This window comes from Vibrio proteolyticus NBRC 13287 (assembly GCF_000467125.1).
Taxonomy (GTDB): domain Bacteria; phylum Pseudomonadota; class Gammaproteobacteria; order Enterobacterales; family Vibrionaceae; genus Vibrio; species Vibrio proteolyticus.
This window is the reverse complement of record NZ_BATJ01000002.1, coordinates 57,672-173,014: the sequence shown is the minus strand read 5'-3', so window position 1 is coordinate 173,014 and position 115,343 is coordinate 57,672. Positions and strand designations below refer to the sequence as shown.

At 50.9% G+C, this 115,343-nt stretch carries 105 protein-coding genes, 1 tRNA gene and 1 riboswitch (2 of these 107 cut by a window edge); of the genes, 35 read left to right on the top strand and 71 right to left on the bottom strand.

Annotated features, from left to right (window positions below):
* From VPR01S_RS03385 to sixA, 19 genes are all read right to left on the bottom strand, one after another.
* Positions 1-966: the beginning of a heme lyase CcmF/NrfE family subunit gene (locus VPR01S_RS03385; RefSeq protein ID WP_021703898.1), read on the bottom strand. The gene continues 993 nt to the left of window position 1, outside the view; only the first 966 of its 1,959 coding nucleotides appear in the window; the start codon lies at positions 964-966; its stop codon lies beyond the left edge, outside the window.
* On the bottom strand, positions 963-1,448 hold the full coding sequence (gene ccmE, locus VPR01S_RS03380) for a cytochrome c maturation protein CcmE (RefSeq protein WP_021703897.1): 486 nt from the start codon (positions 1,446-1,448) through the stop codon (positions 963-965). Before ccmE ends, VPR01S_RS03385 begins: the two co-directional genes overlap by 4 nt.
* The gene (gene ccmD / locus VPR01S_RS03375; protein ID WP_021703896.1) at positions 1,445-1,651 is read right to left on the bottom strand and encodes a heme exporter protein CcmD; all 207 of its coding nucleotides are present in this window, start codon (positions 1,649-1,651) and stop codon (positions 1,445-1,447) included. The genes ccmE and ccmD overlap by 4 nt, the downstream gene beginning before the upstream one ends.
* A 1-nt stretch (position 1,652) precedes the next feature.
* Positions 1,653-2,405, bottom strand: a complete 753-nt coding sequence (locus tag VPR01S_RS03370; RefSeq protein WP_021703895.1) for a heme ABC transporter permease — start codon at positions 2,403-2,405, stop codon at positions 1,653-1,655.
* A 127-nt stretch (positions 2,406-2,532) separates the two neighbouring features.
* A complete protein-coding gene (gene ccmB / locus VPR01S_RS03365) occupies positions 2,533-3,201 on the bottom strand; it encodes a heme exporter protein CcmB (RefSeq protein WP_021703894.1) in 669 nt (222 codons plus the stop codon).
* A gap of 2 nt (positions 3,202-3,203) precedes the next feature.
* A complete protein-coding gene (gene ccmA, locus VPR01S_RS03360) occupies positions 3,204-3,824 on the bottom strand; it encodes a cytochrome c biogenesis heme-transporting ATPase CcmA (protein ID WP_021703893.1) in 621 nt (206 codons plus the stop codon).
* A gap of 224 nt (positions 3,825-4,048) precedes the next feature.
* Positions 4,049-4,534, bottom strand: a complete 486-nt coding sequence (locus VPR01S_RS03355) for a DUF2802 domain-containing protein (RefSeq protein ID WP_021703892.1) — start codon at positions 4,532-4,534, stop codon at positions 4,049-4,051.
* On the bottom strand, positions 4,534-5,028 hold the full coding sequence (locus tag VPR01S_RS03350; RefSeq protein WP_021703891.1) for a chemotaxis protein CheW: 495 nt from the start codon (positions 5,026-5,028) through the stop codon (positions 4,534-4,536). The genes VPR01S_RS03355 and VPR01S_RS03350 overlap by 1 nt, the downstream gene beginning before the upstream one ends.
* A gap of 38 nt (positions 5,029-5,066) precedes the next feature.
* Entirely contained in the window at positions 5,067-6,188 is a 1,122-nt protein-coding gene (locus VPR01S_RS03345) for a chemotaxis protein CheW (protein ID WP_021703890.1), read from the bottom strand.
* Positions 6,181-6,957: a ParA family protein gene (locus VPR01S_RS03340; protein WP_021703889.1), complete on the bottom strand. Its 777-nt coding sequence runs from the start codon at positions 6,955-6,957 to the stop codon at positions 6,181-6,183. Before VPR01S_RS03340 ends, VPR01S_RS03345 begins: the two co-directional genes overlap by 8 nt.
* Positions 6,958-6,967: 10 nt before the next feature.
* Positions 6,968-8,074 carry a protein-glutamate methylesterase/protein-glutamine glutaminase gene (locus tag VPR01S_RS03335; protein ID WP_021703888.1) on the bottom strand — a complete coding sequence of 369 codons (1,107 nt, stop codon included), beginning with the start codon at positions 8,072-8,074 and terminating at the stop codon, positions 6,968-6,970.
* 24 nt (positions 8,075-8,098) lie between these two features.
* Positions 8,099-10,291 (bottom strand): chemotaxis protein CheA, encoded by a 2,193-nt coding sequence (locus VPR01S_RS03330; RefSeq protein ID WP_021703887.1) that lies wholly within the window; start codon positions 10,289-10,291, stop codon positions 8,099-8,101.
* A gap of 9 nt (positions 10,292-10,300) precedes the next feature.
* Positions 10,301-11,017 (bottom strand): protein phosphatase CheZ, encoded by a 717-nt coding sequence (locus VPR01S_RS03325; RefSeq protein WP_021703886.1) that lies wholly within the window; start codon positions 11,015-11,017, stop codon positions 10,301-10,303.
* A gap of 50 nt (positions 11,018-11,067) precedes the next feature.
* On the bottom strand, positions 11,068-11,436 hold the full coding sequence (gene cheY, locus VPR01S_RS03320) for a chemotaxis response regulator CheY (RefSeq protein WP_040902228.1): 369 nt from the start codon (positions 11,434-11,436) through the stop codon (positions 11,068-11,070).
* Positions 11,437-11,481: 45 nt separating this feature from the next.
* A complete protein-coding gene (locus tag VPR01S_RS03315; RefSeq protein WP_040902227.1) occupies positions 11,482-12,213 on the bottom strand; it encodes an RNA polymerase sigma factor FliA in 732 nt (243 codons plus the stop codon).
* Positions 12,206-13,093, bottom strand: coding sequence for a MinD/ParA family protein (locus VPR01S_RS03310; protein WP_021703883.1), 888 nt, complete (start codon positions 13,091-13,093; stop codon positions 12,206-12,208). Before VPR01S_RS03310 ends, VPR01S_RS03315 begins: the two co-directional genes overlap by 8 nt.
* A 12-nt stretch (positions 13,094-13,105) precedes the next feature.
* A complete protein-coding gene (gene flhF, locus VPR01S_RS03305; RefSeq protein ID WP_021703882.1) occupies positions 13,106-14,584 on the bottom strand; it encodes a flagellar biosynthesis GTPase FlhF in 1,479 nt (492 codons plus the stop codon).
* Positions 14,585-14,630: 46 nt separating this feature from the next.
* On the bottom strand, positions 14,631-16,724 hold the full coding sequence (gene flhA, locus VPR01S_RS03300; RefSeq protein ID WP_021703881.1) for a flagellar biosynthesis protein FlhA: 2,094 nt from the start codon (positions 16,722-16,724) through the stop codon (positions 14,631-14,633).
* Positions 16,725-16,925: 201 nt separating this feature from the next.
* Positions 16,926-17,390: a phosphohistidine phosphatase SixA gene (sixA, locus tag VPR01S_RS03295; protein ID WP_021703880.1), complete on the bottom strand. Its 465-nt coding sequence runs from the start codon at positions 17,388-17,390 to the stop codon at positions 16,926-16,928.
* Positions 17,391-17,645: 255 nt separating this feature from the next.
* Between sixA and VPR01S_RS03290 the strand changes: the two genes are divergently transcribed.
* Positions 17,646-20,423 (top strand): insulinase family protein, encoded by a 2,778-nt coding sequence (locus VPR01S_RS03290; RefSeq protein WP_021703879.1) that lies wholly within the window; start codon positions 17,646-17,648, stop codon positions 20,421-20,423.
* Here the strand turns inward: VPR01S_RS03290 and VPR01S_RS03285 are convergent.
* Positions 20,420-21,019, bottom strand: a complete 600-nt coding sequence (locus VPR01S_RS03285; protein ID WP_021703878.1) for a VOC family protein — start codon at positions 21,017-21,019, stop codon at positions 20,420-20,422. The two genes, VPR01S_RS03290 and VPR01S_RS03285, sit on opposite strands and share 4 nt — an antisense overlap.
* 207 nt (positions 21,020-21,226) lie before the next feature.
* Here VPR01S_RS03285 and argS point away from each other — a divergent pair, with 207 nt between their 5' ends.
* Together argS and VPR01S_RS03275 are read left to right on the top strand one after the other, a co-directional pair.
* The gene (argS, locus tag VPR01S_RS03280) at positions 21,227-22,960 is read left to right on the top strand and encodes an arginine--tRNA ligase (RefSeq protein WP_021703877.1); all 1,734 of its coding nucleotides are present in this window, start codon (positions 21,227-21,229) and stop codon (positions 22,958-22,960) included.
* A gap of 82 nt (positions 22,961-23,042) precedes the next feature.
* Positions 23,043-23,471 (top strand): HIT family protein, encoded by a 429-nt coding sequence (locus VPR01S_RS03275; RefSeq protein ID WP_021703876.1) that lies wholly within the window; start codon positions 23,043-23,045, stop codon positions 23,469-23,471.
* A 52-nt stretch (positions 23,472-23,523) separates the two neighbouring features.
* Here VPR01S_RS03275 and VPR01S_RS03270 read toward each other — a convergent pair whose 3' ends face one another.
* The 5 genes from VPR01S_RS03270 to znuA form a co-directional block, all read right to left on the bottom strand.
* Entirely contained in the window at positions 23,524-23,754 is a 231-nt protein-coding gene (locus VPR01S_RS03270; protein ID WP_021703875.1) for a FeoC-like transcriptional regulator, read from the bottom strand.
* Entirely contained in the window at positions 23,751-26,024 is a 2,274-nt protein-coding gene (gene feoB / locus VPR01S_RS03265) for a Fe(2+) transporter permease subunit FeoB (protein WP_021703874.1), read from the bottom strand. Before feoB ends, VPR01S_RS03270 begins: the two co-directional genes overlap by 4 nt.
* Before the next feature lies 1 nt (position 26,025).
* Positions 26,026-26,250 (bottom strand): FeoA family protein, encoded by a 225-nt coding sequence (locus VPR01S_RS03260; protein WP_021703873.1) that lies wholly within the window; start codon positions 26,248-26,250, stop codon positions 26,026-26,028.
* 595 nt (positions 26,251-26,845) lie between these two features.
* Positions 26,846-30,217: an AraC family transcriptional regulator gene (locus VPR01S_RS03255; RefSeq protein ID WP_162147556.1), complete on the bottom strand. Its 3,372-nt coding sequence runs from the start codon at positions 30,215-30,217 to the stop codon at positions 26,846-26,848.
* A gap of 217 nt (positions 30,218-30,434) precedes the next feature.
* Positions 30,435-31,313 carry a zinc ABC transporter substrate-binding protein ZnuA gene (gene znuA / locus VPR01S_RS03250; RefSeq protein ID WP_021703871.1) on the bottom strand — a complete coding sequence of 293 codons (879 nt, stop codon included), beginning with the start codon at positions 31,311-31,313 and terminating at the stop codon, positions 30,435-30,437.
* A gap of 81 nt (positions 31,314-31,394) precedes the next feature.
* Between znuA and znuC the strand changes: the two genes are divergently transcribed.
* Positions 31,395-32,183 carry a zinc ABC transporter ATP-binding protein ZnuC gene (gene znuC, locus VPR01S_RS03245; RefSeq protein ID WP_021703870.1) on the top strand — a complete coding sequence of 263 codons (789 nt, stop codon included), beginning with the start codon at positions 31,395-31,397 and terminating at the stop codon, positions 32,181-32,183.
* Positions 32,176-32,961 carry a zinc ABC transporter permease subunit ZnuB gene (gene znuB, locus VPR01S_RS03240; RefSeq protein WP_021703869.1) on the top strand — a complete coding sequence of 262 codons (786 nt, stop codon included), beginning with the start codon at positions 32,176-32,178 and terminating at the stop codon, positions 32,959-32,961. The genes znuC and znuB overlap by 8 nt, the downstream gene beginning before the upstream one ends.
* 53 nt (positions 32,962-33,014) lie before the next feature.
* On the opposite strand, the gene purF is transcribed toward znuB, so the two are convergent.
* The 10 genes from purF to fabB all read right to left on the bottom strand — a co-directional run bounded on the left by purF (position 33,015) and on the right by fabB (position 46,834).
* Positions 33,015-34,529, bottom strand: coding sequence for an amidophosphoribosyltransferase (gene purF / locus VPR01S_RS03235; RefSeq protein WP_021703868.1), 1,515 nt, complete (start codon positions 34,527-34,529; stop codon positions 33,015-33,017).
* A 33-nt stretch (positions 34,530-34,562) separates the two neighbouring features.
* Complete coding sequence (locus VPR01S_RS03230; protein ID WP_021703867.1) at positions 34,563-35,054, bottom strand: CvpA family protein; 492 nt, start codon at positions 35,052-35,054, stop codon at positions 34,563-34,565.
* Between the two features lie 61 nt (positions 35,055-35,115).
* The gene (locus VPR01S_RS03225; RefSeq protein WP_021703866.1) at positions 35,116-35,700 is read right to left on the bottom strand and encodes an SPOR domain-containing protein; all 585 of its coding nucleotides are present in this window, start codon (positions 35,698-35,700) and stop codon (positions 35,116-35,118) included.
* Positions 35,701-36,966, bottom strand: a complete 1,266-nt coding sequence (gene folC, locus VPR01S_RS03220; protein WP_021703865.1) for a bifunctional tetrahydrofolate synthase/dihydrofolate synthase — start codon at positions 36,964-36,966, stop codon at positions 35,701-35,703. It lies immediately after the preceding gene.
* 46 nt (positions 36,967-37,012) lie between these two features.
* Positions 37,013-37,939, bottom strand: a complete 927-nt coding sequence (accD, locus tag VPR01S_RS03215) for an acetyl-CoA carboxylase, carboxyltransferase subunit beta (protein ID WP_021703864.1) — start codon at positions 37,937-37,939, stop codon at positions 37,013-37,015.
* A 189-nt stretch (positions 37,940-38,128) separates the two neighbouring features.
* Complete coding sequence (truA, locus tag VPR01S_RS03210; RefSeq protein ID WP_021703863.1) at positions 38,129-38,923, bottom strand: tRNA pseudouridine(38-40) synthase TruA; 795 nt, start codon at positions 38,921-38,923, stop codon at positions 38,129-38,131.
* An 88-nt stretch (positions 38,924-39,011) separates the two neighbouring features.
* Positions 39,012-43,025, bottom strand: a complete 4,014-nt coding sequence (locus tag VPR01S_RS03205) for a FimV/HubP family polar landmark protein (protein ID WP_021703862.1) — start codon at positions 43,023-43,025, stop codon at positions 39,012-39,014.
* 219 nt (positions 43,026-43,244) lie between these two features.
* Complete coding sequence (locus VPR01S_RS03200) at positions 43,245-44,258, bottom strand: aspartate-semialdehyde dehydrogenase (protein WP_021703861.1); 1,014 nt, start codon at positions 44,256-44,258, stop codon at positions 43,245-43,247.
* Positions 44,255-45,388 carry a 4-phosphoerythronate dehydrogenase gene (locus tag VPR01S_RS03195; protein ID WP_021703860.1) on the bottom strand — a complete coding sequence of 378 codons (1,134 nt, stop codon included), beginning with the start codon at positions 45,386-45,388 and terminating at the stop codon, positions 44,255-44,257. The genes VPR01S_RS03200 and VPR01S_RS03195 overlap by 4 nt, the downstream gene beginning before the upstream one ends.
* A gap of 234 nt (positions 45,389-45,622) precedes the next feature.
* Positions 45,623-46,834: a beta-ketoacyl-ACP synthase I gene (gene fabB / locus VPR01S_RS03190; protein ID WP_021703859.1), complete on the bottom strand. Its 1,212-nt coding sequence runs from the start codon at positions 46,832-46,834 to the stop codon at positions 45,623-45,625.
* A gap of 127 nt (positions 46,835-46,961) precedes the next feature.
* Here fabB and mnmC point away from each other — a divergent pair, with 127 nt between their 5' ends.
* Positions 46,962-48,974, top strand: coding sequence for a bifunctional tRNA (5-methylaminomethyl-2-thiouridine)(34)-methyltransferase MnmC2/FAD-dependent 5-carboxymethylaminomethyl-2-thiouridine(34) oxidoreductase MnmC1 (mnmC, locus tag VPR01S_RS03185; RefSeq protein ID WP_021703858.1), 2,013 nt, complete (start codon positions 46,962-46,964; stop codon positions 48,972-48,974).
* A 46-nt stretch (positions 48,975-49,020) separates the two neighbouring features.
* Here the strand turns inward: mnmC and VPR01S_RS03180 are convergent, their stop codons facing one another.
* The 3 genes from VPR01S_RS03180 to VPR01S_RS03170 all read right to left on the bottom strand — a co-directional run bounded on the left by VPR01S_RS03180 (position 49,021) and on the right by VPR01S_RS03170 (position 50,489).
* Positions 49,021-49,548, bottom strand: a complete 528-nt coding sequence (locus VPR01S_RS03180) for an NADPH-dependent FMN reductase (RefSeq protein ID WP_021703857.1) — start codon at positions 49,546-49,548, stop codon at positions 49,021-49,023.
* Positions 49,549-49,682: 134 nt separating this feature from the next.
* On the bottom strand, positions 49,683-49,946 hold the full coding sequence (locus VPR01S_RS03175) for a YfcL family protein (protein ID WP_021703856.1): 264 nt from the start codon (positions 49,944-49,946) through the stop codon (positions 49,683-49,685).
* A 12-nt stretch (positions 49,947-49,958) separates the two neighbouring features.
* Positions 49,959-50,489: an elongation factor P hydroxylase gene (locus VPR01S_RS03170; protein WP_021703855.1), complete on the bottom strand. Its 531-nt coding sequence runs from the start codon at positions 50,487-50,489 to the stop codon at positions 49,959-49,961.
* Positions 50,490-50,710: 221 nt separating this feature from the next.
* On the opposite strand from VPR01S_RS03170, the gene VPR01S_RS03165 reads away from it, so the two are divergent.
* Complete coding sequence (locus VPR01S_RS03165; RefSeq protein WP_021703854.1) at positions 50,711-51,334, top strand: trimeric intracellular cation channel family protein; 624 nt, start codon at positions 50,711-50,713, stop codon at positions 51,332-51,334.
* A 36-nt stretch (positions 51,335-51,370) separates the two neighbouring features.
* Here VPR01S_RS03165 and VPR01S_RS03160 read toward each other — a convergent pair whose 3' ends face one another.
* Complete coding sequence (locus VPR01S_RS03160; RefSeq protein ID WP_021703853.1) at positions 51,371-52,129, bottom strand: Nif3-like dinuclear metal center hexameric protein; 759 nt, start codon at positions 52,127-52,129, stop codon at positions 51,371-51,373.
* 84 nt (positions 52,130-52,213) lie between these two features.
* Here VPR01S_RS03160 and VPR01S_RS03155 point away from each other — a divergent pair, with 84 nt between their 5' ends.
* Positions 52,214-52,972, top strand: a complete 759-nt coding sequence (locus VPR01S_RS03155) for a DUF1853 family protein (protein WP_021703852.1) — start codon at positions 52,214-52,216, stop codon at positions 52,970-52,972.
* A 50-nt stretch (positions 52,973-53,022) separates the two neighbouring features.
* Here VPR01S_RS03155 and pgm read toward each other — a convergent pair whose 3' ends face one another.
* A complete protein-coding gene (pgm, locus tag VPR01S_RS03150) occupies positions 53,023-54,669 on the bottom strand; it encodes a phosphoglucomutase (alpha-D-glucose-1,6-bisphosphate-dependent) (protein ID WP_021703851.1) in 1,647 nt (548 codons plus the stop codon).
* Between the two features lie 89 nt (positions 54,670-54,758).
* The gene (gene seqA, locus VPR01S_RS03145) at positions 54,759-55,295 is read right to left on the bottom strand and encodes a replication initiation negative regulator SeqA (protein ID WP_021703850.1); all 537 of its coding nucleotides are present in this window, start codon (positions 55,293-55,295) and stop codon (positions 54,759-54,761) included.
* Between the two features lie 92 nt (positions 55,296-55,387).
* Between seqA and VPR01S_RS03140 the strand changes: the two genes are divergently transcribed.
* From VPR01S_RS03140 to VPR01S_RS03120, 5 genes are all read left to right on the top strand, one after another.
* Positions 55,388-56,149, top strand: a complete 762-nt coding sequence (locus VPR01S_RS03140; RefSeq protein ID WP_021703849.1) for an alpha/beta fold hydrolase — start codon at positions 55,388-55,390, stop codon at positions 56,147-56,149.
* A gap of 95 nt (positions 56,150-56,244) precedes the next feature.
* A complete protein-coding gene (locus VPR01S_RS03135; protein ID WP_021703848.1) occupies positions 56,245-56,466 on the top strand; it encodes a DUF2788 domain-containing protein in 222 nt (73 codons plus the stop codon).
* A gap of 49 nt (positions 56,467-56,515) precedes the next feature.
* The gene (gene fldA / locus VPR01S_RS03130; RefSeq protein WP_021703847.1) at positions 56,516-57,049 is read left to right on the top strand and encodes a flavodoxin FldA; all 534 of its coding nucleotides are present in this window, start codon (positions 56,516-56,518) and stop codon (positions 57,047-57,049) included.
* A gap of 135 nt (positions 57,050-57,184) precedes the next feature.
* Positions 57,185-57,688 (top strand): VC2046/SO_2500 family protein, encoded by a 504-nt coding sequence (locus VPR01S_RS03125; protein ID WP_021703846.1) that lies wholly within the window; start codon positions 57,185-57,187, stop codon positions 57,686-57,688.
* A gap of 206 nt (positions 57,689-57,894) precedes the next feature.
* On the top strand, positions 57,895-58,569 hold the full coding sequence (locus tag VPR01S_RS03120; RefSeq protein ID WP_021703845.1) for an SDR family oxidoreductase: 675 nt from the start codon (positions 57,895-57,897) through the stop codon (positions 58,567-58,569).
* Positions 58,570-58,596: 27 nt separating this feature from the next.
* On the opposite strand, the gene VPR01S_RS03115 is transcribed toward VPR01S_RS03120, so the two are convergent.
* A complete protein-coding gene (locus tag VPR01S_RS03115; RefSeq protein ID WP_021703844.1) occupies positions 58,597-59,046 on the bottom strand; it encodes a low molecular weight protein-tyrosine-phosphatase in 450 nt (149 codons plus the stop codon).
* Between the two features lie 323 nt (positions 59,047-59,369).
* On the opposite strand from VPR01S_RS03115, the gene cobO reads away from it, so the two are divergent.
* Positions 59,370-59,975, top strand: coding sequence for a cob(I)yrinic acid a,c-diamide adenosyltransferase (gene cobO, locus VPR01S_RS03110; protein WP_021703843.1), 606 nt, complete (start codon positions 59,370-59,372; stop codon positions 59,973-59,975).
* 64 nt (positions 59,976-60,039) lie between these two features.
* Here cobO and VPR01S_RS03105 read toward each other — a convergent pair whose 3' ends face one another.
* The 3 genes from VPR01S_RS03105 to apbC form a co-directional block, all read right to left on the bottom strand.
* Positions 60,040-62,172, bottom strand: a complete 2,133-nt coding sequence (locus tag VPR01S_RS03105) for an AsmA family protein (RefSeq protein ID WP_021703842.1) — start codon at positions 62,170-62,172, stop codon at positions 60,040-60,042.
* 131 nt (positions 62,173-62,303) lie between these two features.
* Positions 62,304-62,945 carry a uridine kinase gene (gene udk / locus VPR01S_RS03100; RefSeq protein WP_040902226.1) on the bottom strand — a complete coding sequence of 214 codons (642 nt, stop codon included), beginning with the start codon at positions 62,943-62,945 and terminating at the stop codon, positions 62,304-62,306.
* A gap of 181 nt (positions 62,946-63,126) precedes the next feature.
* The gene (gene apbC, locus VPR01S_RS03095; RefSeq protein WP_021703840.1) at positions 63,127-64,203 is read right to left on the bottom strand and encodes an iron-sulfur cluster carrier protein ApbC; all 1,077 of its coding nucleotides are present in this window, start codon (positions 64,201-64,203) and stop codon (positions 63,127-63,129) included.
* Between the two features lie 160 nt (positions 64,204-64,363).
* Between apbC and metG the strand changes: the two genes are divergently transcribed.
* Both metG and VPR01S_RS03085 read left to right on the top strand, forming a co-directional pair.
* The gene (metG, locus tag VPR01S_RS03090) at positions 64,364-66,424 is read left to right on the top strand and encodes a methionine--tRNA ligase (protein WP_021703839.1); all 2,061 of its coding nucleotides are present in this window, start codon (positions 64,364-64,366) and stop codon (positions 66,422-66,424) included.
* Positions 66,425-66,633: 209 nt separating this feature from the next.
* Entirely contained in the window at positions 66,634-67,443 is an 810-nt protein-coding gene (locus VPR01S_RS03085) for a hypothetical protein (protein ID WP_021703838.1), read from the top strand.
* 53 nt (positions 67,444-67,496) lie between these two features.
* Here the strand turns inward: VPR01S_RS03085 and udp are convergent, their stop codons facing one another.
* From udp to moaA, 9 genes are all read right to left on the bottom strand, one after another.
* The gene (gene udp / locus VPR01S_RS03080; RefSeq protein WP_021703837.1) at positions 67,497-68,255 is read right to left on the bottom strand and encodes a uridine phosphorylase; all 759 of its coding nucleotides are present in this window, start codon (positions 68,253-68,255) and stop codon (positions 67,497-67,499) included.
* Positions 68,256-68,498: 243 nt separating this feature from the next.
* Positions 68,499-70,796, bottom strand: a complete 2,298-nt coding sequence (locus tag VPR01S_RS03075; RefSeq protein WP_021703836.1) for a zinc/cadmium/mercury/lead-transporting ATPase — start codon at positions 70,794-70,796, stop codon at positions 68,499-68,501.
* 90 nt (positions 70,797-70,886) lie between these two features.
* Complete coding sequence (locus VPR01S_RS03070) at positions 70,887-72,356, bottom strand: MATE family efflux transporter (protein ID WP_021703835.1); 1,470 nt, start codon at positions 72,354-72,356, stop codon at positions 70,887-70,889.
* A 57-nt stretch (positions 72,357-72,413) separates the two neighbouring features.
* Entirely contained in the window at positions 72,414-72,830 is a 417-nt protein-coding gene (locus tag VPR01S_RS03065) for a CBS domain-containing protein (protein ID WP_021703834.1), read from the bottom strand.
* Positions 72,831-73,131: 301 nt separating this feature from the next.
* Positions 73,132-73,587 (bottom strand): molybdopterin synthase catalytic subunit MoaE, encoded by a 456-nt coding sequence (gene moaE / locus VPR01S_RS03060; RefSeq protein ID WP_021703833.1) that lies wholly within the window; start codon positions 73,585-73,587, stop codon positions 73,132-73,134.
* A gap of 1 nt (position 73,588) precedes the next feature.
* Positions 73,589-73,834 (bottom strand): molybdopterin synthase sulfur carrier subunit, encoded by a 246-nt coding sequence (moaD, locus tag VPR01S_RS03055; protein WP_021703832.1) that lies wholly within the window; start codon positions 73,832-73,834, stop codon positions 73,589-73,591.
* A complete protein-coding gene (gene moaC, locus VPR01S_RS03050; RefSeq protein WP_021703831.1) occupies positions 73,831-74,310 on the bottom strand; it encodes a cyclic pyranopterin monophosphate synthase MoaC in 480 nt (159 codons plus the stop codon). The genes moaD and moaC overlap by 4 nt, the downstream gene beginning before the upstream one ends.
* Before the next feature lie 12 nt (positions 74,311-74,322).
* Positions 74,323-74,835 carry a molybdenum cofactor biosynthesis protein B gene (gene moaB / locus VPR01S_RS03045; protein ID WP_021703830.1) on the bottom strand — a complete coding sequence of 171 codons (513 nt, stop codon included), beginning with the start codon at positions 74,833-74,835 and terminating at the stop codon, positions 74,323-74,325.
* Between the two features lie 78 nt (positions 74,836-74,913).
* Complete coding sequence (gene moaA, locus VPR01S_RS03040) at positions 74,914-75,903, bottom strand: GTP 3',8-cyclase MoaA (protein WP_021703829.1); 990 nt, start codon at positions 75,901-75,903, stop codon at positions 74,914-74,916.
* A riboswitch (molybdenum cofactor riboswitch) is annotated at positions 75,892-76,028 on the bottom strand. (Overlaps the previous gene by 12 nt.)
* Positions 76,029-76,200: 172 nt before the next feature.
* Between moaA and VPR01S_RS03035 the strand changes: the two genes are divergently transcribed.
* The gene (locus VPR01S_RS03035; protein WP_021703828.1) at positions 76,201-77,091 is read left to right on the top strand and encodes a YvcK family protein; all 891 of its coding nucleotides are present in this window, start codon (positions 76,201-76,203) and stop codon (positions 77,089-77,091) included.
* On the opposite strand, the gene luxU is transcribed toward VPR01S_RS03035, so the two are convergent.
* The 3 genes from luxU to uvrB all read right to left on the bottom strand — a co-directional run bounded on the left by luxU (position 77,083) and on the right by uvrB (position 81,111).
* The gene (gene luxU, locus VPR01S_RS03030) at positions 77,083-77,421 is read right to left on the bottom strand and encodes a quorum-sensing phosphorelay protein LuxU (protein WP_040902225.1); all 339 of its coding nucleotides are present in this window, start codon (positions 77,419-77,421) and stop codon (positions 77,083-77,085) included. The genes VPR01S_RS03035 and luxU overlap by 9 nt on opposite strands.
* Positions 77,396-78,811 (bottom strand): quorum-sensing sigma-54 dependent transcriptional regulator LuxO, encoded by a 1,416-nt coding sequence (gene luxO / locus VPR01S_RS03025; RefSeq protein ID WP_040902224.1) that lies wholly within the window; start codon positions 78,809-78,811, stop codon positions 77,396-77,398. The genes luxU and luxO overlap by 26 nt, the downstream gene beginning before the upstream one ends.
* Positions 78,812-79,080: 269 nt before the next feature.
* A complete protein-coding gene (uvrB, locus tag VPR01S_RS03020; RefSeq protein ID WP_021703825.1) occupies positions 79,081-81,111 on the bottom strand; it encodes an excinuclease ABC subunit UvrB in 2,031 nt (676 codons plus the stop codon).
* Positions 81,112-81,659: 548 nt separating this feature from the next.
* Here uvrB and VPR01S_RS03015 point away from each other — a divergent pair.
* The 10 genes from VPR01S_RS03015 (at position 81,660) to VPR01S_RS02970 (ending at position 89,648) form a co-directional block, all read left to right on the top strand.
* Positions 81,660-81,735: transfer RNA gene (locus tag VPR01S_RS03015), tRNA-Asn, on the top strand.
* Between the two features lie 256 nt (positions 81,736-81,991).
* On the top strand, positions 81,992-82,573 hold the full coding sequence (gene rsxA / locus VPR01S_RS03010) for an electron transport complex subunit RsxA (protein ID WP_021703824.1): 582 nt from the start codon (positions 81,992-81,994) through the stop codon (positions 82,571-82,573).
* On the top strand, positions 82,573-83,154 hold the full coding sequence (gene rsxB / locus VPR01S_RS03005) for an electron transport complex subunit RsxB (protein ID WP_021703823.1): 582 nt from the start codon (positions 82,573-82,575) through the stop codon (positions 83,152-83,154). Before rsxA ends, rsxB begins: the two co-directional genes overlap by 1 nt.
* Positions 83,155-83,162: 8 nt before the next feature.
* Complete coding sequence (gene rsxC, locus VPR01S_RS03000; RefSeq protein ID WP_021703822.1) at positions 83,163-85,619, top strand: electron transport complex subunit RsxC; 2,457 nt, start codon at positions 83,163-83,165, stop codon at positions 85,617-85,619.
* A complete protein-coding gene (gene rsxD / locus VPR01S_RS02995; protein WP_021703821.1) occupies positions 85,619-86,665 on the top strand; it encodes an electron transport complex subunit RsxD in 1,047 nt (348 codons plus the stop codon). The genes rsxC and rsxD overlap by 1 nt, the downstream gene beginning before the upstream one ends.
* Before the next feature lie 8 nt (positions 86,666-86,673).
* On the top strand, positions 86,674-87,309 hold the full coding sequence (rsxG, locus tag VPR01S_RS02990) for an electron transport complex subunit RsxG (RefSeq protein WP_021703820.1): 636 nt from the start codon (positions 86,674-86,676) through the stop codon (positions 87,307-87,309).
* Complete coding sequence (locus VPR01S_RS02985) at positions 87,302-87,991, top strand: electron transport complex subunit E (RefSeq protein WP_021703819.1); 690 nt, start codon at positions 87,302-87,304, stop codon at positions 87,989-87,991. Before rsxG ends, VPR01S_RS02985 begins: the two co-directional genes overlap by 8 nt.
* Before the next feature lie 55 nt (positions 87,992-88,046).
* The gene (gene nth, locus VPR01S_RS02980) at positions 88,047-88,688 is read left to right on the top strand and encodes an endonuclease III (RefSeq protein ID WP_021703818.1); all 642 of its coding nucleotides are present in this window, start codon (positions 88,047-88,049) and stop codon (positions 88,686-88,688) included.
* A 9-nt stretch (positions 88,689-88,697) separates the two neighbouring features.
* A complete protein-coding gene (gene gloA / locus VPR01S_RS02975; protein WP_021703817.1) occupies positions 88,698-89,114 on the top strand; it encodes a lactoylglutathione lyase in 417 nt (138 codons plus the stop codon).
* A 96-nt stretch (positions 89,115-89,210) separates the two neighbouring features.
* Positions 89,211-89,648: a DUF2753 family protein gene (locus VPR01S_RS02970; RefSeq protein ID WP_021703816.1), complete on the top strand. Its 438-nt coding sequence runs from the start codon at positions 89,211-89,213 to the stop codon at positions 89,646-89,648.
* A 39-nt stretch (positions 89,649-89,687) separates the two neighbouring features.
* Here the strand turns inward: VPR01S_RS02970 and motY are convergent, their stop codons facing one another.
* Positions 89,688-90,569, bottom strand: a complete 882-nt coding sequence (gene motY / locus VPR01S_RS02965; RefSeq protein ID WP_040902252.1) for a flagellar protein MotY — start codon at positions 90,567-90,569, stop codon at positions 89,688-89,690.
* Between the two features lie 173 nt (positions 90,570-90,742).
* Here motY and rnt point away from each other — a divergent pair, with 173 nt between their 5' ends.
* On the top strand, positions 90,743-91,402 hold the full coding sequence (gene rnt, locus VPR01S_RS02960) for a ribonuclease T (protein ID WP_021703814.1): 660 nt from the start codon (positions 90,743-90,745) through the stop codon (positions 91,400-91,402).
* 21 nt (positions 91,403-91,423) lie between these two features.
* Complete coding sequence (locus tag VPR01S_RS02955; RefSeq protein WP_021703813.1) at positions 91,424-92,749, top strand: Na+/H+ antiporter family protein; 1,326 nt, start codon at positions 91,424-91,426, stop codon at positions 92,747-92,749.
* Positions 92,750-92,860: 111 nt separating this feature from the next.
* On the opposite strand, the gene sucD is transcribed toward VPR01S_RS02955, so the two are convergent.
* The 8 genes from sucD to sdhC form a co-directional block, all read right to left on the bottom strand.
* On the bottom strand, positions 92,861-93,733 hold the full coding sequence (gene sucD, locus VPR01S_RS02950; RefSeq protein ID WP_021703812.1) for a succinate--CoA ligase subunit alpha: 873 nt from the start codon (positions 93,731-93,733) through the stop codon (positions 92,861-92,863).
* The gene (gene sucC, locus VPR01S_RS02945) at positions 93,733-94,899 is read right to left on the bottom strand and encodes an ADP-forming succinate--CoA ligase subunit beta (RefSeq protein WP_021703811.1); all 1,167 of its coding nucleotides are present in this window, start codon (positions 94,897-94,899) and stop codon (positions 93,733-93,735) included. The genes sucD and sucC overlap by 1 nt, the downstream gene beginning before the upstream one ends.
* Positions 94,900-95,075: 176 nt before the next feature.
* Positions 95,076-96,287, bottom strand: coding sequence for a 2-oxoglutarate dehydrogenase complex dihydrolipoyllysine-residue succinyltransferase (gene odhB / locus VPR01S_RS02940; protein WP_021703810.1), 1,212 nt, complete (start codon positions 96,285-96,287; stop codon positions 95,076-95,078).
* 28 nt (positions 96,288-96,315) lie between these two features.
* Positions 96,316-99,126, bottom strand: a complete 2,811-nt coding sequence (gene sucA / locus VPR01S_RS02935; protein ID WP_021703809.1) for a 2-oxoglutarate dehydrogenase E1 component — start codon at positions 99,124-99,126, stop codon at positions 96,316-96,318.
* Positions 99,127-99,227: 101 nt separating this feature from the next.
* Positions 99,228-99,938, bottom strand: a complete 711-nt coding sequence (locus VPR01S_RS02930) for a succinate dehydrogenase iron-sulfur subunit (protein ID WP_021703808.1) — start codon at positions 99,936-99,938, stop codon at positions 99,228-99,230.
* Positions 99,939-99,953: 15 nt separating this feature from the next.
* Positions 99,954-101,720: a succinate dehydrogenase flavoprotein subunit gene (sdhA, locus tag VPR01S_RS02925; protein WP_021703807.1), complete on the bottom strand. Its 1,767-nt coding sequence runs from the start codon at positions 101,718-101,720 to the stop codon at positions 99,954-99,956.
* Positions 101,721-102,068, bottom strand: a complete 348-nt coding sequence (sdhD, locus tag VPR01S_RS02920) for a succinate dehydrogenase, hydrophobic membrane anchor protein (protein ID WP_021703806.1) — start codon at positions 102,066-102,068, stop codon at positions 101,721-101,723.
* Positions 102,062-102,454 (bottom strand): succinate dehydrogenase cytochrome b556 subunit, encoded by a 393-nt coding sequence (gene sdhC / locus VPR01S_RS02915; RefSeq protein WP_021703805.1) that lies wholly within the window; start codon positions 102,452-102,454, stop codon positions 102,062-102,064. The genes sdhD and sdhC overlap by 7 nt, the downstream gene beginning before the upstream one ends.
* Before the next feature lie 395 nt (positions 102,455-102,849).
* Here sdhC and VPR01S_RS02910 point away from each other — a divergent pair, with 395 nt between their 5' ends.
* Positions 102,850-104,139: a citrate synthase gene (locus VPR01S_RS02910; protein WP_021703804.1), complete on the top strand. Its 1,290-nt coding sequence runs from the start codon at positions 102,850-102,852 to the stop codon at positions 104,137-104,139.
* Positions 104,140-104,213: 74 nt separating this feature from the next.
* Here the strand turns inward: VPR01S_RS02910 and aroC are convergent, their stop codons facing one another.
* Positions 104,214-105,299, bottom strand: coding sequence for a chorismate synthase (gene aroC, locus VPR01S_RS02905; protein ID WP_021703803.1), 1,086 nt, complete (start codon positions 105,297-105,299; stop codon positions 104,214-104,216).
* A 193-nt stretch (positions 105,300-105,492) separates the two neighbouring features.
* Entirely contained in the window at positions 105,493-106,425 is a 933-nt protein-coding gene (gene prmB, locus VPR01S_RS02900; RefSeq protein ID WP_021703802.1) for a 50S ribosomal protein L3 N(5)-glutamine methyltransferase, read from the bottom strand.
* 62 nt (positions 106,426-106,487) lie between these two features.
* Between prmB and smrB the strand changes: the two genes are divergently transcribed.
* Positions 106,488-107,018: an endonuclease SmrB gene (gene smrB, locus VPR01S_RS02895; protein WP_021703801.1), complete on the top strand. Its 531-nt coding sequence runs from the start codon at positions 106,488-106,490 to the stop codon at positions 107,016-107,018.
* A 28-nt stretch (positions 107,019-107,046) separates the two neighbouring features.
* Here smrB and VPR01S_RS02890 read toward each other — a convergent pair whose 3' ends face one another.
* Positions 107,047-107,553, bottom strand: coding sequence for a DUF4442 domain-containing protein (locus tag VPR01S_RS02890; protein ID WP_021703800.1), 507 nt, complete (start codon positions 107,551-107,553; stop codon positions 107,047-107,049).
* Between the two features lie 208 nt (positions 107,554-107,761).
* On the opposite strand from VPR01S_RS02890, the gene fcrX reads away from it, so the two are divergent.
* Positions 107,762-108,211 carry a ferric iron uptake transcriptional regulator FcrX gene (gene fcrX / locus VPR01S_RS02885; RefSeq protein ID WP_021703799.1) on the top strand — a complete coding sequence of 150 codons (450 nt, stop codon included), beginning with the start codon at positions 107,762-107,764 and terminating at the stop codon, positions 108,209-108,211.
* A 109-nt stretch (positions 108,212-108,320) separates the two neighbouring features.
* On the opposite strand, the gene glnS is transcribed toward fcrX, so the two are convergent.
* The gene (gene glnS, locus VPR01S_RS02880; RefSeq protein WP_021703798.1) at positions 108,321-109,991 is read right to left on the bottom strand and encodes a glutamine--tRNA ligase; all 1,671 of its coding nucleotides are present in this window, start codon (positions 109,989-109,991) and stop codon (positions 108,321-108,323) included.
* Between the two features lie 234 nt (positions 109,992-110,225).
* The gene (nagE, locus tag VPR01S_RS02875) at positions 110,226-111,797 is read right to left on the bottom strand and encodes an N-acetylglucosamine-specific PTS transporter subunit IIBC (RefSeq protein ID WP_021703797.1); all 1,572 of its coding nucleotides are present in this window, start codon (positions 111,795-111,797) and stop codon (positions 110,226-110,228) included.
* Positions 111,798-112,276: 479 nt separating this feature from the next.
* On the opposite strand from nagE, the gene nagA reads away from it, so the two are divergent.
* The 3 genes from nagA to VPR01S_RS02860 all read left to right on the top strand — a co-directional run.
* Entirely contained in the window at positions 112,277-113,413 is a 1,137-nt protein-coding gene (nagA, locus tag VPR01S_RS02870) for an N-acetylglucosamine-6-phosphate deacetylase (protein ID WP_021703796.1), read from the top strand.
* Positions 113,414-113,415: 2 nt separating this feature from the next.
* Positions 113,416-114,630: a DNA-binding transcriptional regulator NagC gene (nagC, locus tag VPR01S_RS02865; protein WP_021703795.1), complete on the top strand. Its 1,215-nt coding sequence runs from the start codon at positions 113,416-113,418 to the stop codon at positions 114,628-114,630.
* Positions 114,631-114,722: 92 nt separating this feature from the next.
* A protein-coding gene (locus VPR01S_RS02860; RefSeq protein WP_021703794.1) for a cation:proton antiporter domain-containing protein crosses the window boundary here: on the top strand, positions 114,723-115,343 show its 5' end (the start). The gene runs 969 nt beyond the window's last position; only the first 621 of its 1,590 coding nucleotides appear in the window; its start codon is at positions 114,723-114,725; its stop codon lies beyond the right edge, outside the window.

Genomic DNA, 115,343 nt, shown 5'->3' with positions numbered 1-115,343 from the left:
TACAAACACCAGGAACCCCAGAATAAACATACCGCGAGACGGATCGGATGCAAACGCATGCACCGAAACCAAGATACCCGAACGCACCAGGAATGTGCCAAGCAGGCTCAAAGAGAACGCCGAAATCGCCAGTAAGACCGTCCAGGCTTTGAACGTGCCGCGCTTTTCTGTCACCGCCAATGAGTGCATTAGCGCTGTGCCCGCCAACCAAGGCATGAAAGATGCGTTCTCGACCGGATCCCAGAACCACCAGCCGCCCCAACCCAGTTCGTAGTAGGCCCACCATGATCCCAGAGCGATGCCCAATGTCAGGAATAACCAGGCAGCGGTAGTCCACGGACGCGACCAACGAGCCCAGGCTGTATCAAGCCGACCAGTCATCAGTGATGCAATGGCAAACGAAAACGCCACCGAGAAACCAACGTACCCCATGTACAACATCGGCGGGTGAATGATCAGCCCGGGGTCTTGCAGTAGCGGGTTCAGATCGCGGCCGTCGATCGGGAAGAAAGGTAAGGTACGGATAAACGGGTTAGACGTCACTATAATGAACAGTAAAAAGCCAACGCTGATCATGCCCATTACCGCCAGAACACGGGCCACCAACTCCTGCGGCATGCCACGGCTGAATGTCGCCACCGCCACGGTCCAGCCCGCCTGGATCAGGACCCAGAGTAACAGGGAACCTTCGTGAGCCCCCCAAACGGCCGTTAGCCGGTAATACCACGGCAGTTGGCTGTTTGAGTTACTGGCCACATACTGCAACGTGAAATCATTGGTGTAGAAGGCCCACAGCAAAACACAGAATGACAGCATCAACAATACGAACATGCCCCAGGACAGCGGGCGGGCGGTATTCATCAGCATCGTGTTGTTACGCGATGCGCCCATCAATGGCAGAATGCTCAGCAGCACTGCCAGTGCCAGCGACACGATTAAGGCGAAATGGCCTATCTCAGCAATCATTGACCGCTTCCTTGTTTTTGTTGTTCGGTGTACTTCAGAGGCTGATGGTTTTTCTGCATCGCTTCTGCAATTTCCGGTGGCATATATTCTTCATCGTGTTTCGCTAACACTTCGAAAGCTTCGACCGTCGTGGCATCTTTTAACACGCCTTGCGCCACAATCCCCTGCCCTTCACGAAAAAGGTCCGGCAGAATACCGTCGTAAACCACCGTGACTTTCGGGCCAACGTCATGCAATAAGAACGATACCCGTAGGGACTCCGGATCGCGTTTCACGGAACCTTTGACGACCATGCCACCAATACGCAAACGCTGACCGACTTCTGGCTTCGTGCCGTCCGGTTTTCCGTTCACCAGCTCAGTCGGCGTGTAAAACAGATCCATATTCTGATTGAGTGCATACAGGATAAGGCCCACTGTTGCCGCAATGCCAACAAAGATCGCCAGAACAATTCCGAGCCTCTTTTTACGTCTTGGGTTCATAAGGTGTTCTCCATATTTTTAGCCGCATCAATTCGAGCCTGACGTTCCACTTTTGCCTGAACGTCTCGCAGCAAGCGCTGGCCGCGACGAAGACTGACCAGCAACAGAATAAGCAGAGCCAGGAAAGTAATGCCAAACGCACTCCACACATAGCCGGCGTAGCCGCCCATGGCAAAAAAATCACTCAGCGATTCAAAATGCATGTTACTCACCTCGCCCGGTTTTTGCGGTTGCTAGAGTCACCACCCAAGGGCGGTGGCTTTCTTTACTGATGATTTCATTTCTCAAACGCACCATGGTGACCGCGCCGAAAAAGAACGCGAAGCCAAAAATATTCAGCAGCAGTGGCCACAGCATGTCACTGGAAATCGACGGTTTTTCAAACTTAGTAATGGTGGCGCCCTGATGCAGGGTATTCCACCACTCGACAGAGAAGTGAATGATCGGCAGATTAACCACACCGACAATCGCCAGAATGCCAGCTGCTTTCGCGGCAGTCTTCTGGTCATCAAACGCATGCGACAGGGCAATAACACCCAGATATAGGAACAACAGAATCAATTCAGACGTCAGACGCGCATCCCACACCCACCAGGTGCCCCACATCGGCTTACCCCAGATAGCCCCCGTTAGCAGCGCAATAAAGGTAAATACCGCACCAATTGGCGCCATGGCTGATACCGCCATATCAGACAGCTTCACTTGCCACACCAGACCGATGAAGGCTGCAATGGCCATCGACATGTAGACCCCCATCGACCAAATCGCCGCGGGAACATGGATATAGATGATCCGGAAACTGTCACCCTGTTGATAGTCTGCGGGTGCATAAGCCAGCCCCAAAACCGTACCGATGCTTAAACACACCAGTGCTAATGCGCCAAACCAGGGTAACAATTTACCGCACAGCTGATACGCAGATTCGGGCTTGGCGTAGGGATGAAGCCATTTCCACATTGCTTGTTCTCACTCTTACTTCGTATTGTTGAACGCGTCCCCAGTGCTTGGTGACAAACTTCACACTAATGTAACGCGGGCACATTTTATAATTGCTTTTATTGTCTTTAACTTTGATCCAGTCGACCTAATTTACACTTACCCGGAGAGCAGCGCTGATCGCAAACGGCGTCAAAGTGGTCGCCCCTGCCAGCATCGCCCCCAAAATCGCTAACTGCCCGTTATACGCCATGTTAAGGGACGCGGCATCAATCGCAGAAGTGGCAAAGATTAAAACTGGAATATAAAGCGGTAAAACCAACAGGCTCAGTAGCACACCGCCTTTTTGCAGGCCCACCGTCAGCGCAACGCCAATGGCGCCGATGAAACTCAGAGTCGGCGTACCGACCAGCAGGGTCAATACCACAGCCAGCCAGGTATTAAAATCGAGTGACAATAAGATCGCCAACAGCGGACTGATCAGGATTAGAGGCAAGCCCGTCAAAAGCCAGTGCGCCATGACCTTGGAGATCACCACGATCGGTAGCGGGACCGGCATCAGCATCATTTGCTCCAGTGATCCGTCCTGAAAATCATCACGGAACAAACGTTCCAACGAAAGCAGCGCGGACAACAAGGCAGCCACCCATACGATGCCCGCTGCAATGCGGGCGAGCAAGCTTGGCTCTGGGCCGATGCTAAGCGGAAAGAGGGTAATAACAATAATGAAAAACCACAGCGGGTTAAAAATGTCGGCCTGACGACGGAATGCGATAAGGAGTTCACGGCGGACAATGGTGGTCATGGCAGCGATCATGCTCAGTCTCCCAACTTAATTTTGCGCAGTTTGGGATTGTCAGCAAACATGTCCTGATGCGTGGTCAGAATAACAATGCCTCCCTTTTCCGCTTGTTGTAGAAACAAAGCTTCCAGCACTTTGACTCCTTGTTTATCTATGGCCGTCAAAGGTTCGTCCAGAATCCATAACTTATGCTCACTTAGCCACAAACGCGCCAGAGCAACGCGGCGTTGCTGGCCCGCGGACAACTGCGCCACAGGTACGTCTTCTCGCCCCGCCAAACCAACTTTCGCCAGAGCAAAGTAAATGTCATCTCGAGTAAGCAGATTAGTGGCATACAGTGACTGATAAAAACGCAGGTTTTCGTATGCGGTCAGCTCACGCTTGACCCCGGTCTGATGACCGAGAAAGAGTAAATCCTGATGATACTCATCACGACTGTTTTCTATGGTTTGTTGATTCCAACACACTTGTCCATCATCACGATCGCCCAGACCCGCGATGATACGCAGCAAGGTGGTTTTCCCTGTGCCATTACGCCCTTCAATCTGAACCAGTTCGCCCGATTGTATGGTAAAAGAGAGGGATTCGAAGAGAATTCTTTCATCACGGATGGCCGTGAGTTGTTTTACTTCCAGCATGCGTTAATTAAGTGCGAAATCAGAGCGCTAAGTTTAACACAGCCAACTTAAGACTAAACAGAATAAGACCATTACGAGTCACGAAACTACGTAAGAATCTGTTAATAATTAGTCACTTTTTTATCCATGTAACTCTTTTTGGTTACATTCTGATATTTCCTTACCTCGGTAGTACAAGTGCGCGGAAAGAAAAAGGAAGCCCTTGGGCTTCCTTCTGATTCATTCTATTTGCGTACCGGGCGCCGGCGCGTTAATTGAGCGTCTTGCTCCCCGCCTAACGGGGGCACTCGCTCCTTACCGGCGAGCTTTTTCTGCAACGACAACATCAATTCAGCTTCGGCTTTGGGCAACTCACACTCTTCAATCAGCTCGTTCACATCGGCACCAAGCTGAACCATTTTACTGGCGCGCGAATAGAGCCGCGCGTCATTGTCGGCATTCTCCAGTTCGCTGATGCGCTCGTTGAGATGCTGAATGATGTCTTGTTGCTCACTGACTCGTTGGCCTAGGCCGACCACGACGGAACGCACTTCAAGCAACTGCTTATTGGCTTTCTGAACTTCTTTGTCCAGTGCTCGCTGTTGTTGTCTGTGTTGATCCGCTGCTCGCACCATGCCGCGTTTCATGCTCAACATGGCTCCCCCCAAGATCAGGAGCAGCACCGCCAGCACGATCACGACGAGGGGCAGGTTAGTCGACAGAACATTCATTACAGATGAGCCATCTCATCCCATTCGTCGTCTGTCAGAAGCTTATTCAGATCCACCAGGATCAGCAGTTTGCCGTCACGATTGCTAACGCCTTGAATAAACTTGGCGCTCTCATCCGTGCCCACACTTGGGGTCGTGTCGATTTCAGACGATTTCAGGTAAACCACTTCGGCCACACTGTCCACCAGAATACCAATGACCTGACGCTCTGATTCGATCACAATAATACGGGTGTTATCGGTGATTTCACCTTCCATCAATCCAAAGCGAGAACGTGTGTCGATAACTGTCACAACGTTACCACGCAGATTGATAATACCCAGAACGTAGTTTGGCGCGCCCGGTACTGGTGCAATTTCTGTATAACGCAAGACTTCACGAACCTGCATCACGTTGATGCCGTAAGTCTCTTCCTCTAACTGGAATGTTACCCACTGAAGTACTTCGTCGTTAGACTGATCTTTTCTTACTTCAATTTCATTTGCTTGAGACATACCTTATCCTCTCTGCGTCGTGACCGACAAAAAACTCTTTATTTTTCCAGCGCTTTTACATCCAAACCCGCGTTGAGCATTGAGGTTAACGCAGCAACGTGGATCAAAGCGCACATTTTTTCTTTGACCATACCAGCCAGCCAGGGGCGTTTGCCTGCCTGCTCTCGCCAGCGTACTTTATCTGTATTCAGCAGCTCAGTGCCCAGGAGTTGGTTGCCTGCCAGGCCCCACATGCTCTCTCCCAGCATCACAACGTACTGATAACCGTTCTTGTAGTCATCGCCTTTCAGTTTATCGGCCATCACCCATTTGGCGGTATCGACTACGTCTATCTGATGCTCACGGCTGGTTTGCAACCCAAGGTACCATTCCGGCCGTCCTATTAAATGGTTTAGGTCACTCAGCCGATGGATACCACCCAATTCATCCAGAGGCACAGCGAACGTCACACCGTTGACCTCAAAATAAAGAACCTGAAAATCCTGATCCCGCTGAGTGCTTTCCCAGTCAATCACCGCTCCGGCCCCACCGGTTTGCGTTTCTAGCACCACCTCGGGTTCAGTACTCAAGTGCATTTCTGTGACTGGCTCAGCGTCAACACGTTCTACGAGTTCTGGTTCTGGTTCTGGTTCTGGTTCTGGTTCTGGTTCTGCAACCGGTATGACCGTCTCGTCAGAAATGTCCCATTCCTGGATTTCTTCTTCTGCCACTGCCACCGCGACACGCTCTTCCGCGATCTGGCGAGTGTTCTGTTCCAGTACCTCTTCCAGATGCAACTCTTCCACTGGATTGGCATTTTCGAGCTGTCTGAGCAGCCGCTCAACATCCTCAAGATTCGGCAATTCCAGTTCTTCTGGCTGAGGTCGATAACTTGCAGCGGCCACCGCCTGCTGGACCATCAATTCTGGCTCTGGCTCTGGCTCTGGCTCTGGCTCTGGCTCTGGCTCTGGCTCTGGCTCTGGCTCTGGCTCTGGCTCTGGCTCTGGCTCTGGCTCTGGCTCTGGCTCTGGCTCTGGCTCTGGCTCTGGCTCTGGCTCTGGCTCTGCAAGAGTAGCCTCGACCGTACCAGGTTCGTCAAGCAGCTCCGTTTCCTCATCCAGCAGAGAGGTGAAATAGTCTTCTAACGCCTGCTCACTGGAGAGCTGATTCAGATTACTCATCCAGTGCTAACCTCTCAAGATACAACAACAACTGTTTGTAGGCGAATACACCTCGGCTACCCGATGCAAAATGAGACACCGGCAGGTTCTTCAGGCTCGCATCTCGAAACTTAGTGTCAATCGGCACGGCTGACGTCCAAACCTGATTCGGGTAGTCCTGCTTAAGCTGCGTCAGCGTCTGCAATGAGGCTCGGGTACGCTTGTCGTACATCGTCGGTACAATCGTTACCCGGAACCCTTTGCTGCGTGACTTCTGCATAATGCTCAACGTGCGCACCATGCGTTCCAGACCCTTCATTGCCAGAAATTCGGTCTGAACCGGGATCAGTATTCGATCGCTGGCCGCCAATGCGTTGACCATCATCACACCAAGGATCGGTGGACAGTCGATCAACACATAATCGTAATGTTTACGCAATGCCAACAGAGCACGCTTCAAGATTAACCCCATCCCACTGCGATTGCCCATCACCCGATCCAGCGTCGCAAGAGACATGTGCGCCGGAATAAGATCGATGTTGTCGATTTTGGTTTGCAAAATCATCGGCGCCACAGTGTCGGCCGTAAATTCTTTCAGTTGGAACAGGTCAAACAGGCTGGCTGGCACACTGTCGGAGTCAAGCCCCAGATAGGTGGTCAGCGAAGCGTGCGGATCAGTGTCCACCAGGAGAACGCGTTTCCCCTGCTGACTCAGCAGTCCGGCTAACGTGATGGTCGTGGTGGTTTTCCCCACCCCACCTTTCTGGTTAGCGACACTCCATACAATCATGCCAGTACCTCTACGCTAGTCCGACTTCAACCAGCATCCGTTCCGCAATGCGTTCCAGAGGCAGATCTTCACTCGAGATACCTGCTTTGGCGACCGCCTGAGGCATGCCGTAAACCACACAGCTCTCTTCGTCCTGAGCCCAAATGGTCGCGCCGGCCTGCTTGAGCATACGTGCTCCTTCACGGCCATCAGCGCCCATGCCGGTCAACACCATCGACAGGACTTTATCACCGTAGATTTTGGCAGCGGAGCCGAAGGTAACATCGACACAAGGCTTGTAATTCATGCGCTCACCGCCATCCAGAATACGCAAACGCGATGCGCCCGGACGACCGTCAACCATCATCTGTTTACCGCCCGGTGCCAGATAAGCAACGCCCGGTTTGAGCACGTCGCCGTCTTGCGCTTCGCGGACTTCAATTTTACACAACGAGTTCAAACGGCTGGCAAATGCGGCCGTAAACGTCGCCGGCATATGCTGGATCAATACGATCGGATGCGGATAACTGGCTGGCAACTTGGTCAGAATTTTCTGCAAGGCCACTGGCCCTCCCGTTGAGGTACCGATTGCCGTCAGCTGATATTTCTTACCGGAGGCTTTAAAGCGTGCGGCGGCCGGCGCTGCTGGTCGTGCCCCACGTGTTAATGGCGCGCTGCCCGGTCTGGCGGCGGTGGTTGCAGCCGTTGGACGAGGGGCTACCGGACGACGCATCATAGTACGGCGCGAAGAAATCTGGATGACGCGTTGCTGCAACAGGCTAACGGCTTCGTCACGATTGCGCGCAATGTCTTCAAACTTCTTCGGCAGAAAATCGAGTGCACCGGCATCAAGTGCATCCAGCGTCGCTTTCGCCCCTTCATGAGTCAGGGACGAGAACATTAGGATAGGAACCGGCTGTTTCGCCATGATCTCACGTACAGCAGAAATGCCGTCCATTACCGGCATTTCGATGTCCATCGTGATCACATCCGGCTTAAGCTGTATCGCTTTATCAACGGCCTCTCGGCCGTTGGTTGCCACATCAATCACCTCAAGACGAGGTTCAGAATTAATAATTTCGCTTACTCGGCGGCGGAAGAAACTTGAGTCATCTACCACTAATACTCGAATCGCCATACTTTTCCTTCTTCATCCGGTGCGCTAGATGCGAGATGCCGACGCATACTGCTTCAGCAGATCAGGCACATCCAAAATCAATGCGATATGGCCATCACTGGTGATCGTCGCCCCCGCCATACCCGGCGTGCCCTGCAACAGATTATCCAGTGGTTTAATGACCACTTCTTCCTGGCCAATCAGAGTATCCACCACAAAGCCGACACGCTGGTTACCGATTTGCACAATCACGACGTGACCATGTCCTTTGCGCTGTTCAATATGGCCTGCCTGAGGCGCCAGCCAGTTCTGCAAATAAAACAGCGGAATCGACTTATCACGGACAATAATGGTCAACTGACCGTCCACGACGTTTGTCTTGCTCAGATCAAGGTGGAAAATTTCACTGACGCTGGCCAGTGGCAGAGCAAACGGATGTCCGCCAATCCCTACCATCAACGTTGGCAGGATCGCCAGCGTTAACGGCACCTTAATCGTAATTTTGGTGCCTTTGCCCATCTCTGAGTCGATGTCAATTGAACCGTTGAGTGTATTGATGGCCGTTTTCACCACGTCCATACCAACACCGCGTCCTGAAATATCAGAAATTTTATCTTTACTGGAGAAACCCGGCATAAAGATAAGGTTAAAGCACTCTTTGTCAGTCAGGCGAGAAGCCGCGTCTTCGTCCATCATGCCGCGTTTCACCGCAATGGCGCGCAGCTTGTCCGGGTCCATACCACCACCATCATCGACGATCGCCAGTTCAATGTGATCACCTTCCTGAGATGCCGACAGAATCACTTTACCCGTGCGCGGTTTGCCTGCGGCCACGCGTACATCCGGCATTTCAATACCGTGGTCCACTGAGTTGCGCACTAAGTGGATCAATGGATCCGCCAACGCCTCAACCAGGTTTTTATCCAGATCGGTTTCTTCGCCGCGCATTTCCAGAGCAATGTCTTTATTTAGGCTGCGTGCCAGATCGCGTACCACCCGAGGGAAGCGACCAAATACTTTCTTGATTGGCTGCATACGGGTTTTCATCACCGCACCTTGCAGGTCCGCCGTGACAACATCGAGATTGGAGACCGCTTTGGACATCTCTTCGTCGTTACTATTAAGACCCAGACTCAGCAGGCGGTTACGCACCAATACCAGCTCACCAACCATGTTCATGATGGTGTCCAGTGTTGAGGTATCAACCCGCACTGTCGCTTCAGCCTGAGGCTTTTTAATCTGAACCGCCTGAGCACTTTCTTTGGTTGCTGGTGGTTTAGGCTGTTCTTTGGCTGCAACCGACGGCGCTGCTTTCACTGGCTGCGCACTGACCGGGCTGGCCGGTTTCGGGTTGGCTGCCGCGGGTTTCGTAGCGGCTTCCAGTTCTTCAAGAGAAGGACCTTTCCCAGCGCCGTGCAACTCATCCAGCAGTTTCTCAAACTCTTCGTCTGTCATCAGATCGTCGTCTGATGAAGACGCCTTCGGAGTTTCAGGTGCTTTAGATACTGGCACGCTGTCTGCCGACTTATCCTCTGACGCCGCAGAAGGTCCTTTCCCGGAGCCATGCAGTTCATCCAGTAAACGTTCAAATTCGTCGTCGGTGATGTCACCGCTATCGTCAGAGACGTTTGCTGGCGATGCTGTGCTGGCCACCGGCTCACTTTGTTGACCCGGTGCGCCGCCTTTGCCATGCAGTTCATCCAGCAGTTTTTCAAATTCATCCTGAGTGATGTCATCAACCGAACCCACGGTGCTTTGCGGCGCTTGCGCCTCTGGCTCAGTGCGGTCTTCCACAACCGGAATGTCCGGCTCTGGCTCAGCGATGACAACCTCAGGCTCGTCTTCGGATTCCGGCTTACATAAACGGTGGAGCTCATCAAGAAGGGAAGGATCTGCCGGTGTCAAAGGTTCACGGTCCTGAACTGCACGGAACTGTTCATTGACTGTATCCAGCGCACGAAGCATGGTATCCATCAAAGCCGGAGTGACGGTACGCTGACCGTTTCTCAGTATATCGAACACGTTTTCAGCGCCGTGACAAGTATCGACCAGTTCTGCCAAAGACAAGAAGCCAGCCCCACCTTTCACGGTGTGGAAACCACGGAATATCGCATTCAACAGATCTTTGTCTTCAGGGTTGTTTTCCAGTTCCACAAGTTGCTCAGACAGCAGCTCCAGAATCTCCCCTGCTTCGACTAGAAAGTCCTGCAGAATGTCTTCATCTAATTCATAGCTCATACGTTACCCCTAAAACCCTAGGCTCGACAGTAAGTCGTCGACTTCATCCTGGGAAGACACTGCATCAGCGCGCTCATGAGGATTCATAATCGGCCCCTCGGGATCGGTCGATGCTTTTTTCTCTTGTTCTGATGAGTCAGCCTGACTTGCACCGAATACAGTCAGGATTTCAACCAGTCGATCTTCGACTTCGTTTACTAATGCAATCACCCGTCGAATGATCTGGCCGGTTAAATCCTGAAAATCCTGTGCCATTAAAATGTCGGTCAGTTGTCCACGAAGCTCGGTACTGTCACCCTCAACCTGAGCCAGCAGGCCGTCAATCCGGTGGCACAGAGCTTTGAATTCAGACAGTTCGATACGCCCGCGCATCAGCTCGTTCCACTGGGGGCGAACTTGCAGCAGGCCCTCGTGAAGGTTATCAGCAATTGGCATGCAGCGATCAACCGCATCCATTGTGCGGTTGGCTGCCACTTCAGTTTTCTCGATAACGTACTGCAAACGATCCCGGGCATCCGGAATTTCGTCGTTCGCAATTTCACTCATACGTTCGTCCAGATTGAACTGTTTAAGTGAGTCATGCAGGTCTCTGGTCAGAGACCCGATTTCCTGAAGCATTGGGTTGTCACACCCCTCGTAAATCTGCTTTACGAGTAAGTTCGCTTCGTTCTGCTGCTCATGTTCAAGCAACTCAACCAGCTGCTTTGCCTGTTCTAATGAAATCATCCTGAATAAGCCTTTTTGTCGGCAAAAAAAATGTAAGTTAAAAAGTTGACTTACAAACGCTCAAAGATTTTTTCTAATTTTTCTTTTAATGTTGCGGCGGTGAAAGGCTTAACAATATAACCATTTACCCCAGCTTGAGCGGCTTCGATAATCTGCTCGCGTTTGGCTTCCGCGGTGATCATCAATACAGGAAGGTGTTTCAGTTCATCATCCGCACGGATGTGTTTAAGCAAATCAATGCCTTGCATACCAGGCATATTCCAGTCGGTTACGACAAAATCGAATTCGCCTTTTTTCAGCATCGGCAATGCCGTCAGACCATCGTCTGCTTCCTGAGTGTTATTGAACCCCAGGTCACGAAGCAGGTTTTTAACGATTCGGCGCATTGTTGAAAAGTCATCAACAATTAGGATTTTCATATTTTTATTCAAAATTGCCTCCACTGAGTGAAATATCAGTGATTGTTATTCATGTTCTGTCCACGCGCTTAATTTGGTGCGCAAACGTTGCATAGATTGACTAAGAATTTGACTCACACGTGATTCGCTCACGCCAATCACTTCACCAATTTCTTTTAAATTTAACTCTTCATCATAATACAACGAAAGTACCAGAGCTTCTCGTTCAGGCAGCGATTTTATTGAATCTATCAACGCTTTGCGGAAAGATTCATCAGCAACACCTTTAAATGGAGAGTCGTCTTCTTCATCGGCGGGTACGATGGCATCATCGGAAATTCCCAAGTCGTCGATGCCGACCAGCCGTGAACAATTGATGTCAGTCAGTGCGCTATGATATTGATCGAGAGACAGGCCCATAAACTTGGCCACTTCTGAGTCACTCGGGTCTCGGTTCAGCTCGCCCTCCAGTACAGCGATCGCCTGAGAAATCTCTCGGCTGTGCTTGTGAACCGAACGAGGTACCCAGTCTCCGCGCCGAATATCATCCAGCATCGCCCCACGTATGCGGATACCCGCGTAGGTTTCGAAACTTGCACCTTTACTGCCATCATAATTTTTCTGGGCTTCCAGCAGGCCGATCATTCCGGCTTGAATCAGGTCTTCAACCTGAACACTGGGTGGCAATCTGCCTAATAGGTGGTGAGCAATTCGCTTTACCAATACTGAGTACTTTTCCAGAAACGCCTTCTGGCTATTCTGATTGGCATATTGGTCATAAGTCAGCGCTTTATTCACCAAACGGTTCCCCTACATAATCATCACGCTTGAGCAGGCGCTCGACGAAAAACTCCAAGTGGCCACTCGGGGTTTTCGGTATAGGCCAAGTCAATGCTTTGTTCGCGAGTGAGCCCATCGCCAGTGATGCCGGAGAACGCGGGAACGCGTCCACGACTATTTTCTGTCTTTTCACTGCCTGACGAACTTTATCATCCAATGGAATACATGCTACGAGTTCGAGGCTCACATTCAAGAATCGCTCTGTGACTAGGGTCAACTTTGCGAACAATTCTCGCCCTTCGCGATAGCTTCTGACCATATTCGCGACGATTTTAAACCGTTGGACCTGATGTTCCTTACTCAACAGTTTGATTAATGCATAGGCATCCGTGATGGATGTCGGTTCATCACACACCACCACAATCACGTCCTGAGCTGCCCGGGAAAAGCTGACCACCATGTCCGAAATACCGGCCGCAGTGTCTATCAGCAAGACATCCATTTCGTCTTCCAGGCTACCAAATGCACGGATCAATCCGGCATGTTGTGCATGGGACAACTCGGTCATAGATTGAGTACCAGACGTTGCTGGAATGATGCGGATGCCATGCGGTCCTTCCACAATGGCGTCTTTCAGCTCGCATTCACCGGCCAGCACGTGACCGAGGTTGAGCTTGGGACGAATACCCAGCATTACATCAACATTTGCCAAACCAAGGTCAGCGTCCAATACCATGACTTTCTTTCCCTGACGTGCCATACAAATCGCCAGGCCCAGAGTTACATTTGATTTACCAACACCACCCTTGCCTCCGGTTACCGAAATAACCTTGGTCAAAGAGGGTTTAGTTAAGCGACGCAGGCCGCTTGCTTGGTCTTGTATCATATCTTCTGTCATATCGTTCGCCGCCTAGAACCCATCTGTACTGCTGTTCCAGAAATGGGGTTCATTTTCTGTCGACTTTTCCAGTAATTCGTTTGCCTTTGCTACCATGTACTTGGGTTGCGCAATCACAATATCTTCCGGTACTCGTTGTCCATTGGCGATGTACGCCACGGGCAAGGCATTTTGAACTACGACACTCACAAATTCGCCCAGGCTCAGGGATTCATCGAGCTTGGTCATAATACAACCAGAGAGCGGAATTCGTCTGAAATGCTCTATGGTTTCCTGTAATACTCTGCGTTGTGCGGTTGCCGGTAGCACCAGGTAGCTGTTAATGACTTCTCCACTTTCCTGCATCAGCGTATCTAACTGTTCAGAAAGGCGTACATCACGCTGCCCCATGCCCGCCGTATCTACTAAAATCAGGCGGCGATTCCTTAACTGGTATATTACATCGGCCAGTTCGTCAGAATCTTTAGCAACTCTTACCGGACAACCCATAATTCTGCCATAAATTGACAGTTGCTCATGTGCACCGATTCGATAGGTATCGGTGGTCACTAACGCGACATTGTCCGCACCGTATTCCATAGCCGCACGCGCCGCCAGCTTGGCAACCGATGTGGTCTTTCCGACACCGGTCGGTCCAAGCAGTGCCACGACACCACCACGTTTGAGAATATCTTGTTTGGTAACCGGGATTTGATCAGCCACCAACGCCAACAGAGCTTTCCAGGCTTTGTTCGGCGGCGTATCTTCGGGAATGTAGCACGCCAGCTGATCGGCCAGTTCTGCCGACACTCCCATTCGTTCTAACCGCTTAATCAACATTGCCCGTAACGGTTCACGACGTTCCACCTCCTGCCACATTAATCCAGACACCTGATGTTCTAATAGGCGACGGATTGAAGACATTTCTTCACGCATATCTTCTAATTCGGCTTTATCGGCTTCACGTTCTTTGGCCGTTTGACGGTCATAACGGGTTGGATCCAAGCGAGGCTGCTGTTGCTGCATGCGAGGATCATCGGCAATCAAACGGGCCAGCGGCGAGTCTTCTTTCAACATGCCGGACAGGGATCCGTCGTTGCGTTTTTCCTGCTGACGGCGTAACAACGCCGTGAGGGAATCTTCGCCTCTCTCCGCCGGGGGTTGGTCTTCCTGCTCATGGTGGCTGTACTGCTTGAGCATGTTCGCAAAACGCTGGGTCATCGAGCGGCCCTTGTCTGCGCTCGACTGTAAACTGACACGGTCGTCTTCCAACTGACGAGGGCTGGCCGCCGGTGCTGCCGGCGGCTGCGCATACTGAGCTTGGCGCGGACGGGAACTGTAATCGTTCGACATCTGACGTCCGGCCGAGTGATCCCCATCGACAGCTGCAACGATTTCCACGCCACCCGCGACTTTTTTGTTGGACATAATCACCGCGTCAGCACCCAGCTCTTCCTTCACCTGAAGAAGCGCTGCTCGCATGTCCTTGGCAAAAAATCGTTTTATTTTCAAAGCAGATTTCCGTGTTTACCTAGTTGTGTACAGGCACGTAGCCGTATCAGTTGCCCACCGCCTGTACGATTCGAATTTGTTTCTCATCAGGAATTTCCTGATAGGAGAGCACCCGGAGTGACGGAATGGTGTTTTTAACAAACTTGGCCAACGTTGAGCGTAACACGCCGGAAGTTAGCAACACCGCAGGCTCCCCTTTCAGTTCCTGTTCTTGCGTGGCCTGACTTAGGGATGACTGAAGTCGCTCAGCCAGCCCCGGCTCAATACCCGCCGATTCACCACCAGAAGCCTGCATGGTCTGATGCAAAATTTGTTCCAGCTCAGGAATGAGCGTAATGACCGGCAGTTCAGGCTCTATACCATTGATTTCCTGAACAATTAGTCGTTTCAGTGCGATGCGCACTGCCGCGGTCAGAATGTCAGGTTCTTGACTCTTCGCGGAGTACTCCGCCAGGGTTTGAATGATGGTCCGGATATCACGGATAGGAATCGCTTCATTGAGCAGGTTTTGCAGTACTTTCACGACGGCGCCCAGAGGCAACTGATCCGGCACAAAGTTCTCCACCAGCTTCGGTGCACTGCGGCCCAGCATCTCAAGTAGATTTTGTACCTCTTCATGGCCAATCAGTTGTGCTGCATTGTTGGTCAGCAGCTGGCTGAGGTGTGTCGCTAACACCGTCGAAGAATCTACTACCGTGTAGCCCAGCGCTTGGGCATGTTCACGCTGATCTTCACGAATCCATACCGCTTCAAGACCAAAGGCCGGGTCAATCGTTTTTTCGCCTTCGATCATGCCGTACACCTGACCAGGGTTGATGGCCAGTTCTTGATCCGGGCGGATCTCCGCTTCCCCAACCGCAACGCCCATCAAGGTAATACGGTAACTATTGGGCGTCAGTTCGAGGTTATCGCGAATGTGTACCGCCGGGATCAAGAAGCCAAAATCCTGCGACAGTTTTTTGCGCACCCCTTTCACCCGCTCCAGCAGCTCCCCACCCTGATCTCGGTCCACCAGTGGGATCAATCGATAGCCGACTTCCAGACCAATAATGTCGACAGGTTGGACATCATCCCAAGAAAGTTCTTTCTGGGCAGGCGCGTCGGTATCACTAACAGCGGGTGTGGCCGGAGCTTCGGCAGCCCTTTTCTGTTTGCGTTGAATCAGATACGCAGCGCCGCCAGCGATGACAGCCAAAAGCAAAAAGGCAAAATGCGGCATGCCCGGGACAATCCCCATCACGCCGAGGATGGCGGCGGTGATCATCAGCGCTTTCGGGTTATCGAACATCTGGAACACTACTTGTTGTCCCATGTCCTCTTCCGCATTCTGACGCGTCACCATGATCGCAGCGCCGATAGACAGCAACAGCGATGGGATCTGCGCCACCAGACCATCACCAATGGTCAGCAGGGTGTAGATTTCAATCGCTTCACGGAAACTCAGACCGTACTGCGCCATCCCGATGGACAGGCCACCGATGATGTTGATGAACAGGATCAGGATACCAGCGATGGCATCCCCTTTAACGAACTTGGACGCACCGTCCATCGAACCGTAGAAATCCGCCTCTTTGGTGACTTCACTGCGTCGCAGTCGTGCTTGCTCCTGATCAATCAGTCCGGCGTTCAAATCGGCGTCGATCGCCATCTGCTTACCAGGCAAGGCATCCAGGGTAAAACGTGCACTGACTTCAGAGATCCGGCCAGCACCCTTGGTTACGACCATAAAGTTGATGATCATCAGAATCAAGAACACCACCAGACCCACGGCATAGTTCCCGCCAATCACCACATTACCAAACGCTTCAATGACGTTACCGGCCGCTCCGGCTCCTTCATGACCGTTCAGCAATACCACCCGGGTTGAGGCAACGTTCAACGCCAGACGCAATAAGGTGGCAATCAGCAAGACTGTCGGAAATGCGGCAAAATCCAGCGGACGCTTGGTGTAGACCGTGACCAGCAGGACGACCATCGACAACGCGATGTTGAACGTAAAAAACAGGTCAAGCAGAAACGCCGGTATCGGCAATACCACCATGGCCAGAGTGGCCAGCACCATCACGGGCGCGCCAATGGCTGGCATGGCGCGTTGAGGAATCGGCGGAATTTTGTCCGCAAAAGGCAGGCTGAACTTCATAGATTCGGGTGTCTTAATTTTTGCATTTTGATTAAGCAGTTAGCTGCCTGATGCAAAATTCAGTCCAGCATTTATGTCAAATTACTGTCAATATCGCACGTTCAGTCGCGTTGCGTTTTTGACTGACAACAGAGCGTGAACGGGTTGTCGATCGGCCGGTTCACGGCAACCGCCGCTCGCTATACACACCGGCCGTCCCCATTAGGGATGGATATGCCACAACAGCTCGCTTTTGCGTGACTGTGGATCAAACTCTATGCACACCAACCCTGAGGTCGGGAACATTGGCGGCGCCATATCGGTAATGAATTCTGACGTCAGATAGCCGACCAACGGCAAATGAGAAACCAGCAACACCGATTGCGGCTGCTCCACTTCGATCAGAGCGCACAAGTAGTCAAAGACCAGATCCGACTGACCATATGGCGTGATGTCTTCACTGGTGCTAATGGCAGACGTTTTAAACATCGGCTGAATTTGCTGCCAGGTTTGCTGAGCGCGCAAATATGGACTGATCAGTACCTTATCAAACTCGGTGATGCCCTGCTCATTGCAGGCTCTGGCTACCGCGACCGATTCGCTTATGCCGCGCGTGGTCAACGCTCTTTCTGCGTCACTGGCGGCAAAATGTTCTGCTTCGCCGTGGCGCATAATGAAGATTTTCACTCTCAATTCCTACTACTATCAACAGGCAGTCAGCACTGTGCGTTATTTGTTATCATTCACGGCTTAACTGGCCGCTTATAAAAATAATTATATCAAGTGCCTTGCCAAAGACTTCGACTTTCTTAACAATCTTTTAAACAGAGCACAGACAAAGCATAAATAATCCAAAAGTGCTCCACTTTCTCTGACCAAGTGTTTGCAGCACACTTATTCAGGGTCATACTTACTTAAATGCTTCAACTCTGGAGAGCACCTGTGCATCTTAGCCCCAACGATAACAATCAATATCGCTACCTAACTCTGGCGAATGGCCTAAGAGTGCTTGTGATCCAAGACGTACACGCACAAAAGTCTGCCGCTGCACTGGCCGTAAATGTTGGCCATTTTGATGATCCCTCAGATCGGCAAGGTCTGGCTCATTATCTGGAGCATATGCTGTTTCTGGGCACGGAAAAATACCCCAAAGTAGGCGAATTTCAAAGCTATATCAGCCAGCACGGTGGTAGCAATAACGCCTGGACCGGTACTGAACATACGTGCTTTTTTTTCGATATAACACCCAATGGTTTCGAAAAAGGGCTGGATCGCTTTGCTCAGTTTTTCAGCGCGCCGCTGTTTAACGAAGAAGCCCTCGACAAAGAGCGTCAGGCAGTTGACTCTGAATACAAATTAAAGTTGAACGATGACTCTCGTCGTCTTTACCAAGTGCAAAAGGCCACCATCAATCCGGACCATCCGTTCAGCAAATTCTCGGTGGGCAACCTCGAAACTCTGAATGACCGCAATGGGAAATCGATTCGCCAGGAAGTCGTCAGCTTCCACGCCCGTCAATATTCGGCTGACCTGATGACCCTCACGCTGGTAGGCCCGCAGTCTCTTGATGAACTACAACACTGGGCAGAAGAGAAGTTCTGCGCCATCGCTAACAACCAGCTAAAGAGCAAACAGATTGAGCAGCCCTACCTAAAAAATAAGCAAAACCGCTTGTGGATTAACGTTGAGCCACTTAAAGACCTGCGTAAGTTGGTGCTCACCTTCACTTTCCCGGGCATGGATAAGTATTATCAGACCAAGCCCCTGTCCTACTTCGCACATTTACTCGGCTATGAAGGCGAAGGCAGCCTGATGCTGGCGCTGAAAAACGAAGGCTGGATCAATGCGCTGTCCGCTGGTGGCGGAGCCAGTGGCAGCAATTACCGGGAATTCAATGTCAGTTGCGCGCTGACCCCATCAGGGCTCCAGCATACTGACGAGATCATCGAAGCTGTGTTTGCTTACATTGCACTGATCAAAGAACAGGGCTTTGACGAATGGCGTTATCGGGAGAAACAAGCCGTGCTGGAATCGGCTTTTCGTTTTCAGGAGCCCACTCGCCCTCTGGATCTGGCCAGCCACCTTGTGATCAACATGCAACACTACGCCGCTGACGACACCATCTACGGCGATTACATGATGGCCGGTTATCAGCCGGAAGTTCTGCGCGAACTGGCGAGCTACTTCTCGCCAGAAAACTTACGCGTCACCCTGGTAACCAAGGGCTTAGCATGCGATCAATATGCAGAGTGGTATTTTACGCCGTATTCCGTCCGCTCCCTCACTGCAGTACAGTTACAGCGCTATCACGCCGCTCAGACTCAACTCGACTTGGCGCTGCCCCCGAAAAACCCGTTTATTTGCTACGATCTCGACCCCAAACCTCTCGATGGCGAACAGTCGGTACCAAGCATCATTGAAGAGCAGGATGGCTTTCGTCTCTGGCATCTTCAGGATGCGACCTTCCGGGTACCCAAAGGCGTCGTGTATGTGGCCATCGATAGCCCTACCGCCGTGGCCACTGCGCGCAACATTGTGATGACACGCTTGTGTGTGGAAATGTTCCTCGACTCGTTAGCGAAAGAGACGTATCAGGCAGAAATCGCGGGGATGGGCTATAACATGTACGCCCACCAAGGCGGCGTGACGCTGACCATTTCCGGCTTCAGCGAAAAGCAGCCCCAGCTACTGCAAATGATTTTAGAGCGCTTTGCCAAGCGTGAATTCAGCCACCAGCGTTACCAGTCGATAAAACAACAGTTGCTGCGCAACTGGCGTAACTCCGCCCAAGATCGTCCCATATCCCAGCTATTTAATGCCATGACTGGTATCCTCCAGCCTAATAACCCACCGTACGCGGTGCTGGTGGATGAGCTGGAAACCATCGAAGTGGACGAGTTACCAGCGTTCGTCGATTCCATTCTCGCAAATCTGCATGTCGAGATGTTCGTTTACGGTGACTGGCGCCAGCAGGAAGCTCTGGCGCTGGGAGAAACCCTCAAAGACGCTTTACGAGTCAAAAACCAGCGTTATCAGGAAGCTCTGCGCCCTCTGGTGATGTTGGGCGATACCGGAACATATCAAAAAGAAGTGCTGTGCGATCAGGAAGATTCCGCCATCGTACTCTACTATCAGTGTGACACCACCGATCCGCATAGCATCGCGCTCTATTCGCTGGCCAATCATCTGATGTCGGCCACCTTCTTCCATGAAATCCGGACCAAACAGCAGCTCGGCTACATGGTCGGCACCGGCAATATGCCACTCAACCGTCATCCGGGGATCGTGCTGTACGTTCAGTCGCCCAATGCCGCTCCGGCTGAGTTGTTAAAAGCCATGGATGAATTTCTCAATGCATTTTATATGGTGTTGCTGGAGTTGAATGACTACCAATGGCACAGCAGTAAACGCGGATTATGGAATCAAATCGCCACACCGGACACCACTTTACGTGGCCGGGCTCAGCGGCTATGGGTGGCGATCGGCAATAAAGATCGCGGCTTTGATCAGCGTGAAAAAGTATTGGATGAGTTAAAAGAACTGAGTCGCAGCGACATGATCCGTTTTGTGGTCAACGAGCTGAAACCACGCACAGCGAATCGTCTGATCATGCATACCCAAGGCAATGCACACAGTGAATCTGCCCCTCTGGTTGTGGGGCAGGAAATCGGCTCAATCGAAGAATTTCAGCTCAGACCGAAAGACGTCGAACTGGGTTAAACCTCTTGCTCTGAGGCCACTATCGCTTTCAGTGAGTGCGGGTGGAGTTTGATGCACACGCCGTTCCACTTAAACGCGACGGTCGGGTTGTTGAGACGTTCGCCGTCGCCTTTTGGGCTGGACAACTTAACTTTGATGCCATGCTCACTCAAGTGCGGCCATTGTGCCGCCAATTGGGGAAACTGGCTTTGGATATCGGCCAGGTATTGTTCCGCAGTGTGCGCATCGGACGGAATCACAAACTCGACATGCTCCCAGCTTTGTTGAGGGTAGATTTTCCCCGGGGCCGGATATGGCAGTTCCAGACACTCAAATGACCAGTTTTTCGCCTGCAGTGGCGCAGTAAATTCAATCACGATGATCGGACGGCCATTAATCTTAGCCTGAGAGATAACTTTCCCCTCTTTTTGCCACTCCTGATGCGCCAGTTTAGCAAGTTCAGTGTGGTTGATACGCAGAGCAATATGGTCCGCCTGAAATGGGCTCAAATCTATATGCAAAATATCGCTTAGATGCTGAATTTTATGCATAAAACTTTCAAGGCTCGCCTTCATTTGTTCAGGCATCAACTCTGCTTCCAACAGTAAATCTGACATTTTCTACCGTCCAAAATATTGATTTTGCCGCAATACTATCAAGTTATCGCTGAAAAGTAGAAAAATTCCCATTTCACTCTCTATAAGAGGCGCAATAATCTTGGTATCATGTGCGCCAAATTATGAACTTTATTGAGATATGCATTCAGCCAACTTCGGTGAATAAAATGCATACCAACCAATTCCCAAGAATTGAAGGAAGCGCGTGTGAATATCCAAGCACTTATTAATGACAAAGTATCTCAGGCTCTGGAAGCCGCTGGTGCACCGGCAGGCAGTCCTGCAGCAGTGCGTCAATCAGCAAAGCCACAATTCGGTGACTATCAGGCAAATGGCGTGATGGGCGTGGCGAAGAAGCTAGGCACAAACCCGCGAGAATTTGCACAGAAAGTACTGGATGTTCTGGATCTGGACGGCATTGCCAGCAAAACAGAAATCGCCGGCCCTGGTTTTATCAACATTTTCCTCAGCGAAGAGTTTCTGGCTAAGCAAGCGGACGCCGCTCTGGCAGACAGCCGTCTTGGTGTCACCAAAGAAGCACAAAAAACCATCGTTGCGGACTACTCAGCGCCAAACGTTGCAAAAGAAATGCACGTGGGTCACCTGCGCTCAACCATCATCGGTGATGCGGTTGTTCGTACCCTTGAGTTTTTGGGCCACAAAGTCATTCGTGCCAACCACATCGGTGACTGGGGCACACAGTTCGGTATGTTGATCGCGAACCTTGAACGTGTGCAACAGGAATCGGGCGAAGTTTCGATGGAACTGGCGGATCTGGAAGGCTTCTACCGTGAATCGAAGAAATTGTATGACGAAGACGAAGCCTTTGCCGCCAAAGCACGTAATTACGTAGTCAAACTGCAAAGTGGCGATGCGTACTGTGCAGAAATGTGGAAAAAGCTGGTTGATGTCACCATGGAACAAAACCAGCGTAACTACGACCGTCTGAACGTTTCTCTGACTCGTGCCAACGTGATGGGCGAAAGCATGTACAACGACATGCTGCCAGGTATCGTTGCCGACCTGAAAGAAAAAGGCCTGGCACAAGAAGACGACGGCGCGCAAGTCGTGTTCCTAGACGAATACAAAAACAAAGACGGCGAGCCAATGGGTGTGATCATCCAGAAGCGCGACGGAGGTTTCCTTTACACCACCACCGACATCGCCTGTGCGAAATACCGCTACGAAACGCTGGGCGCTGACCGCGTGTTGTACTTCATTGACTCACGTCAGCATCAGCACCTGATGCAAGCATGGACTATCGTTCGTAAAGCGGGTTACGTGCCTGATGAAGTCACACTGGAACACCATGCATTCGGTATGATGCTGGGTAAAGACGGCCGTCCTTTCAAAACGCGTGCTGGCGGCACCGTCCGTTTGGCGGATCTGCTAGATGAAGCCCAAGAGCGTGCCATCAAGCTGATCGAAAGCAAAAATCCGGATCTAGATGCGGAAGAGAAAAACAACATTGCGACCACGGTGGCTATGGCAGCAGTCAAATACGCGGATCTCTCGAAACACCGCACCACCGACTACATTTTCGATTGGGATCACATGCTGGCATTTGAAGGCAACACTGCCCCATACATGCAGTATGCTTACACTCGCGTGGCGTCTATTTTTGCCAAAGCCGGCATTGCCATGGATGATCTGCAGGGCGACATCACCATCAGTGAAGAGAAAGAAAAAGCGCTGATCGCGAAGTTGCTTCAGTTTGAAGAAGCGGTTCAATCCGTTGCTCGTGAAGGTCAGCCACACATTATGTGTAGCTACCTGTTTGAACTGGCTGGTCAGTTCTCAAGCTTCTACGAAGCCTGCCCGATCCTGAGTGCCGAAGATGAGAGCGTGAAGCAGAGCCGTCTGAAACTAGCGGCACTGACAGCGAAGACCATCAAGCAAGGTCTGGCACTGCTGGGCATCAATACGCTGGATCGTATGTAATCCGATCACCGCAATACCAATAAGACAAAGGTTGGCAGTATAAGCCAACCTTTCTTTTATCTAACCGTAAGGAACCTTAAGCATGAGTTTCGAACTTCATCCCCAGTTAGCCAACGATACGACCGTGATCGGCCATTTTCCTCTCTGCGTGGCGCTGCTGCACAAAGACAGCGCAGTACCCTGGGTTATTTTGGTGCCTAAACGCGCTCAGTTAAAAGAACTTCACCACCTTCCAATGCAAGAGCAACACCAGTTTTTGCTTGAATCACAGGCCGTCAGCCAGGCGCTCGAAGCGATTTTCCAGCCGGACAAACTCAACTTAGGTGCCCTTGGGAATATGGTGCCTCAACTGCACATCCACCATATTGCGCGCTTTAAAAACGACATCGCCTGGCCTGGACCGCTATGGGGTAACACCCAGGCTGAGTTTCGTGACGAAGCAGAGCAACAGGCGATGCTGATCCGAATCCAGAACGTGTTGTCACTCAGCTCCATGTTCAGCAAAGCGTAATCCACGCATCATCAATAAAAAACGCTCCGGTTGAGGAGCGTTTTTTATTGGATTACAGTTTGACCGTCAAAGATAAACCGTCTGGTCGATTCACCGAGTAACGGACCCGGGTAACATGCTCCGCACGATTCGTATCGATCGTGCGTGAAATGATCCCCTTACGTATCCAGACCGTCAACATGGCATCCACACCATCTTCGCTGAGCGCAAAACGCTTGGCCAGTTCTTTGCGCGATGCACTACCCTGCTGTTCGATGTACCGCTTCAGCTCAGACAAAATCATGCTACAGGCACCTCAGTCAACGCCTGCTGCGAACGCCCTTGGCGTTTCAGGCTGACATACACCAATGCACTGCCGCCGATAACAATGGTAATCCAAATGGTACTTTGCATCGGTGTTTCGGTGAGCATTGAGGCCTGGTAGTACAAGGTCGCCCCAGCGTAGGCCAACCCCATGGTCCAGACGGCAATAAAGCGGGCATACTTGTGACCAAACTCACGAACGTATGCCCCCATCGCCGCAACACAAGGCGTGTAAAGCAAAATGAAAATCAAATACGCAAACGCGGCATGACCACTGGCAAAGTGCGCTTTAAGATTGCCGAAGATGGACGCATCCACTTCCTGATCCTGTGCCACACTCTGACTGTCACTCAAATCGCCAACTTCAATACCCAGCGGATCACTGAAGCTCAGGTCGCTCAGATTTTGTGGAATCGACCATGCCGCCTCTTTGAGGCTGGCAGCCAAATCGAACTCAGCGTCCTCATCTGTCGGCGCGCTGTAAAGGTTGTTCAGTGTTCCCACGACCGCTTCTTTGGCGAAAATACCAGTAATGATCCCGACAGTCGCTGGCCAGTTGTCATGGTTGACCCCTATTGGAGCAAAAACAGGCGTGACCACCTGAGCAGCTTTAGACAGCATTGAATTTTCACTGTCCTGGTTGCCAAAACTGCCATCGGTACCCACAGAGTTGAGGAAGCTGAGGATTGTCACTACCACCACAATGGTTTTGCCGGCCCCCAGAACAAACCGCTTCAGTTTTTGCCAGGTTTTGATCATCACATTCTGCATAGTCGGCAGTTCGTAATCTGGCATTTCCATCAACAAACTGTCACTGTCCCCCGGATAAAGCGTTTTTTTCAGAACCCAGCCAGTCAACACCGCCGCCGCAATCCCCAGCAGATAAAGGGCAAACACGATGTTCTGACCACTTTGTGGGAAAAAAGCCGCAGCAAACAGCGCGTACACAGGCAAACGTGCGCCACACGACATGAAGGGAGCCATCGACGCCGCCAACTTACGTTCGCGCTCCTGATCGAGAGTCCGGGTTGCCATGATCGCTGGCACGTTGCACCCAAACCCGAGGACCAAAGGGACGAAAGCTTTGCCCGGCAGGCCTATTTTCTGCATAACCTTGTCCAGTACAAATGCGGCACGGGACATGTAGCCGGAGCTCTCCAGAATCGCCAGGAACAGGTACAGACAGGCGATGACTGGGATGAAGGTTGCCACCGTTTGAATCCCCCCACCGACACCGTCAGCGATCAATGTAACCAACCACACCGGTAGATGCCCGTCGAGCAAGTGATGCCCACCATCCACCAACAAGGCACCGACACCAATATCGAAAAAGTCGATAAAAGCACTACCGATATTGATCGAGAACATGAACATCAGATACATAACCACAAAAAAGAACGGCACACCGATCCATTTGTTGAGAATGATCCGATCCGCTTTCTCGGTGAAACTGTGGCTCAGCTTTCCTTCGCTGCGGCGTACCCGCTTACACTGCTCATGTAAAAAGGTGTATTTGGTATCGGCAACGTGGAGATCGATATCAAGTTCCGTCGCCAACTGAGCCGCTTGAATCCGCTCACGCTCCGGCTGGGGGAGAGGATTAATCACTAACCGGTCGTTTTCCAGCGCGCGCACCGCCAGTGCTCTGGCAGCAACCGTCTGCTCTTCAAACAGTGGGGCAACCTGTGCGATAGCACGCTCAAACGTCTCAGCGTAACTCAGCGTCAGCTCTTTGAGGGCCACTCCCTGCACCAGAGTTTTATGCAGTTTCTCTTTAAACCGCAACACCTGCCCCTTGTTGTTGGCAGACAAAGAGAACACCGGACAGCCCAGAACTTTCTCCAGCGCTTTAATATCAATGACCTGTCGCTCACGCTTCAGCGCGTCCATCTTATTCAGTACCACCACCATCGGGCGGCCCAACTCACGAAGCTGAAGTGTCATGTATAAACTGCGCTCGAGGCAGGTCGCGTCCACCACATTGATGATCAGATCTGCCGGATGGGTCAATACCGCACGTGAGGCAATCGACTCATCAATGCTGTTACCATCATTGCCGCTGTCGAGCGCGTAAATACCTGGCAAGTCAGTTAACAAAAAATCATCACCCGAATGGCTGTAGCGTCCGGTTTTCTTTTCGACAGTCACACCCGCCCAGTTACCGACTTGCTGCTTTGCGCCAGTCAGACCATTGAACAGAGTGGTTTTACCGCTATTAGGGTTACCGACGGTCAAAATCTGGTATTGCATATCAGCTCTCCACCTCAATCGCATTCGCTATTTTTTCACGCACAGCCAAAGAGACACCCCGCACTTCAACCTGCAACGGGTCACCCATCGGTGCACGGCGCACCAGTTTAACGTCAGTGTTGGGCAACAGGCCCATCACCATGAGTTTCTTGCGAATCTCGCCAGACAACTGGTCCAGAGCCACAATCGTGGCACTCTCACCTTGTTTTAATTCAGACAATTTCATGGGTTAGCTCAAGTGGTAATGAGAAATATTTTTATTCATGCTATCAAAAATACACGTGGATAACCTTAGTGTTATTGCGTGAAATCAAAGTTTCCGGATTTGCTCCGTCACTTGCGTAAATATCGCGCCCGTCAAAAACGTTAATCTCGCCTAAAACAGATCACAGAAGGCTAGTTCAACGAAATGTAATAAAACAGAGAATTAAAATAAAGCCATAAAAATCAGCACTTTAATTTGCTTTAGTATCTTGTCGGATTTCTCATGTAATGATGTCGTTAATTTTATAAGTAAAAAAAGTTGGTGGCGATATAGTAAATCTCGTTGGGAGGCGCTGACCTCTCAGACACAAATTCCAGAGGTGGTATGTGCAAACATGCCACTCCGGCAGCAAGCGAAGGTGTCATTGGCACCCGTGGTATAGTCCCCCCGGCTATACCACGACATTTTTTTCTTCTCTTTCCTCCACCATCTCTTTTCGCTCCTCCGACACACTTTTAGCCACGGTTTTACCTCGACAGTCAGCACGCCGATCTGCAGAAAATACGGTTATCCTTGAACGCATACAAAGTAACGAACCAGTATCGGCTGGCTTGATTTAATCGTCGGATGAAAGGGGTTCGCTGTGCGTTTCAACGAACTGTGTGGGAGACACACCAAAGTACGTTCTGAAACGTTGACTGAAATATGAGGGGTCATTGAAGCCACAGTCAAACGCGACCTCAGAGACTTTGTGACCGGACAGTAATTGGCGGCAGGCGTGTTCCAGGCGGAATTCTGTCAGGTATTCTTTAAACGTTCTGCCCGTGGCTTGTTTGAAACGTCGCTGGAAACTTCGTTCTGATGTGTATAAACAATTTGCAATCACCGTCGTCCCGAAATCGGGGTCACGAAAGTAGCGTTCAATTAGACACGTCACATTATCCAGCCACTCCTGCTGACAGAGACCGGAACGAGTGGCCGTTTCACACTGGGTGGATTTGTGCATTTGATCGCGCGCGAACTCGAGATCCACGGCCAGTGACCAGCTGAATTCGAGAAAGTTGCGCTCTTCCGAGCTAAAACAATGCAAGCAGCCGCCGCTGCGATCCACCAGACTGGGTAAATTGAGAACATTGAGATCTTTTTCGTCACCAATATAACGGCGCTGAAGATCGGGTAGACGCTGACCGTAGTCGATCACTCTCAGTAGCACTTCAACGGCGGTTTGCTCCAGACTCAATACCACCGTTTGATGGCGGTAACCACGGCGCAACAAACTGGCAAATAAGGTATTGAATACCATGTCCAGATTGTCCTCGGTGATTTGAATCTGACTGGTTCTGGCCGCTGCGTTTTCTGTACGCAGTTCTACTTGGATCCCCGCTTTATCGAACTCCTCCTGCCAGCCTTGCAGTACCGTATCCAATAGCGGATACAAAACCACAACACCTTGATGCCCTTCTGTCTGATCCAAGCACGCAAACTCTTGGCGTATCCGGCGCTGCAACGTCGTTTTCAGCCCCTGTGGTTCCCCACTCTGCAGCAGCGCTTCACTGGCAGACACCAACCTGGCTTCGAGCTCTTTGTTTTTTTGCGTCTGCAACATTTTGCGAATCTGCAGCTGTTTACGCAGTTGTTGGTTGTTGGTCAGCAGAATGCGACTCTGATGACGCAGTTGATCTGTTTTCAACGCCACCTGCGCTTTTAAATGTTTATTGGCTCGCATCATCAAACGGGAGCGCCACCAAATCAGGGTGCTCAGCAACAAGAGTACGACAACCATCCCTGCCAGCTTGGCCCACCAGGTTAAATACCAGGGTTCATTGACAATAAATTGCAATGCATTCTCCGCCGACACGCGATCATGCGGCAGTCGGCTGCGCACTGTGATGGTGTACGTTCCGGGCATCAGATGGTCTAGCGTCAGCTGAGACCCTTGCAGTGCATGCCAACCTTCTTGATTGATCTGGTACTCCACCTGTCGGCTGTTGCTTTGTGGCATGGTTCCGAATAAAAAACTCACCGAATCACCGTATCTCACTGGGACAAGATGAGGCGGACGACCACCGGTGGCCAGGGTTTGATTGTCGATGCTGACCCGTGAAAACAGCACTTTGCCACTCGGAATATCTTGGTCCAACAGCTGTGAAGAACGCGCCCGAATCAGGCCGTATTTAGAGCCGAAAATCAAAGCTGGCGCCAAAGAATTATCTAACGCACATTGCCGTGAAACAAACTCGTTCATGATTAAACCAAAGGGGGCACTGAAGTGCTTCTTCAACTGCTGCTGTGAGTTATAGAGTGATAAACCCGCCGACGAAGTCAGCCACATGTAGGGCCCCTGTGCGACCAGACAACACGGCCCGATATTCAGATCAACCAGAGACACAGGCGTCAGGCTTTCTGTGTCTGGTGATAAGCGAAACACACCATAGGTCCCGGCAACCCACACACCGTCCTGGTAGTCAGTTTCAATATCGATGACCTGTCCGTAGCGTTCGCTGTCCTTTACAAATTGAATGTTTCCCCTGCGAAGGCGATAGATCCCGTGATCGGTGCCAATCACTATCCCCTGAGTCAGCGTCGCTAACAAGTCCGTCACCTGCGCGGGCAGATACGCCTCGATCAGCCATTGCCGGCCATACTCCTTAAGATGTTGCCGTGACACATCGTAAGACCACAGGTCATTGTCACTGACTCCCCATAATGTTTTCTGTTCATCCAGTTCCAGTTGTTGGACGGCCTTGCCTTTGAGCGCTGGCGGTAGCGCATTCTGGAGAACCTGACCTGTGAGTTTATTGATACAAACCAGACCATGGGGGGTGGCCAGAATGAGTTGTGAGTCCAGCTCGACCAAGTCATTAACCTGACCGCTGTAGAGCTGAATTCGCTGAGGCACTTTGTCGCTGATCAGGCGATAAACACCGAGGTTGGTGATCAGCCAGAAGTCGTCGTTATCGCGCTGTGGCACGATCACTTGCAAGCTGCCACCCTCCCGGCCATTACCGGTAGAACTGTCGGCGTAGCGTTCAAAATTGCGGGCGAACAACGAAATGTAATGCACACCACGGTTGGTTCCTATCCAGATACCACCAGTGTGATCATTGACCAAGGAATACACTTTGTTACCGGATAACGTGTATTCATCTCGCCCGACGCCAGTATATTTTCGGGTTTGCTGTTGGGCTATCGAGTAGACAAACAGGCCATTCTCGGTGCCGATCCAGTATTCATCGGCGCTCTCTGTGATGGCCAGAACATGCGTATCACCAATCCAGCGCTCTTCTTGCTGCGGATCATCAATGTTGATGATCACCGCCCCCTTCAACGTACCAATTAACAGCTGATTGCGTTGCTCAGAAAAGTAGATCGTTTCGATGTGTTGCTTGCCTGAACTGACCACATGCGTAAACTGCTCCTCCTCCGAAAGATACACGCCGGAATTGGTCGCTAAAACCCATTTGCTGCGCACCAATCTGGCATCATTGATCTGAATGCGGCTCGACTGGTTATGCTGATAAAGCGGCATCAGTGAATAACTACGTAGCTCTTCGCTTTGCATGTCATAGGTGTAGAAGTGACGGTCATCGCTAACCCAGAGAAACCCACCAGATGCACCTATCTTTCTGATCACATTACCTGGTGTTAGGCTGAATACGCCTTTGCGTTCCTGATTGGGAAATGTCTTGAAGACTTCGTTGTCGGCAAACGTCCAGAATGCCCCCGCCGAAAACACTAACTGCTTGGCTTGATAATCGAGCACTGACCCACTGCGCGGTAGCAAATGTTCACCGTCAAAAAAACGAACCTGACCGTGCACATCGTGAATCCACAAGCCCCCTTCCTGACCCGGAAACAAGTGTTTCGCCGCGATCCCTTTTCCCTCCGCATGAGTTGGCAGCGGATAAAAAACAGACGTCGAAGTGTCTTGCGCTCTCACGCCATGGCTCAGTACTACGGACAGAACCAAGAGTATCAGCCTAAACACGGTGGTGGGTTTCCTGCAGCAAAGTCTTAATGGCCTGACGATCCCCCGCATGAATGCCGGGGGAAGTTATTTCGTAATATTAATTATCTAATTTTATATCAATAACAAGGCATTAAAAGGTCGCAAACCGGAGAATAGCTGGTTTTCTAGCTGAGATCACAGCCAAGTGGCGCAAAGATCAACAAACAGGCCGCGTCAAAACGCGGCCTGAGTTCAATTAAGGAGTGAGACAGGAGCTGAAACTGTCGGCAATACTGCGCAAGAAGGTAAAATAACTGCCTGGCTGCACGGTAATCTGTGTCCCTAAAGGATCCAGTTCTCCCACTTTTACCTCACTGCCACGTGTTACCGACTCGATCACTGCCGGTGTAAACTGAGGTTCGGCAAATACACACTGTGCCTGCCCGGACGCCAATGCGGTCCGGATCTGGATTAACGTTTTCGCACCGGGCTTACGATCCGGGCTGACAGTGAAGTAACCCAGCTGCTTGAGCGCATAATCTTGCTCAAAGTAACCGTACGCATCATGAAAAACATAATAGCCGCTTTTGGACACGGGCTTGAGCTGAGCAGCCAATTTGTGATTCAACTGCATTAGCTGCTGGTTAAACGCCGCCAGATTACTTTGATACTGAGTCTGATGCTCCGGATCGATTTCGATCAGTTTTTGTACGATTGCAGACGCAATTTGCTGTGTAGGCTTGATACCCAGCCAGAAATGCGGATCATGCGTACCATGATCATGACCATCGTCGTGATGATGTTCACCGAACTCCCTCAGTTGTAGCTCCGGCAGGTGACTAAGTGTCAGCACCTGAGCACCAGGTTTGGCCGCGACGACTTTCTCCATAAAAGGCTCCAGTTCATGCCCGAACCAAATCACGAGATCGGCGCTATGCACCCGCTTCACATCGGAAGGACGTAGCGCGTAATCATGAGGAGACGCATTAGAGCTAAGTAAAACATCCGGCTGGCTTACACCTTGGGTCAGTTCTGTCGTGATCATTTGAATGGGTTTAATACTGGTCAGAATCGTGCTTGCCTTGGCACCGACCGACGCTATGCTTAACAGCAAAAACAGAGTAAAACGAGTCATAACTTATTGATATTTGCTTGTGGCTTGAAATGAGATTAAATGTTACATTATAACATTACCAAAATGCAATGAGTTCCATCCATGTCCGCATTAATTGAACTGCGCAATATCTGCGTAGAATTTGGACCGAGAAAAGTCCTCGACAACGTCAGCCTGAGGCTGGAAAAAGGCAAAATCACCACATTGATTGGTCCCAACGGTGCGGGTAAGTCGACTTTAGTCAAAGTATTGCTTGGCTTACAGAAAAGTTATACCGGTCAGATCATCAAATCACGCGGCGTAAAAATCGGCTATGTGCCGCAGAAACTGAAGCTGAATGACTCACTTCCGCTTAACGTTAGACGCTTTTTGCAGTTGGCCGGGCGTTACAGCTCACAAGAGCAGTTGGATGCGCTCAAATTAGTCGGGGCCGAACACCTGATCGACAGCGACATGCACCATTTGTCCGGCGGAGAAAATCAACGCGTACTGCTCGCCCGGGCGCTGTTGCAAAGACCTGAACTGTTGGTATTGGATGAACCTGCGCAAGGTGTGGACGTACAAGGGCAAATCGATTTGTATGACCTGATCGATACCATACGCCACCGCTTTGGCTGCAGCGTGTTTATGGTTTCGCACGATTTACACCTGGTGATGGCCAAGACCGATGATGTGATCTGCCTGCAGCACCATATTTGTTGCTCGGGGACACCGGCAGCCATTACCCGGCATCCGAACTATATTGCCCTGTTTGGCGAAGCACGACAGGAAGCGCTGGCGTTGTACCACCACCAGCACGAACATCATCATCACGATCTGGCTGGTCAACCCGTTACAGGCGAAGGCGACAGCTGTTCTCACCACTCTCACGGGCATCATCACCATGATTGAATTTCTGCTTCCGTCGATTCTTGCCGGCCTTGGCATTGCACTCATCGCAGGCCCTCTGGGATCTTTCGTTGTCTGGCGCAAGATGGCCTACTTTGGCGATACCCTGGCGCATGCCTCATTGATGGGGTTAGCGCTCGGCTTCCTGCTCAATGTTAATCTCTATCTGGCTCTGCTGGTATGTTGTATGGCACTGGCGGTTTTACTGGTCACGCTGCAAAAACAGCAGTTGGTCGCCACCGACACACTTCTCGGTATTCTCGCACACAGTTCGCTGTCGTTTGGTCTGGTGGCGGTCAGCTTCCTGGATAACGTTCGGGTTGATCTGATGAGTTACCTGTTCGGTGATTTACTGGCCGTCTCACCCCAAGATCTGATGTTCATTTATGCTGGTGTGATTGCAGTGTCTGTCGTTTTATTGCTGTTCTGGCGTCCCTTACTATCGACCACCGTCAATGAGGAGCTGGCTGCGGTAGAGGGCCATAATGTTGACCTGATGAGACTGGTGTTAATGCTGCTGGTTGGCATGGTGATCGCCGTAGGGATGAAATTCGTTGGTGCTCTGATCATGACCTCGTTGTTGATCATTCCGGCCGCGACGGCGCGACGTTTTGCCCGCACACCAGAACAGATGGCGGCACTGGCTTCTTTGCTCGGCGCCATCGCGGTATTGGGTGGCCTGAGCCTGTCCTGGCATTTTGATACGCCAGCCGGCCCTTCAGTGGTGTTAAGTGCCACCGCTATGTTTTTACTCGCACAAGGTATCAAGGTTCGCCAATAAGGCACAAAAAAGGCTTCCACCAGGAAGCCTTTTCTTCTTGCTCAGTTCGCGCTTCAGGCGCCTTCGTTATGCAGCTCAAGATTCGCCAGATCCTGCTGGATTTCACGTTGCAGTTTGGCATCATCGTTACGCAATGACTCAAGAAACTCCAAGTATTTCTGGTCGATATCTCCGGTGACATATTCACCATTGAACACTGACGTTTCAAATTTGGTGATATCGGTATTGCCCAAACCAACCGCCGCAATCAGATCATCAAGTGTCTGGTAAATAAGTTCATCAGCACCAATCTGCTTGCAGATTGCGTCGTTGTCACGACCATGAGCAATCAGCTCATTCGCGCTTGGCATATCGATACCGTACACGTTGGGGAAACGAATTTCCGGAGCCGCCGACACCATAAAGACTTTTCTCGCCCCTGAATCACGCGCCATTTCAATGATCTGCTCGGATGTTGTACCGCGAACAATCGAGTCATCCACCAACAACACATTCTTGTCCTTAAATTCCGAGCGAATGGCATTGAGTTTACGGCGTACCGACTTCTTACGCTGCTGCTGACCTGGCATGATGAACGTGCGTCCAACATAACGGTTTTTCACAAAGCCCTGACGATACGGTTTATCGATCGCTTGTGCGATTTGCAGCGCGATATCACACGAGGTTTCCGGAATTGGGATCACCACATCGATGTCCAGATGGGCGTACTCATCACGAATCCGCTCACCCAGCTTTTTACCCATTTCAACCCGGGCGCTGTAAACCGAAATTTTATCGATAAACGAATCCGGGCGCGCAAAGTAGACAAACTCAAAAATACATGGGTTCAATGCTGGGTTGTCAGCACATTGCTTGGTGTGCAGCTCGCCGTCGAAAGTCGCATAGATCGCTTCACCTGGGGCAACATCACGAACAAAATCAAAACCGACCGCATCCAGTGCCACCGATTCTGACGCCACCATGTATTCGGTATGTCCGCCCACGACACGTTTACCCAAACACAGTGGACGAATGCCATTCGGATCACGAAATGCAATCAAACCGTGTCCAATGATCATGGCCGCCACTGCGTACGCCCCGCGGATGGTGCGATGGACATTCGTTACAGCACGGAACACATCATCTGTGGTCACATTGCCTTTAACGGTGTCAATCTCATGCGCCAGCACATTAAGCAGCACTTCAGAATCCGATGTGGTGTTGATGTGACGGCGGTCTTTGGCGAACAGTTTATCGCGAACTTCATTGGCGTTGGTGAGGTTACCGTTGTGAGCGAGGGAGATGCCGAAAGGAGAGTTGACGTAGAATGGTTGAGCTTCTGAGGCGCTTGAGCTGCCTGCGGTCGGGTAGCGCACATGACCAATCCCTACATCGCCCTGCAGGCGTTGCATGTGTCTGGCTTCAAACACATCCTTCACCAATCCGTTTGCTTTTCGCAGACGAAAACGATTGCTTTCTATGGTACAAATACCAGCGGCATCTTGGCCACGATGCTGTAAGACCGTTAAAGCGTCATAGATAGACTGGTTTACAGGCGAAGTGCCCACGATTCCAACAATACCACACATGTCCTAACCCTCGATTTGCGACAATGGCTGGCGCTATTTAGCGCCAGATAAAAAACTCGATGTTGCTTGCAAGTGCTCGAAGAACGGCGCAATGATACGGCTGAACTCAGGTACCAACTGCGAATCCTTCCACCACTGTGAATCCGGGAATGCAGTAAACGCATCCATAAAAAACAGCGCTGCCGAGACAATCAGTATGCCGCGCAGAGCACCGAATACGATGCCCAAAATACGGTCAGTGCCCGACAAACCGGTCTTCTGTACCAGATGAGCGATGACGTAATTGACGATCGCTCCGACAATCAATGTTGCAATAAACAACGCTGCAATCGCGGTGCCGTTACGAAACATCTCATCCTGAATATTAGTAAAATAAACAGCGAGCTTCTGGTAATACTGACTGGCGATAAAAAAAGCGCCAAACCAGATAACTAACGACAATGCTTCTTTGGCAAAGCCACGGACTAAACTGATCAATGCCGACAGGCCGATCACACTTAAAATGACAATATCTAACCAATTCATGAGTTCTTCATCTTAAGTTGGCGCGCATTTTAACAGAAAAAATGCTGACGCAAACGTTTTCTTATGGATTTAATGGTTTAAATTTGAGCAATTGACCTTTTGAGCCAGTAATTTTTTCTAACTCTATGATCTGAAGCTCCAGTTTACTTTTTGACACGTCAGGACCAATAATGACCCGGGTAAAATTGTTTTCGTGTCGGGTGTGAGCCTGATAACCGCGTTTCTGCAGATCTTTAACCAGCACTTCTGCATTTTCAGCATTTTTCAACGCCATGAGCTGAATGATCCAGGCACTGTCGTCATACTCATTCTGCTCCGGCACGTTGCGCGCGGTCACTTCGACCGTTTCTCGCACTGGTGGCTGCTCAACAACGGTTTTCGGCTGGGATGGGGTTTCCTGTGATTCGACCGGCGCCTCTTCCTGTGCGACTTCCACAGGTGACTCGGGCAACGCAACCTTGTCTTCAACCGGATCCAGGACCTCAAAGGTTTCCGCTTCACTGTCCAATTCCGGCTTAATCGGAATGCTGGCAATGTCTTCTTTATAGTGGGTTTTCTTGCCGTCCAGAACATCCGGTAACACGATAACGCCGATGGCGACCAGAACAATGGTCCCCACCAAGCGACTTTGGAACTTACTAGCCATTTATTCTCCTTTCTGCTGCCAGTGCTCTAGTACTTCACCAACAGTGTGGAATGAACCGACCACAATTATTGCTTCGTCGTCCGCAGCCTGTGTCAACGCGGCTTCAAATGCCGCGACCGGGTTGGCGTATTTCCCCTGATATTCAGCCAAATGAGCACACAGCTCCTCGGCCGCTGCCGCACGTGGCCCGCTCAGAGACGCCGGATACCATTTCGCCGCGATTGGTGCCAATGCATTGAGCGTAGCCGGAATATCTTTATCGTGCAGCATCGCCACCACCACATGGATACTTTTCTCTGCCAAACGACGATTAACCTGTTCAGCCAGGTATTCGGCAGAGTGCGGATTGTGGGCCACATCCAGTAAGATAAGTGGTTGTTCATTGATGACCTGCATGCGCCCCGGCAGCCTTGCATTCCGTAATCCGTTGACGATATTCACATCACTGATATCAAGCTCCGCACTACCCAGCGCCATCAACGCTGTCGCCGCATTTGGCAACGGTAGATCAGGGACCGGCAGATCCGTCATTTCAAAGCAGCCACTGTGCCAGCGCCACGTACTGTCTGATTCTAGGGTGAAGTCGTACTGAATACCGACCTGGAAAAGCTCTGCTCCGATATCATCGGCGTGAGCTGCCACCGTCGCAGAGGCTTTGGGCTGACCACAGATAGCTGGTCGGCCGGAGCGGAAAATGCCGGCTTTCTCGTAACCGATGACGTTGATGTCATCCCCAAGCCAGTCAACATGGTCAACCGCCAAACTGGTGATCACCGACACATCGTGCTCGACGACATTGGTGGCATCCAAACGTCCCCCTAGCCCGACTTCTAGCAGAACCACATCCACCTTGTATTGTTCAAACAGTCGCAACGCGGCTAACGTGCCAAATTCAAAGAAACTCAGGCTGATATCACCACGTAGTGCTTCGATAAACGCAAAAGCCTGGCAATGCTGCTCGTCAGGCAGATCGGCACCGTTCACGCGCACGCGCTCGTTATAACGAATCAGATGGGGAGAGCTGTACACACCAACAGAATACCCGGCATCGAGCAAGATGGCTTCCATCAGCGCACAGGTGGAACCTTTGCCGTTTGTACCGGCAACAGTGATCACGGTAGGTGCAGGTTTAGTCAGGTTAGCGGTTTGAGCGACGGCTTGAACCCGGTCTAAACCGAGGTCGATCGCAGAAGTGTGAATGTGGGTTAAATAATCAAGCCACACCGACAATGGCGATGTGGCTTGTGGAACAGGGTTGTGACTCATCTAACTTTATAACCTTTAAATTCAGGTCGGTACGTTAGCGTCTACTTTACCCTTTTTCGTCTGCTTCTGGTACAGTGTAAGGCTCTTCATTTGGAGAATCGTTCACAGAAACGACCAGTGGAGAGCTTTGGTTCGTCAGTTTCGCAACCAGACCACCTACACGCTGACGCATTTCACGACGGTCAACGATCATATCGATCGCACCGTGCTCCAGCAGAAACTCACTGCGCTGGAAACCCTGAGGCAGATCTTCACGTACCGTTTGTTCGATAACGCGACGGCCAGCAAAACCAATCAATGCTTTCGGCTCACCGATGTTGATGTCACCCAGCATCGCCAAACTCGCAGATACCCCACCCATCGTCGGATCAGTCATGACCGAGATAAACGGCAGGCCTTTTTCCGTCAGACGCTCAAGCGCCGCACTGGTTTTCGCCATCTGCATCAGTGACATCAAAGCTTCTTGCATACGAGCACCGCCACTGGCTGAGAAACAAATCAGCGCCGTGTTGTTTTCCATCGCAGCTTCTACGGCACGCACAAAACGCGCACCCACTACAGAGCCCATGGAACCGCCCATGAAAGAAAACTCAAACGCACACGCTACAACAGGCATGCCCAGCAGTTCACCTTGCATGACCACCAATGCGTCTTTCTCACCGCTGCTCTTTTGTGCCGCGGAGATACGATCTTTATAACGCTTGGAGTCTTTGAACTTCAGCTTGTCCTGTGGCTCAAGCTCACCCGCCAGTTCCACGCGGTTGTTTTCGTCCAGGAATGTTTCCAGACGACGACGTGCTTTCATCCGCATGTGGTGACCACATTTCGGGCACACTTCCAGGTTGCGTTCCAACTCTGCGTGGTAAAGCACCTGTTCACATGAGGTACATTTAGTCCAAACCCCTTCCGGGATGGACGCTTTACGTGAACTTACAATGTTGCTCTTTTCTAAAATCTTTTCAAGCCAACTCATGGAAGACCTTTTCTCTTTACTCTCCCGCCTAATTGCGAAAGATACATATTCGAATTTACGCGTGGAGGATTAAAGCATATAAAACGCAAACTGTAGACAAAAAACTGGTTGTACCTATTTCCTGAATACCGCCTCACAAGACGACTGCTAATACTTTAAACAACTCCTATTTGAACAAGTTACCAGCAATTAGTTCAATTGATCGGGTAAAAATAGCGGTCCGATCGGCGCTCTGGGTAACTGGAACTCTTCAGGATAATCGACGTCCACCAGGTAGAGTCCTTCCGCTTTAGCGGTGGCTCCCGCCAGTTTACGATCCTTAGCATCCAGCAGCCACTTGATCCACTCCGGCGCCTGCTCGCCACGACCGACACAAATCAGACTGCCGGTAATGTTACGTACCATATGGTGAACGAACGCATTGGCTTTAATATCAATGATAACGTAATGACCTTGCCGCGTTACATCCAGATGCATTATGTTACGCCATGGACTGCGTGACTGGCAATGCACAGCACGGAAAGACGTGAAGTCATTCTCGCCAAGCAAGAACTGTCCGGCACGGTGCATTTTTTCCACGTCCAGTTCACCGTGATAATGACTCACTCCCGAAGAGAGAATCCCAGGTCTCAGTGCATGGTTATAGATAATATAGCGGTAACGACGGGCCGTCGCCGCGAAACGAGCATGAAATTCATCCGGTACTTCTTTCGCCCAGCGCACAGCTATATCACCGGGTAAATTGGCATTCGCTCCCATCGTCCAGGCCACCATCTTACGGCTTGCTGTGGTATCGAAATGAACCACTTGCCCAGTGCCGTGAACGCCCGCATCAGTCCGACCCGCACACTGAACCTCTACCGGATGGTTAGCGACGACACTCAACGCCTTTTCCAGCGATTGCTGAACACTTTTCACTTCTCGCTGACGCTGCCAACCAAAGTAATGAGTGCCATCGTACTCAATACCTAATGCAATTCTCATTTCACCGTTCTCTCTGAAAATGGGGCGGGAAGTATAACGAATTTCAGGGCCGGATCAAAAGAGGGGACCATGTCCCCTCTTGATTGATTTATTGCGTATTAATCACATCAATTAAATGTTTGGCTTCACGGCGAATATCATCACTGCCGTCAACAATGGCCTCTTCCAACAGTTTTTTCGCTCCGGAGGCATCATTCATTTCCATGTAGATCTTAGCTAAATCCAGCTTTCCTGCCGCTTCTGCGTTGGCATCAACGTCATCGTCACCGATATCACCAATCACGTCCGGAAACTCGTTCAAACCCACATCCAGTTTCAGCTCTTCTTCATCAAGCGCCAACTGATCCTGTCCCATGTCCATTTCCGCCATCAACTCATCAATGGTTTTGTACTGGCTGCTTTTCGGGTCAAAGTCGGTCAGTTGCTCCTGATTGGCCCAGTTTTCATCCTGAACCTGAGGTTGCGCGGTTTGTGTATTCCAGATGCCCTGCTCGTCTTCAGGGATCTCATCCGGGATTTGCGCCTGCTGTTCAGGAGAAAGGCTGAATCCATTCCAATCCTCACCACCGGCTTCCAGCATGGCATCAATGTCCATCCCCGCACTGTCGGTCAACGTGGCATCAATTGGCTGCTCAAAGTTGAACTCCGGTGTGTCACTTTCAGCCAGCAACTCGTTCAGGGTTTGTTCCTGGTCCGCCGAGGGTGTCTGAGATTGCGCGTCCACACCAGATTGAAACGCCGCAAATAAAGCATCCTGTTCGTCAGCCGCTGGCTCCGGGGAGATCGGCTGATCTTCGGAAACATCCGCCAACGCCTGATCTTCATCATACTCTGGCAGGTCGTTCAGATCGTATTCTGCCGGTTCACTGCTATCGTTCGGCTCTGCAGGTGCAGCGCTTTCAACGTCATCGCTATCCGCCAGTGCGCTGGTTTCATCGTATTCCGGCAGTTCCTCGTCGCTCAGTTCAATCGGCTCAGGCGCAGTGTCAGTGGCTGACGCCTCAGGTTCAGTTGCAGCTGGCGTTTCATCGAACAACCAATCGTCGTCTTGCGGAACCCCGAATTCGTTTGGAATGGCCTCAGGCATCGGAGGTGCAGACGCCTCAGGTACAGGTGGCTCCATTTGCTCTGGCGCACTAACCTCTGGTTCTGGTTCTGGTTCTGGTTCTGGTTCTGGTTCTGGTTCTGGTTCTGGTTCTGGTTCTGGTTCTGGTAGAGTATGTTCCTCATCCGTCTCATCGCTGACCGACATTTCGCTCTCTACCGAACTGTCCGCTTGTGGCGTACCTTCAATTTGCGGTTCAAACTCAAAATCGTCATCCAGCGGCGCCGAATCCTGTGCCTCTTCATCCGCGCTAAACCACTCTTCGTGATCGGCTTCAATCACCTGCTCTGGTTCAATTTGTTCAGGTTGTTCGAATGTCCCTTCTGTGGCCGCGCTCTGTGCAGACTCCACATCCGCAATCGCATCGTTGAGCCAGTCGTCCGTCGCGTCTTTCGCATCTTCCGTAGCCTGAGACGTCACCTCTTCGCCAACATCCTGCGTCTTATCGTCCATTGTCTCAAGTGCATCGGATTCTTCCTCCAGCACTTGGTTCAGCGGCAGTTCAGATTCGCCGTCAGAGACCCCGTGTGCATCCGATTCATCCAGTGACGGCAATACGTCATCAGCGAAACGGGTCATGTCGTCAGCCACCGGGATTTCTGAATCTGCTGGCTCATCCAACAGTGGATCGGTTTGCGGCGCAGTTTCGTCCAGATCATGGATGAACTCGTCGCGATCAAAATCGAGGGGCTTTTCTCGCTCTTCAGCAATCGGATCCGTTACCTGCTCAGGCTCGATCGGTTGTGCGGCTTCGGCTTCGGCTTCGGCTTCGGCTTCGGCTTCGGCTTCGGCTTCGGCTTCGGCTTCGGCTTCGGCTTCGGCTTCGGCTTCGGCTTCGGCTTCGGCTTCGGCTTCGGCTTCGGCTTCGGCTTCGGCTTCGGCTTCGGCTTCGGCTTCGGCTTCGGCTTCGGCTTCGGCTTCGGCTTCGGCTTCGGCAAGCTTTTCTATTTCATTGAGTTCGTCAAGAAATTCCGTCCCATCCGGTTCAAAACTGTGGTCCTGCTCGTCCGGCGTTTCAGGCGTGGCGAGCAGTTCTTCCAGCAGGTCGGTACTGTCATCATTCAGTGACGCTGGCTGCTCATCCAGCTCCAGCAACTCGTCCAACATCAGGTCTGACTGCTCAGCCAGTGCGACATCGTCCTGCTCGTCCAATAACTCATCCAACAACGTGTCGGACTCTTCGGTGCGCTCGGCTTCGTCGTCAGTCTCCGTGGCTGGCTCAGCAGTCTGATGGTCAAGCAGCTCATCAAGTAGCTCAGTACTGTCTTCACTCAGCTCAAGATCGTCGTCATCAAGCATTTCATCCAGCAGAGCAGTTTCATCCTGAGACAAGGCATCCAATTGATCGAGATCGGCCTGAGACTCAGCCTTGGCAAACAGCGCATCGATCTCATCATCGGACGCCATTTCCACATCGCTAAGCTCATATTCCGGACTGTCGCTGCCAGACGCGAGTAAGGCATCGATATCCAAATCGTCTGCACTGTCATCCGTGTCGGCGTCGCCAGATAGCAACTCATCCAACATCGCTTGATCCAGTTCGCCGTCTGTCGACGCGGTCTTGTCACTGCCCGATAACAGATCATCCAGGTCGTCTTGAGACACCTGTTCGCCATCTGCCAGGTCAAAGTTGCTTTGGGCTTGAGATGTATCAGTGATCACTTCATCCAGTGCACGTTCCATCTCTTCCAGACCCAGCGCCTTGTCGTCACCTTTGACACTGATGCCGTTGGAGCTGGAATCCATATCGAGCAGATCGGCATCCAGTTCACCGTCATCGCCGATGCCCGCAAACGGATCATCACCGTCTTCGCCTTCAAGGTTAAAATCCAGCTCGCTGTCTTTCAGATCGGCAAAGATATCGTCACTATCCGCAGCAACTGCTTCTTCCGAGCTGTCGTCGAACAGTTGTTCTTCGTCATCATCAGCGCTGCCAAACAAATCATCGTCCAACAACAACTCATCAGTTAAATCATCGAGTTCATCTTGCTCTGACATTGCTGGAGGTGGCGTCACCGGCATCACAGGGTCGGTGACAGGAGGCTGTACTTCGGTTTGCTGCGTCGGTTCTGATTTGCGACGCCCCAGCAGCATAGTCACCAACAGGGCAATCAGCAGCCCAGGGATCACCGCCAGCGCGCCGACTAACCAGGTGTTGGACATCAACTTGTCTAGCGGGCCAGGTGCCAGTTGGGCGTCTTTGGCATTACGGGCTCGCTCTTCTGCCAGCAGACGCTCAACTTCATCGCGAATTCGCGATTCATCATTGAGTTCGTTCTTCAGCACACTGACTTCAGACTGAACTTCCGCCAGCATCAGACGTAACTGGTGATTACGCTCTTCCAGAGCGGCGAGTTCACCCACAGGCTTGGCTGATGTCGTTGGCGGCGTCAGCGTTTTCGGTGCTGTGTCATCCGTTGGTACAGTGTCGGCAGACGGCTTAGCAGGCTGAGCCGTTTTAGCAACATCACTCTTGGCTGGCGCTTCGGCTTTCACCTCAGGTTTAGTGACTGGTTGTGGTTTGACTGCAGGCTGAGCGACTTTTGGCGCAGCTTTGCCCGGTGCGTCATTCAGGCGCGCTTTGTGCGCATCCATCACCCGCACAGCTTCTTGGGTCGAGACACTCGTGACCTGAGAAAGCGACGGTACCCGCAACGTGCTACCCGGAATCAACTCATGAATGTTCTGATTATCGAATGCTTTGGGGTTAAGCTGATAAATCGCCAGCAAGGTCTGTTGCACCGTAACCGTATTGGACGGTCGTAAATCTGTCGCAATTCGCCACAGAGTATCACTTTCGGTTGTGGGTCCGTAAAAACGGGAGGGTTCCTGCTCTGCCTGTTGAGAGGCACGCGTCAGTGGCTGTGAGAATTGAGGCGCGGACTGAACTTCACCGTTCGGGCCAATCAGTCGAATACCTTGTGCACTGACGTAAAATGTCTGAGTCATCGCTGCCATTGCCAAAGGCAAGAGCAGACGCTTGAAAAATGGACGCATAATAAGCTCAGCTGTGTGCTTTTATCGTAGGTTTACATGATCTGTTAAATATATCGGATATCTAGGGCAAAACTACAGGAAACAAGGCAAAAAATGTGTTGCGGCAGCAATAATCGCAGTAAGCTCACACTAAATTTCCCCCGCTCTGCTTGTCTGGCGCTACCGGGCGTATAAAAAAGCCCCACTCGCGTGAGGCTTTAACAGATTCATCAATAGCTATCAGTAATAATCACGAATCAAAACTTCGGCAATTTGTACTGCGTTGGTGGCGGCACCTTTGCGTACATTGTCCGCAACCACCCATAGATTCACGCCACTGTGGTGACTGATGTCATTACGGATACGGCCGACCATCACATGGTCCTTGCCGCCCGCATCGCGCACCTGAGTCGGGAAGTCTTCACCGTGGAAAACCTCAACGCCCTCAGTTTGTTCAAGCAGGTTAATCACTTCTTGAGCATCAATTGGTGCGCGGGTTTCAATGTGGACGGCTTCGGCATGACCGTAAAATACCGGTACCCGTACGCAGGTCGGATTCACCATGATCGACGGATCGTTGAAAATTTTCTGTGTTTCCCACACCATTTTCATCTCTTCTTTGGTGTAGCCGTTGTCCATGAACTTATCGATCTGTGGAATACAGTTAAACGCAATCTGTTGGCTGAACTGCTCAGGTTCAGCCGGGCGACCGTTCAGCAGTTTCGCGGTTTGGCCCGCCAACTCGTCGATGCCCGCTTTGCCGGCACCCGCCACGGACTGATAGGTTGAAACATTAATACGTTCAATCCCCACTGCATCGTGGATCGGCTTCAACGCCACCAGCATCTGGATAGTGGAACAATTCGGGTTGGCAATGATATTGCGGTTACGAAACTCAGCGATCGCTTCCGGGTTCACCTCTGGTACCACCAGCGGGACATCATAGTCATAACGGAAATGCGATGTATTGTCGATGACCACCACTCCAGCTTCAGCAGCGATTGGCGCCCACTTCTCCGACAGTTCCCCACCGGCAGAAAACAGACCGATATGAGCCTGTGTCCAGTCGAAGGTTTCAACGTTCTGTACTTTGACCGTTTTGCCGTTGAAGCGGTAGGTCTTACCTTCACTGCGTTCGCTGGCCAGCAGGTACAATTCACCGACCGGGAAATCACGCTCCTGAAGAACTTCAATGATGGTTTCACCGACAGCGCCTGTTGCGCCAAGTACGGCAACGTTAAATTGTTGGCTCATTTACTTACCTCAATTTGAAAACCAAGTTTAGCCAGCGGCGCTAAATTGCATGCATCGTCGCCGGCTAAAGTGACGGCGCTGTACTCTCGTCGATCCCAGTATTGTTTGCGCATCTTGTCAAACGCACCCAACTGATGAATCTCACGACGGAACAACGCATCGTCTTTGCGCACATCATAAATGATTTGTGTCAGGTTGTGCAGGGTTGCTTCGTCCCAGGCGCGATCCAGACTGACCAGTGGAACTGGCGCCACTGGCAACAGCTCGCTGGCCTGTGCCCGACGCTCGTCACCAAGAAACTCACAGAAGCTATTGAAAATCATGGTCGTACCGCGAGCCTTGCCTTCCAGGCCATACCCGGCGACATGGGGGGTCGCAAACGCCAGCAACGGCAGGAGCTCCATATCCACTTTCGGTTCAAACTCAAACACGTCCAGTGCGGCAGTAAAACCATCACCGGCCATCAGGCGGGCTTTGAGCGCGCTGTTGTCCACCACCGGCCCACGAGCCGCGTTGATCAGAATCTGGTTACTGCGTAAATTACTCAGTACCCCTTCGTCAATCAGATGGTGTGTGGGATGTGCGCCGTCGCGGGTGATCGGAGTGTGCAGTGTAATGATATCCGCTTGCTCAAGCAGATCGGCCAAAGGCGTAAAATCTCGCGCATCACCGGCCGCTTGCTTGGGAGGATCGTTAAGCAGTACTTTCATCCCCAGTCCGGACAAACACTGAGCCAGATAGCTGCCCACCTGTCCGGCGCCGATGATACCCACGGTTTTATCAAACACCGAGAAGCCCTGTTGCTGCGCAAGCACCATCATCACGCTGAATGCATACTCTGCGACGCCGACTTTATTGCAGCCCGGTGCGGCAGTGAAGACAATGCCCTTTTGATCCAGCAACGCCTGATCAACATGATCCATGCCTGCGGTCGCGGTGCCGACAAACTTGAGTTTGTTGGCCTTAGTAAGAAGTGACTCGTCAACCTGAGTAACAGAGCGAATCATCAACGCATCAATATCAACCAGGTCATCGGCTGTTAACGTACGTCCCGGTTTGAGGATCACCTCGCCCAACTGACTGAACAGTTGCTGAGCATAAGGCATATTTTCGTCGATTAGGATTTTCATAGCGGAATCTGAGTTGGGAAAAGGGGTAGAACAGGATTGTGCAGAAAAGCCGGCACAGTGTCGAGTCCCGTTTCTCTGTTAAGTATAGAAAAATACCCGGCTCCTTACGGCAGCCGGGTAATATTCCAGAACAAAAGGATCCTGTCCCGCTCTCCAGGGGACAGAGTCTGCGTCTGTTCGATCAGCCAGTGCTGATCCGCTCTGGAAACTGATTGCCAGTAGGCATTCGTTTCATTAACCCTGGTATTTCTTGATCACCAAGGTCGCGTTTGTACCGCCAAAACCAAAGCTGTTTGACATCACGGTCTTCAGCTCGGCATCACGGGTTTCCATGACGATATCCAGGCCGTCTGCCGCTTCGTCAAGGTTATCGATATTAATGCTTGGGGCGATGAAGCCGTGATTGAGCATCAGCGTTGAGTAGATGGCTTCGTGCACACCAGCCGCACCCAATGCGTGACCCGTCATGGCTTTGGTCGCTGAAATTGCCGGGCTGTTGTCGCCAAAGATTTCCTGAATCGCACCCAGCTCTTTCACATCACCAACAGGCGTTGACGTGCCGTGAGTGTTGACGTAGTCCACGCCATCAACATCCTGCATAGCCATCTTCATACAACGAACGGCTCCTTCACCTGACGGCGCCACCATATCGTAGCCATCAGACGTCGCACCGTAACCGACGATTTCACCGTAAATCTTCGCACCGCGGGCCAGCGCATGTTCCAGCTCTTCAACCACCAGCATGCCGCCACCACCAGAAATGACGAAACCATCACGGTCAGCATCATAAGTACGAGATGCCTTTTCTGGTGTGTCGTTGTATTTGGTAGATAGTGCGCCCATCGCGTCAAACATCATGGTCAGTGTCCAGTCCAGCTCTTCACCGCCACCAGCAAAAACCACATCCTGTTTACCCAGTTGGATCAGCTCCATCGCGTGGCCGATACAGTGCGCTGACGTCGCACAGGCCGAACTCATGGTGTAGTTAACGCCACGGATCTTAAACGGCGTGGCCAAACAGGCAGACACGGTCGATGACATCGTACGTGGTACCATGTAAGGACCAACACGCTTAACGCCTTTCTCACGCAAGATATCAACTGCGGCAATTTGGTTCACCGATGACGCACCACCCGAGCCCGCGACCAAACCAGTGCGCTCGTTAGAAACCTGATCTTCTGTCAGACCAGCGTCGGCAATCGCCTGTTCCATAGAAAGGTACGCAAACGCTGCCGCATCACCCATAAAGCGCATTTTCTTGCGATCGATATGGTCGGCAGGGTTCATCTTCAGGTTGCCCCAAACTTGAGAGCGTAGACCGTTCTCTTTAAACTGTTCAGAAGCGGTAATGCCTGATTTACCTGCTTTCAAAGACGCTAAAACTTCTTCGACGTTGTTACCGATACTTGAAACAATACCCATACCGGTGATTACGACTCGTTTCATGTGACATTCCTATAATTCAAAATTCCGCTAAATAATAACTAAGAAGCCCCACAGAAGTGGTCAGCTTTCCCATAAATTCGTACAATCCCGCCCCACACAACGAGAATTCGCCTCCGATAGAGACAGTATGACATCAATTAAAAATGCCGAATTGGCCTGGAATGAAGCAGGCACTCCGGTCTCCGACCAGTTTGATGACGTTTATTTCTCCAACGTCAACGGCTTAGAAGAGACCCGTTATGTCTTTCTCCACCAGAATCATCTCCCGCAAAGATGGCACGAGTATGACCAGCGCCGCTTTGTGATTGGTGAAACCGGTTTCGGCACCGGTCTCAACTTTCTGGCGGTCTGGCAGTGGTTTGATGAATTTAGACAGCAAAACCCGCATGCGCCATTAAAAGAGCTGCATTTTGTCAGCTTTGAAAAATACCCGCTCAGTAAAGAGGACCTGATCAAAGCGCATCAGGCCTGGCCGGAGTTGGCTGAATATGCGGCGCAGTTGCAAGCGCACTACCCGATTGCCGTGCCAGAATGTCAGCGTATCATCCTGGCCGATGGCGCAGTAACTCTCGATTTGTGGTTTGGGGATATCAAAGACTGTATGCCACAAGTGCCAACCGGAGAACATGGCATCATCGACGCCTGGTTCCTGGACGGCTTCGCCCCGAGCAAAAACCCGGAAATGTGGAATCAGGATCTGTTTAACGGCATGGCTAAACTGGCCAAAGCTCACTGTACCTGCGCGACATTTACTGCAGCGGGTTTTGTGCGCCGAGGCCTGATAGAAGCCGGCTTTGATATGAAAAAAGTCAAAGGATTCGGCACCAAGCGTGACATGATCGCCGGCCATCTGCCTGAGCGTCGTACCCCGCCCAATCATAAAGCCTGGTTCCATCGCAGCAGCACCCCATGTGTCGACGATGTGGCCATCATTGGCGGTGGCATCGCCAGCGCCACGCTGGCCAAAACCCTCACCCGACGCGGTGTGAACGTGACCTTATACTGCGCTGATGACACGGCCGCTCAAGGAGCTTCCGGTAACCGTCAGGGCGCTATTTATCCGCTGCTCAACGGTAACCACAGCGGGGTCTCTCGGGTATTTGCCCCGGCATTTTTGTTCGCCCGCCAGTTCGTGTCGCAAATGGCTCAGTGCTTCAAGTTTGATCATGACTGGTGTGGCGTCACGCAATTGATGTGGGATGAACGCGCCAGACAAAAACTGACTAAGTTGCTTGAGGGCCAGTTCTCAGCCAATCTGGTCACGGGGCTGGACGCCACACAAACCAGCCAAACGCTGGGTCTGCCTGTCAGTGTCGACAGCGTCTTCTATCCTCTCGGCGGCTGGTTGTGTCCGGCACAGTTCACCCGCGGGCTGCTGGCAGAGCTAATGCAAGGCGAGCATTTCTCGGCACATTTTAACCATCCCGTCACTCAGTTGGAGCGCTGCGGTGAGCAATGGGTGCTGCATTGCCACGACAAACAGTTTACCCATCAAGTCGTGGTGGTCGCGAATGGCCATCAGTTTGCCGAACTGGCACCTACTGCCGATATTCCACTTGGTCAGGTCAAAGGCCAGGTCAGCCATGTACCAACCAATACCACACTGAGCCAAATGAAAACCGTATTGTGCTATGACGGTTACATGACGCCGCAGAATCCGAACAATGGTCAACATTGCATTGGGGCGAGTTACGACCGTGACAACCTGAATCGCGCATTTGATCCACAGGCCCAGCTTGAAAATGCCGCCAAGTTACGTAAATGCGTCCATGACCAGAGCTGGCCTGAGCAAGTGGATGTATCAGCTAATCAGTCTCGTCAGGGAATCCGCTGTGTCAGCCGTGATCACCTGCCATTTGTCGGCAATGTTGGTGATTTTACTGCCATCAAACACACCTACGCTGATTTGCATCTGCAAAAAGCGGAACAGGTGAAGCCGGTGGCCAGCCAAGAGAATCTCTATTGCCTGCTCGGTCTCGGCTCACGTGGTCTGAGCTCAGCCCCGCTGCTGGCTGAAGTGCTGGCATCACAGATCTGCGCCGACCCGCTGCCGCTGCCCGTGGACGTGCTGGAGGCCTTACACCCTAGCCGGATGTGGGTGCGTAAGCTTCGTAAGGGCAAGGCGCTGACTAAACTGTAAACACAAAAAAACGCCTCTTTGTATAGAGGCGTTTTTTCTCGCGGAATTAGTCACGCAACTGAGCGACGGCTGCGAGGATTTGCTCTTCAATCTCTGGGTTCGTCAGTTTGCCCACCGCCATGTCAAAATTATCATAGAAGCTGGGTACCGACAGCGACGCTTTCACATTACCGCCAAAAAACTGCGCTGAGTTGGTGGCTGCCGACAACACCGATGAAGCACCGCCCGGACCTGGCGAGGTCGCCAAGTACACTGCGGGTTTGCTTTTAAACACATCGCGATCAATACGAGTCGCCCAGTCAAACAGGTTTTTGTAGGCTGCCGGATGGTGGCCATTATGTTCAGCGAATGAAATCACAAACGCGTCCGCCTCACTCAAATCGCGTAAAAATGCGTCCGCACCTTCCGCTTTCCCAATGGCTTTCTCGGTATCTTCACTGAACATTGGTACTTGATAGTTGTTGATGTCGAGCACTTGGACTTGTGCCCCTTCGATCAAATTCGCAGCGTAGGTTGCAAGGGCTTTGTTGATAGACGTTGAACTGGTGCTGGCACCAAATGCGATCACTTTCATGAGGTTATCCTTTGTGGTTCCGCTTAATTGCTGACCAGAATAAATCAGCCACAGATTCTCACAAGGATAATTTTTATAAGGACTCATTCAAAAAATTTGAATGAGTCCTGAAGTCGGGCAGCAAAAACGTCGGCTTAAGCCTGGCTTTGTAGCTCCTGCCACAGATCACTGACAATGATTCGATCCGCCGGAGAGAGTTCAGAACGCGCTGCGTCAAGGCTTTGTTCGATACGCGCTTTCAGTTCAGCAATATCTTGAATGCCTTCTTCTTCGCACGACGCCGCAGAAAGAGAAATATGACCACGTAAATAACCACCTGCAAACAGTTCATCATCCGATGCCATTTCAATACGGGCATCAATCAGTTCAAGTAGCTTTTCTTCAAACTCAATAATCATTTTGGTCTCTTTTTACTTAACGGTGAAGTCACCAGCTTCCAGCGCTTTAATGCCATAAAATGCCCGCAATGCCTCAGACAACAGCTTCACTCTTGGTGGCAAGCCTGTATCCAGGATACTCATTACTTCCGCATGAACTTTATGCATAAACGCCAGACGATCCGGCTCAAAATCGCCGTGTAGATTGTCACAACTGACAGTAAAAGGAAAGCCAGCACTGACCGACAACACCCATTCGTACGCCTGAGGACGAATCTCCACCTTCTCAAACTCCGCTTGCTTTTGCTCTGTGCGGCCATCGGGTTCATACCAATACCCAAAATCTTCCAGCAGGCGTCGCTGTGGCCCCGCCACACACCAATGGGAGATCTCATGCAGCGCCGAGGCATAGAATCCGCGGGCAAAGATGATACGGTGGTACTGGGTATGCTCATCTGCCGGCAGATAGATAGGCTCATCCTCACCCAGTTCCAGGCGGGTGTTGTAACGGTCAAAAAACGTGGCGTTGAATATCTCAATCAGATCGTGATACTGATGGGTCATGACTCTGTAATGTTGTCGAAAAGTGTGCGGCGCGCATTCTCGCTTGTTTTGATGTCAGGGTAAAGCCCCACAACAAAAGCAGTTATTAGTTTTGTTAATCTGAAACAGATTTTCGAGATACAAAATCTCATTCGTCACAGATCACATTTCCCACTACACTCTCGCTTTCATTTTTCATCCTGTTTCACTGCTTTGTGCAATGATTTACTGAGTGGTACGCCATGCTGTTGAGTGTTCTCTATATTATTGGTATTACAGCGGAAGCTATGACAGGCGCGCTGAGTGCGGGCCGACGTAAAATGGACTGGTTTGGTGTGATGTTGGTGGCCAGTGCAACAGCCATTGGCGGTGGTACCGTACGTGACATCCTGTTGGGTCATTACCCATTAGGCTGGGTAAAGAATCCCGAGTTTCTGGCCATCACCTGTGTTGCAGGAGTGCTGACCACTGGCGTGGCCAAATGGGTACTCAAACTGAAAGGTTTGTTTATTCGTCTGGATGCGCTCGGTTTGATCGTATTTAGTATCATCGGCACCAAAATTGCGATGGGCATGGGGCACCATGCGCTGATCTGCATGGTCTCGGCACTGGTTACAGGGGTATTCGGTGGCTTGCTACGCGATCTGATTTGTCGTCAGACCCCTCTGGTACTGCACGAAGAATTGTATGCCTCCGTGGCGCTGTTTGCATCCGGACTGTATTTGGCGCTGCTTGAGTTTGGGGTCGCCGACGTGCACGCGACCATTATCACTCTGGTTATCGGCTACACGCTGCGCATGGCCGCTGTGCGTTTTAAATGGCGCTTACCGTCTTTTCAGCTCGAAACGGAAAGCTCACTGCATTAAAAAACGCCCTCCTTGGAGGGCGTTTTTAGTCTGGGCTTAAACCGGGTTATCAATATCAATGAAAGTGACTTCGAAACCATGCTCCTGTGCCAGCCATTCTCCGAGCGCTTTGACTCCGTAGCGTTCTGTCGCATGGTGCCCGGCAGCAAAATAATGGATATCCTGTTCACGCGCTGAATAAGTGGTTCGCTCGGACACTTCACCAGAAATAAAGGCGTCCAGACCATGCTGCGCAGCCAGTTCGATATAGTCCTGCCCACCCCCAGTACACCAACCGACGGTTTGGATCATTTTATGGCTGCCGTCCGGCGTTATGTGCAGCGGCGTGCGGTGCAGCACTTGTTCGATTCGGGCGGCAAATTCTTCGCCGCTTACGGCCTGGTCCAGCGCGCCATACATGGCTACCGATTGTGGGTGCCCCTCCAGCCCACCTTCAACACGGATTCCTAACAGTTCAGCCAGTTTAGCGTTGTTGCCCAGCACAGGGTGGATATCTAAAGGTAAGTGATAACCAAGCAAATTCAGGTCGTGCTTAATCAGCGTCCGGATACGGTTACCCTTCATACCACGAATCGGGGCTGGCTCACCTTTCCAGAAATAGCCGTGGTGCACCAGTAAGGCATCGGCGTTGAGTGCGACCGCTTGATCGATTAAGGCCTGCGACGCCGTTACGCCAGTAACAATTTTCTTCACTTCGGAGCGGCCTTCGACCTGTAAACCATTCGGAGCATAATCTTTGATCAACTGCGGGGACAGTTTTTCGTTCAGCAACGCTTCAAGTTGGAGGATATTCATTCTACATTCCATTGGCTTGGATTTGATTGGACAGGTTATAGCAATTTCGCGTTAAAATGTCGAAAACAACGGACTGATTGACCTATGACTCAGCTAAGCCAAATCGCCCGATGGGTGGCCACGACCCCAACTTTGTTTTCGGCCCACACGCCGCTGGAAACCCAGCCTCCCTTCACCGTCGATCTCAGTGCTCTTGATGACGTGTATCAGGGGAACCCTCGCCTGGGATTTTTGTATCAGCATGTGTGCCATCAACTGTTTCAGCGTCATCCGGATTTCCAGGTCGAGGCGGAAGAAATTCAGTTACAACACAAGGGACAAACTCTTGGTGCCATTGATTTTATCGTGCGCCACCTACCCAGTAACGCACTCCAGCATTGGGAAGTGGCCATCAAGTTTTATTTATTAAAAGACGGGCTCTGGTTTGGCCCCAATGCCCACGATCAACTGGATAAGAAACTGACCAGAATGCTCAGTCATCAGCTTCAAATGAGCCAGACCGACGCGTTCACCGAACGCTATCCACACTGGCCAACGATGACTCAACACCTGCTGATGCAAGGTCGTCTGTATATCAACCCGTTCGACCCACAGCCGATCCCGCCAACGTGTTTGGGCTATGCGCTCAATCCGGAGCGCATTAAGGGGCTCTGGTGCTATCAGAGCCAGAGGCCCCAAATAACGCAGACTCTGTACCAACTGGATAAACCACAGTGGATCAGCGGCCGGGACGCAAGCTCACCGGTCGTCACCGGTGTCACAGAGCGCTTTATCCACTGTCAGGATGACACCGGACGATTTTGGTTCATCGTGCCGGACCAATGGCCGAACAACAGCCAATAATGATCAAAAAAGCGGCCGGTTGGCCGCTTTTGCATGAAAGTAACAGAGATTTACAGACCTGCGTTGGTAAAAACCTGATTCACGATATCCTGCGCTTCGGTTTCAATCTGCTTCAGGTGCTCAGCGCCTTTGAAGCTCTCGCAGTAAATCTTGTAAATCTCTTCCGTACCGGACGGGCGCGCAGCAAACCAGCCGTTGTCAGTGGTGACTTTCAGCCCCCCAATCGCCGCACCATTGCCTGGCGCATGCGTCAGACGTGCGGTGATAGGATCGCCCGCCAACGTTTCAGCCGACACCATTTCAGGAGAGAGCTTTTTCAGCACCTCTTTTTGGGCGCCGTTGGCCACCGCTTGAATACGGTTATACTGAGACTCACCGTGCTTGGCCGCCAGCTCTTCGTAGTATTGCTGCGGATTTTTGCCTGTCACCGCGGTAATTTCCGCCGCCAGCAAACAAAGAATAATGCCATCTTTATCGGTGGACCACGGCGTGCCATCTTTGCGCAAAAATGAAGCTCCTGCGCTCTCTTCACCACCAAAACCAAACTGCCCCTGGTACAGCCCATCCACAAACCATTTAAAGCCAACCGGGACTTCACACAGATTGCGGCCCAAATCCGCGACCACGCGGTCGATCAAGGCGCTGGACACCAGAGTTTTACCCACCGCAACGTTCTGCCCCCAACCATCGCGATGACGATAAAGGTAGTCGATACACACTGCCAGGTAATGGTTTGGGTTCATCAGACCTTTCGGTGTCACGATGCCGTGGCGGTCATAATCCGGGTCATTCCCAAATGCCAAATCGTAATCATCTTTAAGCGCCAGCAAGCCCGCCATCGCGTATGGCGATGAGCAGTCCATCCGGATCACACCGTCTTTGTCCAGAGACATAAACTGGAACGACGGATCAATGGCCTCGCTGACCAGCGTCAGATCCAGATTGTACGTCGTGGCGATCTGGCGCCAGTAATCAATCCCGCTGCCGCCCAGTGGATCCACACCGATCTTCAGGCCTGCCTGCTGAATCGCCTGCATATCAATCACATTGACCAAATCATCAATGTACGGTTTCACCAGATCCCGCTCTTTAACCAGTCCTGATGCCACCACCTGCTCTGGAGTGAGACGCTGAACGCCGTGCATGTCGGCCGCTATCAGGGCATTCGCACGGTTCTCAATGGCCTTCGTTAGTGCGTCTTCCGCCGGGCCACCGTGCGTCGGGTTGTATTTGATGCCGCCATCCTGAGGGGGGTTATGAGAAGGCGTAATGACGATGCCGTCCGCTTTATAATGGTGCTGACGGTTGTAGCTCAAAATAGCATGAGAGATACCCGGTGTTGGGGTATAACCACGCTTCTCCTGCACCACCACTTCAATTCCATTCGCCACCAGCACTTCCACAACACTGTGAAACGCTGGCTCAGACAAAGCGTGAGTATCTTTACCGACAAACAACGGCCCCGCCGTGCCTTGCTCAGCACGCACATCTGCCACCGCCTGAGCTATCGCCAGAATGTGATTCTGGTTGAAGGTCGTCTTATCCGCGGTCCCACGATGACCAGAAGTACCAAACTGTACTTTGTGGTCCGGATTACTTGGGTCAGGCTGAAGAAGAAAATAGTTGGCTACCAGGGCTGGAATGTTGTGAAGGTCTTGCTGCTGCGCTTTTTGTCCCGCGCGTGGGTGCATCGCCATTATGACATCCTTTCTTTAAAAACGAGAAAATAAAAAACCTCATAATACTGAGTTCAACTTGTGCATTATGAGGTTTCAATCAGACTTTTTTAGATTGAGTTGGTGACTTTTTCAATCAGTTCTGCCTGGAAGTTCATTCTGACCATCAGCTGCTCAACCATCTGGCGTTTGCGGCTGGTATTGTTGTTGGTGATCACCCAGAATGGGGTATTAGGAATGGCTTTTGGCTTGGTGGTGTTGCCGCTCGCCAGCAGAGTCTGCTGGTTATCCGCAAAGTACACACGTTTACGGCCTTTCACCTGAGTGGCTTCAGAGAAACTTTGTGGGTCGATGCGGTGTAATGTTGAAAGCACCAGCATAAAACGGTCAATTGCTTTTTTCAGACCGGCAAACTCGTCGGAAATAAGCAGTGAGCGCATCTCTTTTACTGCATCGATCTGCTGATCTTTACCGGCATCTTTGCTGACTACGATGCCTTTCGGCTGCGCCACAGCAGGTGCTTGTTTGACCGCTTTGCCATCCACGTTAAGCAGGCGGCGCAGAATATCCGAAGCGCTCTCGCCAATATGTTGGGTCTGGCCTGCGATGTAACGGTATAGATCCTCATCAACCTCAATTGTTTTCATTCGCTTTTCACAATCTCTATGTTTAAACTCTGGGGGATTATAGCGAGATCTTTCCCGAGACTCTACGTTAAACCAGTCACGAATAAGATAAAATGTCACAGCTGCTCAACTACAAACTTGAAGGTGAGGGTCACACCGTTGTACTGATCCACGGCCTGTTCGGTAATTTGGATAACCTTGGCCTGCTGGCACGCGACCTGCGCGACGATCATCAGGTCCTGAGCGTGGACCTGCGCAATCATGGCCAGTCGCTCCACTCTGATGAGCATAATTATGCGCTTATGGCTGAGGACGTGGCCGCCCTGTTCGACCATCTTAACCTCGGCGACGTGACCGTCATCGGCCACTCCATGGGCGGTAAAGTCGCCATGAAACTGGCAGAGGTTGCGCCGGATTCCATGGCCAAACTGGTGGTGATGGACATGGCCCCAGTGGCGTATCAAGTACGTCGACACGACAACGTGTTTGCCGGACTGCAACACGTTCTCAATACGCCACCTACCACCCGAGTCCAGGCCTTGGCGATGCTGGCTGAGCACATTGAGATCGATGGCGTGCGGCAGTTTCTATCTAAGTCACTGTATAAACAAGGCAATACTTTAACCTGGCGTTTCAATGTTCCGGCACTGCTGGCCAATTACGATTGTATTTTGGGCTGGGAGCCTATTCCTCTGACATCGATTCCGACGCTGTTTGTCAAAGGAGGAGACTCTGACTATCTCACTACAGAGCATCAAGGCCAGGTGCAAGCGCAGTTCGCAAACGCCAAAGCCCATGTGATCGCCAACACTGGCCACTGGTTGCATGCGGAAAAACCGGCGGAAGTACTGCGCGCAATTCGCAAATTTCTCTGAGTAGCGCTTGTGACGTGAATGCGACATGATCGCATTAACTTTACCGAATAACAGTGGTATAGTTCGCGCAAGCAAAATTGGCAGAAAGGGATTCCATGCTGTACGACTACATGAACATGATCGAGTCAATTGGACTTGATTTGCTTTTTGCGTCTATCTTTTTCCTGATTGGTATGGCAATAAAAGATGTTCTGAAACAGGGCAATGTTCCGGTATTTGGTCGTCGTATTGTATGGCTGGTGCTGTTTTTGGGGTGCGCAGGTTTTATCGCGAAAGGCCTGATACAGCTCTCCTGGGAAGGCACCGGACTGGGTTAATTCTCATCTCTGACCGCCAACCACAGACAAAATTAAAGGTAATGAATCTATGGCAAGTGTAGGTATCTTCTTTGGTAGCGATACAGGTAACACTGAAGCTATTGCGAAGATGATTCAAAAGCAACTGGGTAAGAAACTGGTTCACGTTCAAGACATCGCAAAGAGTAGTAAAGAAGACATTGATAACTTTGATCTGCTGCTACTTGGTATCCCAACATGGTACTACGGTGAAGCACAGTGTGACTGGGACGATTTCTTCCCAGAACTGGAACAGATCGATTTTTCAACCAAGCTGGTTGCTATCTTTGGTTGTGGTGATCAGGAAGATTACGCTGAGTACTTCTGTGACGCGATGGGAACCGTACGCGATATCGTCGAAGCAAAAGGCGGTACGATTCTGGGCCATACATCAACAGACGGTTACGAGTTCGAAGCTTCGAAAGCGTTGGTTGAAGGTGACGACAGCAACTTTGTTGGTCTGTGCATTGACGAAGACCGTCAACCAGAACTGACCGATGAACGAGTGAAAAACTGGGTTGAGCAGATCTACGAAGAGATGTGTCTGGCGGAACTCGAAGACTGAGCCCCACCAAGTTCCGATAGCCCCGCACTCGCGGGGCTTTTTTTTCGCTCGTAGCTCACAACATACTGTTTTTCAATTACTTCGCTAAAGTTTTTCGCGCTCATGCCGTTAATAGTTCATCAGACGGGGAGCACCATGCAAATACACACCTTAGACAAAGCTGGCATCATCAACGAACTTCAGTTCGGTAATGGTATTAACCAAGCCGTTCACGAAGGACGTCGTGCCGATTTTGGTTTGCTGCTGTCGATGTTTTCCAGTGACGTTCGTGACACGACCCCGGTGGAAATGATCAACCAAACGCACACCACCGAACAACTGCTGCGACAACGTTTTGAGCTTCCTGTTCCTCAGCCTCTTAGCGCCGATCAGAGCTCGTACGCGATCTCCGCACACCAGGCTGCTCAATTTCATGACGCTGGTCTACCCAGCGCCAAACTCTGCCACTATCTGACCCCAGATGCGCTCGCTTATCTGCCAGAAGGCACTCACGGTTTACCTGAAGAAGTCTACCACAACTTGTCAGGCCATCAGCGGCGCCAGTTGGCAGAGACAGAGCCGCGTCAGGCCCTACCTGCTGACCTGTACAATCAGCTTGTCCGTGCACAACGTCAGGCTCAAATTCAGTTAACTGCTTGATTCATTAGAAGCGCCTCTAGATAACATCAAGCCCGATTCATGCCCTACACCCAGATATGTGAAATGCTGCAAAGAATTTCACATTAACGGCTTATACGACCCATTAATTTGATGTTATTCACATCCAAGTCACAGCTAATCAACCATGCTATGTGGACAAATTTCTCCTCTTCCGGGACAAATTCACCTTCAGCTTGGGGTTGCCCATGGATATAAAAAGTGCCGTTATATTAGTCACTTCTGCTGGTTCTACGCTAGGGGCAACTCTGGCGACACACTTTGCTTCGCTTGGCGCCAGAGTGATTTTGTGCGACAAAGATATCCACCGCCTGCACCAAACCAGAGACGGTTGCCAGCGGGTGTCTCCTGACGTTCATGCCTTCCAGTTGCACGATCATACCCAAGCTTCGCTGGATGCCCTGTTTGCCTTTGTTGAAGACTGCTACGGCAGTGGGCCAGACGTGTTAGTCAACACACTGACGACCCGGCCAATGCCGCGTTTGGTCAGTGATTTTTCTCCAGACACTTTTACCCAGAGACTGGCTTTAATGGCGTCCACGCTGTTTACCTTCGGTCAAGCCACCGCAGATCACATGCGACGTGCCAACAAACGCGGTGTGATCGTTAATGTCGTCGCGCATGAAGATTACCGGGATTTGTCCGGCTTTGAGAATGCGGCGTCAATGGTCACGGGGTTCACACAAAGCTGGGCCCGAGAGCTGACTCCGTTCAATATTCGGGTGGGCGGTGTTGTCCCAGCGATTACAGCGCAAGAGTGCGATGACGAATTACACTGGGCTGAAATCAACGATGAGCTGATCCGCAATACCGAATACATTGTTGCCAATGATTATTTCAGCGGCCGCATCATGGCCGCCTGATAAGCATGAATGTTGAGATGCAGGCCACTACAACTTCCGCAGCAGGTTATCGCTGGCCTCTTCAATGAGATCGAGCACCAGTTCGAACCCGTTTGCCCCATCATAGTAAGGGTCCGGGATTTCATCGTAATCAGAATCCGCATGGCTCAAAAACAGCGACAGTTTGTGTTGGTGCTCTGACGGACACCGGTCGGTCAAGTCAGCCAGATTGTCAGCGTCAGCCGCAAGAATGTAATCGAAGTGTTCAAAATCCCAACAGTTAACTTGGCGTGCCTGGATGTCATCAAAAGAATACCCTCTCTGCTCACCGGCCGCCCGAGCTCGGGCATCCGGCCCGCTGCCAGTATGAAAGTCTATGGTGCCCGCTGAATCGACCTCAATATCCACTCCGAGTTGCCGCGCCTTCGCACGCAGTACTGCTTCACCTGTCGGAGAGCGACAGATATTCCCCATACATACCACCAGAATTTTCTTCAAAGCTGCCTCCTGCAAATCATCCAAATCACGACAATCACTTTCCTCCCACCGGGTAATGTATTGCCTCCACCACCGCGGGTAGCTGACGAGAGTGCTCCCTAAAACCTACTTCAGATTGCGTCGGACAGCCAGTGCAATCATGTGACCTCGCTATCTATCTGAGCGATCCGTTGTAACCAGACGTCGAATTTGCCACTTTGCCCCCAAATACATACGATGTTTCCATTATCGAGTTTGCGGATATCCCTGAATAATCACGGTATTTAGTGTGGCGTTTTTTCGTTATGATGGCTGGAAATCAGTTTCGTTTAGGGAGAAAAAAGATGTCTGCAGAGGACAGCAAAGAAGCACGCCATAAAGCACGGCAGCAGAAAGTCAAAGAACAAGTGGACGCACGGGTTGCAGCGGCGCAAGAAGAGAAAGGCTTACTGCTGATCATTACCGGCAACGGCAAAGGCAAGTCAACCTCCGGCTTCGGCACTATCGTCCGGGCAATCGGCCATGGTAAATCTTGTGCTGTCGCCCAATTCATTAAAGGCACTTGGGAGAACGGGGAACGCAACCTATTGGAAAAGCTCGGTGTCGAATTTCAGGTTATGGCGACCGGTTTTACCTGGGAAACTCAGAATAAAGCCGCAGACACCGACGCAGCGCAACAAGTCTGGCAGCAATGTAAACGAATGCTGACCGATGAATCTCTGGATGTTGTACTGTTCGATGAACTGACCTATATGGTCAGCTATGGCTACATTGAGCTGGATGAAGTGGTTGATGCGTTGAACGCCCGCCCGCCAATGCAATCTGTGATCATTACCGGCCGCGGTGCCCACCGTACTCTGATCGACATGGCCGATACGGTATCCGAAGTTCGCAACGTCAAACACGCTTTTGAATCGGGTGTCAAAGCGCTCAAAGGCGTCGACTGGTAAGCGCGGCTTTCGTTGATAACAAGAAAGGGTTGGCCATTGGCCAACCCTTTTGCGTTTGCTTTGCTTAATTAAACAGGCCTTTTATCGCGTTGTTGATCGCGTCTTTGGTCTTCTCATCTTTAATCTTATCACCTAACTTTTCATCCAGCTTTTCCAGGTTACGGTCGAGTTCCTTTTGGGCTTTCTGTTTGAGCACATCATCAAACACCAACTTGAACTTCGGTTTCTCCCATTTGCCGGACACATTGATTGGAATTGTCAGATCACGCAGCTCATTGATGTCTTTACCGCCCTGGCCTTCCAGTGTACCGACAATCGACGTTCTGACCAGAAAGTCCACCGTTTCATTGATGTAGTTGGCTTTACCTTCTCCACCAATACGCAGCAATGGCGATTGCATCGTCAGGTCTTTGGTTGAAACCACACCTTGGCTCAGGTTTAGCGTCGCGCCCATCGCACTGAAGTCGGTCTTCTGTGCACCTTCTTTGCCATCAATCGACTTCCCTTTAAACTTGGCATAACCGTCACGAATCATCTGCGCAACGTTGATACCGTTCACCGCACCGTCTGCAAACTTGATCACCACAGTGCCTGCCAGGTTCTTTTTGATCCCGCTAGGGGTCAGGCTTCGCCCCTGGACATTCACATCGATGTTCCCGGTGCCTTCCAGCTTGTCGTTGTCCGCAACGTCTTTCAGCAGCGGCTGAACCTGTACACCGTTGATCTGCTTTTTCACTGCGTAGGTCGCCGGCGTTTTACGCGCATCCAGAGTGGCGGTCGCGTTCACCACCCCCCCGTACAGCTGAGAGCGAAAGGATGTCAATTTGGCCACACCGCGATCCACAGTAAAGCTGGCTTTCACATTCTGCATTTTCGCATTGGATGCTTTGAATTTATCAATGGTAATGCCGCCCTGAACGTCGAGGGTTTTCAGCGCAGACAAATCCGGCTCCTGTTCAGGTGCCGATGTAGCTGTGCCAGACTTCGCCCCTGAATTGTTACCACCCGATGTGGCGGGTTTGCTTTCAGTGTTCGTGGACTCAAGACCCAGGAACTCATCTAAATCGATATTCGGGCTGTGCAGGGTAAAGCGCACTTTCGGAATATCGCTCAGCGTCACATCCGCTTTTCCGTCCAGAGCAATCGCGTTCGCGGTCAGCGTTTCCAGGATCACACTGAGGTGGCTCTTGTTGAGGTCAAAATTTACATCCGATGTCATCGCCACTTTCATCGGCGACTGAGGCAAACCTGCGCCTTCCAACTGGCCAGCCAGCATCAGTTTACTCACACTCACCTGAGTGATCGCTTTGTTCACTTTCAGTGCACCAGACCCGTTCAGATCCAGCGCCATATCGCCCGCTTTTCCTTTCACCGCGTAAGTCAGTGCATTGGCTTTATCAAACTCAAACGTTGCCAGCTCTAACTTGGCAGACTCGATCTGATTCGACGCATCACTGAAGTTAGCATCGACTTTGATGTTACGCAGCGCGTATTCTTTGAAGCCTGGAGCCAACTTAAATTCGGCGTTGCCTTTCGCACCAAATGTCTGCTGATTATTTTCACCCTTGGCGGCAAAATTCGCTTTGGTCCAGGTATCGACCGCAAACTCCGACAGGTTCAGTGACACATCGTACAGTTTGGTAAACGTTCCTGCCTGCTTATCCTGAATATCCAATGTCGCATTCGACACGGTGACACCAGCCAGATGGATAGCCCATTGAGCTGCCTCACCGGTTTGATCGTTCGTTTCCGGCGCTGTTTGAGTGTTACTCTCCGCGGCTTTCGACTCTGTTTGTGCGGTTTGCGCTTTGCTCAGAGCGTCGATGTTTTTACGACCATCTTTAAGCGTTTCCAGATTGAATTCAGCCCCATCCAGAGTCACGTTGCCAATTTCCAACTGCTTGCTTAGCAGCGGCATCACTGACACGTCAATTCCCACAGATTCTACTTTGAGCATGTTTGGTTTGGTGAAGCCCGCCGGGTTGCGCAGTTCGGTTTTGCCCAGCTCAAAACCGAGCGATGGGAAGAACTGCCAACTGATATCCCCTTCGATCACCAGCTCCAGGCCAGTATGTTTTTTGGCTTGCTCGACGATCAAAGGTTTAAATTGGTTAGGATTTACCAGCAAGACGAGAGCTGCGAGGCCGATAACAACGATCAGCAAAAGCGCAGCAATGAACAGTACAATTTTCTTCATCAGCTTTTTCCTTGCTTGATTGAGCTTGTTAAGGAAGGAGACATTTTTCAGGTTAGTCGTTATATAAAAAAAGTGGCACCTAAAGTGCCACTTATCTCATAAAAAATAAAGCTCAGAACTGCGATAAACGATTAAGCTTTCAGAAGTTTTGCAATATGAGCCTTCAAGACATCGATCGCAATGCGGTTTTTACCACCACGAGGTACGATAATGTCCGCGTACTGTTTCGACGGCTCGATAAACTGCATGAACATCGGGCGTACAGTCGCTTGGTACTGTTTCAGTACCGAGTCCATGGTCCGGCCACGCTCTTCTACATCACGTTTAACACGGCGCAGCAAACAGATATCCAGCGGTGTGTCCATAAACACGGTTGCGTGCATCAGATCACGCAGACGTGGGTCTGTCAGCAAAAGAATGCCTTCCAGGATGATCACTTTCTTTGGCGTTAATGTGGAGGTATGTTCGGTGCGGGTATGTTCTGTGTAGCTGTACTCTGGCACATCGACCGCTTCGCCGCGGGTCAGCTTTTCAAGGTGGTCACAAAGAAGGTCGTGGTCGAGGGCATTCGGGTGGTCGTAATTGGTTTTGACTCGTTCTTCCATACTCAGATGGCTTTGGTCTTTGTAATAGCTGTCTTCCGTGATAACACCAATTTGATGATCGCCCACTTTGGCACGTAGCTCATTATAAATCGTGCTGGCGATCAAACTTTTTCCAGAAGCAGACGCGCCGGCAATACCTACGATGACGCATTGATTATTATCAGACATTAGTTGCACCCGATGATGATGTGATTAGATAAACCGCCTGATTATAGGGGTTGCGACTAGTGGATACTAGTCGCAAAACCATTTAAATCGCCGCTTTTGGCCAAATTGAATAACAAAGTGCCATACAAACGATTACATTGAATATGTGATCTCGTACGCCCTTTTCATTTTGCCCTAAACCTCACTCCACCAATGTGAAACTGATTGCGTCCGGTTTGGTTTCCCCTTGCCAGAACAGCCGACTGCCTACGCTTTCCGCCAGAGAGAAATAGGGCTGGGCATGCTCGCTTTCCGGCTCTGCGGCCACCGTCGGACAGCCAGAATCCACATCTTCACGCAGCCGAATATGCAATGGGATCTGTGCCAGCATGGCCAGATCATATTCTGCCGCCATCTTCTGCGCGCCACCTACACCAAAGAGATGTTCTTTTTCGCCACAGTGGCTGCAAATGTGGTAACTCATGTTTTCCACCAGCCCGATCACCGGCACATCCACTTTGGCAAACATAGCCGCCCCTTTGCGTGCATCCGCCAAAGCGAGATCTTGAGGCGTCGTCACGATTAACGCCCCCGTAACCGGAATCTGCTGTGATAAAGTCAATTGTATATCACCAGTGCCCGGCGGCATGTCGATCACCAGATAATCCAACTCCGGCCATTCCGTTTCATTCAGCAGCTGCGCCAACGCTTTGGACGCCATGGGGCCACGCCAGATGGCGGCATCATCGCTAGAGACCAGATAACCGATCGAGTGAGTGTAAATACCGTGCGCCTCGACGGGCTGCATCCATTTGTTGTCGCGTACTTTAGGCGCAGCCGTCATCTGACCGAGCATCATCGGCACGGATGGGCCGTAAATATCAGCATCCAGCAGCCCCACCTTGGCCCCGGAGCGCGCCATGGCCAGCGCGAGATTGACGGCCGTGGTTGATTTTCCGACACCGCCTTTGGCGGAGGTCACCGCGATGACGTTTTTGACCCCGTTGACGGCATGTGGCACATGCGTTTTTAGCGCTTTCACCTGCACTTCCACCCGGAAAGCAAACGGAGCGACCTCAGCACTGTCCTGCTGGGATCGAATCCAGTGTTGCAGCTCACTCACCAAATCGTTGGCGGCAAATGGCAACGCGATGACAAACGTACCATCCGGCTCTACTGTGACCAAGCCGGGCACTTCGGCCCAGTTGTCCACAAGCGATGAATGCTGAAATTGGTTCAGCCAGTGACACAAATCTTGTTTGGATGAAAATTGACGCATAGGCCCTCCTTGATGCCCTCAATGCTATCACTCGTTCAGCGCAGACTGAACCCTGAAAAAACTAAGGCATAGAGCGCGTTGATGCCTTGGAGTCAAAGTGTGGATAAGGTAGTATTACTCTCTATTTTTTAATACCTATCGAGAAAAGCGAATATTAAGTATGGCAAACGATCCAAGAAAACTTTTGGTAACTTGTGCCCTTCCGTACGCTAACGGTTCGATCCACCTTGGTCACATGCTTGAGCATATCCAGGCGGACATTTGGGTTCGTTACCAACGCCTGCGTGGCAACATTGTAAACTTCATCTGTGCGGACGACGCTCACGGCACGCCAATCATGCTTAAAGCTCAACAGATGGGTATTACACCTGAGGAGATGATTGCCGCCGTCAGCGAAGAGCACCAGAAAGACTTTGCTGGCTTTGATATCAGCTTTGACAACTACCACAGCACACACTCGGAAGAAAACCGCGAGCTGGCGTCTCACATCTACTTAGAACTCAAGAAAAACGGCTTTATCTCCAGCCGCACTATTTCTCAGTTGTTTGATCCTGAGAAAGAGATGTTCCTGCCAGACCGTTTTGTAAAAGGCACCTGTCCGAAGTGTAAATCGGAAGATCAGTACGGCGACAACTGCGACAATTGTGGTGAAACTTATAGCCCGACCGAGCTGATCAATCCGAAATCGGCCGTGTCTGGTGCGACGCCGGTCATGAAAGATTCTGAACACTTCTTCTTCGATCTGCCTCAGTTTGAAAGCATGCTTAAAGAGTGGACACGTTCTGGCTCTCTACAAGCTGAAACCGCGAACAAGATGCAAGAATGGTTCGAATCAGGCCTGCAACAATGGGACATCTCACGTGATGCGCCATATTTTGGCTTCGAGATCCCAGGTGAAAAAAACAAATTCTTCTACGTGTGGCTAGACGCACCGATCGGCTACATGGGCTCGTTCAAAAATCTGTGTGACAAACGGGATGATCTGAATTTTGACGAGTACTGGAACAAAGACAGCTCAGCGGAGCTTTACCACTTCATCGGTAAAGACATTGTTTACTTCCACAGCCTATTCTGGCCTGCCATGCTGGAAGGCTCTGGCTTCCGCAAACCGAATAACGTATTCGTCCACGGTTACGTCACAGTAAACGGCGCAAAAATGTCTAAGTCTAAGGGTACGTTCGTGAAAGCGAGCACGTACCTTGAACACCTGGACCCAGAGTGCCTGCGTTACTACTACGCGGCAAAACTCAACAGCCGTATCGACGACCTTGACCTGAACCTGGAAGACTTCACCCAACGCGTCAACGCGGACGTTGTTAACAAGATCGTCAACCTGGCTTCACGCAACGCCGGCTTCATTGCTAAACGTTTTGACGGCAAACTGTCCGAGCACTTTGCTGAGCCTGAACTGTACAACGAGTTCGTTGCAGCGGCGGATCGTATTGCAGAGCTGTTTGATACTCGCGAATTTGGCCGAGCTATCCGTGAAATCACCGCACTGGCGGACAAAGCTAATCAGTACGTTGATGAAAAAGCACCTTGGGTGGTTGCTAAAGAAGAAGGCAAAGATCAAGAGCTGCAAGATATTTGCTCGGTTGGTATCAACCTGTTCCGCGTTTTGATGACATACCTGAAACCCGTGATGCCTGCTCTTGCAGCGCGCACGGAAGCATTCCTGAATCAGGAACTGACGTGGGATGGCATTGCTCAACCACTGACAGGTCACGAAATCACTAAGTTCAAAGCCCTGTTTAACCGTATTGACCCTAAGAACATCGAAGCGATGATCGAAGCATCAAAGCAAGACGCGGCAGCAGAAATAGCGGCGAAAGAAAAAGCAGAAGCGGAAAAGAACAAAGCGAGTCAGACTGAGTTAGACAAAGATCCTATCGCTGAAGAGATTGAGTTTGACGCTTTTGCCGCGGTAGATATGCGTATTGCACGTATCATCTCGTGCGAAGAAGTGCCAAAAGCCAACAAACTGCTTAAGTTCCAACTGGATATTGGCGGCGAAACCCGGCAGGTATTCTCTGGCATTAAATCTGCGTACAAACCGGAAGATCTGGAAGGCAAACTGACCGTTATGGTTGCCAACCTGAAACCTCGTAAGATGAAGTTTGGTATGTCAGAAGGCATGATCCTGGCGGCAGGCCCTGGTGGCAGCGAGCTGTGGATCCTGGAGCCACACGAAGGCGCTCAGCCTGGTATGCGTGTGATGTAACCCACTGCCTGCCTTGTAACTCCCAGCGCCTGATGGAAACATCAGGCGCTTTTTTATTGACCAGGTTCACACTTTTAGGTCAGCTTGCACCAAAACAGCGCAACATCTTGGATTAAAACTAGATAACTCATTGTTTTTAAATAACTAATTTCTTGGCATTAAGTCTGCTACCCCTTTTGAGGTAGAAAGGCATTAACAAGGAGTTGGTTATGTTTGTTTTGATTTCGATGCTGATATCCATCGGCATACTGGCAGTTTTACTTTACCTGTCCAAGCAACGACAAAATTCGCTGCAGCGCAAATACGAATTGCTGGTCGACCTGCGACAACTGCTGCATCAGTGCCGTCAGCACCGCAGTGCCACGCATCTGGGCCTGACGTCAGAGCACAATCCGAAATCCGAGCTCAGCCATCTGCAGGACGCATTAATGGAGACCAGCAACCATCTGATCGCCACCGCCCAGTTCGAAAATAAACCCATGTACCGGATTTTACAGCTCAAGCTCAAAGCGTTAGACAAGGAGTGGTCAGACCGCAGTGTTGCCCGTAATCAAATGATCCACGGTAAAACCATTCGGCACTGTTTGTTTCTGATGGATGAAATTGCCATGGCCTGGCTGGCAGAGTCTGGTCGAGACGACCTCAGTGACGAATATCACCTCAACTGGCAGCAAGTAGTCGACTCCATGGAAGTGCTGACTCAGCTGCGCATTTCGATTCAGGATATGCACAGGGAAGATGGCGCCCTGAGAGTCAAATATTACTGCGACAAAATGCGCCGTAAGCTCAACCAACTGGCGCTGATCAGCCCACTGTCGATTGCCTCACCAGGCTGCTCTAAAGCGATGCATATGCTGGGGGAACTGACCGACAATCCGGCGTATGACATCAGTGTCGAACAACTGTACGCCATGACCAGTGATGTTTCGCTGAGCATCGCCAACGTTTATGATCAGATGCTGTCTGAGCTGACGGAAACATTGTACCTGCCGTTACCCAAAGTGGCGATTGCCGCCTGACACAAAAAAGCCGCCCGAACCGGCGGCTTTATCACTCACAATGAAGCTAAAAATTACAGCATCTTACGCGCAGCTTCTACCACAACTTTGATAGAGCGTGCTTCGGTTTCTTTCAGCGTAGAGTGATCCGGGATTTCTTTTTGCGTGCGGTTGATGATCACACCGGCAACACAACCCGCTTTCAGACCCGAGCTGGCACACATGGTCAGTAACGTCGCTGACTCCATTTCGAAGTTCAGTACGCCCATGTCCTGCCACTCTTTCATCGAACCCTGGAAGCGCTTCACAACGCGGCCTGTGAAGGTATCGTAGCGCTCTTGGCCTGGATAAAAAGTATCGCTCGATGCGGTCACACCGGTGTGGACAGTTGCGCCAGCATCAATCGCAGCCGCTTTCATTGCGGTCGCCACATCAAAGTCGGCAACCGCAGGAAATTCCATTGGAGCAAAGTGCAGACTCGCACCATCAAGACGCACAGAACCGGTTGTGACGATCATGTCACCCACATTGACGTGTGGTTGGATAGCGCCCGTCGTACCCACTCTCAGGAAAGTACGCACGCCCAATTGTGCAAGCTCTTCAACCGCAATCGACGTAGAAGGACCGCCGATACCAGTTGAACAAACCACAACCGGTTTACCGTCCAGCTCAGCGCGGTACACCGTGTACTCACGTTGACTTGCCAGAAATTCCGGGTTATCCATCAGCTCTGCGATCTTCTGTACACGTGCCGGATCGCCCGGAATGATCGCCAGTGTGGCACCATTAAGATCCGCTTCAGTAACGCCCAGATGGAAAACTGCTTGAGACATAAGAGACTCCTTATAGTGGCTTGTTCAGCTCGTATTGATTCATTGGGTACTTGCCTACTCTAACCAACAAACGCCCGACAAAGAGTGATTAGACTCACAATGATGCGCGTAAACATAATTAGCATTTCATTAAATGATCGACATGATCACACTTAATCCCAACTCAAAGACAATTGATTGCATAAAAGTGATAGCCGCTACTCAACCAGTGTAGCGACTATTTATGACAGTTCGCGTGGACGTTTACTGACGAGGGTTAAATTTCAGTAAGCGCAGAGCGTTCAGCGTCACCAGAGCGGTGGCCCCACTGTCTGCCAAGACAGCGACCCACAAGCCGGTAATGCCGAGTAAACTGGTCACCAGAAATATCCCTTTCAGCCCCAAAGCCAGAGTGATGTTCTGTCGGATATTGCTGAGAGTTGCGCGGGACAGTTCAATCATACCAGGCAGCTCCACCAGTCGGTTATGGGTGATAGCCGAGTCTGCCGTCTCCAGCGCAACATCCGTACCGCCGCCCATGGCAATCCCGATACTGGCCGCTTTCATTGCAGGCGCATCGTTGATGCCATCCCCCACCATGGCGACCTTCGCCTTTTGCGATAACGCTTCTACGTAGTGCACTTTGTCCTGTGGTAACAAGCCGGCCTGATAATCGATACCAATCTGGCTGCTGATGGCAGCGGCGCTGCGTGGATTGTCTCCGGTCAGCATCACCGAATGGATACCCAAAGCTTTGAGTGCCGTTATCGCCTGCGCCGCATCTTCGCGCAGCGTGTCCTGCCAGGCAATCAGACCCAGCGCTTCAGACTGACCCTTCAGTACCACCACGACCGTTTTTCCCGCACCTTCTAATTGTTCAATGCGAGTCTGCAACGTCGCACTCACAGGCACAGATACTTTGCTCGGCGCAAGAATTTGATAGAGCTCACCTTCAACCCGGCCCTGTACCCCACTGCCTACCAACGCCTGTTTCTCCTCGGCTTCCGGAAGCGTCAGCCCCATCTGCTGCGCTTTGTTGACCACAGAAACCGCCAGTGGATGACTGGAGCCAACTTCAATCGCTCCGGCCACTCGCATCAGCTGCGCGAGAGAGACCTGCTCTACCGGTTCAATGTCGGTGACTTCCGGCTTGCCTTTGGTCAGTGTACCGGTTTTATCAAAAGCAATGGTGTCGATATGACCCAACTGCTCTAGCGCAGCACCGCCTTTAATCAGAGCCCCACGCCGCGCAGCAGCGGCCAGCCCGGAAGTGATGGCGGCTGGCGTTGAGATCACCAGTGCACAAGGGCAAGCAATCAGCAATAAAGCTAATCCGCGGTAAACCCAGGTTTCCCATGGTTGAGCAAACATCAGCGGCGGTACGATGATCACCAGTAGCGACACCAGCATCATTAGCGGTGTGTACCAGCGACTGAACTTATCCAGAAAACGCTCCAAAGGGGCTTTACGAGATTCCGCCTCTTCAATCAGATGCAAAATCCGGTCAATGGCATTTTCGCCCTGACGTGAGGTCACGTGAAAGCGCACCACTTTGTCCACCACCACTGCGCCCGCCATCACGGCGTCACCCAGGAAACGTTCAACCGGAATCGACTCACCCGTCAGCGCACTCTCATCAAAACTGGCTGAGGATTCCTGCAACTGACCATCTGCTGGCATTCGCGCTCCGGGCGCGACTTCAATGATGTCTCCTGGTTTAAGTTCGGCCGCCAACACCTGTACCCGGCGGCCATCATCGATTCTGGTCGCATTCTCTGGCACCAGCGCCATCAATGCCTGCACGCCGCTGCGCGCACGCGAGGCGGCAAATGCTTCCAATCGCTCACCAATCAAAAACAGCAACAACACCATCGCCGCTTCAACGGTTTCGCCCAGATACAACGCCCCAATTGCAGCCACACTCATCAGTGTCTCAATCGCAAACGGCGTACCGGATTTGGCCAAAGCGAGTGCTTTTTTCATGATCGGCGCCAAACCAATCAGGCAGGTCAGGATAAACAGCCACTCACTGACTTGAGGGACCACCGGTTTTAGCAGTGCACCGACGGCCATCGCGGTAGCGATCGCAATGATCTGACCGTTCTGGCGAACCACATGTCGCCAGCCTGTATTGTCTGCTGATGTTGCCGTAGAGGCGTTGGAAACGAGAGTAAACCCCGTATCGACAACAGCGGCTTCGACCGCCTGAGCCAGGCGTTGGTCGTCAAACTTAACGACCAGCTTTTCGGTGGCAAACAGCACTTTCGCCTGAATAATGCCATCGAGTCGACTGACGGCCGTTTCAATTTTACGTGCGCAGGATGGGCAATCCATACCTGCGACCTGCCAGCTTTGTGTGTATTTGGCTACCCTAGCGGCGTCGCTGTCTTCGTCACCGGGATCGCTTCCCGATGCACAACTGTGACTGCTGCAGCATTCGGCGCCGGAATCTGATGCCTCTGCCATGTGGACAGATGAAATTTTAGGGCTAGAGCATGAACCAGCCTGAGAATGGTTAATTGCGATTTTATTTGAACGACATGCATCGTGTTTGCTGCACATAATCGAACTCCTGTTTCCAACTAAAAAAGAGAACTTTTCTCATTACAGTCACAGCATAAACCTTGGACTCTACTCCAAGGTCAACGCTTTTCAGGATTTATTTTCGGCCGGTGAGATCAGCACTTCACTGTCGGCCCCGGCTTCGTCGATCAGAACCGCATCGTGAGTACAAAACGGTTGGGTGTTCACACAGGTGACCGACGGATCTACTTGCACCACCGCGGGCTGCTGTGACGACATCAGTTCATTGATGTGCCAGCGCAACACCACCAACGCGATCAGGCCAAACACCACCGTCCCGACCGCCTGCCCATACACCACGCCGAGTGCCCCGAACCAATCGGCACCGAGGTAGACAAACGGCAAGGTTCCGAGTGTCGCCTTGCCTAAATTGAGCGCGGTTGAAAACAGCGGCTTGCCTAGATTGTTAAATGAGGTGTTAGCGACGAATAAGGTGCCATTGAAAATAAAGCTGATCGCCACATACGTGCAAAAGGCCGCCACTAGCACTGCGGCGTCACCAGACAAGGAGAAACCACGAATAATCAGCCCCTGACAAAAATAGAGGACGACACATATAAACAAGGTGTAGAGGGTGGTTACCAGCAAAGCATTACTGAGCGTTTCTCTGACCCGATCGAATCGATGGGCGCCGAAATTTTGACCGACGATTGGCCCGACGGCGCCCGACAAGGCAAAAATCACCGCAAAACACACTGGCGTCAACCGCCCGATAACCGCAAAACCCGCCACATAGTCCTCGCCAAAATGCGCAATGGAAGACGTAACGATCGCATTACCTATCGGTGTGGCAATATTGGTGATAATGGCGGGCACCGCGATCATCAGTATTACTCGGATGTGGTTGCGCCAAGTGTTCAGCGACGGCACCGCTACCAATTGATGGACTCTAATCAAAGGCGCAAGAGAAAAATACAGCACCGTAAATCGGGCGAATACCGACGCTAACGCAGCGCCTTCCACATTCCAGCCAAAACCGAAGATAAACAATGGATCCAACACCGCATTGGCAATGCCTCCCGACAACGTCGCCAGCATGGACCGCTTAGCATCTCCGGCAGCGCGCAGCCCCGCCCCTGCCGCCATGGCTACCGCGACAACCGGCCCACTGGGCAACAGGATGGTCAAGTAAGCCTGAGCCCGCTCGGCGGCGTATCCTTTGGCACCAATCGCCGCCAGCAACTGAGGCATAAACCACAACATGAGCGCTGCCACCACACTGCTGATCACAAACGTAGTCATTAACACCGACACACTTAGCTGACGGGCGTGTTGCTGCTGATGAGCCCCGATGGCCTTTGATACCAACGCCCCCATCGCAATCGAGGCGCCGATAGAAATCGACGTCGAGAAAAACACCAGCGTGCCGGCAAAGCCAACCGCCGCGGCGAGTTCCACCTGGCCGAGCATACTGATGAACAACATATCGAGCAGATCGACCACAAACAACGCCATCAATCCAACGGAGCCGGCGCCTGACATCACTAAAATGTGCCTCATGGTCGAGCCCTGAACAAATTTCGCGTTGTGTTCGGTCATAGAATGCTCTGAGCAAAACAAAAGGCGCCGATGCGCCTTTCAAGGGATAGGAATAAATTAAACGGGCTTTTTGAAGCAGCTATCAATCGATTTAGCGATCGCACGCAGCACATCACGCCGGGTGATAATACCGACCAACTTACCATCATCAATCACCGGATACACTTTTGGCTTACCCACTTTCATCATTTCCGCCAGCGCGATGATGGATGTGTCAGGCGATACAGACAACACCTCACGGTGCATACAATCTGAGACGATGTGAGTATCCTGGCAGAAATAACTCACTTTGATCAGTTTATCGAGTAAGTCTTGCCCGGACAGGAAACCAATCACCTGTTCTTTTTCGTTGATCACCGGCCCACCAAGGTAGTTCGAGTTCATGACCTTTTCCAGCGCTGCACTCAACGACATATCCGGTGTGAATGTCACCGCCTGAAGGGTCATATAATCTCTGACTTTTAATAATTCCATGCGCGTCTCCTTTGCTGCGATTTTTGCAGTGCCTATACGCTAATTGTTGTCTAATTTCTTGATTTTACTAAATGGAATTCAGCAATTTTAATCATAGGCAGCATCTATCACCTGATAGCCATACTGTCACTGTGGACGCTCACCCTGAGATGGGCTCCTGAAATCAGTATGGTTGAACACGCCAAAATCAGGCAACTTTCCTTGGTCAACAAACCGTCAAAGCTTGGATTAACTCACTGCGCGTCCAGTTCTTTAAATAACGCGCATCAAAAAGGCCAACCTGAGGTTGGCCTTGTCGGACTTATTTCTGCCAACGTTTGGCAGCTTGCGTGTCTGAATCGCGTGATTCAACCCAGCGAGTCTGGTTGGTCGTCCGTTCCTTTTTCCAGAACGGCGCCTGAGTTTTGAGGTAGTCCATTATAAACTCACAAGCCTCAAATGCCGCGCCGCGATGGGCACTGACCACACCCACAAACACAATCTGATCCCCAATATCAAGATCACCAACACGGTGGATAACCCGGGTGTGCAACAGAGGCCAACGTTGCTCTGCCTGATCGCAGATATTCAGCAGCGACTTTTCCGTCATTCCCGGGTAATGCTCTAGCGACAGCCCCGTGACATTGTCGCCCAAATTCATATCCCGGACTTTACCGACAAAGGTGACAACAGCGCCTGCTGCACTTCCCAGAGCCAAACGCTGATATTCGTCACCCACCGAAAAATCCTGTTGCTGTACCGAGACGCGTGGATCCATCTTAGCCTCCGGTCACAGGCGGAAAGAACGCCACTTCATCACCGTCGTTCAACTTAGTGTCGAGCGGGACAATCGCCTGATTCACCGCCGCTAGCAATTTACCGGCTTCCAGCGCCAGTGACCATTTGCCCTCTTGAGCCGCCAGGTGTTCGCGCAGCGCATCAACCGTAGTAAAACGAGCCTCAACCTGGACTTGATCCGTACCGACCAATTCACGGGTTTGAGCAAAAAATAACACTGTAATCATGACTCTGCCTTAAAATGTCCGGACTTCCCTCCGGTTTTCTCCAACAGTCGAACCTGACCAATCACTATGTCTTTCTGGACCGCTTTACACATGTCATAGATGGTCAGCGCCGCCACTGACGCAGCCGTCAGCGCTTCCATTTCCACGCCCGTTTTGCCGGCCAGCTTGCATACCGACTCAATCCGGACCATGTTTTGCGCTTCCAGCGCTTCCAACTGCACTTCGACTTTAGACAGCAGCAATGGATGACACAGCGGGATCAAATCCCAGGTTTTCTTGGCGGCCTGAATGCCCGCAATGCGCGCGGTCGCAAACACGTCCCCTTTGTGGTGCTGACCAGAGACGATCAGTTGCAAGGTTTCCGCCGCCATGTGCACGAACGCTTCCGCGCGTGCTTCACGTACGGTTTCTGCTTTGGCAGAGACGTCAACCATATTGGCTTCGCCGGACGCGTTAATGTGAGTAAATTGACTCATTACCCCTCCGGATCACACTGCCAGATGAGGCATGAAGTTGCACGGACGATGGCTGGCATCCAACTGCTGCTTGATGATCTTCGTCCAGCCGGTGCGACATGCCCCCGTTGAGCCAGGCATCGCAAAAATAACCGTGTGATTGGCAAAACCGGCAATCGCTCGCGATTGAATCGTCGATGTCCCGATCTCATCATACGACACCATCCGGAACAGCTCACCAAACCCTTCGACCTCTTTGTCAAACAGCGGCTTAAGCGCTTCAGGTGTGCTGTCACGCGATGTAAAACCAGTACCGCCAGTAATCATCACTGCCTGAACATGATCGTCGGCGATCCATTGCGACACAATCGCCCGGATCTTGTACATATCATCGATCACGATCTGTTTATCCACCACGTTGTGGCCCGCTTCTGCTGCGTGCTCTGCCAGGTAGCGGCCGGATGTGTCATTCTCTTCGGTGCGAGTGTCTGAAACGGTCAGTACTGCGATGTTGGCCGGTTGAAATTTCGTTTCTGCGTGACCCATGTGTTCACCTATCTCGATAAAAATTTAAATGGATGCGTGAGCCGCTCTCGGCAAGACAGCGGCAGAAAAGGCGACGGCTTAACCGCCAATTGACGCCAGATGAGGCGTCATACCTGTGTTGCCATCGTGGAGGAAATGGCTGATTTTTTTGGTTTGTAGCTGGGCCTGGATGCGTTCAATCAAAACCTGCTCCTGCTCATCCTGTTCAAGCAGGTCACGTAGCTCAACACCATGTTCTCCGAATAAGCACAGGTGCAGTTTACCGGTAGCCGATACCCGCAACCGGTTACAGCTCTCACAAAAATCTTTTTCGTACGGCATGATCAGACCAATCTCACCCTGATAATCGGGATGAACGAAGACCTGAGCTGGACCATCGTTAGCCGCACGAACTTTGAGCAACCAGCCGTTGGCAATCAGTTGATTCCGGATGGCCACGCCAGATACATGGTGTTTGTTAAACAGATCATCCATCTCACCGGTCTGCATCAGCTCAATAAAGCGCAGTTGAATCGGCTTATCTTTGATCCAGTTGAGAAACGCAGGCAGCTCTTGATGGTTGAGGTTTTTCATCAGGACGACGTTAACCTTAACTTGTTCGAAGCCGACCTCAAATGCCCGGTCGATACCCGCCATGACCTGAGTGAATTTATTCTCACCGGTTATCTGATGAAACATCCGCGGATCCAGGCTGTCGACACTGACATTAATGTGTGTCAGGCCGGCCTCACGCCATTCAGCGACCTGTTTCTCCATCCGGTAACCGTTGGTGGTCGTCGCGACCTTACGGATACCATCGGTACTGGCGACCGTCTCAATGATCTGGCTGAAGTCTTTACGCAGGCTGGGTTCACCGCCGGTGATGCGCACTTTAGAGGTCCCGCAATCCGCAAAGGCTTTTACCACACGACGGATTTCAGGCAGGGTTAAAAAAGACGAGTTTTTACGCCCGGAAGGCTTATAGCCATCAGGCAGGCAGTAAGTACATTTAAAATTGCAAACGTCAGTTACTGACAGACGCAAGTAGTAAAACTTGCGATGGAATTTATCTTCAAATTGTTGCGCCACGGAACACCTTTCCAAACACGGGAGGCAAGGTCATTTCCAACCTGGCCCTCGTGGCAAAATGCCACTGGCTCATTCAGCGTATCCCCGCAGGAACTTAGCTTAAGAGCTCGGAGTTATGGCAACTAATGACTTGTCGTTATCAATAGCAGCTAACATTAAAATACTTAATATTTGTATGTGATTCCAGTCCTGACAGGAAAAAATCTTACTCACAGCCCAAATTAACTCCTAATGAGTATGCTATGTTTACGAGTTGGATTAGTTTGTGCCTGAATATGAAAATATAAGAAGAAAATGATGAGCATTTATGCATCAAAAAAAGTGGTCGCTATCGGCGGAGGGCACGGCCTGGGGCGTATGCTGGCCGCACTCAAAGATTTTGGCAGTAACGCCACTGGCATAGTTACCACCACAGATAACGGCGGTTCGACGGGGCGGATTCGTGACTGTCAGGGCGGGATCGCCTGGGGAGACACCCGCAACTGCATCAATCAGCTCATCACCGAGCCATCCATCAGCTCGATGATGTTTGAATATCGTTTTAAAGGCTCAGGCGAACTCAATGGCCACAACCTCGGCAATCTGATGCTGACTGCGCTGGACAACTTGTCTGTCCGCCCACTCGACGCCATCAACCTGATTCGCAATATGCTCAAGGTCGACGTGAACATCGTGCCAATGTCAGAGCACCCCTCGGATCTTAAAGCGCTGTCCGCAGACGGCATGTGGGTCACGGGAGAAACCAGCGTAGACGAGATGAAGGAGGATTTGCGCAGGCTGGATCTGGATCCGGAAGTGCCGGCAACCAAAGAGGGCGTCATTGCCATTGAACAGGCGGATTGCATTGTTCTCGGTCCGGGCAGCTTTCTGACCAGCATCATGCCCCCATTACTACTGCCTGAAATCGGCCAGGCCATCGCCAACAATCTTAAAGCCAAGCTGGTGTTCGTCGATAACCTGTCACCGGAATTTGGCCCCGCAGCACGCATGACGCTCCACGGCCGTCTCAGTTGGTGCGAGCGAGCCTGTCATGCGAGAAAAGTGGATGTGGTGCTGGTCGACACCCCACATCCGGAACTTAACTCAGACTGGAACTGCGTGGTGACGGATCTGGCGTCCGCCAACCGTGATTGGCGCCACGACCGGACGAAACTGCAAAAAGCGATCGTGACCCTGCTGTCAAACTAACTGTTGATAACGGGACAATGTCGTCCCCAGCAACTCAACCATGTGAGACACGTCGCCGGCTTCACTCAGAGGCTGGCCGTTCTTCACCCGGGCATCAATTTCAATCGCGCTGGAACACAACTGTTCAGCACCAAAACTGGCGGCACTGCTTTTCAATGCGTGAGAAATCTCTCGCAGGTAGCTCAACTTATCCGCAGCCGCAGGGTCACTCAGATAAGCAATATAGCTTTCCAGCTCGCCGAGAAAAATGCCGAGCAATACCGGCACGTTCTCTTCGCCAATATCATTGGCCAGTTGCTCAATCTTATTTTGATTTAATACTTCCATCATATTCTTCCTTGGCATTCCACGCTTGCAGTTTGCGATAAATCGTCGAAGGGCTGACATCCAGATAGCCCGCAGCTTTTGGAATATTGCCATCACAGGCTTCAATGGCCTGTTCAATCGCGTTCTTTTCTGTCAGCCACAACGGGAAAATTTCATGCGCTGAGAGCGATTCTTTGTCCTGTTTGATCACTCGAATCTGGTTATCCATCGGCTTATTCAGCGGCGGTGGCAACATATCGAGCGAAATTTCTTTACCGTTATTCAGCACGACCACATTGCGCAGTACGTTTTGCAGTTGACGGACGTTACCCGGCCATTCGTATTGATTGAAGCGTTCAATCACCTCAGGCGACAAACGCACAAACCCTTTGCCTTCCTCGTTGGACATATAGCCCAGTAATGAATATGCAATTTCGATGACATCCTCACCACGCTCGCGCAGTGGCGGCAAATGCAACGGGATCACATACAGACGGTAGTACAAGTCTTCCCGAAAACGCCCCTCCTGAACTTCCTTCCACGGATCCCGGTTGGTGGCGCACACAAACCGCACATCGACGCTTTTCATTTTGGACGAGCCAACTTTCTGGAAAGTGCCCGTTTGAATAAAGCGCAGCAGTTTGGTTTGCAGATCTAAGTCCATTTCGCACAGCTCATCGAGGAACAAGGTTCCTCCGTCTGCCAGCTCCGCCGCGCCCTGACGGTCCGTCGCCGCGCCGGTAAACGCCCCTTTGACATGACCAAACAGCTCACTTTCAATCAGATCTTTCGGGATCGCAGCACAGTTGATGGCAATAAACGGTTTATCTCCCCGCTTGCTGGCAGCATGGATCGCCTCGGCACACACTTCTTTCCCCGTACCGCTTTCTCCGGTGATGAATATGCTGGCCTTGCTGCTCGCCGCTGAATCGATAGTGCGATACACCGCCTGCATCGTCTGGCTGCTGCCGATGAAACCCTGATAGCCTTGATTGCTCAGGTTATCCGCATCATTCTTGAGCTTGCTTGCTTTGCGAATCGCGTTGTTCACCGTCACCCGCAAACGGTCCGCTTCACACTGTTTGATCAGAAAGTCCTGAGCCCCATGGCGCATCGTTTCGACCGCTGTATCGATAGAACCGTGTGCGGTCATAAACACCACCGGAACATCAGGCACACTTTTCTTCACTTCGTGCAATACGTCCATACCGGTCATGTCCGGCAGTCGTAAGTCAAGCAAAATGAGATCCGGCGTGCGATAAGTGAGACTTTCGATAGCATCACGACCGGTGCCGACAATATTGATATCGATACCTAAAGGAGTGAGATACGAGCGGTACAGGGCTGCAACCGACGCCGTATCTTCTACCATCAACAGGTATCTCGATTTTTGAGATTCTGAGGATTGTTGCATAACCTAGCCATTATTATTTGCATTTTGTAGAAATGATTGCATTGCGAATTGCATTTTGCAAATTAAATCGGAAAATTTCCGTACGGAATCCGCAATTGACCGATTTTCTTACCTCAAAAAGTTGGCATAGAAGATGCTTTATTCAGATTGACCCAAGTTTGGGTCACCTAGCCAACTGACGTTGTTAGTGAACTTAGTATTCACAAAAAAGCCAATAGATTAGTGTCTATTGGCTATTTTTTTGCTTGTCGTTTAGTTAGTAAATAGCATCAGCTGTTCGCGATAAACTGTTCCCGTAGTTTCTCTATCTGATCGCGCTTCTCAGCCGCCAGCTCAAACTCCAGATCCTGGGCATGTTTGTACATTGCCGCTTCCAGTTTGCTGATCTCTTTGTCCAGCTCTTGTGGCGACAGGGCCACATAACGCTGTGAAGGCTCAGCCACTTTCGACAACGGCACCTGCTTATTCACACGTTGACGTTTGCCCTTGGTGATATCACCCAGCTCCATGATATCTTTGATATTGCGTTTCAACGCCTGAGGCTGAATGCCTCTTTCTTCGTTGTAAGCCTGTTGTTTTTCCCGGCGACGGTTGGTTTCGTCCATGGCTTTTTTCATCGAGCCGGTAATACGATCAGCATACAAAATCGCCTTGCCCGCCACATTACGGGCCGCGCGGCCAATGGTCTGAATCAAAGAACGCTCTGAGCGCAGGAAGCCTTCTTTGTCTGCATCCAGAATCGCCACCAACGACACTTCCGGCATATCCAGCCCCTCACGTAGCAGGTTGATTCCGACCAGAACATCAAATTCTCCCAGGCGCAAATCACGGATAATCTCAACGCGCTCGACCGTATCTATATCCGAGTGCAGATAACGCACCCGCACATCATGCTCATGAAGGTATTCCGTCAGATCTTCGGCCATACGCTTGGTCAATGTAGTCACCAGCACCCGTTCATCTTTGGCGGAACGAATCCGGATCTCTGACAACAGGTCATCCACCTGGGTAGCCACCGGACGCACTTCCAGCTCAGGATCCAGCAGACCGGTTGGACGCACCACCTGATCCGCCACCTCGCCGTCTGATTTTTCCAGTTCATAGTTGCCCGGCGTGGCCGAAACAAAAATGGTTTGCGGTGCCAGAGATTCAAATTCTTCAAATTTAAGCGGACGGTTGTCAAGCGCCGATGGCAAACGAAAGCCAAACTCCACCAGCGTCTCTTTGCGTGAGCGATCCCCTTTAAACATGGCACCAATCTGCGGCACAGTCACGTGGGACTCATCGATGATCAATAAGCCATCGTGCGGCAGATAATCAAACAGTGTCGGTGGTGGCTCACCTTCACTGCGTCCGCTGAGATACCGTGAGTAGTTTTCGATTCCCGAGCAAAAACCCAGCTCGTTCATCATTTCGATGTCAAATTGAGTCCGCTGGGTGATGCGCTGCTCTTCGAGCAATTTGTTGTTATCGAGCAGATACTGCTTGCGCAGCGCCAGTTCTTGCTTAATGTGTTCAATGGCTTCCAGAATACGATCTCGGGGAGTCACATAGTGTGTTTTCGGGTAGATAGTAAAACGCGGGATATCCCGTTGCTTGACGACCCCGGTCAAAGGGTCGAACAAACTGATGCATTCGATCTCATCATCGAACATTTCGATCCGCACCGCTTCCTGATCCGATTCAGCCGGAAAGACATCAATGACTTCGCCGCGCACGCGAAACTGACCCCGCTCAAACGCCACTTCATTGCGAGTGTATTGCAACTCCGCCAGGCGGCGTAAAATATCGCGCTGACCGATAAAGTCACCACGACGGACGTGCAACATCATCTGTAGATACGATTCCGGGTCGCCCAAACCATAAATCGCCGAGACAGAGGCGACGATGATGGCATCTTTTCTCTCCAGAAGGGCTTTGGTGGCCGACAAACGCATCTGTTCAATGTGAGCGTTGACCGATGCATCCTTCTCGATGAAAGTATCAGTGGTGGGCACATAGGCTTCGGGCTGGTAATAATCGTAGTAAGAGACAAAGTACTCCACCGCATTATTGGGAAAGAATGCTTTCATCTCACCGTACAACTGAGCTGCCAGCGTTTTGTTTGGAGCAAGCAAGATCGCCGGACGCTGTGCCTGCGCAATCACGTTGGCCAGAGTGAACGTCTTACCGGAGCCGGTGACCCCGAGCAGTGTCTGATGCGCTAACCCTGAATCCAGCCCTTCCAACAGTTGTTTTATTGCGGTGGGCTGATCACCGGATGGCTGATATTCAGACACCAGATCGAACATTTTACTCATATCTCTCGTTACCCTATCCCGTCAGTGATGTTCTATTTTGACTGTATGTATATACACCCGCAAGAGCCAGACAGAAATTTCTTCTATAAACGACACAAAAACCATGGTTTGATCGCTGGTATCTCACCATTGACTCTGATATTATCGTTCGCCCTCACCGAGCCGCCTGGCACTTACTGTCTCATTTTTCATACACAGCTTTTCCCCAAATTGACAATTTAATGACAAATAGAAAAGTTATTTTTACGCACCAGCCAAACGACTCACAACCTGAATAACTCAATATAACCCAACAAAATCAATTAATTAAAACAAAAACCCACATTGTAAATTATAAAGTCAAAACTCTATAATCTGAGCCAACCCGAGTTGCTCAAGTTACATTAACACACTTATCCACAATTTTAGTGGATAAGTAAACCAAGCCCAGAGAAGTTAAGGCATACAGGAAAGTAAAGCCTTTTTTTGATAAAAAATATATTTATTTCCTCGACTTGGTGTTGACAAGCGATCCAGCGACCGATAACATTCGCCCCGCTTAACGCAATTCCCCCTTAGTTCAGTTGGTAGAACGGCGGACTGTTAATCCGTATGTCGCAGGTTCGAGTCCCGCAGGGGGAGCCAAATTCCAAAGGCCCGGTCATTGACCGGGCCTTTCTCGTTTTATTTCCCCGCTTCTCTCAGGGTTCTATTCTGATATTGATGTCACTTGGTGTGGCATGTCGGGTGATTCTCTCTTACTTCCGAGGCTCAAGCGGCCAAATCGTCATTCATTGCGTATAATTTTTCATCAATAGCGTATAACCTTAACTTTCCTTGGTTGTTATTGAGGTCACAAAACAGGATAATGTTGGGATCGGAATTTCTAATCTAAATAATTATGACCGAATATATTTTGTTGTTGATTGGCACTGTGCTGGTGAACAACTTTGTACTGGTGAAGTTCTTGGGCTTATGTCCGTTTATGGGGGTTTCCAAAAAACTGGAAACTGCTATTGGTATGGGGTTAGCAACAACCTTTGTGCTAACCCTCGCCTCCGTGTGCGCCTATTTGGTTGAAACCTATATTCTGACCCCGCTCGGTATCCAGTATCTGCGTACCATGAGTTTCATTCTGGTGATTGCGGTCGTCGTTCAGTTCACCGAAATGGTGGTTCACAAAACCAGTCCAACCCTCTATCGGCTGCTGGGGATATTCCTCCCCCTAATCACCACTAACTGTGCCGTATTAGGGGTCGCGTTGTTAAACATCAACGAAAATCACAACTTCATAGAATCGATCATTTATGGTTTCGGCGCCGCTGTGGGGTTCTCTCTGGTTCTGATTCTGTTCGCTTCTATGCGTGAGCGCATCACCGTTTCTGATGTGCCAGCACCATTTAAAGGTGCGTCAATTGCTATGATCACCGCTGGCCTGATGTCTCTGGCATTTATGGGCTTTACCGGGTTGGTGAAATTGTAATGAGTACCATCCTGATAGCCGTTATTGTACTCGCTGTGCTGGCGGCCGTATTTGGCGCCATCCTCGGCTTTGCGTCCGTGCGCTTTAAAGTGGAAGCCGATCCGATCGTCGATCAGATCGACAGCATCCTTCCTCAAACTCAATGTGGTCAATGTGGTTATCCCGGCTGTCGTCCGTATGCCGAAGCAATCGCCAATGGAGATGACATCAATAAATGCCCGCCTGGCGGTCAGGCGACGATCGAGAAACTGGCCGATCTGATGGGCGTTGAGGTCCAGGAATCAGCGCACGAACTTGATGATGTGAAGAAAGTTGCCTTTATCCATGAAGATATGTGTATCGGCTGCACCAAATGTATTCAAGCTTGTCCGGTTGACGCAATTGTCGGTGGGACGAAAGCCCTACACACCGTCATTAAGGATGAATGTACCGGCTGTGATTTGTGCGTGGCGCCCTGCCCGACTGACTGTATTGAAATGATTCCGGTTGAAACGACCACGGATACCTGGAAATGGCAACTGAACGCCATTCCTGTCGTTGATATTACCGATTCTGCAGATAAGCAGAAGAAAGTGAGTTAAGGACTGGTATGTTGTCATTAATCGAACAAATTAAATCCGGCGCACTGTGGGATTTTCCTGGTGGTGTTCATCCGCCGGAAAACAAAGCCCAATCCACAAAACACCCTTTGGTGGAAGCCAGTCTGCCCACTGAAATTGTCCTGCCAGTTAAACAACACATCGGCAAGCCGGGCCAGTTACTGGTGTCTGTTGGCGACCATGTTCTGAAAGGCCAGCCACTGACCCACTTTAGCACCAGCTTTATGCTTCCGGTTCATGCCCCGACGTCAGGCACCATCAGCGCGATCGAACCGCGCACCACGGCACATCCGTCAGGCTTGAGTGAACTGTGTATTGTCATTCAGCCAGATGGTGAAGATCGCTGGCGCGAACAGACACCACGTCCGGATTATCGCGATGAAACGCCAGAAGAACTGATTGAAATTATCCGCCGTGCCGGTATTGCAGGTCTAGGTGGCGCGGGTTTCCCTGCGGCAAAGAAAATCCAGTCAGGTCAACAGCGCACAGAGGTTCTGATCATCAACGCAGCCGAGTGTGAACCCTACATTACGGCAGACGACATGTTGATGCGCCACCATGCCGACGAGGTGATCGCCGGAATCGAAGTGGTGGAACATATCCTGAAACCGAAGTTAACCATCATCGGGATAGAAGACAACAAACCGCAGGCATTAAAAGCGCTGCAGGACGCTTCTGCTGACAAAGATATAGTCATCCGCGTTGTGCCGACCAAATACCCGTCCGGTGGCGCCAAGCAGTTGATCAAGCTGCTGACCAATCTCGAAGTCCCCAGCGGCAAACACTCCGCCGATATTGGCGTTATCGTCCAGAACGTGGGATCTATGCAGGCGATCAAACGTGCGGTGATCGATGATGAACCACTGGTTCGACGTGTCGTCACACTCACGGGCAACACGTTTAAGCAACCGCGCAACGTATGGGCTCTGCTCGGCACCCCGGTTGAAGCCCTGTTGACAGAGTTTGGTTATAAAGCCGACAAAAAGCTGCCACGCCTGATCATGGGCGGGTCATTGATGGGCTTTACCCTGCCACACAGCAACGTACCCATCACAAAGATCACCAACTGCATTCTGGCACCCAAGCGACGTGAAATCGTTGCAGAACAATACGAAATGGCGTGTATCCGCTGCGGTCAGTGTGCTGACGCTTGTCCGGCGTCTCTGCTGCCTCAGCAAATGCTATGGCACGCCAAGGCCGAAGAATACGAAAAGTGCGAAGAGCTGAATCTCAAAGATTGTATTGAGTGTGGTGCTTGTGCTTATGTGTGCCCAAGTGAAATTCCACTGGTACAGTATTATCGCCAAGCCAAGGCCGAAATCTGGGCACGAAAAGAAGAAGCCGAAGCCGCCGAACGTGCCAAACAGCGTTTTGAAGACAAAAAAGCGCGTATGGAGCGGGATAAGGCGGAGCGGGAAAACCGCTTTAAGAAAGCCGCAGATGATCGTCGCAAAGAGATGAAGCAATCTGGCGGTGATGACGCAGTCGCGGCCGCGATCGCCAGAGTCAAAGCACAAAAAGACGCGGCAACCACTGCCGATACCCCGGTTGTTAAACCGGCCGTCGCCGCTGCGGTTGCCAAAGCTAAGGCCAAGCAAGCCCAGGCAATGCAGGCGGGTGATAGCGAGCCAGACAACTCTGATATGGCCAAGCTGCGCGAAGAGCGCAAGCGCCAGGCCCGGGAGCGCAAAGCACAAAAAGCCAACCAGGACACCACCAGCGATGCGGCGTCTGACGGTGAGTCAAAAAATGCGGCAGTTGCCGCTGCGGTTGCTCGCGCTAAAGCACGCAAAGCCGCCCAAGCCAGCGAAGCAAACGCCGAGCCTGACTCTTCCGTAGCTTCACAATCCGGTGACGCGGATGCGAAAAAAGCCTCAGTCGCGGCCGCCATTGCTCGCGCCAAAGCGCGCAAAGCGGCTGCAGAGGCCACCGAAACCCAAGCGGAGCCGGACACCACATCACCATCGCATGACGACAGCGATCCGAAAAAAGCCGCCGTTGCCGCTGCCATCGCTCGCGCCAAAGCGCGCAAAGCGGCTGCACAGGCCACTGAAACCCAAGCGGAGCCGGACACCGCATCGCCATCGAATGACGACAGCGATCCGAAAAAGGCCGCCGTTGCCGCTGCCATTGCTCGCGCCAAAGCCCGCAAAGCGGCTGCACAGGACTCTGAAACCCGATCGGAGCCGGACACCGCATCGCCATCGAATGACGACAGCGATCCGAAAAAGGCCGCCGTTGCCGCTGCCATCGCTCGCGCCAAAGCCCGCAAAGCGGCTGCTGAGGCCTCTGAGCCCCAAGCGGAGCCGGAAAGCGCATCGTCATCGAATGACGACAGCGATCCGAAAAAGGCCGCCGTTGCCGCTGCCATTGCTCGAGCCAAGGCCCGTAAAGCCGCCCAAGAACAACAAGCCAAACCAGCACAAGATTCTGAGGAGAAAGAGTAGTGTCGTTCTTCATAGCCAGCTCTCCCCACGCACACAGTCGTCGAAGCACCCCAGACTTAATGAAGTGGGTTGCCGTCTGTGCACTGCCCGGTCTGGTCGCTCAAACGTATTTCTTTGGTTGGGGTACTCTCATCCAGTTGATTCTTGCCATTGTCATCGCCCTAAGTTTAGAAGCAATGGTCATGTTACTGCGCAAGCGACCACCAATGTCAGCGCTGCGCGACAATAGCGCACTGGTCACCGCTTGGTTACTGGCCGTCGCAATTCCGCCACTGTCGCCATGGTGGATTGTTACTATTGGTCTGATTTTCGCGATAGTGATCGCCAAACAGCTGTACGGCGGTATCGGTCAGAACCCCTTTAACCCTGCCATGGTAGCCTACGTGGTACTGCTGATATCCTTCCCAGTGCAGATGACCAGTTGGCTTTCGCCAGCCACCTTGCAGGAGACACCTCTGACGTTCGGCGACGCACTGCATCTGATCTTTACCGGTTTCAATATTGAGGGGTTATCCCTGCAGCAGGTCCGAGCCGGCATCGATGGTGTCACTATGGCAACGCCACTGGACGCATTCAAAACCGCTCTCACCACAGGAAAAACACCTTTCGAAGCCATGCAGCAACCTCAGTTTGGCGGACTGGCGGGCGTCGGCTGGGAATGGGTTAATCTGGCTTATCTTGCAGGTGGATTGGCACTGATAAAGCTGCGAGTGATCAACTGGCATATTCCGGTCAGCGTCCTGTGTGGCCTGCTATTCACCAGTGGCTTGTTGATGATTGTAACCCCGGGTGAAACAGCCTCGCCACTCATCCATTTGCTATCGGGCGCGACCATGCTAGGGGCATTCTTTATTGCCACTGATCCGGTGTCGGCGTCCACCACGATGAAAGGCCGACTGATTTATGGGGCGTTTATCGGCGCGCTGATGGTGATCATTCGCAGTTGGGGAGGTTTCCCGGATGGCGTGGCGTTTGCTGTTTTGCTGGCTAATATGTGTGTGCCGCTGATCGATTACTACACCAAGCCTCGAACTTATGGGCATTAAGGAGTGTTATGTTAACTGCAATTCGTAATAATGGCCTGACACTCGCCGTCTTTGCCTGCTTGTCGACCGGGTTGGTAGCATTGACCCAATATCTGACTAAAGACAGAATTGAGGTTCAGGAACAAGCACAGCTGTTATCGGTACTCAATCAAGTGGTGCCCACATCGCTGCACGACAACGACTTGTACCGTTCCTGTACTCTGGTGCGCGACCCGGCGCTTGGTACAACTGAAACCATGCCGGTGTATATTGCGCGGCTTGCCGGTGAGCCTAGTGCAATGGCGATTGAAACCATCGCGCCAGACGGCTACAACGGTGCCATCAAACTGATCGTCGGTATTAGGCACGATGGCACCATCACTGGCACTCGGGTGCTGGCGCATCAAGAAACGCCGGGGCTGGGTGACAAAATTGATCTCAGAATATCCGACTGGATCACCAGTTTTACCGGGAAACAGGTTACCCCGCAAAACGAAGCCAGTTGGAAGGTGCGTAAAGATGGCGGACAATTTGACCAGTTTACCGGCGCGACGATCACTCCGCGTGCGGTGGTCAAAGCCGTTAAGAAAACCGCCATCTTCGTCGCACAAAATCAGGATGCGATCCTCGCACAACCCCTGACCTGTGGAGGCAACGATGAGTGAACATAAAACGCTGATCAAGAATGGCATGTGGGACAACAACCCGGCCCTGGTGCAACTGCTTGGTCTGTGTCCGTTGCTTGCGGTTTCGTCGACCATCACGAATGCACTCGGACTGGGCATTGCAACGCTGCTGGTGTTGGTCGGCTCGAATGTGACGGTCTCTTTGGTTCGCCACCACGTCCCTAAAGAGGTCCGTATTCCGGTCTTCGTAATGATCATTGCGTCGTTGGTCACCTGTGTTCAACTGCTGATGAACGCTTACGCCTACGGCTTATATTTGTCACTGGGTATCTTTATTCCTCTGATCGTGACCAACTGCATCATTATCGGTCGCGCCGAAGCGTTTGCGTCCAAAAATGACGTCCTTCCAGCGGCTCAGGATGGTTTCTGGATGGGACTTGGCATGACTTCCGTGCTGGTGGTGTTGGGCGCGCTGCGCGAAATTATCGGCAACGGCACCCTGTTTGACGGCGCAGATCTGCTGCTTGGAGAGTGGGCAAAAGTGTTGCGTATCGAAGTCTTCCACGTCGACAGCAGCTTCCTGCTCGCGCTGCTGCCACCAGGCGCATTTATTGGCGTCGGCTTTCTTATCGCACTGAAAAACATCATCGACAAACAGTTAGCCGCCCGACAGCCTAAGCAGGAAAAGCCTGCGATAGAACGCGTCCGCGTCACGAATTAAAACAATAAAACACCAGGCCAGCGTCTGGTGTTTATCCATTGGAAGCAGCCTTAAAATGAACAAAGAAAAACGCATACAGATCCTGGAGCGATTACGGGAAAACAACCCTAACCCGCAGACAGAGCTGAACTGGAGTAGCCCGTTCGAACTGCTGATCGCGGTGTTATTATCCGCTCAGGCCACGGACGTCAGTGTTAATAAAGCCACCGACAAACTCTACCCGGTCGCGAATACACCCCAGACGATGTTTGACCTTGGCGTAGATGGCGTGAAAGAGTACATCAAGACCATCGGCTTGTTTAATTCCAAGGCGGAAAACGTCATCAAAACCTGCCGGATTCTGCTCGATAAACACCATGGCGAAGTGCCAGAGGATCGGGCAGCCCTGGAAGCGCTGCCTGGCGTGGGACGCAAAACCGCCAACGTTGTGCTCAACACCGCGTTTGGCTGGCCGACGATTGCCGTTGACACCCACATCTACCGCGTGTCAAACCGCACCAAATTTGCGATGGGGAAAAACGTTGACGAGGTCGAACAGAAATTACTGAAAGTGGTGCCTAAAGAGTTTAAGCTGGATGTGCACCACTGGCTCATCTTGCACGGTCGCTATACCTGTGTGGCACGCAAGCCACGCTGTGGAAGCTGCATTATCGAAGACTTGTGCGAATTTAAAGACAAAGTATATCCGGAAAGCTAGGAGCAAATTATGGCAAACGGTCGCATTCTTCACACCATGCTGCGCGTGGGTGATCTGGACAAATCGATTCAGTTTTACACTGAAGTTATGGGTATGCAGTTACTGCGTACCAACGAAAACAAAGAGTATGAATACACTCTGGCGTTTCTGGGTTATGGTGACGAGTCTCAGGGCGCAGTGATTGAACTGACTTACAACTGGGGCACCTCAGAATACGACATGGGCAATGCATTCGGTCACATAGCGATTGGTGTCGATGACATCTACACCACGTGCGACACAATCAAAGCTGCCGGTGGTAACGTAACCCGCGAGCCTGGCCCAGTAAAAGGCGGAACCACGCATATCGCGTTTGTGAAAGACCTCGACGGGTACATGATTGAGCTGATTCAGAACAAACAAGCGTCCGCTGGCCTAGAAGGTTAAACCACATGAAAAGCGGTGCTGTCACCGCTTTTATTTTTTCGTTTACATGATAATAATTATCATTTAATCTTTAGTTTGGTGCTATGGGAGAAAATGATGAGCATACACGATTGGGAACAGCATACTTTATTGGCCGATACCGCGATGAGTGAGCAGGACCACTTACGCAGTATTTTGCATTATCAACAGGCATTAGCACTGAGTGAACACTTGTCTTTACAGGAAGAGATCGATCTGGAAGAACGGCTGATGATTTCGGTGATCTCCTGTCACAATCTGGCGCAATTCTGGCGCTCCATTGGTGACGACCATTATGAAATAAAATACCTGCAACTGGCATCGGAGAAAGTACTGATGTTGGTGCCACAATGCCACAACCCCAATTGCGAAGCCTTCATTGACTCTTTAGGTTGCTGTAAAAAAGCGTTGATTGAGTTCATGAAACGCCATCCGGATCCGCGGATTGCCCATCAGGTAAAAGACATTGACTCGGTCACCAATTGCAACCAGATAGCCCGTTTTAAACTCAATTAAACAGGCGGGTCTGCTCCCCCACCTGTTTATGTCGCCACATTACACCTGAGTGCGGCCAAGAGAAATAACCACCCGACGGTTTTTGTCTTTCCCAATCGGCGAAGCATTGTCTGCGATCGGACGGCGCTTGCCATACCCTTGTACCTGAATCCGGTCTTCTGGCAGGCCAATCGACTTAAAGTAATCCCGCAGCACTTCTGCACGCTTTTCGGATAGAGCCTGACTGGCACTCTTGCCATCAACAGAATCGGTATAGGTCGAGACTAGCACCAAATCGATGTCCTGATTGTAGCGAATGTACTCGGCAATCTGAGCCAAACGTTTCTGCGACGCTTTGTTCAGTTGCACACTTGAGCGATCGTAATGCAAGATAGTGAAAGCGATGTCTTCAAAGCTGTAGGGCAGCAGATTGGCAATGCAGTCACTAAAAACGTTGTACTGCTGCTGAAACAACACCGAGGATAACGCCACTTCAATTCGCTGATCCCGGCTTTGCCAATCCTGGTAACTGAATGTCGGGTAGCGGCCTTGTTCCAGTTCACCCAATATTCCCCAAGCGGTCTGACCACCGATGTATCCGTCAAATTGTTTAAAAAATTGAATGGTAGTGATCCGCTCCGCCCCTTCTCCAGGGCGCCAGGCCGGCGGCATCGACACCAGGCTGACATTACGCGTATCGCCCATCGGACGTCGCATTTTCAGTTCGAAATCGAGGTTGATTTTTTTACTCGCACGGGAAGAAAACTGAGCGTCACCATAGTTGGGAATATGATGTACCAAACGGCATTCCAGAGGCGTATTCACCAGCATTTTCCAGCTCGACTGCTGTGGTGTGGCGACATAACGTTTCTCCTGCGCATTGACGCTGGACGTCGTTACGAGCAATACCGCCGATATCGCACTCAATAGCCATTTATTCATGTTCTCGATCTTCTCTTCCATATACGGGCGGCGAAGGCTTGCCGCTTACATCTTGTCTGAAATGAATCTGCAAAATCTGCGCCAATTAGTTTGGTGTTTTCTGCCGTGCGCTGGTTTTTATCGTGTGGATTATCTGTAATAATGCCTGCCCTGTCACACAATCCTGGACCCCCATGACTGAACAAAATGAAGCATTGACGCTAAAAAAACGTTTTCGTGGCTATTTTCCGGTCGTTATCGATGTCGAAACCGCCGGGTTTAATGCCCAAACTGATGCTCTGCTTGAGATATGTGCCGTTACCTTAAAAATGGACGAGCATGGCGATCTCCATCCAGCGTCAACCATTCATTTTCACGTCGAACCTTTTGAAGGTGCTAATCTGGAAAAAGAGGCTCTTGAGTTTAACGGTATTCGCGACCCGTTCAGTCCACTGCGTGGCGCGGTCAGTGAAGCGGAAGCACTCAAAGAGATCTATAAACAGGTTCGCAAAGAACAGAAGGACGCGAACTGTAGCCGCGCAATCATGGTGGCACACAACGCAAACTTTGATCACAGCTTTGTGATGGCAGCCAGTGAACGCAGCAAACTCAAACGCGTTCCATTCCATCCTTTTGCCACGTTTGATACTGCCGCCTTAAGCGGCCTGGCGTACGGTCAGACCGTTCTGGCCAAAGCCTGTAAAGCAGCGGGGATGGAGTTTGATAATAAAGAAGCTCACTCAGCGTTGTACGATACTCAAAAGACCGCTGAGTTGTTTTGTGGCATAGTGAATAAGTGGAAAGCCCTCGGTGGCTGGCCGCTCGTTGACGAACCTAATAACGATAATAAGTAAACACAACCTATCGAGATTACTATGAATCCTGTTGTCATTTCTGTATGTATCATGCTGTTGCTGGCACTGATGCGGGTGAATGTGGTGGTCGCCCTCACATTCAGTGCCATTGTCGGCGGCCTGGTTTCCGGCATGAGCCTTAACGATTCCGTGGCCGCGTTTGAAAGCGGTCTGGGCGGTGGTGCCACCATCGCGTTAAGCTATGCCATGCTGGGAACCTTTGCGGTTGCGATTTCGAAATCCGGCATTACTGACTTGCTCGCTCAAAGCGTAATCAAACGCATCCACGGCAAAGAAAGTGGCGCCGCCACGACCGGTCTGAAATACGCCGTTTTGGTGGCCCTGGTGCTGGTCACCATGTCATCACAAAACGTTATTCCGGTCCACATTGCCTTTATTCCTATTCTGATTCCACCACTGCTGGGCGTGTTTGCCAAACTCAAGCTGGACCGCCGTTTGGTTGCCTGCGCACTGACCTTTGGTCTGATCACTCCTTACATGGTCCTTCCCGTTGGCTTTGGTGGGATTTTCCTTAACAACATTTTGCTCAAGAGTCTCCGTGACAATGGCCTGGCAGACGTCACCGCCAGCCAGGTTCCGACCGCCATGCTGCTGCCGGGCGCCGGAATGATTTTTGGCTTACTGGTCGCAATTTTCTTCAGCTACCGTAAGCCACGCGAATACAAAGAAACCACGCTGACGCATGTTGACCCAGAGCCAAGCCACATCAATAAAAAGCACATCCTGATCGCGGCACTGGGCATTGTGGCAGCACTGGCCGTCCAACTGACCACCGGCTCGATGATCATCGGCGCTCTGGCGGGATTCATGGTGTTCACTTTCGGCGGTGTCATTGCCTGGAAAGAGACTCACGATGTCTTTACTAAAGGCGTGCATATGATGGCGATGATCGGTTTCATCATGATTTCCGCCGCAGGTTTCGCGGCAGTCATGAAACAGACCGGCGGCGTCGAATCTCTGGTACAAGCGCTGTCTGGCGGCATTGGTGATAATAAACCGTTGGCGGCATTACTGATGCTGGTCGTGGGCCTTCTTGTCACCATGGGTATCGGTTCATCTTTCTCGACCATACCAATCATTGCCACCATTTATGTGCCTCTGGCGATCGCTTTTGGATTCTCACCTATGGCGACCATCGCGCTGGTAGGTACTGCAGCAGCACTGGGTGATGCAGGCTCTCCGGCCTCTGACTCCACTTTGGGACCGACTTCAGGTCTCAATGCTGATGGACAACATGAACATATTTGGGAAACCGTAGTGCCGACATTTATTCACTACAACATCCCGCTCATTATCTTCGGCTGGATAGCCGCGATGGTGCTGTAACCAGCACTGCGCTGATGGAAAAACCGGCCACTAAGGCCGGTTTTTATTTTTGCATCCAACAAAAAAAGCCCGGCAATTCGCCGGGCTAGGTATTCTTTATCGAAGGGCAAATTACCAACCGGTAACTTCGCGCAGACCTTTACCAATCTCTGCCAGAGATTTTACTGTCTTAACGCCAGCCGCTTCCAGTGCAGCGAATTTGTCTTCAGCAGTCCCTTTACCACCAGAGATAATCGCACCTGCATGGCCCATACGCTTACCAGGAGGCGCAGTGACACCAGCGATATAAGACACAACTGGTTTAGTCACGTGCTCTTTGATGAACGCTGCCGCTTCTTCTTCTGCTGTACCACCGATTTCACCGATCATGACGATCGCTTCAGTTTCTGGGTCTTCCTGGAACAGTTTCAGGATGTCGATGAAGTTTGAACCTGGGATTGGGTCACCACCGATACCAACACACGTAGACTGACCGAAGCCTTCGTCTGTAGTTTGCTTAACTGCTTCGTAAGTAAGTGTACCGCTGCGAGATACGATACCTACTTTACCTTTCTTGTGGATGTGACCAGGCATGATACCGATCTTACACTCATCAGGAGTGATCACACCCGGACAGTTAGGACCGATCATGCGAACACCAGTTTCTTCTAGCTTCACTTTTACGTCGATCATATCTGTTGTAGGGATACCTTCCGTGATGGTTACGATCAGCTCGATACCTGCGTCAATCGCTTCCAGGATAGCATCTTTACAGAAAGGTGCTGGTACGTAGATGACGGTCGCTGTTGCGCCAGTTGCTTCGACTGCTTCACGAACTGTGTTGAATACAGGTAGACCTAGGTGAGTTTGGCCACCTTTACCTGGAGACACACCACCAACCATTTGCGTACCGTATGCGATAGCTTGCTCTGAGTGGAACGTACCTTGACCACCAGTGAAACCCTGACAGATTACTTTAGTGTCTTTGTTAATTAATACAGACATTATTTAGCCTCCGCAGCAGCAACAACTTTCTGAGCAGCATCTGTTAGCGACTCAGCAGCAATGATATCAACATCAGAATTAGCAAGAACTTCGCGACCTAGGTCTGCGTTAGTACCTTCTAGACGAACAACAACTGGTACGTTTACACCTACCTCTTTAACCGCACCAATAATCCCTTCTGCGATCATGTCACAACGTACGATACCGCCGAAGATGTTTACCAGTACTGCTTTCACGTTGTCATCAGATAGGATGATCTTAAATGCTTCAGCCACACGTTCTTTCGTTGCACCGCCACCGACATCGAGGAAGTTAGCTGGTTTGCCGCCGTGTAGGTTGACGATATCCATCGTACCCATTGCCAAGCCAGCACCGTTAACCATACAGCCAACGTTACCGTCTAGTGCTACGTAGTTCAGTTCCCACTGAGCTGCGTGCGCTTCACGCTCATCTTCTTGCGATGGATCGTGCATTTCACGTAGCTTAGGCTGACGGTAAAGTGCGTTTGAATCGATGTTGATCTTACCGTCAAGACACAGCAGGTTGCCTTCGCCAGTCACTACCAGCGGGTTGATCTCCAGCAGAGCCAGATCGTACTGAGCGAACATAGTGCCAAGACCCATAAAGATCTTAACGAATTGTTTGATTTGATCGCCTACAAGACCCAGTTTGAACGCAAGTTCACGGCCTTGGTAAGCTTGAGGGCCTACGAGTGGGTCGATGGCTGCTTTGTGGATAAGCTCCGGCGTTTCTTCCGCCACTTTCTCGATTTCCACACCGCCTTCAGTAGAAGCCATGAAAACGATCTTACGGCTAGCACGGTCAACGACCGCACCCAGATACAATTCGTTGGCAATGTTTGATGCTTCTTCTACCAGGATTTTTGTGACTGGCTGACCATTCGCGTCTGTTTGGTAAGTAACCAGGTTTTTGCCCAACCACTTTTGCGCAAACTCTTTCACGCCATCTTTGGTATCGTGCAGTTCAACACCGCCCGCTTTACCACGTCCACCAGCGTGAACCTGACATTTAACGACTTTCTTCTCCGTCGTAATACGGCCAGCGGCTTCAAAAGCTTCTTGTGGCGTATCACATGCGTAGCCTTCCGGCACAGGCAAACCGAATTCTGCAAACAGCTGTTTGGCTTGGTATTCATGCAAATTCATTGTGTTATTCCGTTTGTTTATCCCTTGTGGGATTTATTATTTCCATAAGGCGTAAGCAAGCGCTTCGCCAAACGTATGTAGGGTGCTTCTAAAAAGCTGTCACTGATAACAGCAACACACTGGAGTTGAGCATTCCAGTGGAAAAGGTGCCGGAAACCCGGCACCTGAATTCCGCCTTAAACGTCCAGAAGCAGACGTGTTGGATCTTCCAGCAGTTCCTTGATAGTCACCAGGAAGCCCACGGATTCACGACCATCGATCAAACGGTGGTCATAGGATAGCGCCAGGTACATCATCGGTAGGATTTCAACCTGACCGTTCACCGCCATTGGACGCTCCTGGATCTTGTGCATACCCAGAATCGCAGACTGTGGCGGGTTGATGATTGGCGTCGACATCAGGGAACCAAACACACCGCCGTTGGTGATGGTGAAGTTACCGCCCATCAGCTCATCAACCGTCAGCTTGCCATCACGGCCCTTCACAGCCAGCTCTTTGATGCCTTTCTCGATCTCAGCAAAACCCAGCGTATCGCAATCTTTCAGTACCGGTGTCACCAGACCACGTGGTGTGGAAACCGCCATGCTGATGTCAAAGTAGTTGTGATAAACAATGTCATCACCATCAATGGATGCGTTGACTTCAGGGTAACGTTTCAGTGCTTCGGTTACCGCTTTCACGTAGAAAGACATGAAGCCCAGACGAATACCGTGGCGCTCTTCGAACTGATCTTTGTATTGCTTACGCAGATCCATGATAGGTTTCATGTTGACTTCGTTAAACGTGGTCAGCATCGCGGTGCTGTTTTTCGCTTCCAGCAGACGGTTGGCTACCGTCTTGCGCAGACGAGTCATCGGCACACGTTTTTCAGTGCGCGCAGCAGCTGGAACCTGAATATCGCCTTTGTCTGCTTCCTGTTTCGCTCCTGATTGAGCGCTCTTAAGGTAAGCATCGATGTCTTCGCGCGTGATACGACCACCTACACCAGTGCCTTTCACTTGCGATGCGTCCAGATTATGCTCTGCCAGCAGGCGGCGTACCGCAGGACTCAACGCATCGTTGCTCTCTTCGGTCAGCGCAGCTTTGTGACGTTTATCTGGCGAGGATTCTGACTCTGCGGTGGTGTCCGCTGTAGGTTCACCCGCAACCGCGCCTGGCTTCAACTTAGCCAGCAGTTGTTTAGACAGAACGGTAGCGCCTTCTGCTTCAACAATCGCTTCCAGGACACCATCTTCAGGTGCAGGAACTTCCAGGACAACTTTGTCGGTTTCAATATCGACGATTACTTCATCACGAGCGACCGCTTCACCTGGTTGTTTGTGCCAAGTAGCTACGGTTGCGTCGGCAACTGATTCAGGTAAATCTGGAACCAGAATTTCAACTGTCATATCTGTGTCTTCCTTTTACTTCTAGTTCTTAAGCTAGGGTCAGAGCGTCTTCGACCAACGCTTTTTGTTGTTTCAAGTGTACCGACATATAACCTACTGCTGGTGAAGCAGAGGCTGGGCGGCCCGCGTATTTAAGATCCGCACCGGCAGGAATCGCCGCTCGGAAGTTATGTTGACTCGAGTACCAGGCGCCTTGGTTTTGTGGCTCTTCCTGACACCAAACGTAGTCAACCGCATTGGTGTACTGTGCAATCGCTGCTTTGACATCGTCCAACGGGAAAGGATACAGCTGTTCGATACGAACAATTGCGACATCTTCCTGTTCGTTGGCGCGACGTTGCTCCAACAGATCGTAGTACACCTTACCTGCACAAAATACGACGCGTTTCACTTTTGTCGGGTCCAGGTTATCCACTTCAGGGATCGCTGGCTGGAATGTTCCTTCTGCCAAATCTTCCAGTGTTGAGGTACACAATGGATGACGCAGCAGTGACTTCGGAGACATCACGATCAGAGGACGACGCATTGGACGCACAACCTGACGACGAATCATGTGGTAAACCTGAGCTGGTGTCGACGGAACCACCACCTGCATGTTTTGCTCCGCACACAACTGAAGGTAACGTTCAAGACGTGCAGAGGAGTGCTCTGGTCCCTGACCTTCGTAGCCATGTGGTAACAGCATCGTCAAACCACACAAACGTGCCCATTTTTGCTCACCGGAGGAAATGAACTGGTCGATAACCACTTGAGCACCGTTAGCGAAATCACCAAACTGCGCTTCCCACAGGGTCAGACCACCCGGCTCGGCCGTGGCATAGCCGTATTCGAATGCCAATACTGCTTCTTCTGACAAAACAGAGTCAAATACCTGGAATGGTCCCTGTTTGTCGTGAATATTTGCCAGAGGCATGTAAGTGCTGGCGTCACCCTGGTTATGCAGTACCGCATGGCGGTGGAAGAAAGTACCACGGCCTGAATCCTGACCAGAAATACGGATGCGTTTGCCTTCATCAACCAGCGTGGCGTAAGCCAATGTCTCAGCCATACCCCAGTCAAACAGTTTCTCACCCGTCAGCATCGCTTTACGATCGTTGTACAGCTTATTCACGCGACTTTGCAGCTTATGACTTTCCGGATATTGGCAAATACGCTGACCCAGTTCCAGCAAACGCTGGCGATCAAACTGATTCGCCCATGCTTCGTCCCAATCGTGGCCCAGATACGGAGACCAGTCGACTGAATGCATCGTCATCGGACGCCACTCTTTCACCACCACTTCACCGTGGTCCAGAGCGTCGCGATATTCGTTCACCAGTTGCGTCGCGGTTTCGATGTCACACTCATTGCGGTCAATCAAAATGTCGGCATACAATTTACGCGGCGTCGGGTGTTTTTTGATTTTCTGGTACATCAACGGCTGAGTCGCGTTCGGCTCGTCCGCTTCGTTGTGACCATGACGGCGGTAACACACCAGGTCAATAACCACATCACGCTTGAATTCGTTGCGGTAATCCAGCGCCAGACGCGTCACAAACGCGACCGCTTCCGGATCATCTGAGTTCACGTGGAAAATCGGCGCCTGAACCATCTTCGCGATGTCAGTACAGTACATGGTTGAGCGGGTATCACGAGGATTGGAGGTGGTAAAACCAACCTGGTTATTAACCACAATACGCACGGTACCGCCTACCTGGAAACCACGAGCCTGAGACATATTGAACGTCTCTGCCACCACACCCTGACCAGCAATCGCAGAATCACCGTGAATCGTGATAGGCAGTACACGGCTGCCGTCTTTATCGCCCAAGCGATCTTGACGGGCTCGTACTGAACCGATCACCACCGGGTTAACGATCTCGAGGTGCGACGGGTTAAACGCCAGTGCCAAGTGCACATTACCGCCAGGGGTAGCGAAGTCTGCTGAGAAGCCCTGATGGTACTTCACATCACCCGTTCCCCAGGTTTCATCGTGTTTGCCGGCAAATTCGTCAAACAGATCCTGCGGACGTTTACCCAGTACGTTCACCAGCATGTTCAGACGACCACGGTGCGCCATACCAATCACGACTTCGCGCATACCCGTGTTGCCAGCGTGACGAATCAGTTCTTTGGTCATTGGGATAAGAGCATCACCGCCTTCCAGTGAGAAACGTTTTGCACCAGGGAATTTGGCCCCGAGGTAACGTTCCAGACCTTCCGCCGCAGTCAGCTCTTCAAGGAAAGTACGCTTGTGATCATTATCAAACGACGGCTGACCCACAACCGGTTCCAGACGCTGCTGAATCCAGCGCTTCTGTTCAGTGTCGGTAATGTGCATGTATTCTGCACCAACGGAGCCGCAGTAGATTTTCTGAAGAGCAGAATGAATGTCTTTCAGTCGCATAGTGTCTTGCCCGATGGCAAAAGAACCTACGTTGAAAGTTTCTTCGTAATCGTCTTCGGTGAGATTGTGGAATGCTGGATCGAGTTCAGCCACAGGAGGGCGTTTCCAGATTCCCAGAGGGTCTAATTCAGCTGCTTCGTGACCGCGAAAGCGGTACGCATTGATAAGCTGAAGTACTTTTACTTGCTTTGCATCGACATCAGGATCACTAACTTGGACACTGTAATGCTTTGTCTCTTGAGCGAGTCGTCGGAAGTAGTCACGGACACGTGAATGCGGTTGTTCTGTTGTCTCTTTCGAGTTTACAGGTAAGCCGTCAAAAACACGTTTCCACTCCTCACTTACCAGATCGGGATCACTTAGATACAGTTCGTAGAGTTCTTCTACATAAGTTGCATTGGCGCCAGCCAAGTGTGAAGACTCGAGCCATGCCTTCATCACGCCGTTTTGCATATTTTCCCTTAACCAGTAGTTTTCACGTTTGCTTCGGTCTACGCCGAGCTATTAAAGGCCGGCTTCCACCCAGAGGCAGAGCCGGCAATTTTGTTGTTACTTTACACCGAGCGGTTCACCAACATGGTCTTAATATGACCAATGGCTTTCGTCGGGTTCAGTCCCTTAGGACAAACACTGACACAGTTCATGATGCCGTGGCAACGAAAAACGCTGAAAGCATCATCAAGATCAGACAAACGTTCGTCTGTTGCAGTATCACGGCTGTCAATCAACCAGCGATACGCAGCCAGAAGTCCTGCTGGGCCGATGAACTTGTCCGGATTCCACCAGAACGATGGGCAGGATGTCGTACAACACGCACACATAATACATTCATACAAACCATCCAAATGCGCACGTTCTTCTGGAGATTGCAAGTTCTCTCTTGATGGCGGTAATGCGCCATCATCAATCAAGAAAGGTTTAACTTTCGCATAGTTATCGTAGAACTGCGTCATGTCAACGATCAGATCACGAACCACAGGCAATCCAGGCAGAGGACGAATCACAATCTTGTCGCCTTTCAGCGCCGACAGAGGCGTGATACAAGCCAGGCCATTTTTGCCATTCATGTTCAGCCCGTCAGAACCACATACCCCTTCACGGCAAGAACGACGGAATGCAATGCTAGGATCCTGCTCTTTCAACGAAATAAGCGCATCCAACACCATCATGTCCGACCCTTCGTCCACTTCTAGGGTGTAATCTTTCATGTAAGGTTTGTTATCCACATCCGGATTGTAACGATACAAAGAGAAGTTCAGTTTCATTGTTCAATACCTCCCTTAGTAAGTACGTACTTTCGGCGGGAAAGCTTCACGATGCACTGGCGTCATGTTCACATCACGCTTGTTCATCGATTCCGTTTCCGGGTTGTAGATAGAGTGGCACAGCCAATTTTCATCATCACGCTCTGGGTAGTCAAAACGTGCGTGTGCACCGCGGCTCTCGGTACGATAGTTTGCCGCTACCGCCGTCGAGAAAGCGGTTTCCATCAGGTTATCCAGTTCCAGACACTCAACGCGCTGGGTATTGAACTCCTGAGATTTGTCCGCCAGGTGTGCGTTTTTCAGACGCTCACGGATCACTCTCAACTCTTCCAGACCAGTTGCCATGGCATCACCTTCACGGAAAACCGAGAAGCTGTTTTGCATGCAGCGTTGCAGATCTTTGCGGATTTCAACCGGATCTTCACCACCTGTGCTGTTTTCCCAGCGCATGGTACGAGCCAGAGAGGCTTCGATATCCGACTCCGTCGCCGGACGCGCTTCGGCTTGCGCCGCCAGCGTTTCACCCAGGTGCAGACCGGTTGCACGGCCAAACACCACTAAGTCGAGCAGCGAGTTGCCGCCCAGACGGTTGGCGCCGTGTACTGACACAGAAGCAATCTCACCACAGGCATACAGGCCTTGTACTTCGACATCCTGACCGGATGTGGTTTGCTTAATCGCCTGACCAGAGACCTGAGTGGGTACACCGCCCATCATGTAGTGACAGGTTGGAATAACCGGAATCGGCTCCTTCACAGGATCCACGTGTGCAAAGGTCCGAGATAACTCACAGATGCCTGGAAGACGCGACTCTAGGACATCTTTACCCAAGTGATCCAATTTCAGCTTAATGTGTGGACCCCATGGGCCATCGCAGCCACGACCTTCACGGATTTCAATCATCATCGAACGCGCCACCACGTCACGACCAGCCAGGTCTTTGGCGTTAGGTGCGTAACGTTCCATGAAACGCTCACCGTCTTTGTTCAGCAGGTAACCACCTTCACCACGACACCCTTCCGTAACCAGAACCCCAGCTCCGGCAATGCCCGTTGGGTGGAACTGCCACATTTCCATGTCTTGCATTGGTACGCCTGCGCGCAATGCCATACCAACACCATCACCGGTATTGATGTGGGCATTAGTGGTCGAGGCGTAAATACGGCCTGCACCACCGGTTGCCAATACCGTCGCTTTCGACTTGAAGTAACAGATTTCACCGGTTTCCATGCAAAGCGCAGTACAACCCATCACGGCACCGTCCTGGTTCTTCACCAGATCCAATGCATACCACTCAGAAAAAATCGTGGTTTTGTGTTTGACGTTTTGTTGGTAAAGCGTGTGCAGCAACGCATGACCAGTACGGTCCGCCGCAGCCGCAGTACGAGCTGCCTGTTCACCACCAAACTCTTTCGACTGACCGCCGAAAGGACGCTGATAGATGCTACCATTGTCAAAACGCGAAAACGGCAAACCCATTTTTTCGAGCTCAATTACCGACTCAGGGCCGTTTTTACACATGTATTCGATGGCGTTCTGATCACCGATGTAATCAGAACCTTTAACCGTGTCGTACATGTGCCACTGCCAGTTATCTTTATGCGAGTTGCCCAGAGCAACCGTGATACCACCTTGCGCAGACACTGTGTGGGAGCGAGTCGGGAACACTTTGGACAGCAGTGCACAAGTCAGGCCCTGCTCAGAAATTTGCAGTGCAGCACGCATACCTGCACCACCAGCGCCGATTACAACGGCATCAAATTCACGAACTGGAATAGTCACTTACGCACCCCACAAAATAAACAGACCAGAGAAGAAATATCCTAACAGCACGGCAATCACACCAAGCTGCAATCCAGCACGCAGTGCCGTCGGCTTGATGTAGTCTGTCAGTACTTGCCATAACCCGATCCACGCGTGAATCAGGATAGAAACCAAAGCAAGCATGGTGAACGTTTTCGTAAACGTGCCACCAAAGAATTGGGTCCAAGATACGTAAGAGATATCACCAGAGAAAGCAATGAAGCTTACTAGGTAAATAGTGTATAGCGTCATAATGATTGCAGTTGCACGGATTAGCAGATAATCGTGCACGCCATTACGACCAAATGAAGAAACATGTTTTACCATACCAGTACCCCCGCCAGAAGAGACAACACGGCAGTGGCGCCGAATGCGACTTTGGCGCTCATGGCACCAGATTCAAGTTCTTCGAAATATCCGAGATCCATCAGCAAGTGACGAATACCACCGGCAATGTGATAAGCCAGTGCGGTCAGAATACCCCAGAGGATAAACTTAACGAAGAAACCACCGACGATATCGCTGGCTTGCATAAAGCCAACTGGGGAGGACAAGGAAATGGATAATAACCAAAGCAAAATTCCGATAGCAACAAACGTAATCACCCCGGACACACGATGCAGGATGGAAGCGATTGCTGTGATCGGAAAGCGAATGGTCTGCAAATCTAAATTAACAGGTCTTGACTTTCTTTCTTTCACGGGCTTGCTCACTCAGCTCCATTGAGCATTTATAGTTATGAACGAAAATTTGGCTTCAAACCCACAAAAGTTAACATCTGTTTAACAAATTCTCGTAGCAAACAAGGATTAAAATGTAAAACTTTTGTTAACAACAAGACTAGAAACGTCACCTCACTCTTGTTTCGAGCCTTGAATTTATAAGGTTTTCCCCAAAATTTACTGCGCCATCTTACGGCTGGCAACATTCTAATACAATTGATGTAACAATTTTTGCTACACAGAACAGATTTTTAACTATGGACCTATAAAAAATCATAACAAGTGCACAAGTCGGAGGAGAAAAATTGACTTTGTTAACGAACACACGTACAAAAATGACACACAAACATCCTGGACGGATTAAATAATAAACAAAGGAGATTGTTATGGCAGATAAGAAAGCGACCCTTCATATTGAGGGGAAAGCGCCAATCGAACTGCCGATTATGGACGGGACTCTTGGTCCTCAGGTAATCGACGTTCGTACTCTAGGCTCAAATGGTTACTTTACTTTTGACCCTGGTTTTCTTGCCACTGCATCCTGTGAATCTCAAATCACTTACATCGATGGCGCAAAAGGTGTGCTGCTACACCGCGGTTACCCAATCGATCAATTAGCCAATAACGCTGATTACTTAGAAGTATGTTATATCCTTCTTTATGGTGAAGCCCCTACACGTGAGCAATACGAAGCGTTCAAAACAACAGTAACGCGTCACACTATGGTCCATGAGCAAATTGCGAGTTTCTTCCACGGTTTCCGTCGCGATGCTCACCCTATGGCCGTTATGTGTGGTGTGGTTGGAGCTTTGGCCGCCTTCTACCATGACTCTTTAGACATTAATAATGATGAACACCGTGAAATCGCGGCTTATCGTTTGTTGTCTAAAATGCCGACTCTGGCTGCGATGTGTTACAAATACTCCATCGGTCAGCCATTTATCTACCCACGTAACGATTTGAGCTACGCGGAAAACTTCCTGCACATGATGTTCGCCAACCCATGTGAGGAGTACGAAGTAAACCCTGTGGTTGCTCGTGCAATGGATAAAATCTTTACCCTGCACGCGGATCATGAACAGAATGCCTCCACGTCAACCGTACGTCTGGCTGGTTCATCAGGTGCTAACCCATTTGCGTGTATCGCTGCGGGCATCGCATCTCTGTGGGGGCCTGCTCATGGCGGTGCAAACGAAGCATGTCTGCGTATGCTGGAAGAGATCGGTAGCGTCGACAACATCCCAGAATACATTGAGAAAGCGAAAGACAAAGACGATCCTTTCCGTTTGATGGGCTTTGGTCACCGTGTTTACAAGAACTATGACCCACGTGCGACAGTTATGCGTGAAGCCTGTCACGACGTGTTGAAAGAGCTGAACATCAGCGATCCGCTGCTTGATGTGGCAATGGAGCTGGAGCGCATCGCGCTGTCAGACGAATACTTTGTCGAGAAGAAGCTGTACCCGAATGTCGACTTCTACTCTGGTCTTATTCTGAAAGCGATTGGTATTCCAATCTCAATGTTTACCGTGATCTTCGCTATGTCACGGACCATTGGTTGGATTGCTCACTGGAATGAAATGCACAGTGATCCGCACAACCGTATTGGTCGTCCGCGTCAGTTGTACACTGGCCAGAAACTGCGTGATTTCAAACCGTTGTACGAACGCGAATAATCGTCAAGCCAACACAAAAAGAGCGAGTATTTACTCGCTCTTTTCATTTGCTGTTTTTGACCGGCCCGGGGCGGTTAAATCACTGGGGTCTCGGTGTTGACGCCCAGATTCTGGCCACGATGACGCAGTAAATGATCCATCAGAACAATCGCCAGCATAGCCTCAGCGATAGGCACAGCTCGGATACCCACACACGGATCATGACGCCCTTTGGTGATCAGTTCGGTACTTTCCCCGCTTCGCGTAATGGTTTCACCGGGTACGGTAATGCTGGAAGTTGGCTTCAGCGCAATGTTGGCGACGATGTCCTGTCCTGTAGAGATTCCACCCAGAATCCCACCGGCGTGGTTACTGGTAAATCCTTGAGGTGTCAGGCTGTCACGGTGTTGACTGCCTTTCTGACTCACCACGTCAAAACCATCGCCAATCTCAACCCCTTTGACAGCGTTGATGCTCATTAGCGCATGCGCGATGTCCGCATCAAGACGATCAAACACCGGTTCACCTAAGCCGACAGGCACCTGCGTGGCAACAACCTGAATCTTAGCGCCAATCGAATCGCCCTGCTTTTTCAGATCGCGGATCAACTGATCAAACGCATCCACCTTATCCACATCCGGACAGAAAAAGGCATTGTTCTCAATTTCATCCCAATCGACTTTGTCGATCGAGACATCCCCCATTTGTGACAGGTAGGCGCGAATTTCCACACCAAAGGTCTGTTTTAGGTATTTTTTCGCAATTGCACCTGCCGCAACACGCATGGCAGTTTCACGCGCAGACGAACGGCCGCCTCCGCGATAATCACGAATGCCATACTTTTGGTGGTAGGTATAATCTGCGTGACCCGGACGGAATTTATCTTTAATGTCCGAATAATCTTTCGAGCGTTGATCGGTGTTTTCAATCAACAAGCCAATGGACGTTCCGGTCGTTTGCCCTTCGAACACGCCAGAAAGAATTTTGACTTCGTCCGGTTCACGACGCTGAGTCGTATAACGTGACGTGCCAGGACGACGGCGATCCAGGTCGATCTGAATGTCGGCTTCACTGATTTCCAGCCCCGGTGGGCACCCATCGACGATACATCCCAGTGCGATACCGTGACTCTCTCCGAACGTAGTTACCCGGAAATGTTGTCCGATACTGTTTCCTGCCATTACTTCCTCATGTATCTGGCCATTGCCGCCTGATTTTGCAGCAACCACCAGGTTTACTGTCTGTTGTTCGTGATTTCATAGTGTCTTTATTACGTTTTGATGTAAACCCCTCTCCGGCAACTATTTCGAATTTATTGAACGAATAAAAAAACGCCGGAGTCATTACCCCGGCGTTTTCAGTTTCATTCGCGAATCAGTCTTTGTACAAAGAGAAGTCACTCGCACAATCGAGCAATTGTTGTCGGGTCAGCATGAAGACCCCATGACCGCCGTTTTCAAATTCAATCCAGGTGAACGGGATGTGAGCGTACTGCTCCATCATATGGATCATAGAATTGCCCACTTCACAGATCAGAATACCGTCATCGGTCAGGTAATCCGGTGCGTTAGCCAGGATACGGCGTACCAGTTTCAGACCGTCGGTGCCCGCTGCCAGACCCAGTTCCGGCTCATGGGTAAACTCATCCGGCAGGCTGTTCATGTCCTCTTCATCCACATATGGCGGATTAGAGACGATCAGATTGTAACGTTCTTTTGGCAAGTCCCTGAACAGGTCCGAACGAATCGGGAAGACCTGTTGTTCCATACCGTGGTCCTGAATGTTCTGCTCTGCCACCTGCAACGCATCCACTGAGATATCAATCGCATCCACTTCGGCTTCCGGGAAAGCGTGTGCACACGCGATCGCAATACACCCACTACCGGTACACAAGTCCATGATCCGCAGTGGCTCTTCAATTAACCAAGGCTGGAACTGATTCTGAATTAATTCACCAATCGGTGAACGCGGCACCAGTACTCGTTCATCGACGAAAAACTCCAGGCCACAGAACCAGGCTTTATTGGTCAGGTATGCGGTCGGCGTGCGTTCATTAATTCGCTTGACGACACGTTCCACCACACGCAGACGTTCGCTGCTGGTCAGACGAGAATTCAGGACATGTGGCGGTACATCAATAGGCAAATACAGGGTAGGCAGAATCAACTGCACTGCTTCATCCCAAGCATTATCCGTACCATGACCGTAAAACAGATTAGCGGCATTAAAGCGGCTGACTGTCCAACGAATCATATCTTGAAGGGTATGAAGCTCAGATACGGCTTCTTCTACAAAAATCTTATCCAAAATTGCCTCCGAAAAGCGCTACAATACTGCCAATTGCAATTGATCAATCGTTTTGAACCCAGATGAGCAAAAAAGACACCGATATCGACGACGATTTCGCCCTTTTTCGGGACGCAGTACAGGGCGTAAAAAAGTTGCGTCAGGATACCATAATCCAGCAGCCAAACAGAAACGCTAAGCAAAAACAAATTACCCGCTTTAGCCGTGAAGCCAGCGATACCGAATTCTACTTCTCAGACGAGTTTGTCCCTTTGCTCAGCGAAGACGGTCCGACCCGCTACGCCCGAGATGATGTTTCTCAGTATGAGGTTAAGCGGCTAAGACGTGGTGTGTACGTACCGGATGTGTTTCTCGATATGCATGGCATGACGCAGGCAGAAGCAAAACGTGAACTTGGTGCGATGATCGCGTATTGCGTAAAGAATGAAGTGCACTGTGCTTGTGTCCAGCACGGGATAGGCAAACATGTCCTGAAACAAAAAACCCCGTTGTGGCTTGCCCAGCATCCCGACGTCATGGCCTTTCATCAGGCACCACTGGAATTTGGTGGTGACGGTGCACTGCTGATCCTGTTGTCCATCCCTGAAAAATAGTCGGCAGTGCGGATGCACTGCCTGCGTGTTACTCGGTTAATGGTTGCTCGGTATCCACTTCGCGGTATTGCGGTTTCTTTCTCACATAAAGACGACGCTGCACTTCCGCGACTACCTGCCCCTGCCGATCTTTAACGTGGATAATAAACTCCGGAAAGCTTTTCTCGCCGCACGCCGTCTGCTGAAGAATCTCGTTCAGTTTCGCTTCTGTCACATTGAATTCTGCGTACAGATCAGACTGGCCCGGCTTGATGAAATTGATGCTGGCATCTTTGTCCCACACATAATACTGCTCTCCAAGAATACCCATCAACATCAATGAATAGACCGGATCGGTCAGTGAAAAAATACTGCCGCCATACTGGGTACGATTGGCATTTTTGTTCCACCAGCGTAACTTGAGTTTCATGCTGACTTGACGAAAATCGTCGCTGATGGACAAAATCCGGATCCCGGAACCCCAGAAAGGTGGCCAGACATTGAGGGCAAATTTGACCAGGCCCGGCTTATAAATTCTTGCCAGTGATTTGTTCATGCTCTTATCCCTGATACTGAACTGTGTTTCGTTAACATGTTACACAATTGTAACTGGTCAGATCAGCATTATCAGTGACATTACACGCCTTTACAAAATTTTCCTAGTAACCCTTTGAAGTTCGTGGTTTATTGTTTAGGGCTACTACCCTATAATGCTAATAATATTGAATTCTGTTAATTGCTGCAGATCATCAACAGGAAAGTATATGTCAGATAACAACCAAGCGTTAAAGGATGCTGGTCTAAAAGTTACCCTTCCGCGACTGAAAATTTTAGAAGTATTACAGCAGCCAGAATGTCAGCACATCAGTGCAGAAGAGCTTTACAAGAAGCTGATCGACTTAGGTGAAGAAATTGGCTTGGCTACCGTATACCGTGTCCTTAACCAGTTTGATGATGCAGGTATTGTTACCCGTCACCACTTTGAAGGCGGCAAATCCGTTTTTGAACTGTCGACTCAGCACCACCATGATCACCTGGTTTGTCTCGACTGTGGCGAAGTGATCGAATTCTCAGATGACCTGATTGAACAACGTCAGAAAGAAATTGCTGAGCAATACAACGTCATTCTGACCAATCACAGTCTGTACTTGTACGGTAAATGTGCCGACGGGGCTTGCAAAGACAACCCGGACGCCCACAAGCCAAAAAAGTAATCGAAATTTAAAAAGCCAGTCCTTAAAGACTGATTTTTTTGGCTCTGAAAAGATCAACCCAATATAAAAAAGCCGGCGATTGCCGGCTTTTTCTCTTCATCACTCGTGATTACTGGTTCTCAATTTTCGCCCATGTATCACGCAGTCCAACGGTACGGTTAAACACCAACGCAGCAGGTTTCGACTCTTTTGCATCGACACAGAAGTAGCCCATCCGTTCGAACTGATAGCCTTTTTCAGCTTCCGCGGACGCCAGACTTGGTTCAACGTACCCGTTCACCTTAATCAGTGAGTCGGGGTTGATCGTCTCAGCGAAGTTATCCGCGGACGCCGGGTTCGGCACAGTGAACAGGCGATCGTACAGGCGAATTTCTGCCGACAACGCTTTGTCTGCAGACACCCAGTGAATCACGCCTTTGACCTTGCGACCGTCCGCTGGGTTTTTGCCAAGCGTATCTGCATCATAAGTACAGAAGATCGTTGTGATGTTGCCTTCTGCGTCTTTCTCGACACGTTCGGCTTTGATCACATACGCGCCGCGCAAGCGCACTTCTTTCCCCAGTACCAGACGCTTGTATTTCTTATTCGCTTCTTCGCGGAAATCTTCACGTTCAATCCAGATTTCACGGCTGAACGGCACTTCCCGCTCTCCCATTTCGGGTTTGTTCGGGTGGTTGGCGACCGTCAGATTTTCCACTTTGCCTTCATCAAAGTTCTCAATCACAACTTTTACCGGATCCAGCACAGCCATTGCACGTGGCGCGTTCTCGTTCAGATCATCACGAATGCAGGACTCCAAAGAGCCCATTTCGATCATATTGTCCTGTTTGGTCACACCAATACGCTTACAGAATTCACGAATCGACTCTGGCGTGAAACCACGACGACGCAAGCCTGAAATGGTTGGCATACGAGGATCGTCCCAGCCATCAACCAATTTCTCGGTCACCAGCTGGTTGAGTTTACGCTTTGACATCACTGTGTACTCAAGATTCAGACGGCTGAACTCGTACTGACGCGGACGGCAATCAATCGTGATGTTTTCCAGTACCCAATCGTAGAGACGGCGGTTGTCCTGGAACTCCAGCGTACAGATAGAATGCGTAATGCCTTCCAGTGCATCCGAGATACAGTGAGTGAAGTCATACATCGGGTAGATGCACCACTTGTCACCGGTTTGGTGGTGATGAGCAAAACGGACACGGTACAGCACCGGATCACGCATGACCATAAACGACGATGACAGGTCGATCTTGGCACGCAGACACGCCGTACCTTCTTCAAAGCCACCGTCACGCATTTTTTCAAACAACGCCAGGTTTTCTTCTACGCTGCGGTCACGGTACGGGCTCGGTTTACCCGGCTGGGTCAGTGTGCCACGGTATTCACGAATCTGCTCAGGACTTAGCTCTTCAACATACGCTAAGCCTTTGTTAATTAATTCCACTGCATACTCGTAAAGCTTATCGAAGTAGTTTGATGAGTAACACACCTCACCTGACCATTCAAAGCCTAACCAATGTACATCATTCTTAATTGACTCAACGTATTCGACGTCTTCTTTTTCCGGGTTCGTGTCATCAAAACGCAGATTACACTGGCCCTGGTAGTCCTGAGCAATACCAAAGTTCAAGCAAATGGATTTTGCGTGACCTATGTGCAGGTAGCCGTTTGGCTCCGGCGGGAAACGAGTATGCACACTTGTGTGTGTACCATCCGCTAAATCTTTATCAATGATTTGGCGGATGAAGTTCGATGGACGAGCCTCAGCTTCACTCATCTATAGCACCTCAATAATTTTAGTATTGTCAGAAAAAACAGGCTCTGCGCGTGCGGTCACGCGGCAGAGAAAATTACCGTTAATGATCCACAATTCTGCCTGCCAGCACAACATAAACACGCAATTTCTTGAGAATATTTGCCTTTCCGGCACCAACACGGTGCAATCGTCGAAATTGTAAGCACAAAAAAGCCTCCCGGAGGAGGCTTTTAACACCAAAAACAGTCGGTTTGATTACGGCAGTTTAACGTCCGTCAGATCTTCATTAGCACCGATGGCTTTCATTTCACCGGCCACAATCTCAGCCAGTGGGCCAAGGATAACTTGCAGGTTATTTTCACCCAGCTTCACTACCCCTTTGGCACCCAACTTTTTCAGCACATCTTCATCAGCGACAGAGCGGTCTTTCAGTGTCAGACGCAGCCGAGTGATACACGCATCGATGGAAGTCAGGTTTTCGTGACCACCCAGTGCTTTCAGGTACTGGCGTGCCAGGTCACCTTTGGTATTGTCACCAGCAGGCGCTACCACTTCAGAGTCATCGTCTTCACGACCTGGTGATTTCAGGTTGAATGCGCGAATCGCGAAGCTGAATGTAAAGAAGTACAGTGCACCAAAGCCCAGACCGATAATCAGCAGAATCCAAGGCTTAGTTGCCAGCCCCCAGTTCAGTATGAAGTCGATCAGACCCGCAGAGAAACCAAAGCCGTGCAGAGTACCGAACATGTTTGCCACGACCAGAGACAGGCCGGTGAACACAGCATGAATCGCATACAGAGCTGGTGCCAGGAAGACAAACATGAATTCCAGAGGCTCAGTGATACCGGTCAGGAATGAACAGAATGCAACTGAGAACAACGCACCACCAACCTGGCTGCGTTTTTCAGCTGGCGCGGCCAGATACATAGCCAGTGCTGCACCTGGTAAACCAAACATCATTACCGGGAAGAAGCCATTCATGAACACGCCCGCGCTCTTGTCGCCGCCGAAGAAACGGTGCAAGTCGCCAGATTTCAGTGTTTCAGTCACTTCTTTCACCGTCGCTGTGATTTCAGGCGTCACAGAGTTAACAAACTCGAAAGTATGAGGCTGACCAACCACCAGCGTTTTCGCAATCGCCGGATCCACACACAGCTGTTGCAGCGCAGGCAGCGCCTGGCCAGCAGCTTGAGCGCCGGTAACTACGATTTCTTGACAGGTCCCCATACCAAACCAGAAGTATGAGTTCAGCACGTGGTGCAGACCCACAGGGATCAGCGCACGGTTTAATGTGCCGTACACAAACTGACCAATTGCGCCAGAGGTGGACACCGCGTGTGCCAAAGCATCCAGACCACCTTGAATCGTTGGCCAAATCACGCCAGATACCGCGCCCGCAACCAGTGCAAACAGGCCTGCCATGATAGGAACCAAACGCTTACCGGCAAAGAACGCCAGCCATTCCGGCAGACGCGTATTGTGGAACGCGTTGTACGAGTGACCGGCAATGATACCGGCGAAGATACCACCGAAGAACGACATATTGACGCTCGCGTCAATTGTCGATGCTGTCGCGGTCAAGACGAAGTAAGCAACCGCCCCCGCCAGGCCAGCCGCACCGGAACCGTCTTTCGACAGACCAATGGCGATACCTAAACCAAACAGCAGTGGCAGGTTGCTGAAAATTGCGTTACCGGCCTGAGCCATAAACGGGATATCAAGTAGGTCAGGTTGACCTAAGCGTAATAGTAGCGCCGCAACGGGAAGCGTTGCGATAGGCAGCATCAAAGCTTTACCTAGCTTTTGCGCATATCCAAGAATATTCACCTCAAGTTCCCCCTATAGGATTTCTAGTATTTTGCTGAGCCACTTATTTTAGTCGCTCAATTTAGTCATGGTCAGTTTATGACATTAATTTTGCTCCGCAAATTAAAACCTTATCATTTGTGATCATAATCACCAGAAATACACCGCTCTGAGGGATTTTGCTAGCGAGATCATAAAACTTATTTTACAATATAAAAAAACACAGATTTAGCGATAATATCCAAAGCAGAGACAACGCTAAGTGGTGGTTCAGAGTGTGGCTTTTAGAAGCAAACTGTTTTACACCAGCTTGTCACAAAGCCTTTAGGTTGTGGGATACTGCAGCCAGGCCTCCACGAATGACGTTGTGATTCGCGCTTAAACAAGATATTTCGCAAGCTAATTGAAGCTCACAAATAAAGTGCTCGTTGTGGTGTAAAATGAGCGTATGATGCTCGCAAAGAGAATAGAGAAATCATAGTTATAAGGATCGGTTGATTATGTACGCGCTGACTAACTGTAAAATCTACACGGGGAGTGATGTACTGGTAGACCATGCTGTGGTGATTAAAGGCGATTTAATCGACTCAGTATGTCCGGTATCAGAGCTGCCTGAAGGCATTGAAATTAAAGACCTGCAAGGCGCTAATGTAAGCCCTGGTTTCATCGACCTGCAACTGAACGGTTGTGGCGGTGTGATGTTGAACGACGAAATCACGGCTGACACCATGCACATCATGCATCAAGCGAACCTTAAATCCGGTTGTACCAGCTTCCTGCCGACATTGATAACGTCATCCGACGACAACATGCGTCAGGCCATTGCTGCCGCCCGCGAGTATCAGACTCGCTATCAAAATCACTCTCTCGGCTTGCATCTGGAAGGCCCTTATCTGAATGTGATGAAAAAAGGCATTCACAGCGTTAACTACATCCGCCCTTCTGACAGCAGCATGATCGATTACATTTGCGAAAATGCAGACGTGATTGCCAAGGTAACGCTGGCGCCAGAGCACAATGACCCAGAACATATTCGTCGCCTGAAAGACGCCGGCATTGTGGTATCCATCGGTCATACCAATGCCACCTACACCGAAGCACGCAAAGGCTTTGAAGCCGGCATTAGCTTTGCCACGCACCTATTCAATGCCATGACACCAATGGTTGGCCGAGAGCCTGGCGTGGTGGGTGCTATCTACGATACTCCTGAAGTGTACGCCGGCATCATTGCTGACGGTTTCCATGTGGATTACGCCAACATCCGTATCGCACATAAAATCAAAGGTGAAAAGCTGGTATTAGTGACAGATGCCACAGCTCCTGCAGGTGCTAACATCGATCACTTTATTTTTGTCGGTAAGAAAGTATATTACAAAGATGGTAAGTGTGTTGATGAAAACGGCACACTGGGCGGCTCAGCCCTGACGATGATTGAAGCAGTTCAGAATTCGGTTGAGCACGTCGGTATCGCTTTGGATGAAGCATTACGGATGGCTACTTTGTATCCGGCAACTGCAATCGGTGTAGACCATAAACTCGGCCGTATCCGACCGGGGATGGTGGCCAACCTGACTGTCTTTGACCGTGACTTCGCTGTCCAGGCGACAACTGTTAACGGACAATACGAGCATAAATAAGAATGAATGGCGGACAGATTGGTAACGTAGACTTAGTCAAACAACTCAACAGCGCAGCTGTATATAGACTCATCGACCAACAAGGTCCGATCTCCCGGATTCAGGTCGCTGACGTCAGTCAGCTTGCTCCGGCAAGTGTTACAAAAATCACCCGCCAACTTTTGGAACGCGGCCTGATCAAAGAGGTCGCGCAACAAGCGTCGACCGGCGGTCGACGGGCCATTTCCCTTACCACCGAAGTCGAGCCGTTTCATTCCGTCGCCGTGCGTCTTGGACGGGACTACATTCAATTCAGTCTATACGATCTCGGTGGCAAAGAATTGGCGTCGGCTCAAGTTGAATTTTACTACACCAACCAGAGCGAGCTGGTGGATGGCCTGACGACACACCTTAAGCAGTTTGTCGCCGACCATCAAAATCAGATCAATCAGTTGATTGCAGTGGGCGTTGCCCTGCCCGGCTTAGTCAACCCGGAAACCGGGGTGGTTGAATACATGCCCAATACGGACATCGACAGCCTGGCGCTGAGCGACATTATCCGCGAACTTTTTCACGTAGAATGTTTTGTCGGCAACGACATTCGTGGCATGGCGCTGGCAGAACACTATTTTGGCGCCAGCCGAGATTGCAGAGATTCTATTCTGGTCAGTGTCCATCGGGGCACAGGGGCTGGCATTATTGTCAATGGTCAGGTATTTCTGGGCTCCAACCACAACGTGGGTGAAATCGGCCATATTCAGATCGATCCGCTGGGTGAACAATGTCAATGTGGCAACTTTGGCTGTCTGGAAACCGTCGCCGCCAACCCAGCGATTGTTTCCCGTGTCAAAAAGCTGATCGCGCAAGGTTATGAGTCCAGTCTGGCTGACCTAGAAAGCATCACCATAAAGGATGTCTGTGAGCACGCCAATAGTGGCGATGAACTGGCCAAACAAAGCTTAGTTCGGGTCGGCAATCAACTCGGCAAAGCAATCGCCATCACCATCAACTTGTTCAACCCTCAAAAAGTGATCATCGCAGGCGACATCACCCGCTGCGAGGACATTCTGTTTCCCGCCATTCGCCGCAATGTCGAAAACCAATCGCTGACCACGTTCCATAACGGCCTGCCGATTGTCGCCTCAGAGATTGACAATCAACCGACCATTGGCGCTTTTGCCATGATCAAACGGGCAATGCTCAACGGTGTTTTGTTACAAAAATTACTGGAAGATTAAACATATACTCAACGAATTGCGTTACACTTACGGGCCGTGTCTTGTGACACCGCCCGTTTTTGATCTTTCATCTGAATAAGCTTTTCACCCGTATGGAACTACTGCTGATCTCCGCGGCGTTCGTCGCCGGTTTTGTTGCACTGAGACTGAATTTGCCCCCTCTGGTTGGGTTTCTGCTGGCTGGGTTTGCCCTCAATGCCTACGGTTTTGAAACCAACAGCACCATAGATACGCTCGCCGATCTCGGCGTGACACTGCTGCTGTTTACCATTGGCCTCAAGCTAGACGTCAAAACCCTGCTTTCCAAAGAAATCTGGGCTGGCGCTAGCATACACAACCTGCTGTCGACGTTAATTTTCAGCATGATTCTGCTGTGCCTTAAGTTGCTTGGCGTATCATCCATTGAAGCAATGGGCCTTCAGGAAGTGCTGCTGCTCAGCTTTGCCCTGTCTTTCTCTAGCACCGTGTTTGCCGTGAAAGCGCTGCAAGAAAAAGGTGAGATGAACTCCACATACGGTTCCATCGCCATTGGCATACTGGTCATGCAGGATATCTTTGCGGTGATCTTCCTGACCGCCTCAACGGGCAAGCTGCCAGAATGGTACGCGCTCGCCCTGTTTGCCCTTCCGCTGCTGCGACCGCTGTTCTTCGAATTGCTCGACTGGGTCGGACACGGTGAAATGCTGGTGTTGTTCGGTATCTTCTTTGCGTTG

Coding starts and splice junctions, on each gene's coding strand:
- VPR01S_RS03195 (WP_021703860.1), bottom strand. CDS start 45,388: ATGAAAATCCTAATCGACGAAAATATGCCTTATGCTCAGCAACTGTTC.
- VPR01S_RS03120 (WP_021703845.1), top strand. CDS start 57,895: ATGGATATAAAAAGTGCCGTTATATTAGTCACTTCTGCTGGTTCTACG.
- odhB (WP_021703810.1), bottom strand. CDS start 96,287: ATGACAGTTGAAATTCTGGTTCCAGATTTACCTGAATCAGTTGCCGAC.
- VPR01S_RS03275 (WP_021703876.1), top strand. CDS start 23,043: ATGAGTTTCGAACTTCATCCCCAGTTAGCCAACGATACGACCGTGATC.
- VPR01S_RS02930 (WP_021703808.1), bottom strand. CDS start 99,938: ATGAAACTGAACTTCTCTTTGTATCGTTACAATCCGGATGTGGATAAC.
- metG (WP_021703839.1), top strand. CDS start 64,364: ATGGCAAACGATCCAAGAAAACTTTTGGTAACTTGTGCCCTTCCGTAC.
- VPR01S_RS03105 (WP_021703842.1), bottom strand. CDS start 62,172: ATGAAGAAAATTGTACTGTTCATTGCTGCGCTTTTGCTGATCGTTGTT.
- moaB (WP_021703830.1), bottom strand. CDS start 74,835: ATGGGTCACGCAGAAACGAAATTTCAACCGGCCAACATCGCAGTACTG.
- sucA (WP_021703809.1), bottom strand. CDS start 99,126: ATGCAAAACGGCGTGATGAAGGCATGGCTCGAGTCTTCACACTTGGCT.
- VPR01S_RS02955 (WP_021703813.1), top strand. CDS start 91,424: ATGAATCCTGTTGTCATTTCTGTATGTATCATGCTGTTGCTGGCACTG.
- feoB (WP_021703874.1), bottom strand. CDS start 26,024: ATGCAATACCAGATTTTGACCGTCGGTAACCCTAATAGCGGTAAAACC.
- VPR01S_RS03160 (WP_021703853.1), bottom strand. CDS start 52,129: ATGAATATCCTCCAACTTGAAGCGTTGCTGAACGAAAAACTGTCCCCG.
- VPR01S_RS03165 (WP_021703854.1), top strand. CDS start 50,711: ATGCTGTTGAGTGTTCTCTATATTATTGGTATTACAGCGGAAGCTATG.
- VPR01S_RS03175 (WP_021703856.1), bottom strand. CDS start 49,946: ATGATTATTGAGTTTGAAGAAAAGCTACTTGAACTGATTGATGCCCGT.
- nth (WP_021703818.1), top strand. CDS start 88,047: ATGAACAAAGAAAAACGCATACAGATCCTGGAGCGATTACGGGAAAAC.
- VPR01S_RS03260 (WP_021703873.1), bottom strand. CDS start 26,250: ATGAAATTGTCTGAATTAAAACAAGGTGAGAGTGCCACGATTGTGGCT.
- cobO (WP_021703843.1), top strand. CDS start 59,370: ATGTCTGCAGAGGACAGCAAAGAAGCACGCCATAAAGCACGGCAGCAG.
- VPR01S_RS02890 (WP_021703800.1), bottom strand. CDS start 107,553: ATGAACAAATCACTGGCAAGAATTTATAAGCCGGGCCTGGTCAAATTT.
- accD (WP_021703864.1), bottom strand. CDS start 37,939: ATGAGTTGGCTTGAAAAGATTTTAGAAAAGAGCAACATTGTAAGTTCA.
- VPR01S_RS03065 (WP_021703834.1), bottom strand. CDS start 72,830: ATGGAATTATTAAAAGTCAGAGATTATATGACCCTTCAGGCGGTGACA.
- VPR01S_RS03180 (WP_021703857.1), bottom strand. CDS start 49,548: ATGAAAGTGATCGCATTTGGTGCCAGCACCAGTTCAACGTCTATCAAC.
- VPR01S_RS03085 (WP_021703838.1), top strand. CDS start 66,634: ATGTTTGTTTTGATTTCGATGCTGATATCCATCGGCATACTGGCAGTT.
- udp (WP_021703837.1), bottom strand. CDS start 68,255: ATGTCTCAAGCAGTTTTCCATCTGGGCGTTACTGAAGCGGATCTTAAT.
- motY (WP_040902252.1), bottom strand. CDS start 90,569: ATGAATAAATGGCTATTGAGTGCGATATCGGCGGTATTGCTCGTAACG.
- folC (WP_021703865.1), bottom strand. CDS start 36,966: ATGAGTCACAACCCTGTTCCACAAGCCACATCGCCATTGTCGGTGTGG.
- VPR01S_RS03310 (WP_021703883.1), bottom strand. CDS start 13,093: ATGACAGAAGATATGATACAAGACCAAGCAAGCGGCCTGCGTCGCTTA.
- truA (WP_021703863.1), bottom strand. CDS start 38,923: ATGAGAATTGCATTAGGTATTGAGTACGATGGCACTCATTACTTTGGT.
- VPR01S_RS03285 (WP_021703878.1), bottom strand. CDS start 21,019: ATGTCAGATTTACTGTTGGAAGCAGAGTTGATGCCTGAACAAATGAAG.
- sucC (WP_021703811.1), bottom strand. CDS start 94,899: ATGAATTTGCATGAATACCAAGCCAAACAGCTGTTTGCAGAATTCGGT.
- VPR01S_RS03355 (WP_021703892.1), bottom strand. CDS start 4,534: ATGAATGTTCTGTCGACTAACCTGCCCCTCGTCGTGATCGTGCTGGCG.
- VPR01S_RS03155 (WP_021703852.1), top strand. CDS start 52,214: ATGACTCAGCTAAGCCAAATCGCCCGATGGGTGGCCACGACCCCAACT.
- VPR01S_RS02970 (WP_021703816.1), top strand. CDS start 89,211: ATGAGCATACACGATTGGGAACAGCATACTTTATTGGCCGATACCGCG.
- seqA (WP_021703850.1), bottom strand. CDS start 55,295: ATGAAAACAATTGAGGTTGATGAGGATCTATACCGTTACATCGCAGGC.
- luxO (WP_040902224.1), bottom strand. CDS start 78,811: ATGCAACAATCCTCAGAATCTCAAAAATCGAGATACCTGTTGATGGTA.
- glnS (WP_021703798.1), bottom strand. CDS start 109,991: ATGAGTGAAGCTGAGGCTCGTCCATCGAACTTCATCCGCCAAATCATT.
- sdhD (WP_021703806.1), bottom strand. CDS start 102,068: ATGGTAAAACATGTTTCTTCATTTGGTCGTAATGGCGTGCACGATTAT.
- rsxB (WP_021703823.1), top strand. CDS start 82,573: ATGAGTACCATCCTGATAGCCGTTATTGTACTCGCTGTGCTGGCGGCC.
- VPR01S_RS03070 (WP_021703835.1), bottom strand. CDS start 72,356: ATGACCGAACACAACGCGAAATTTGTTCAGGGCTCGACCATGAGGCAC.
- VPR01S_RS03200 (WP_021703861.1), bottom strand. CDS start 44,258: ATGAGCCAACAATTTAACGTTGCCGTACTTGGCGCAACAGGCGCTGTC.
- VPR01S_RS03205 (WP_021703862.1), bottom strand. CDS start 43,025: ATGCGTCCATTTTTCAAGCGTCTGCTCTTGCCTTTGGCAATGGCAGCG.
- ccmA (WP_021703893.1), bottom strand. CDS start 3,824: ATGCTGGAAGTAAAACAACTCACGGCCATCCGTGATGAAAGAATTCTC.
- VPR01S_RS03225 (WP_021703866.1), bottom strand. CDS start 35,700: ATGGCTAGTAAGTTCCAAAGTCGCTTGGTGGGGACCATTGTTCTGGTC.
- VPR01S_RS03230 (WP_021703867.1), bottom strand. CDS start 35,054: ATGAATTGGTTAGATATTGTCATTTTAAGTGTGATCGGCCTGTCGGCA.
- VPR01S_RS02985 (WP_021703819.1), top strand. CDS start 87,302: ATGAGTGAACATAAAACGCTGATCAAGAATGGCATGTGGGACAACAAC.
- pgm (WP_021703851.1), bottom strand. CDS start 54,669: ATGGCGATGCACCCACGCGCGGGACAAAAAGCGCAGCAGCAAGACCTT.
- gloA (WP_021703817.1), top strand. CDS start 88,698: ATGGCAAACGGTCGCATTCTTCACACCATGCTGCGCGTGGGTGATCTG.
- sucD (WP_021703812.1), bottom strand. CDS start 93,733: ATGTCTGTATTAATTAACAAAGACACTAAAGTAATCTGTCAGGGTTTC.
- nagA (WP_021703796.1), top strand. CDS start 112,277: ATGTACGCGCTGACTAACTGTAAAATCTACACGGGGAGTGATGTACTG.
- rsxC (WP_021703822.1), top strand. CDS start 83,163: ATGTTGTCATTAATCGAACAAATTAAATCCGGCGCACTGTGGGATTTT.
- VPR01S_RS03170 (WP_021703855.1), bottom strand. CDS start 50,489: ATGACCCATCAGTATCACGATCTGATTGAGATATTCAACGCCACGTTT.
- ccmB (WP_021703894.1), bottom strand. CDS start 3,201: ATGATCGCTGCCATGACCACCATTGTCCGCCGTGAACTCCTTATCGCA.
- mnmC (WP_021703858.1), top strand. CDS start 46,962: ATGACATCAATTAAAAATGCCGAATTGGCCTGGAATGAAGCAGGCACT.
- fcrX (WP_021703799.1), top strand. CDS start 107,762: ATGTCAGATAACAACCAAGCGTTAAAGGATGCTGGTCTAAAAGTTACC.
- apbC (WP_021703840.1), bottom strand. CDS start 64,203: ATGCGTCAATTTTCATCCAAACAAGATTTGTGTCACTGGCTGAACCAA.
- aroC (WP_021703803.1), bottom strand. CDS start 105,299: ATGGCAGGAAACAGTATCGGACAACATTTCCGGGTAACTACGTTCGGA.
- ccmD (WP_021703896.1), bottom strand. CDS start 1,651: ATGCATTTTGAATCGCTGAGTGATTTTTTTGCCATGGGCGGCTACGCC.
- purF (WP_021703868.1), bottom strand. CDS start 34,529: ATGTGTGGTATTGTTGGAATCGTGGGCACTTCGCCTGTAAACCAGTCT.
- fldA (WP_021703847.1), top strand. CDS start 56,516: ATGGCAAGTGTAGGTATCTTCTTTGGTAGCGATACAGGTAACACTGAA.
- VPR01S_RS03035 (WP_021703828.1), top strand. CDS start 76,201: ATGAGCATTTATGCATCAAAAAAAGTGGTCGCTATCGGCGGAGGGCAC.
- luxU (WP_040902225.1), bottom strand. CDS start 77,421: ATGATGGAAGTATTAAATCAAAATAAGATTGAGCAACTGGCCAATGAT.
- cheY (WP_040902228.1), bottom strand. CDS start 11,436: ATGAAAATCCTAATTGTTGATGACTTTTCAACAATGCGCCGAATCGTT.
- smrB (WP_021703801.1), top strand. CDS start 106,488: ATGAGCAAAAAAGACACCGATATCGACGACGATTTCGCCCTTTTTCGG.
- VPR01S_RS03140 (WP_021703849.1), top strand. CDS start 55,388: ATGTCACAGCTGCTCAACTACAAACTTGAAGGTGAGGGTCACACCGTT.
- VPR01S_RS03335 (WP_021703888.1), bottom strand. CDS start 8,074: ATGGCGATTCGAGTATTAGTGGTAGATGACTCAAGTTTCTTCCGCCGC.
- znuA (WP_021703871.1), bottom strand. CDS start 31,313: ATGACTCGTTTTACTCTGTTTTTGCTGTTAAGCATAGCGTCGGTCGGT.
- VPR01S_RS03075 (WP_021703836.1), bottom strand. CDS start 70,796: ATGTGCAGCAAACACGATGCATGTCGTTCAAATAAAATCGCAATTAAC.
- VPR01S_RS03125 (WP_021703846.1), top strand. CDS start 57,185: ATGCAAATACACACCTTAGACAAAGCTGGCATCATCAACGAACTTCAG.
- VPR01S_RS02910 (WP_021703804.1), top strand. CDS start 102,850: ATGGCAGATAAGAAAGCGACCCTTCATATTGAGGGGAAAGCGCCAATC.
- rnt (WP_021703814.1), top strand. CDS start 90,743: ATGACTGAACAAAATGAAGCATTGACGCTAAAAAAACGTTTTCGTGGC.
- VPR01S_RS03350 (WP_021703891.1), bottom strand. CDS start 5,028: ATGTCTCAAGCAAATGAAATTGAAGTAAGAAAAGATCAGTCTAACGAC.
- VPR01S_RS03135 (WP_021703848.1), top strand. CDS start 56,245: ATGCTGTACGACTACATGAACATGATCGAGTCAATTGGACTTGATTTG.
- rsxA (WP_021703824.1), top strand. CDS start 81,992: ATGACCGAATATATTTTGTTGTTGATTGGCACTGTGCTGGTGAACAAC.
- fabB (WP_021703859.1), bottom strand. CDS start 46,834: ATGAAACGAGTCGTAATCACCGGTATGGGTATTGTTTCAAGTATCGGT.
- uvrB (WP_021703825.1), bottom strand. CDS start 81,111: ATGAGTAAAATGTTCGATCTGGTGTCTGAATATCAGCCATCCGGTGAT.
- udk (WP_040902226.1), bottom strand. CDS start 62,945: ATGTCTGATAATAATCAATGCGTCATCGTAGGTATTGCCGGCGCGTCT.
- flhA (WP_021703881.1), bottom strand. CDS start 16,724: ATGAAGTTCAGCCTGCCTTTTGCGGACAAAATTCCGCCGATTCCTCAA.
- VPR01S_RS03340 (WP_021703889.1), bottom strand. CDS start 6,957: ATGATTGTATGGAGTGTCGCTAACCAGAAAGGTGGGGTGGGGAAAACC.
- rsxG (WP_021703820.1), top strand. CDS start 86,674: ATGTTAACTGCAATTCGTAATAATGGCCTGACACTCGCCGTCTTTGCC.
- VPR01S_RS03270 (WP_021703875.1), bottom strand. CDS start 23,754: ATGATTTTGTCTGAGCTGAAGCGGTACATCGAACAGCAGGGTAGTGCA.
- znuC (WP_021703870.1), top strand. CDS start 31,395: ATGTCCGCATTAATTGAACTGCGCAATATCTGCGTAGAATTTGGACCG.
- moaD (WP_021703832.1), bottom strand. CDS start 73,834: ATGATTACAGTGTTATTTTTTGCTCAAACCCGTGAATTGGTCGGTACG.
- VPR01S_RS03345 (WP_021703890.1), bottom strand. CDS start 6,188: ATGAGTAATCTGAATCAGCTCTCCAGTGAGCAGGCGTTAGAAGACTAT.
- ccmE (WP_021703897.1), bottom strand. CDS start 1,448: ATGAACCCAAGACGTAAAAAGAGGCTCGGAATTGTTCTGGCGATCTTT.
- nagC (WP_021703795.1), top strand. CDS start 113,416: ATGAATGGCGGACAGATTGGTAACGTAGACTTAGTCAAACAACTCAAC.
- znuB (WP_021703869.1), top strand. CDS start 32,176: ATGATTGAATTTCTGCTTCCGTCGATTCTTGCCGGCCTTGGCATTGCA.
- VPR01S_RS03325 (WP_021703886.1), bottom strand. CDS start 11,017: ATGATTTCATTAGAACAGGCAAAGCAGCTGGTTGAGTTGCTTGAACAT.
- VPR01S_RS03370 (WP_021703895.1), bottom strand. CDS start 2,405: ATGTGGAAATGGCTTCATCCCTACGCCAAGCCCGAATCTGCGTATCAG.
- moaE (WP_021703833.1), bottom strand. CDS start 73,587: ATGGATCCACGCGTCTCGGTACAGCAACAGGATTTTTCGGTGGGTGAC.
- VPR01S_RS03330 (WP_021703887.1), bottom strand. CDS start 10,291: ATGAGCTATGAATTAGATGAAGACATTCTGCAGGACTTTCTAGTCGAA.
- moaC (WP_021703831.1), bottom strand. CDS start 74,310: ATGAGTCAATTTACTCACATTAACGCGTCCGGCGAAGCCAATATGGTT.